This is a genomic window from Burkholderia sp. S-53 (assembly GCF_025560745.1).
Taxonomy (GTDB): Bacteria; Pseudomonadota; Gammaproteobacteria; order Burkholderiales; family Burkholderiaceae; genus Burkholderia; species Burkholderia pyrrocinia.
The window spans coordinates 288358-402216 of sequence record NZ_CP090482.1; the positions used below are offsets into that span (position 1 = coordinate 288358).

At 65.9% G+C, this 113859-nt stretch carries 106 protein-coding genes and 1 pseudogene (2 of these 107 cut by a window edge); 73 read left to right on the plus strand and 34 right to left on the minus strand.

Annotated features, from left to right (window positions below):
• Together LXM88_RS01030 and LXM88_RS01035 are read left to right on the plus strand one after the other, a co-directional pair.
• Positions 1–240, plus strand: partial view of an LrgB family protein gene (locus LXM88_RS01030; RefSeq protein WP_262531246.1) — the 3' end only. The gene continues 495 nt to the left of window position 1, outside the view; only the last 240 of its 735 coding nucleotides appear in the window; the start codon falls outside the window, past its left edge; it ends in the stop codon at positions 238–240.
• A 227-nt stretch (positions 241–467) separates the two neighbouring features.
• Positions 468–773, plus strand: coding sequence for a hypothetical protein (locus LXM88_RS01035; RefSeq protein ID WP_174378003.1), 306 nt, complete (start codon positions 468–470; stop codon positions 771–773).
• Positions 774–897: 124 nt separating this feature from the next.
• Here LXM88_RS01035 and wrbA read toward each other — a convergent pair whose 3' ends face one another.
• Positions 898–1500 (minus strand): NAD(P)H:quinone oxidoreductase, encoded by a 603-nt coding sequence (gene wrbA / locus LXM88_RS01040; RefSeq protein WP_262531248.1) that lies wholly within the window; start codon positions 1498–1500, stop codon positions 898–900.
• A 61-nt stretch (positions 1501–1561) separates the two neighbouring features.
• Positions 1562–2287: a pirin family protein gene (locus tag LXM88_RS01045; protein WP_262531249.1), complete on the minus strand. Its 726-nt coding sequence runs from the start codon at positions 2285–2287 to the stop codon at positions 1562–1564.
• 128 nt (positions 2288–2415) lie between these two features.
• Between LXM88_RS01045 and LXM88_RS01050 the strand changes: the two genes are divergently transcribed.
• The 3 genes from LXM88_RS01050 (at position 2416) to LXM88_RS01060 (ending at position 6045) form a co-directional block, all read left to right on the plus strand.
• Positions 2416–3333, plus strand: coding sequence for a LysR family transcriptional regulator (locus LXM88_RS01050; protein WP_262531252.1), 918 nt, complete (start codon positions 2416–2418; stop codon positions 3331–3333).
• Positions 3334–3427: 94 nt separating this feature from the next.
• Positions 3428–4549, plus strand: coding sequence for a Fic family protein (locus LXM88_RS01055; RefSeq protein WP_262531253.1), 1122 nt, complete (start codon positions 3428–3430; stop codon positions 4547–4549).
• A gap of 425 nt (positions 4550–4974) precedes the next feature.
• Positions 4975–6045 (plus strand): lysozyme inhibitor LprI family protein, encoded by a 1071-nt coding sequence (locus tag LXM88_RS01060; RefSeq protein ID WP_262531254.1) that lies wholly within the window; start codon positions 4975–4977, stop codon positions 6043–6045.
• Positions 6046–6096: 51 nt separating this feature from the next.
• Here the strand turns inward: LXM88_RS01060 and LXM88_RS01065 are convergent, their stop codons facing one another.
• On the minus strand, positions 6097–7182 hold the full coding sequence (locus LXM88_RS01065) for a LacI family DNA-binding transcriptional regulator (RefSeq protein ID WP_262531256.1): 1086 nt from the start codon (positions 7180–7182) through the stop codon (positions 6097–6099).
• Positions 7183–7423: 241 nt separating this feature from the next.
• Here LXM88_RS01065 and rbsK point away from each other — a divergent pair, with 241 nt between their 5' ends.
• Genes rbsK through LXM88_RS01080 form a run of 3 tightly spaced genes read left to right on the plus strand, consistent with a single transcriptional unit; the run spans position 7424 to position 10723 of the window.
• Positions 7424–8350: a ribokinase gene (gene rbsK, locus LXM88_RS01070; RefSeq protein ID WP_262531258.1), complete on the plus strand. Its 927-nt coding sequence runs from the start codon at positions 7424–7426 to the stop codon at positions 8348–8350.
• A 60-nt stretch (positions 8351–8410) separates the two neighbouring features.
• Positions 8411–9730 carry an MFS transporter gene (locus LXM88_RS01075; protein WP_262531261.1) on the plus strand — a complete coding sequence of 440 codons (1320 nt, stop codon included), beginning with the start codon at positions 8411–8413 and terminating at the stop codon, positions 9728–9730.
• A 45-nt stretch (positions 9731–9775) separates the two neighbouring features.
• Positions 9776–10723: a dihydrodipicolinate synthase family protein gene (locus tag LXM88_RS01080; protein WP_262531262.1), complete on the plus strand. Its 948-nt coding sequence runs from the start codon at positions 9776–9778 to the stop codon at positions 10721–10723.
• 151 nt (positions 10724–10874) lie between these two features.
• Here LXM88_RS01080 and LXM88_RS01085 read toward each other — a convergent pair whose 3' ends face one another.
• Both LXM88_RS01085 and LXM88_RS01090 read right to left on the minus strand, forming a co-directional pair.
• The gene (locus LXM88_RS01085) at positions 10875–11135 is read right to left on the minus strand and encodes a hypothetical protein (RefSeq protein ID WP_262531264.1); all 261 of its coding nucleotides are present in this window, start codon (positions 11133–11135) and stop codon (positions 10875–10877) included.
• Complete coding sequence (locus tag LXM88_RS01090) at positions 11125–11874, minus strand: DNA/RNA non-specific endonuclease (protein WP_262531266.1); 750 nt, start codon at positions 11872–11874, stop codon at positions 11125–11127. Before LXM88_RS01090 ends, LXM88_RS01085 begins: the two co-directional genes overlap by 11 nt.
• Positions 11875–12548: 674 nt before the next feature.
• Here LXM88_RS01090 and LXM88_RS01095 point away from each other — a divergent pair.
• The 5 genes from LXM88_RS01095 to LXM88_RS01115 all read left to right on the plus strand — a co-directional run bounded on the left by LXM88_RS01095 (position 12549) and on the right by LXM88_RS01115 (position 18429).
• Entirely contained in the window at positions 12549–13562 is a 1014-nt protein-coding gene (locus LXM88_RS01095) for a porin (protein WP_262531612.1), read from the plus strand.
• Between the two features lie 63 nt (positions 13563–13625).
• Positions 13626–15197 carry an ABC transporter ATP-binding protein gene (locus LXM88_RS01100; RefSeq protein ID WP_262531268.1) on the plus strand — a complete coding sequence of 524 codons (1572 nt, stop codon included), beginning with the start codon at positions 13626–13628 and terminating at the stop codon, positions 15195–15197.
• Between the two features lie 46 nt (positions 15198–15243).
• The gene (locus LXM88_RS01105; RefSeq protein WP_262531270.1) at positions 15244–16338 is read left to right on the plus strand and encodes an ABC transporter permease; all 1095 of its coding nucleotides are present in this window, start codon (positions 15244–15246) and stop codon (positions 16336–16338) included.
• Between the two features lie 19 nt (positions 16339–16357).
• Positions 16358–17287: an ABC transporter permease gene (locus LXM88_RS01110; RefSeq protein ID WP_262531271.1), complete on the plus strand. Its 930-nt coding sequence runs from the start codon at positions 16358–16360 to the stop codon at positions 17285–17287.
• A 71-nt stretch (positions 17288–17358) separates the two neighbouring features.
• The gene (locus LXM88_RS01115) at positions 17359–18429 is read left to right on the plus strand and encodes a BMP family ABC transporter substrate-binding protein (protein WP_412524093.1); all 1071 of its coding nucleotides are present in this window, start codon (positions 17359–17361) and stop codon (positions 18427–18429) included.
• Positions 18430–18541: 112 nt separating this feature from the next.
• Here LXM88_RS01115 and LXM88_RS01120 read toward each other — a convergent pair whose 3' ends face one another.
• On the minus strand, positions 18542–19423 hold the full coding sequence (locus tag LXM88_RS01120; RefSeq protein ID WP_262531274.1) for a LysR family transcriptional regulator: 882 nt from the start codon (positions 19421–19423) through the stop codon (positions 18542–18544).
• Positions 19424–19524: 101 nt separating this feature from the next.
• Here LXM88_RS01120 and LXM88_RS01125 point away from each other — a divergent pair, with 101 nt between their 5' ends.
• The 16 genes and pseudogenes from LXM88_RS01125 to LXM88_RS01200 all read left to right on the plus strand — a co-directional run bounded on the left by LXM88_RS01125 (position 19525) and on the right by LXM88_RS01200 (position 36812).
• Positions 19525–20424 (plus strand): SDR family NAD(P)-dependent oxidoreductase, encoded by a 900-nt coding sequence (locus LXM88_RS01125; protein ID WP_262531276.1) that lies wholly within the window; start codon positions 19525–19527, stop codon positions 20422–20424.
• Positions 20425–20469: 45 nt separating this feature from the next.
• Entirely contained in the window at positions 20470–20598 is a 129-nt protein-coding gene (locus LXM88_RS01130) for a hypothetical protein (RefSeq protein WP_262531277.1), read from the plus strand.
• A gap of 72 nt (positions 20599–20670) precedes the next feature.
• Positions 20671–21273, plus strand: coding sequence for a glutathione transferase GstA (gene gstA / locus LXM88_RS01135; protein ID WP_262531279.1), 603 nt, complete (start codon positions 20671–20673; stop codon positions 21271–21273).
• Positions 21274–21283: 10 nt separating this feature from the next.
• The gene (locus LXM88_RS01140; RefSeq protein WP_262531280.1) at positions 21284–22015 is read left to right on the plus strand and encodes a pirin family protein; all 732 of its coding nucleotides are present in this window, start codon (positions 21284–21286) and stop codon (positions 22013–22015) included.
• A gap of 311 nt (positions 22016–22326) precedes the next feature.
• On the plus strand, positions 22327–22740 hold the full coding sequence (locus tag LXM88_RS01145; RefSeq protein WP_262531282.1) for a DoxX family protein: 414 nt from the start codon (positions 22327–22329) through the stop codon (positions 22738–22740).
• 312 nt (positions 22741–23052) lie between these two features.
• A complete protein-coding gene (locus LXM88_RS01150; protein ID WP_262531284.1) occupies positions 23053–24018 on the plus strand; it encodes a dTDP-4-dehydrorhamnose reductase family protein in 966 nt (321 codons plus the stop codon).
• 271 nt (positions 24019–24289) lie between these two features.
• Positions 24290–25639, plus strand: a complete 1350-nt coding sequence (locus LXM88_RS01155; RefSeq protein ID WP_262531286.1) for a reverse transcriptase family protein — start codon at positions 24290–24292, stop codon at positions 25637–25639.
• Positions 25640–26332: 693 nt separating this feature from the next.
• Positions 26333–27247, plus strand: a complete 915-nt coding sequence (locus tag LXM88_RS01160; protein WP_096476293.1) for a LysR substrate-binding domain-containing protein — start codon at positions 26333–26335, stop codon at positions 27245–27247.
• A gap of 182 nt (positions 27248–27429) precedes the next feature.
• Positions 27430–28719: a dicarboxylate/amino acid:cation symporter gene (locus LXM88_RS01165; RefSeq protein WP_262531287.1), complete on the plus strand. Its 1290-nt coding sequence runs from the start codon at positions 27430–27432 to the stop codon at positions 28717–28719.
• Positions 28716–30215: an aspartate/glutamate racemase family protein gene (locus tag LXM88_RS01170; protein WP_262531288.1), complete on the plus strand. Its 1500-nt coding sequence runs from the start codon at positions 28716–28718 to the stop codon at positions 30213–30215. Before LXM88_RS01165 ends, LXM88_RS01170 begins: the two co-directional genes overlap by 4 nt.
• Positions 30216–30405: 190 nt before the next feature.
• A complete protein-coding gene (locus tag LXM88_RS01175) occupies positions 30406–31563 on the plus strand; it encodes an asparaginase (RefSeq protein ID WP_262531290.1) in 1158 nt (385 codons plus the stop codon).
• A gap of 226 nt (positions 31564–31789) precedes the next feature.
• Positions 31790–33217, plus strand: a complete 1428-nt coding sequence (aspA, locus tag LXM88_RS01180) for an aspartate ammonia-lyase (RefSeq protein ID WP_262531292.1) — start codon at positions 31790–31792, stop codon at positions 33215–33217.
• A gap of 513 nt (positions 33218–33730) precedes the next feature.
• Positions 33731–33888, plus strand: a pseudogene (locus tag LXM88_RS37230) (reverse transcriptase family protein); the annotation flags it as partial.
• Between the two features lie 350 nt (positions 33889–34238).
• Entirely contained in the window at positions 34239–34568 is a 330-nt protein-coding gene (locus tag LXM88_RS01190) for an H-NS histone family protein (RefSeq protein WP_262531294.1), read from the plus strand.
• A 348-nt stretch (positions 34569–34916) separates the two neighbouring features.
• Positions 34917–36164 (plus strand): MFS transporter, encoded by a 1248-nt coding sequence (locus tag LXM88_RS01195; protein WP_262531295.1) that lies wholly within the window; start codon positions 34917–34919, stop codon positions 36162–36164.
• Positions 36165–36242: 78 nt separating this feature from the next.
• Complete coding sequence (locus LXM88_RS01200) at positions 36243–36812, plus strand: DNA-binding protein (protein ID WP_262531296.1); 570 nt, start codon at positions 36243–36245, stop codon at positions 36810–36812.
• A 57-nt stretch (positions 36813–36869) separates the two neighbouring features.
• On the opposite strand, the gene LXM88_RS01205 is transcribed toward LXM88_RS01200, so the two are convergent.
• Entirely contained in the window at positions 36870–37766 is an 897-nt protein-coding gene (locus tag LXM88_RS01205; protein ID WP_262531297.1) for an NAD(P)-dependent oxidoreductase, read from the minus strand.
• Positions 37767–37956: 190 nt separating this feature from the next.
• On the minus strand, positions 37957–39210 hold the full coding sequence (locus tag LXM88_RS01210) for a LysR family transcriptional regulator (protein WP_262531299.1): 1254 nt from the start codon (positions 39208–39210) through the stop codon (positions 37957–37959).
• 455 nt (positions 39211–39665) lie between these two features.
• On the opposite strand from LXM88_RS01210, the gene LXM88_RS01215 reads away from it, so the two are divergent.
• The 8 genes from LXM88_RS01215 to LXM88_RS01250 all read left to right on the plus strand — a co-directional run bounded on the left by LXM88_RS01215 (position 39666) and on the right by LXM88_RS01250 (position 48903).
• Positions 39666–40220 (plus strand): hypothetical protein, encoded by a 555-nt coding sequence (locus LXM88_RS01215; RefSeq protein WP_262531300.1) that lies wholly within the window; start codon positions 39666–39668, stop codon positions 40218–40220.
• Between the two features lie 83 nt (positions 40221–40303).
• Positions 40304–41608 carry a gallate dioxygenase gene (locus LXM88_RS01220; protein ID WP_262531301.1) on the plus strand — a complete coding sequence of 435 codons (1305 nt, stop codon included), beginning with the start codon at positions 40304–40306 and terminating at the stop codon, positions 41606–41608.
• A gap of 123 nt (positions 41609–41731) precedes the next feature.
• Positions 41732–43081, plus strand: coding sequence for an MFS transporter (locus LXM88_RS01225; RefSeq protein WP_262531613.1), 1350 nt, complete (start codon positions 41732–41734; stop codon positions 43079–43081).
• 68 nt (positions 43082–43149) lie between these two features.
• Positions 43150–44175, plus strand: coding sequence for an amidohydrolase family protein (locus tag LXM88_RS01230; protein ID WP_174378031.1), 1026 nt, complete (start codon positions 43150–43152; stop codon positions 44173–44175).
• A 2-nt stretch (positions 44176–44177) separates the two neighbouring features.
• Positions 44178–44861, plus strand: coding sequence for a 4-carboxy-4-hydroxy-2-oxoadipate aldolase/oxaloacetate decarboxylase (gene ligK / locus LXM88_RS01235; RefSeq protein ID WP_262531303.1), 684 nt, complete (start codon positions 44178–44180; stop codon positions 44859–44861).
• A gap of 14 nt (positions 44862–44875) precedes the next feature.
• Positions 44876–45583: a substrate-binding domain-containing protein gene (locus LXM88_RS01240; protein ID WP_262531305.1), complete on the plus strand. Its 708-nt coding sequence runs from the start codon at positions 44876–44878 to the stop codon at positions 45581–45583.
• Positions 45584–45809: 226 nt separating this feature from the next.
• Complete coding sequence (locus tag LXM88_RS01245) at positions 45810–47621, plus strand: tannase/feruloyl esterase family alpha/beta hydrolase (protein ID WP_262531306.1); 1812 nt, start codon at positions 45810–45812, stop codon at positions 47619–47621.
• Positions 47622–47685: 64 nt separating this feature from the next.
• Complete coding sequence (locus LXM88_RS01250; protein ID WP_262531307.1) at positions 47686–48903, plus strand: porin; 1218 nt, start codon at positions 47686–47688, stop codon at positions 48901–48903.
• Positions 48904–48969: 66 nt separating this feature from the next.
• Here the strand turns inward: LXM88_RS01250 and LXM88_RS01255 are convergent, their stop codons facing one another.
• The 5 genes from LXM88_RS01255 to LXM88_RS01275 form a co-directional block, all read right to left on the minus strand.
• Positions 48970–50079 (minus strand): polyamine ABC transporter substrate-binding protein, encoded by a 1110-nt coding sequence (locus LXM88_RS01255; RefSeq protein ID WP_262531308.1) that lies wholly within the window; start codon positions 50077–50079, stop codon positions 48970–48972.
• Positions 50080–50319: 240 nt separating this feature from the next.
• Positions 50320–50541 (minus strand): hypothetical protein, encoded by a 222-nt coding sequence (locus LXM88_RS01260; protein WP_262531309.1) that lies wholly within the window; start codon positions 50539–50541, stop codon positions 50320–50322.
• 381 nt (positions 50542–50922) lie between these two features.
• Positions 50923–51612, minus strand: coding sequence for a pentapeptide repeat-containing protein (locus LXM88_RS01265; protein WP_262531310.1), 690 nt, complete (start codon positions 51610–51612; stop codon positions 50923–50925).
• Positions 51613–51773: 161 nt separating this feature from the next.
• Positions 51774–52301 (minus strand): 2'-5' RNA ligase family protein, encoded by a 528-nt coding sequence (locus tag LXM88_RS01270; RefSeq protein ID WP_262531312.1) that lies wholly within the window; start codon positions 52299–52301, stop codon positions 51774–51776.
• 71 nt (positions 52302–52372) lie between these two features.
• The gene (locus LXM88_RS01275; protein ID WP_262531614.1) at positions 52373–53350 is read right to left on the minus strand and encodes a bifunctional helix-turn-helix transcriptional regulator/GNAT family N-acetyltransferase; all 978 of its coding nucleotides are present in this window, start codon (positions 53348–53350) and stop codon (positions 52373–52375) included.
• 335 nt (positions 53351–53685) lie between these two features.
• Here LXM88_RS01275 and LXM88_RS01280 point away from each other — a divergent pair, with 335 nt between their 5' ends.
• Positions 53686–54060, plus strand: a complete 375-nt coding sequence (locus LXM88_RS01280) for a S26 family signal peptidase (RefSeq protein WP_262531314.1) — start codon at positions 53686–53688, stop codon at positions 54058–54060.
• A 208-nt stretch (positions 54061–54268) separates the two neighbouring features.
• Here the strand turns inward: LXM88_RS01280 and LXM88_RS01285 are convergent, their stop codons facing one another.
• Positions 54269–56710: a PEP-utilizing enzyme gene (locus LXM88_RS01285; RefSeq protein WP_262531315.1), complete on the minus strand. Its 2442-nt coding sequence runs from the start codon at positions 56708–56710 to the stop codon at positions 54269–54271.
• On the opposite strand from LXM88_RS01285, the gene LXM88_RS01290 reads away from it, so the two are divergent.
• Positions 56709–56987 carry a hypothetical protein gene (locus tag LXM88_RS01290; RefSeq protein WP_262531317.1) on the plus strand — a complete coding sequence of 93 codons (279 nt, stop codon included), beginning with the start codon at positions 56709–56711 and terminating at the stop codon, positions 56985–56987. The genes LXM88_RS01285 and LXM88_RS01290 overlap by 2 nt on opposite strands.
• A gap of 49 nt (positions 56988–57036) precedes the next feature.
• Here the strand turns inward: LXM88_RS01290 and LXM88_RS01295 are convergent, their stop codons facing one another.
• Entirely contained in the window at positions 57037–58131 is a 1095-nt protein-coding gene (locus tag LXM88_RS01295; protein WP_262531318.1) for an AraC family transcriptional regulator, read from the minus strand.
• 252 nt (positions 58132–58383) lie between these two features.
• On the opposite strand from LXM88_RS01295, the gene LXM88_RS01300 reads away from it, so the two are divergent.
• The 6 genes from LXM88_RS01300 (at position 58384) to LXM88_RS01325 (ending at position 68644) form a co-directional block, all read left to right on the plus strand.
• On the plus strand, positions 58384–59775 hold the full coding sequence (locus tag LXM88_RS01300; protein WP_262531319.1) for an APC family permease: 1392 nt from the start codon (positions 58384–58386) through the stop codon (positions 59773–59775).
• A 50-nt stretch (positions 59776–59825) separates the two neighbouring features.
• The gene (locus LXM88_RS01305) at positions 59826–61223 is read left to right on the plus strand and encodes an aspartate aminotransferase family protein (protein ID WP_262531321.1); all 1398 of its coding nucleotides are present in this window, start codon (positions 59826–59828) and stop codon (positions 61221–61223) included.
• Positions 61224–61251: 28 nt separating this feature from the next.
• Positions 61252–62676 (plus strand): aldehyde dehydrogenase family protein, encoded by a 1425-nt coding sequence (locus tag LXM88_RS01310; protein WP_262531322.1) that lies wholly within the window; start codon positions 61252–61254, stop codon positions 62674–62676.
• Between the two features lie 144 nt (positions 62677–62820).
• Entirely contained in the window at positions 62821–64311 is a 1491-nt protein-coding gene (locus LXM88_RS01315) for a M81 family metallopeptidase (protein WP_262531323.1), read from the plus strand.
• Between the two features lie 136 nt (positions 64312–64447).
• Positions 64448–65635, plus strand: coding sequence for a beta-propeller fold lactonase family protein (locus LXM88_RS01320; protein WP_262531324.1), 1188 nt, complete (start codon positions 64448–64450; stop codon positions 65633–65635).
• 516 nt (positions 65636–66151) lie between these two features.
• Entirely contained in the window at positions 66152–68644 is a 2493-nt protein-coding gene (locus LXM88_RS01325; protein ID WP_262531325.1) for a glycoside hydrolase domain-containing protein, read from the plus strand.
• 52 nt (positions 68645–68696) lie between these two features.
• On the opposite strand, the gene LXM88_RS01330 is transcribed toward LXM88_RS01325, so the two are convergent.
• Entirely contained in the window at positions 68697–68831 is a 135-nt protein-coding gene (locus LXM88_RS01330; protein ID WP_006405345.1) for a hypothetical protein, read from the minus strand.
• A gap of 414 nt (positions 68832–69245) precedes the next feature.
• Here LXM88_RS01330 and LXM88_RS01335 point away from each other — a divergent pair, with 414 nt between their 5' ends.
• Positions 69246–69698 carry a hypothetical protein gene (locus LXM88_RS01335; RefSeq protein ID WP_262531353.1) on the plus strand — a complete coding sequence of 151 codons (453 nt, stop codon included), beginning with the start codon at positions 69246–69248 and terminating at the stop codon, positions 69696–69698.
• Between the two features lie 89 nt (positions 69699–69787).
• On the plus strand, positions 69788–70600 hold the full coding sequence (locus LXM88_RS01340) for an alpha/beta fold hydrolase (RefSeq protein ID WP_262531354.1): 813 nt from the start codon (positions 69788–69790) through the stop codon (positions 70598–70600).
• A 55-nt stretch (positions 70601–70655) separates the two neighbouring features.
• Here LXM88_RS01340 and LXM88_RS01345 read toward each other — a convergent pair whose 3' ends face one another.
• From LXM88_RS01345 to LXM88_RS01355, 3 genes are read right to left on the minus strand one after another with little or no spacing between them, the layout of a single operon-like run.
• Positions 70656–72644, minus strand: coding sequence for a DUF4034 domain-containing protein (locus LXM88_RS01345; protein WP_262531355.1), 1989 nt, complete (start codon positions 72642–72644; stop codon positions 70656–70658).
• A gap of 14 nt (positions 72645–72658) precedes the next feature.
• The gene (locus LXM88_RS01350; RefSeq protein ID WP_262531356.1) at positions 72659–73441 is read right to left on the minus strand and encodes a DUF1266 domain-containing protein; all 783 of its coding nucleotides are present in this window, start codon (positions 73439–73441) and stop codon (positions 72659–72661) included.
• Positions 73435–74736 (minus strand): hypothetical protein, encoded by a 1302-nt coding sequence (locus tag LXM88_RS01355; RefSeq protein WP_262531357.1) that lies wholly within the window; start codon positions 74734–74736, stop codon positions 73435–73437. The genes LXM88_RS01350 and LXM88_RS01355 overlap by 7 nt, the downstream gene beginning before the upstream one ends.
• Positions 74737–74943: 207 nt before the next feature.
• Between LXM88_RS01355 and LXM88_RS01360 the strand changes: the two genes are divergently transcribed.
• Positions 74944–75249 carry a hypothetical protein gene (locus LXM88_RS01360; RefSeq protein WP_262531358.1) on the plus strand — a complete coding sequence of 102 codons (306 nt, stop codon included), beginning with the start codon at positions 74944–74946 and terminating at the stop codon, positions 75247–75249.
• A gap of 92 nt (positions 75250–75341) precedes the next feature.
• Complete coding sequence (gene ampC / locus LXM88_RS01365; RefSeq protein ID WP_262531359.1) at positions 75342–76511, plus strand: class C beta-lactamase; 1170 nt, start codon at positions 75342–75344, stop codon at positions 76509–76511.
• A 30-nt stretch (positions 76512–76541) separates the two neighbouring features.
• Here ampC and LXM88_RS01370 read toward each other — a convergent pair whose 3' ends face one another.
• From LXM88_RS01370 to shc, 3 genes are all read right to left on the minus strand, one after another.
• Positions 76542–76913 carry a cupin domain-containing protein gene (locus LXM88_RS01370; protein WP_262531360.1) on the minus strand — a complete coding sequence of 124 codons (372 nt, stop codon included), beginning with the start codon at positions 76911–76913 and terminating at the stop codon, positions 76542–76544.
• A complete protein-coding gene (locus tag LXM88_RS01375; protein WP_262531361.1) occupies positions 76910–77149 on the minus strand; it encodes a hypothetical protein in 240 nt (79 codons plus the stop codon). The genes LXM88_RS01370 and LXM88_RS01375 overlap by 4 nt, the downstream gene beginning before the upstream one ends.
• A 64-nt stretch (positions 77150–77213) precedes the next feature.
• The gene (shc, locus tag LXM88_RS01380; protein WP_262531362.1) at positions 77214–79268 is read right to left on the minus strand and encodes a squalene--hopene cyclase; all 2055 of its coding nucleotides are present in this window, start codon (positions 79266–79268) and stop codon (positions 77214–77216) included.
• Positions 79269–79321: 53 nt separating this feature from the next.
• On the opposite strand from shc, the gene LXM88_RS01385 reads away from it, so the two are divergent.
• The 3 genes from LXM88_RS01385 to LXM88_RS01395 all read left to right on the plus strand — a co-directional run bounded on the left by LXM88_RS01385 (position 79322) and on the right by LXM88_RS01395 (position 82153).
• The gene (locus tag LXM88_RS01385; protein WP_262531615.1) at positions 79322–80026 is read left to right on the plus strand and encodes a TetR/AcrR family transcriptional regulator; all 705 of its coding nucleotides are present in this window, start codon (positions 79322–79324) and stop codon (positions 80024–80026) included.
• 228 nt (positions 80027–80254) lie between these two features.
• Positions 80255–80794 carry an AAA family ATPase gene (locus tag LXM88_RS01390; protein ID WP_262531363.1) on the plus strand — a complete coding sequence of 180 codons (540 nt, stop codon included), beginning with the start codon at positions 80255–80257 and terminating at the stop codon, positions 80792–80794.
• Between the two features lie 231 nt (positions 80795–81025).
• Complete coding sequence (locus LXM88_RS01395) at positions 81026–82153, plus strand: aminotransferase class V-fold PLP-dependent enzyme (RefSeq protein WP_262531616.1); 1128 nt, start codon at positions 81026–81028, stop codon at positions 82151–82153.
• 192 nt (positions 82154–82345) lie between these two features.
• Here LXM88_RS01395 and LXM88_RS01400 read toward each other — a convergent pair whose 3' ends face one another.
• The 3 genes from LXM88_RS01400 to LXM88_RS01410 all read right to left on the minus strand — a co-directional run bounded on the left by LXM88_RS01400 (position 82346) and on the right by LXM88_RS01410 (position 84146).
• Complete coding sequence (locus LXM88_RS01400) at positions 82346–82570, minus strand: hypothetical protein (RefSeq protein ID WP_262531364.1); 225 nt, start codon at positions 82568–82570, stop codon at positions 82346–82348.
• A gap of 279 nt (positions 82571–82849) precedes the next feature.
• Entirely contained in the window at positions 82850–83053 is a 204-nt protein-coding gene (locus LXM88_RS01405) for a cold-shock protein (RefSeq protein ID WP_011549079.1), read from the minus strand.
• Positions 83054–83375: 322 nt separating this feature from the next.
• Complete coding sequence (locus tag LXM88_RS01410; RefSeq protein WP_441301335.1) at positions 83376–84146, minus strand: DUF6630 family protein; 771 nt, start codon at positions 84144–84146, stop codon at positions 83376–83378.
• A 166-nt stretch (positions 84147–84312) separates the two neighbouring features.
• Here LXM88_RS01410 and LXM88_RS01415 point away from each other — a divergent pair, with 166 nt between their 5' ends.
• Together LXM88_RS01415 and LXM88_RS01420 are read left to right on the plus strand one after the other, a co-directional pair.
• On the plus strand, positions 84313–84723 hold the full coding sequence (locus LXM88_RS01415) for a VOC family protein (protein ID WP_262531369.1): 411 nt from the start codon (positions 84313–84315) through the stop codon (positions 84721–84723).
• 316 nt (positions 84724–85039) lie between these two features.
• On the plus strand, positions 85040–86605 hold the full coding sequence (locus LXM88_RS01420; RefSeq protein WP_262531371.1) for a methyl-accepting chemotaxis protein: 1566 nt from the start codon (positions 85040–85042) through the stop codon (positions 86603–86605).
• A 140-nt stretch (positions 86606–86745) separates the two neighbouring features.
• Here LXM88_RS01420 and LXM88_RS01425 read toward each other — a convergent pair whose 3' ends face one another.
• Positions 86746–87153 carry a DUF3224 domain-containing protein gene (locus LXM88_RS01425; protein WP_262531372.1) on the minus strand — a complete coding sequence of 136 codons (408 nt, stop codon included), beginning with the start codon at positions 87151–87153 and terminating at the stop codon, positions 86746–86748.
• A 155-nt stretch (positions 87154–87308) separates the two neighbouring features.
• On the opposite strand from LXM88_RS01425, the gene LXM88_RS01430 reads away from it, so the two are divergent.
• The gene (locus LXM88_RS01430) at positions 87309–87953 is read left to right on the plus strand and encodes an HD domain-containing protein (protein WP_262531374.1); all 645 of its coding nucleotides are present in this window, start codon (positions 87309–87311) and stop codon (positions 87951–87953) included.
• Positions 87954–88252: 299 nt separating this feature from the next.
• Here LXM88_RS01430 and LXM88_RS01435 read toward each other — a convergent pair whose 3' ends face one another.
• A complete protein-coding gene (locus LXM88_RS01435; protein WP_262531376.1) occupies positions 88253–89233 on the minus strand; it encodes a helix-turn-helix transcriptional regulator in 981 nt (326 codons plus the stop codon).
• 139 nt (positions 89234–89372) lie between these two features.
• On the opposite strand from LXM88_RS01435, the gene LXM88_RS01440 reads away from it, so the two are divergent.
• The 3 genes from LXM88_RS01440 (at position 89373) to LXM88_RS01450 (ending at position 92567) form a co-directional block, all read left to right on the plus strand.
• Entirely contained in the window at positions 89373–90035 is a 663-nt protein-coding gene (locus LXM88_RS01440; RefSeq protein WP_262531617.1) for a glutathione S-transferase family protein, read from the plus strand.
• 326 nt (positions 90036–90361) lie between these two features.
• Positions 90362–91279 carry an acetoacetate decarboxylase family protein gene (locus tag LXM88_RS01445; RefSeq protein WP_262531377.1) on the plus strand — a complete coding sequence of 306 codons (918 nt, stop codon included), beginning with the start codon at positions 90362–90364 and terminating at the stop codon, positions 91277–91279.
• Between the two features lie 43 nt (positions 91280–91322).
• Complete coding sequence (locus LXM88_RS01450) at positions 91323–92567, plus strand: saccharopine dehydrogenase family protein (RefSeq protein ID WP_262531379.1); 1245 nt, start codon at positions 91323–91325, stop codon at positions 92565–92567.
• 231 nt (positions 92568–92798) lie between these two features.
• On the opposite strand, the gene LXM88_RS01455 is transcribed toward LXM88_RS01450, so the two are convergent.
• Positions 92799–93677, minus strand: coding sequence for a LysR substrate-binding domain-containing protein (locus tag LXM88_RS01455; protein ID WP_262531380.1), 879 nt, complete (start codon positions 93675–93677; stop codon positions 92799–92801).
• A gap of 132 nt (positions 93678–93809) precedes the next feature.
• On the opposite strand from LXM88_RS01455, the gene LXM88_RS01460 reads away from it, so the two are divergent.
• The gene (locus tag LXM88_RS01460; protein ID WP_262531618.1) at positions 93810–94442 is read left to right on the plus strand and encodes an FMN-dependent NADH-azoreductase; all 633 of its coding nucleotides are present in this window, start codon (positions 93810–93812) and stop codon (positions 94440–94442) included.
• Between the two features lie 81 nt (positions 94443–94523).
• Here the strand turns inward: LXM88_RS01460 and LXM88_RS01465 are convergent, their stop codons facing one another.
• Positions 94524–95141 carry a LysE family translocator gene (locus LXM88_RS01465; RefSeq protein ID WP_262531382.1) on the minus strand — a complete coding sequence of 206 codons (618 nt, stop codon included), beginning with the start codon at positions 95139–95141 and terminating at the stop codon, positions 94524–94526.
• 67 nt (positions 95142–95208) lie between these two features.
• Between LXM88_RS01465 and LXM88_RS01470 the strand changes: the two genes are divergently transcribed.
• From LXM88_RS01470 to LXM88_RS01485, 4 genes are all read left to right on the plus strand, one after another.
• Entirely contained in the window at positions 95209–96132 is a 924-nt protein-coding gene (locus LXM88_RS01470) for a LysR family transcriptional regulator (protein ID WP_262531383.1), read from the plus strand.
• Positions 96133–96476: 344 nt separating this feature from the next.
• Positions 96477–97193, plus strand: a complete 717-nt coding sequence (locus LXM88_RS01475) for a pentapeptide repeat-containing protein (RefSeq protein WP_262531385.1) — start codon at positions 96477–96479, stop codon at positions 97191–97193.
• A 288-nt stretch (positions 97194–97481) separates the two neighbouring features.
• Complete coding sequence (locus LXM88_RS01480) at positions 97482–98078, plus strand: nucleotidyltransferase domain-containing protein (protein WP_262531386.1); 597 nt, start codon at positions 97482–97484, stop codon at positions 98076–98078.
• 133 nt (positions 98079–98211) lie between these two features.
• On the plus strand, positions 98212–98544 hold the full coding sequence (locus tag LXM88_RS01485; protein WP_262531388.1) for a cupin domain-containing protein: 333 nt from the start codon (positions 98212–98214) through the stop codon (positions 98542–98544).
• 164 nt (positions 98545–98708) lie between these two features.
• Here LXM88_RS01485 and LXM88_RS01490 read toward each other — a convergent pair whose 3' ends face one another.
• Complete coding sequence (locus tag LXM88_RS01490; protein ID WP_047904474.1) at positions 98709–99008, minus strand: H-NS histone family protein; 300 nt, start codon at positions 99006–99008, stop codon at positions 98709–98711.
• A 272-nt stretch (positions 99009–99280) separates the two neighbouring features.
• On the opposite strand from LXM88_RS01490, the gene LXM88_RS01495 reads away from it, so the two are divergent.
• Positions 99281–99769: a RidA family protein gene (locus LXM88_RS01495; protein WP_262531390.1), complete on the plus strand. Its 489-nt coding sequence runs from the start codon at positions 99281–99283 to the stop codon at positions 99767–99769.
• 54 nt (positions 99770–99823) lie between these two features.
• Here the strand turns inward: LXM88_RS01495 and LXM88_RS01500 are convergent, their stop codons facing one another.
• The gene (locus LXM88_RS01500; protein ID WP_262531391.1) at positions 99824–100813 is read right to left on the minus strand and encodes an AraC family transcriptional regulator; all 990 of its coding nucleotides are present in this window, start codon (positions 100811–100813) and stop codon (positions 99824–99826) included.
• Complete coding sequence (locus tag LXM88_RS01505; RefSeq protein WP_262531393.1) at positions 100810–101868, minus strand: NAD-dependent epimerase/dehydratase family protein; 1059 nt, start codon at positions 101866–101868, stop codon at positions 100810–100812. Before LXM88_RS01505 ends, LXM88_RS01500 begins: the two co-directional genes overlap by 4 nt.
• Before the next feature lie 249 nt (positions 101869–102117).
• Between LXM88_RS01505 and LXM88_RS01510 the strand changes: the two genes are divergently transcribed.
• From LXM88_RS01510 to LXM88_RS01520, 3 genes are all read left to right on the plus strand, one after another.
• Positions 102118–102522: a hypothetical protein gene (locus tag LXM88_RS01510; protein ID WP_262531394.1), complete on the plus strand. Its 405-nt coding sequence runs from the start codon at positions 102118–102120 to the stop codon at positions 102520–102522.
• Positions 102523–102633: 111 nt separating this feature from the next.
• The gene (locus LXM88_RS01515) at positions 102634–103686 is read left to right on the plus strand and encodes an ankyrin repeat domain-containing protein (protein ID WP_262531396.1); all 1053 of its coding nucleotides are present in this window, start codon (positions 102634–102636) and stop codon (positions 103684–103686) included.
• Positions 103687–104143: 457 nt separating this feature from the next.
• Positions 104144–104395: a hypothetical protein gene (locus LXM88_RS01520; protein ID WP_262531397.1), complete on the plus strand. Its 252-nt coding sequence runs from the start codon at positions 104144–104146 to the stop codon at positions 104393–104395.
• 115 nt (positions 104396–104510) lie between these two features.
• Here LXM88_RS01520 and LXM88_RS01525 read toward each other — a convergent pair whose 3' ends face one another.
• Positions 104511–105239, minus strand: a complete 729-nt coding sequence (locus tag LXM88_RS01525; RefSeq protein ID WP_262531399.1) for an aminotransferase class I/II-fold pyridoxal phosphate-dependent enzyme — start codon at positions 105237–105239, stop codon at positions 104511–104513.
• 870 nt (positions 105240–106109) lie between these two features.
• On the opposite strand from LXM88_RS01525, the gene LXM88_RS01530 reads away from it, so the two are divergent.
• The 6 genes from LXM88_RS01530 to LXM88_RS01555 all read left to right on the plus strand — a co-directional run bounded on the left by LXM88_RS01530 (position 106110) and on the right by LXM88_RS01555 (position 113452).
• On the plus strand, positions 106110–107201 hold the full coding sequence (locus LXM88_RS01530) for a helix-turn-helix transcriptional regulator (protein WP_262531401.1): 1092 nt from the start codon (positions 106110–106112) through the stop codon (positions 107199–107201).
• 456 nt (positions 107202–107657) lie between these two features.
• The gene (locus tag LXM88_RS01535) at positions 107658–108644 is read left to right on the plus strand and encodes a TRAP transporter substrate-binding protein (RefSeq protein ID WP_262531402.1); all 987 of its coding nucleotides are present in this window, start codon (positions 107658–107660) and stop codon (positions 108642–108644) included.
• Positions 108641–109213 (plus strand): TRAP transporter small permease, encoded by a 573-nt coding sequence (locus tag LXM88_RS01540; RefSeq protein WP_262531404.1) that lies wholly within the window; start codon positions 108641–108643, stop codon positions 109211–109213. Before LXM88_RS01535 ends, LXM88_RS01540 begins: the two co-directional genes overlap by 4 nt.
• 4 nt (positions 109214–109217) lie before the next feature.
• Entirely contained in the window at positions 109218–110570 is a 1353-nt protein-coding gene (locus tag LXM88_RS01545; RefSeq protein ID WP_262531405.1) for a TRAP transporter large permease, read from the plus strand.
• Between the two features lie 89 nt (positions 110571–110659).
• Positions 110660–111751, plus strand: a complete 1092-nt coding sequence (locus LXM88_RS01550; protein ID WP_262531406.1) for a lactonase family protein — start codon at positions 110660–110662, stop codon at positions 111749–111751.
• A 141-nt stretch (positions 111752–111892) separates the two neighbouring features.
• Positions 111893–113452, plus strand: coding sequence for a methyl-accepting chemotaxis protein (locus LXM88_RS01555; RefSeq protein ID WP_262531407.1), 1560 nt, complete (start codon positions 111893–111895; stop codon positions 113450–113452).
• 198 nt (positions 113453–113650) lie between these two features.
• Here the strand turns inward: LXM88_RS01555 and LXM88_RS01560 are convergent, their stop codons facing one another.
• Positions 113651–113859: the 3' portion of a hypothetical protein gene (locus tag LXM88_RS01560; RefSeq protein ID WP_262531409.1), read on the minus strand. It continues 46 nt past the right edge of the window; only the last 209 of its 255 coding nucleotides appear in the window; its start codon lies off the right edge, out of view — the gene reads right to left on this strand; the stop codon is at positions 113651–113653.

Sequence of the window (113859 nt, forward strand, 5' to 3'; positions counted from 1 at the left end):
ATCTCGACCGGGATTTTCGGCGCGGTGTGCGCGCGCGGGATCCTCAACGCGCTGCGGATCGACGAGCCGGCGGTGCGCGGTTTCGCGCTCGGCGTCGCGTCGCACGGGATCGGCACCGCGCGCGCGTTCCAGGTCAGCGAGGAGGCCGGCGCGTTCGCCGGGCTCGGGATGGGGCTGAACGGCGTGCTGACGGCCTTCGTCGTGCCGATCCTGCTGCCGTTGCTGTCGCGCTGGGTCTGAGCGCCGGCGGCCCCGGGGTTATCGGTTTCCCTGATGGGCGCGGATGACATGCCGGCACGACGGCGTGCCCCGCGCGCACGTATCGCTGCCGTTATCGGGAGAATTCAGGAACGCACACGGACATTTGCGCAGCGATCGGCTAACGTTGCATCGGCGCCGTCGTCGCAAGCGGTCGCGTGCGCGCCGGTGTTCGACCCACAACCAACAATCGACAAGGAGATCCGGCCATGAAGAAGTCTCGCGTGGTTTCGGTGGCAGTAGCAGTAACGGCGTCGTTCGGTCTGCTGTTGACCGCCGCGCCGGCGGCATACGCGCAGGATCAGGCGTCCGCGCCGACGCAGAAGCAGCTCGACAAGGCGCAGAAGAAGGCGGCGCGCAAGGCGGCCCGGGCGCGCCATGCGTCGGACCTGAAGGCGATCGGTACCGGCAGCGGCTACCGGCTGACCAACGACCAGAGCAACTATCCGCAGAACGCCGTGCAGAAGGCGCCCGCGACCAAGGCGGCGCCCGCCGCGCCGGCTTCCGGGCAGTAACGAACGGCCGGTAAACGCGCACGAACGGACGGCGCCGGGTCGCCCCGGCACCGTCCGTTCGTGCGCGGCTTTCCGGGAATGCCGGGCCGGGCGCGGCCGGCGACTTCCCGGATGGTGCGACGCGTTACGACGCGAGCTTGCTCGCGAGTTCCGCGACGTGCTTGCCCTGGTAGCGCGCGATTTCGAGTTCGTTCGCGCTCGGCTGGCGGCTGCCGTCCGCGCCCGCGAGCGTCGTCGCGCCGTACGGCGTGCCGCCGGTGATTTCATTCATGTTGACGAGCCCGCTGCATGCGTACGGCACGCCCACGATCACCATCCCCTGGTGCAGCAGCGTCGTGTGGAACGACGTGATCGTCGTTTCCTGGCCGCCGTGCTGCGTGCCGGTCGACGCGAACACGCTGCCGATCTTGCCGACGAGTGCGCCCTTCATCCACAGGCCGCCGGTCTGGTCGAGGAACGTGCGCATCTGGCCGGCCATGTTGCCGAAGCGGGTCGGCGTGCCGAAGATGATCGCGTCGTAATCGGGGAGTTCGTCCACGGTCGCGACCGGTGCGGCCTGGTCGACCTTCACGCCGATGGCCCTGGCCTGGTCGACAGGGATCGTTTCCGGCACGCGCTTGAGCGCAACCTCGACGCCGGGCACCGATTTCGCGCCTTCGGCAATCTGTTGCGCCATCGTTTCGACGTGCCCGTAGGACGAGTAGTAAAGAACGAGTACCTTGGCCATGTTGCGAATCTCCGATTAAAAGGGCCCCGCTTTCAGCGGAGCCCGGTTTCCCGAACGGGCGTCATGCCCACTCGGCCGTCACTTCGACCGGACGCAGGTCGAACACCAGCACTTCGGCGTCGTTGCCGTCGGCAAACGTCAGCGCCTGTTCGCCGCGGATGCGTGCGCCGTCGCCTTCGCCGAGCGTCACGCCGTTGACCGTCACGCTGCCGCGTGCAACGTGCACGTAAGCAAAGCGGTCCGGTGCCAGTTCCAGCGTAGCGCGTTCATCGCCGTCGAACAGGCCTGCGTAGATCCGCGTGTCCTGGCGGATCTTCAGCGAGCCGGCATCGCCGTTCGGCGACACGACCAGCGTGAGCTTGCCGCGCTTGTCGCCGGCCGCGACATTCGTCTGCTGATAACGCGGCTCGGCACCCTTTTCGGCCGGCCCGACCCAGATCTGCAGGAAGTGGACCGGCCTTTCAGCCGAATGGTTGAACTCGCTGTGGCGCACGCCAGTGCCCGCGCTCATCAACTGCACGTCGCCCGGCACGATCACCGACCCGGTGCCCATCGAGTCCTTGTGTTCCAGCGCGCCGTCGAGCACGTACGACAGGATTTCCATGTCGCGGTGCGGGTGCGTGCCGAAGCCGCCACCCTGCGCGACGCGGTCGTCGTTGATCACGAGCAGGTCGGAGAAGCCGACCTGCTTCGGATCGTAGTAATTCGCGAACGAAAACGTATGACGGGAGCTGAGCCAGCCATGCTCCGCACGGCCACGTTGGTTTGCTGCACGGATTTCGATCATGATTTCTGTCCTTGAAGTCGCCGGACCTCGGAAGTGGGCCCGGCCGTTCGTTGAGATGAATCTTAGGTCAATCGATTTGACAAATAAATGGCTGCGGAGATAATGACTGTCGCTATGGAGTGGACAATATGGAACTCAACGATCTGAGAATCTTCGTTGCGACGGTCGACGCGGGCAGCTTCACGGCGGCGGCCGACCAGCTGATGCTGTCCAAGCAGTTCGTCAGCCGGCGCACGATGGCGCTGGAGGCGTCGCTCGGCGTGCGGCTTCTGCACCGCAACACGCGCAATCTCGCGGTGACCGAATCGGGGCAGGAGTTTTACGCACGCGCGCAGCGGATCCTCGCGGAGATCGCCGATGCCGAGCAGGCGATGTCGGTGCGCAGCACCGAACTGCACGGCTCGCTGAAGATCAGCGCGCCGCTGTCGTTCGGGATCACGCACGTGTCGCCGCTGATCGCCGAATTCCTGTCCGCGCACCCGGCCGTGCGGCTGAACCTCGACCTGACCGACCGGCGCGTCGACCTGATCGGCGAGGGCTTCGATCTGGTGCTGCGGATCGGCTCGCTCGAGGATTCGTCGCTGATCGCGCGCCCGCTCGGCGCGTGGCGGATGATCGCGTGCGCGAGCCCCGCCTATCTGAAGCGGCAGGGCACGCCGGCGACGCCGGCCGAGCTCGCCGGCCACACGTGCCTGCTGTACGGGCGCGAGCGGCGCGTCGGCTGGGAATTCCGCGTCGACGGCGCGGCGCGCACGTTCGACGTGCAGGGGCCGCTCGTCGCGAACAACGGCGAAGTCGTGCGCGACGCGGCGATCGCGGGGCTCGGCATCGCGCTGCTGCCGCACTTCATCGTCGGCGCGGCGCTCGACAGCGGCGCGCTCGTGCCGGTGCTCGACGCGTATGCGCCGTCGCCGATCACGCTCAACGCGGTGTTTCCGCAGCATCGCGAAGGGTTCGTCACGCTGCGCACGTTCATCGGGTTTCTCGCGGAGCGGCTCGGGGAGGCTGCGCCGGCGGCGAAGGGCGGGGCGGGCCGGCGGCGGTAGCGGGCTGGTATGCGGTGAATGGGGTGGCTATTCTCCGCAGAATTTGCGGAGAATATTGAGTCATGCGGTGAATCGATGGGATAATCTCCGCATCATGAGCGGAGATTACACCTTCATCTGGGAGTCGGCCGACTGGCCTGCGTGGCGCTTCGACCTCCCGGCCCTTGCCACGTCACTCGCCGACGTCAGCCGTGCGCAGGGCATGCTGGCCGGGCGACTGGCGGATGTCGGCGTGGCGCTGCGCGACGAGGCGAGCCTGGTCGCGCTGACGGAGGACGTCGTCAAGACCAGCGCGATCGAGGGCGAAAACCTGAACGTCGCATCGGTCCGGTCGTCGATTGCACGCCGGCTCGGGGTCGATATCGGCGCGCTGGCGCCGGTCGATCCCCATGTCGAGGGCGTGGTCGACATGGTGCTGGACGCGACGACTCATGCGGCGGCACCGGTTACCGAGAGTCGCCTGTTCGGGTGGCATGCGGCCCTGTTCCCGACCGGCTATTCGGGGCTGTCGCGGATCACGGTCGGCGCATGGCGTACGGATGCAAGCGGGCCGATGCAGGTGGTGTCCGGGCCGATCGGCCGGCAACGCGTGCATTTCGAAGCACCGCCCGCCGCGCGCCTGACCGGCGAGATCGCGCGCTTGCTCGCCTGGTTCAATGCCACGCCGGTTGAACCCTTGCTGATCCGGGCCGGCCTGGCTCACCTCTGGTTCGTCACGCTCCACCCGTTCGACGACGGCAACGGCCGTATCGCGCGAGCGCTCGGGGATCTCGTCCTCGCGCGCGCCGATCGGAGTCCGCAGCGCTTCTATAGCCTGTCGGCGCAAATCCAGCGCGAGCGCAACGCGTATTACGACGTGCTGGAGCGGACGCAGCGCGGTTCGCTCGACGTCACCGAATGGCTCGCGTGGTTCTTGAATGCACTCGGCCGGGCCATCGACCATGCGCACACGACGCTCGACGCGGTGCTGATCAAGGCGCGCTTCTGGCAGCGATGTGGGGGCTTCGCGATGAACGAACGCCAGGTCAAGGTCATGAATCGCTTGCTCGACGGCTTCGAAGGGAAGCTGACGACCACCAAATGGGCGGCCCTCGCGAAGTGCTCGCAAGACACGGCGCTGCGCGACATCACGGAACTCGTCGAGCAGGGTGTGCTGCGCCGCTCGTCGTCCGGCGGGCGGAGCACGAGTTACGAGCTGGTGCCGTTCGACGGCTGACGCCGGCTCGCACTGTAACCGGCTTCGACGGTGGGTACCGCGCAGGCCGCCTGCCGCACTCGCACTCGCACCCGCACCCGCACCCGCACCCGCACCCGCACCCGCACCCGCACCCGCACCCGCACCCGCACACGCACACGCACACGAAGGCGAAGGCGAAGGCGAAGGCGAAGGCGAAGGCGCAATGGTCTTCATCGGGATCGTCGATGCTGCCGTGAACGCTGCATGGCGCGACGGCATCGTGCAATGCAGCGCGGCCAACGGGACGGTTGCGCCGACATCGAACGTCGATTGATCGGCGGCGTGCATTCGGGTTACGCTGCGGCGGGCGACGGCATGCGTCCATGCCGGGCCGGGCGCTTTTACCTCGAATATCGCGTGCAGGTAGCTTCTACAGGTGCGCGACCCAGCGACGATCCAAGCCGATGACCATCCAGAACCGATCGAACGCGCGCGGGCAAGCCGCGATTCCCGCATGTGATGCGCTGCGCACGCACCTGCGATCCGTCGCGGCGGCCGCGCTGCTGACGCTGTTGCCGATCACCGCGCATGCGGCCGGCTTCGACTGTGCGAAGGCCGCTTCGCCGACCGAGAAGACGATCTGCGCCGACGCCGCGCTGTCGCGGCTCGACGGCGACCTGTCGGCCGCGTGGAAGAAGGCGCTCGCGAAAGGCGGCGATACGGCCGCGCTGAAGTCCGCGCAGTTGAAGTGGCTCAAGCAGCGCGACCAGTGCGGCAACGATGCGCCGTGCCTCGGCGACCGCTATCGCGAACGGCTCGCGAGCCTGAACGGCACGCCGCTTGCCACCGACCGCTGGCAGCAGACGTGGTACCTGACGAGCGACAACCCGTCGTTCGGCGGCGTGCTGACGTTGACCGGCGCCGCGCCTCGCCTGCATTTCGAATTGAGCGCCAACAACGGCGCGAATACCGGCGGCCTCGACGGCGACATCGTGCTGCACGGCGACAGCGGCACCTACCGCAAGGACACATGCCGGCTCGATTTCGACCGGAAGGGCGGACGCATCCGCGTCACGCAACAGGGTGCGGATGTCGATTGCGGCGCCGGCGCGGGTGTCGTCTACGCGGGCGACTACGTGACCGCGTCGCAGTTCCAGGCCAAGCCGCAGGCCGACCTGCTGAGCCTCAAGGTCGTGACCGACGCGACGCAGAACGCGACCGCGCACAAGCTGCTCGGCGCCGACTACTCGACGCTCGTCGACATGGTCAACACCAGCGCCGACGAAAAGGATCTCGACGGGCTCAACGCGCGCGTGAAGTCGTACTGGGTGCGCGGCATCGCGACGACGAACGCGGCGATCGTGATGAGCCGCGGCGCCGATCTGTGGATCGGGCTGCTCGTGTTCGACGCGCAGAACAAGGTCCGGATGCGCTATTACTCGAACGCGCAGGCGTGGAAGAAAAACGTGCCGAAGACGATCCAGGCGTGGCACGACAATCTCGACAAGACGCTGCCGATCGACGTGATGCCGTGAGCGGGCGGGGTGGCCGCTGCTGCTCGCGGCACACATCCGCCCGACGCATCTTCATTTCTTGCGCGATGCGCGCGCCTGCTTCGGCGGCGCGGCCGATTCCCGCGTGCGCAACTCGGGCAGGACGGCACGACCGGGCCCCGTTGCGCCGTTCTCGAGCGCATCGAGCAACGCGTGCGCGGCCTGGCGCCCGATCGCATCGGTGTCGACCCACATCGTCGTCAGCGGCGGCCGGATTTCGCGCGCGAGCGCGATATCGTCGAACCCGGTGATCGACAATTGCGCGGGCACGTCGATGCCGAGCGCCTGCGCCTCGAGCAACGCGCCGAGCGCGAGCGCGTCGTTGCCGCAGATCACGGCCGTCGGCCGCGTCGCCGCGTCGCTGTCGGCGATCGCGCGCAGGCTCGCCCGCCCGAACGCGATCGTGGCCGCGCCTTCGTGCTGATGCACCGGGCGCACCGCGAGCCCGTGCGCGGCAAGCGTGTCGTGAATGCCGCGCAGGCGGGCCTGCACGCGGTCGTTGTCGGCCGACGGCTGCATGATGATCGCGAAATCGCGGTGGCCGAGGTCGAGCAGGTGCGTGGTGAGCCGCGCGAACGCCGCGCGGTTGTCGAAGCCGATGCAGCAGTGCGGGCTGTCGTCGCGATACGCGTACGTGACGACGTACGGCACGCCGTGCATCGCAAGGAGTTCGAACAGTTCCGGCGGATACGCTTCGCCGACCAGCGACACGGCTTCCACACCGCGCGACAGCATCGCGCGCACCTGCGCCAGCGCCTGCGCGGGATCGTAGTTCGAGCAGCCGAGGAACAGCGTGATGCCGTGCTCCGCCATGACCGTCTGCATGCCCGCGACCTGCGACGCGAACACCTGGTCGTCGAGCGTCGGAATGATCGCGCCGGTGATATGGGTGCGCGTGGACGCGAGCGCGCGGCCGGCCGCGTTCGGAATCCAGTTCAGTGCGCGGGCCGCGTCGCGCACGCGCTGCTGCACGTCGGCCGACACCTTGCCGGGATCGTTGTAGACGCGCGAGACGGTCGCGGTCGACACGCCGGCCAGCTTCGCGACATCGCCGAGCACCGAGCGGCCGCTGCCGCGTCGCGCACGCGACGCGCCGCCGCGGGACGGGGGCGTGCTCATCGGCCGTCTCCCGGCGTGGCGGTGTTGCCGGCGCCATGCGCTGTCAAAAGCGTCATTGTTTACCCTCGATTCATGGTGGTCCCGCTTGCATCCCGATTCGATCCTGTGAGAATGTAAGCGCTATCTTGATGCTGTTCCGTATTATGTCAGACCCATACTTCATCCGCATCGCGGAATTTTCATCGACGACGGCCTTCCGGGCCGTTTTGTTGGTCTCAAATGTAAGCGGTTACATTGCGACATGAACAGGGCTCATCCACCGTATATCGCTGTCGTCGGCAGCGTGAACATCGACCTCGTCACGCGTGCGCCGCGCCTGCCGGTGCCGGGCGAGACGCTGCTCGGCACGGCATTCCAGACCGTTCACGGCGGCAAGGGGGCGAACCAGGCGGTCGCCGCCGCGCGACTGGGGGCGTCGGTCGCGATGATCGGCTGCGTCGGCGACGACGCGTTCGGTGCGCGCCTGCACGGCGCGCTGGCGGCGGAACGGATCGACGTGACGCACCTGCATCGCATCGGCGGCGCGACGACCGGCGTTGCCGCGATCACGGTCGACGACGGCGGCGCGAACAGCATCGTCGTCGTGCCCGGCGCGAATGCGTGCCTCGATGCCGACCGGATCGACGCGGCGCACGAAACGATCGCCGGGGCGGCGCTGCTCGTATGCCAGCTCGAAGTGCCGATCGCGACCGTGGCACGCGCGATTGCGTGCGCGAGTGCGCACCGCACGCCGGTGCTGCTCAATCCCGCGCCTGCGCAGCCGCTGTTCGACGCGTTGCTGGCGCGGATCGACTACCTCGTCGTCAACGAAACCGAAGCCGAGTCGCTGACCGGCATCGCCGTCGGCGACGATGCGTCGGCCGTGCGCGCCGCCGATGCGCTGCGCGCGAAGGGCGTCGGCAACGTGCTGGTCACGCTCGGCGCGCGCGGCGTCTGCTGGCGCGGCAGCGCAGGGAACGGTCGCCATCGTGCGATGGCGGTGGTCGCGGTCGATACGACGGCGGCCGGCGACACGTTCGTCGGCGGGTTCGCGGCGGCGCGGGCGAACGGCGCGTCGATGGACGACGCGATCGGCTTCGGTCAGCGTGCGGCCGCGATCAGCGTCACGCGCTACGGCGCGCAGACCTCGATCCCGACGCGCGAAGAAGTGACACGTATGGATACCTGAATTCCGCATGAGACGGACAGGCCGGACCCGGCCGATACCGGTGACATGGAGACAAACGTTATGAGCGAAAACCAATCTGTTCCGCACGCGCCGCCGCGTATCCGGCGCGGGCAACGCATCGCGCTCGCGCTGTTGATGGCGAGCGGGATCGTCAATTATCTCGATCGCGGCACGCTGGCCGTCGCGAGCTCGGCGATCCGGGGCGATCTCGGCTTGTCGCTCGCGCAGATGGGGTTGCTGCTGTCGGCGTTCTCGTGGAGTTATGCGCTGTGCCAGTTCCCGGTCGGCGGGCTCGTCGACCGCATCGGTCCGCGCCGGCTGCTCGGCATCGGGCTGATCGTCTGGTCGTTCGCGCAGGCGTCCGGCGGCATCGTGTCCACCTTCGGCTGGTTCATCGTCGCGCGCATCGTGCTCGGCATCGGCGAGGCGCCGCAGTTCCCGTCGGCCGCGCGGGTGGTGAGCAACTGGTTTCCGCTGCGTGCGCGCGGCACGCCGACCGGTATTTTCAACGCCGCGTCGCCGCTCGGCACCGCGCTTGCGCCGTTGCTGCTGTCGATCGTCGTCGCGTCGTTCGACTGGCGCTGGGCGTTCATCGCGACGGGCGCACTCGGTCTCGTCGTGGCCGTGATCTGGTTTGCGCTGTACCGCGATCCGGTGCGCGCGCAACTGACCGCTGACGAGCGCAGCTATCTCGATGCCGATGCGCAAAGCGTCGTCGCAGCGCCGAAACTGACCTTCGGCGAATGGCGCAGCCTGTTCTCGCACGGCACGACCTGGGGGATGCTGATCGGCTTTTTCGGTTCCGTGTACCTGAACTGGGTCTACCTGACCTGGCTGCCCGGCTACCTGACGATGGAGCGGCACATGAGCCTGATCCGCACCGGATTCGCCGCGTCGGTGCCGTTCCTGTGCGGGTTCGTCGGCTCGCTGGTCGCCGGCTGGCTGTCGGACGTGGTCACGCGTCGCAGCCGCTCGCCGGTCGTGAGCCGGCGCAATGCGGTGGTGGTCGCGATGCTCGGGATGGTCGCATTCACGATCCCGGCCGCGCTCGTGCAGAGCAATGCGGTTGCGCTCGCATGCATTTCGGTCGTGATCTTTCTCGCCAACGCGGCGTCGGCCAGTTCGTGGGCGCTCGCGACGGCGGCCGCGCCGCCGAACCGCGTCGCATCGCTTGGCGCGATCCAGAATTTCGGCGGTTTCATCGGCGGTGCGCTCGCGCCGATCCTGACGGGCATCATTGCGCAGAAGTGGTCGTTCGTGCCCGCGCTGCTGACCGCCGCGGCGATCGCGTTCGCCGGCGCGATGGCCTACCTGCTGCTGGTGCGCAAGCCGATTCCCGAGCAGGCCGCGAATGCCGCGTCCGGGCCGTTGCCGGCCTGAGCACACAGCCTCGCACCACGCATTTACTGAAGGAAGGAGAAACAGATGCAACACCAGCAGCAATCGAGCGTGACCATCGAGGGGATCGTACCGGTGATGCTGACGCCGTTCGACGATGCCGGCGCGATCGACTACGCCGGGCTCGAGCGGCTCATCGAATGGTATCTGGCGCACGGCTCGGATGCGTTGTTCGCGGTCGCGCAATCGAGCGAGATGCAGTTCCTGAGTCTTGCCGAACGCGCGGAACTGGCGCGCTTCGTGGTCGAGCGGGTGGCCGGGCGCGTGCCCGTCGTCGCATCGGGGCACATCAGCGACGATCTCGACGCGCAGGTTGCCGAGCTGCGCGCGGCGGCCGAATCGGGTGCGCAGGGCGTCGTGCTCGTGACCAACCGCCTCGATCCGCAGCGCAAGGGCAGCGCCGCGTTGCTCGACCATCTCCACAAGCTGCTCGCGCGTCTGCCGTCGGATCTGCCGCTCGGCCTGTATGAGTGCCCGGCACCGTACCGGCGGCTCCTGTCGGATGACGAACTGCGCGCGTGCATCGACACGGGCCGGTTCGTGATGCTCAAGGACGTGAGCTGCGACCTCGAGACCGTGAAGCGGCGGGTCGCGCTCGCCGCGGGATCGCCGCTGAAGATCCTGAACGCAAACGCCGCGATCGCGTGGGACGCGATGAAGGCGGGGTCCGCGGGCTTCAACGGCGTGTTCACCAACTTCCATCCGGATCTCTACCGGTGGTTGCGCACGCAAGGAGACACGAACCCGGCGCTGGCCGACGAGCTCTCGACGTTCCTGGTCGTGTCGGCGGTGTCGGAGGCGCTGGGCTACCCGGCGCTCGCGAAGCTCTATCACCAGCGGATCGGCACCTTCGGGTCGATCAAATGCCGCGCGATCGATTACGACGTGCGCGAACGATTCTGGGCGCTCGACGCGGTGCTCGACAAGATCGTGGCCGGTACCGAGCATTTCCGCCGGCGAATCGCCGCGCAATAGCGGATGTGGCGCGCCGTGTGGAGCACGCGGCGCGCGATGCTCGATGCGCTGGAGCAAGTGCAGCACACCAACCTACGCGAGGTTGGTGTGCCAATTCGAGGCCCGCCCAATTTCCGTCCCGGTCTTGGTTGGAAAACGCCGGATCGGGTAATCAAAAAGGGTTCTTGACCGTCGTAGCGGGCGCCGGCGGATCGTCGGCGATTCGCTCGGGCAGCGCGGGATCGTGCTGAAGCGCCTCGACGATACTGTCGACAACTTGCTGAAGCGCCAGCGCAGCGCGGAGCCCTGCCTTGTCGCGCGTGAGCTCCAGCTCTCCCGATACGACGATGCGCTCGGGATCGTTCGTGACCGTCAGTGCGTCACCGTTGATGTTGACGACTGTCGTGTCGTCTGCAAACGCCTTAAATGCCATTCAAGCCTCCGATACGTTGATCCTTGAGGGATTCAGGGATGCCGGGAAACCGCAGGCCGCTTGTGGCCTCGAGTTCGTGCACCGTTCGCATATCGTAGCGGTTCGTCGCGACATTGTCGGCCACGATCGCGAACGCAAGCCGGCGCTGCGGCACGTAGACGACCTTGAAGATCTGCGTCGGCACGATGACGCCGGTGCTGCCGATGGCTTTCAGTTCCGTTCCATGAAACATCGGGCCGGTGACCACATAGGTGTCCGCGTATCGTTCGCCCAGGTGGCGGACAGCTTCTTCGACGTGGGCCCAGAGGCGGCGATTGTTGGTCGAATTCTGCGGAATCATGTTGGCAAGCGAAAACGATTCCGCCATCGCCTCGTCATTCCAGCGATCGCCTGCGGGCGACATGTGTCCGCGGTCGAATCCGCTCTTGCGGAAATCCGCGAGCTTTGCGCCCTCGCCAGCCGGTAGTCGCGGTTCCGCGTAGAAGCGATTGGTACGCACTTCCATCTTTGCCGCGGCGAGATGTGCGCTGGTGAGATGCTCTGCCGACCAGAGCGGGCCATGCGTGATGCCGGAGTGGAGAACCACGAAATCGGAAAAACACAGCTCGCGTGTTTTCACGGCGAGCTTCGGATTGGCAAGGACGGGTGCCTGGCTGTTCGGGCTGAACTGCGGACAGCCTGTCGACGCGTAGGTGTTGGCTGCAACTGCAAGTAGTGCACAAGAAAGAAGTTTCCGCATCGATGCTTGAGGGAGTCAATAAGCGCGTCGAGTATACGGGGAATTCGATGCGCGAATACAGGAAATGCATTTGCGTTACCACGCGGAAATTGCGCTTTCTGCACATGCGTCGCGCGCTTGACGAGTTCTGACGATTCGCGTGATTTCCGAAAGAAGAAGGACCTGACATGTCCCGACGCTTGTGCGCCAAGTCTTCCGCTGCCTTCCGCTCATGTGCGCGATGGCCCCGCGAACTCATAGTGGACACGCTGCGGTGTAGTCGGGTGGCGTCGGACCGCTATACGGCGCTGGCGAGCCAGGTGACCCTCGGGAAAATCGACGGCCTGCCGGTGGGCGCGCCCGGTGAAAAAGCCGAATGTCGTGAACTGACCTCCGCGATGAGTCCGCGACTGCCGAATCGATCGATGAATCCCCCGCGATGCGCGCCTATCAGAACTTACGCAGCGGAAGTTATTCGGCGCCTTATGTTTCGGATAACAACCCATATTTCTTTCCGAGAAATTGGCTGGAAATCATCGTCTTGACTCACTGGTCGCCTGTTGACAGGAAAAACAAGCGGTGCTCGCGATTTCAGTTCGATCAACAACATTTCCTGGTTTGGAGAAACGATGCACAAGGTTGTCCGTCCTTCACTGAAAAGAATCGTCGAGATCGGCGTCGCGGCCGGCACGCTGATGGCCGCCGCCATTCCCGTCCATGCGCAGTCGAGCGTGTCGCTCTACGGTCAGGTCGACGAATGGGTCGGCGCAACCAAGTTCCCCGGCGGCAATCGCGCATGGAACGTGTCGGGCGGCGGGATGTCGACGTCCTACTGGGGCCTGCACGGCGCAGAGGATCTGGGCAACGGCTACAAGGCGATCTTCACGCTGGAAAGCTTCTTCCGCGCGCAGAACGGCCAGTTCGGCCGCTTCCAGGGCGACACGTTCTTCGCCCGCAACGCGTACGTCGGCATCAGCTCGCCGTACGGCACGGTGACGGCAGGCCGCCTGACGACGCACCTGTTCCTGTCGACGATCCTGTTCAACCCGTTCTACGATTCGTACACCTTCTCGCCGATGGTGTACCACGTGTTCCTCGGCCTCGGCACGTTCCCGACCTATCCGAGCGACCAGGGTGCGGTCGGCGATTCGGGCTGGAACAACGCGGTGTCGTATACGTCGCCGTCGTTCGGTGGCCTGAATTTCGGCGCGATGTACGCGCTCGGCAACCAGGCCGGCGACAACCGCTCGAAGAAGTGGAGCGCGCAGTTCAACTATGCGAACGGCCCGTTCGCGGCGACGGCCATGTATCAGTACGTGAACTTCAACAACGGCCCGCAGGACCTGAGCGCACTCGTCACCGGGATGAAGAGCCAGGGCATCGCGCTGGTCGGCGCGACCTACGACTTGAAGCTCGTGAAGCTGTTCGGCCAGTACATGTATACGAAGAATGACCAGGTCGCGGGCAGCTGGCACGTGAACACCGCGCAAGGCGGCGTGTCGGTGCCGCTCGGCGTGGGCAACGCAATGGCGTCGTACGCGTATTCGCGCGATGCCGGCGGCCTCGACCAGACGCGCCAGACCTGGGCCGTCGGCTACGACTATCCGCTGTCCAAGCGCACGGACGTCTACGCCGCGTACATGAACGACCACATCAGCGGCCTGTCGACCGGCAACACGTTCGGCGCAGGCATCCGCGCGAAGTTCTGACGCGCATCCCGCCGCGACGTCCCACACGCGGCGGGGATCTTTCGCAGTCTCCGATCGACACGCATGAAGCACACTAACGCGCAGATGCCGCGCCACCCGGCGCCCCGCCTCGAACTGTCGGGCATCATCAAGCAATATCCCGCCGTGCGCGCGAACGACGACGTGTCGCTTGCCGTCGCCCCTGGGGAAATCCACGCGATCCTCGGCGAGAACGGCGCGGGCAAGAGCACGCTGATGAAGATCGTCTACGGCGCCGTGCGCCCGGACGCGGGCGAGATCCGCTGGGATGGCGCGCCCGTCGCGATCGACAGCCCGTCGGTGGCGCGACGCCTCGGGATCGGCATGGTGTTCCAGCATTTCTCGCTGTTCGAGACGCTGACGGTCGCCGAGAACATCGCGCTCGCACTCGAGGGGCCGTTCGATCTGAAGGCGCTTGCCGAGCGCATTCGCGACACGTCGGCCCGCTACGGCCTCGACGTCGATCCGAAGCGGCACGTGCACGGCCTGACAGTCGGCGAGCGGCAGCGTGTCGAGATCGTTCGCTGCCTGTTGCAGGATCCGCGTCTGCTCATCATGGACGAACCGACGTCCGTGTTGACGCCGCAGGCCGTGCAGGTGCTGTTCGCGACGCTCAGGCGCCTCGCATCCGAGGGCTGCAGCATCCTCTACATCAGTCACAAGCTCGACGAGATCAAGGCGCTTTGCGACAACGTGACGATCATGCGTGCCGGGCGCGTCGTCGCGCGCGTGACGACCCGCGACGAAACCGAGACGTCGCTCGCGCGCCTGATGATCGGCCACGAGTTGCCGGCGTTCGTCCGGCGTGCGCACACGCCCGGGCCGGTGCAGCTCGACGTGCGCTCGCTGACGGTCGCGAGCGAGGATCCGTTCGGCACATCGCTCGCAGACGTCTCGTTCGGCGTGCACGCGGGCGAGATCCTCGGCATCGCCGGCGTATCGGGCAACGGCCAGGCCGAGCTGCTCGCCGCGCTGTCGGGCGAGCAGCCGGCCGGTTCCGCCGACGCGGTCGTGATCGGCGGCACGCCGGCCGGCCGGCTCGACCCCGCCGCGCGCCGCGCGCTCGGTTTCGCATTCGTTCCCGAGGAGCGCCTCGGGCGCGGCGCGGTGCCGTCGATGTCGCTGGCGGACAACGCACTCCTCACCGCGCATCGCACGGGCATGGTGCGCTTCGGCTGGATCGACGCGCGCGCGGCACGCGCGTTCGCGCGCCGCTGCATCGACGCGTTCGACGTGCGCTGCGGCGGCGTCGATGCGCCCGCGCAAAGCCTGTCGGGCGGCAACCTGCAGAAGTACATCGTCGGGCGGGAGATCCTGCAGCGTCCGAAGGTGCTCGTCGTCGCGCAGCCGACCTGGGGCGTCGACGCGGGCGCGGCAGCGTTCATTCGCCAGCAACTGCTCGATTTGTCGGCGGGCGGTGCCGCGGTGCTCGTGATTTCCGAGGAGCTCGACGAGCTGTTCGACATTTGCGACCGCATTGCGGTACTCGCGCGCGGCCGGCTCTCGCCGGCGCGGCGCACCGGCGACACGAGTCCCGAGGAGATCGGCCGCTGGATGGCGGGCCTCTTCGATCCGGACGGCGCGATGCCGGATCTTTCTCCCGCGCTCGGCGGCTGAGCGCAGTACCGGACACGTTGCCGAGCCCATTTCTGCGAGCTTTTTCATGAAGTTTCCCTACCGACTCGAATTGCGGGCCACGCCGTCGTATCCGATGCGGCTCGCGGTGCCGCTGCTTGCGGCCGCGCTGACGCTCGCCTGCGGCGTCCTGATGTTCCGGCTGACGGGCAGCGATCCGTTGCGCGCGATGCGCGTGTTCTTCGTCGAGCCGCTGTCTTCCGTCAACGGCTGGGCGGAGCTGTTCCTCAAGGCGTCACCGCTGTGCCTGATCGGGCTCGGGCTGGCGCTCGCCTATCGCGCGAACGTCTGGAACATCGGCGCCGAAGGCCAGATGATCGTCGGCGGCATTTGCGCGAGCGGCATCGCGATCCATTTCGACCAGTCCGGCGGCTGGTGGGTGCTGCCGATCATGATGGCGGCCGGCACGCTCGGCGGGATGGCGTGGGCCGCGATTCCCGCATGGCTGCGCACCCGCTTCAATACCAACGAGATCCTGACGAGCCTGATGCTCACATACATCGCGACGCAGTTGCTGATCTATCTCGTGAGCGGCCCATGGCGCGACCCGCAGGGCATGAATTTTCCGCTGTCCGAGATGTTCGGCGACGCCGCGCTCTATCCGACGCTCGGCGGCGACTGGCACTGGGCATTCCTGCGCGGCACGCGCCTGAACGCGTCGATCTTCCTGACGATCGCGATGGTGCCGCTCGTCTGGATGCTGATGCGCAAGAGCTTCGCCGGATTCCGGATGAGCGTCGGCGGCCTCGCGCCGCAGGCCGCGCGCTACGCGGGCTTTTCGGGCAACCGGACGATCTGGAGCGCGCTGCTCGTGAGCGGCGGCTTCGCGGGGCTCGCCGGCATGAGCGAGATCGCCGGCCCGATCGGCCAGCTGCAGGCGACCTGGTCGCCCGGCTACGGGTTCACCGCGATCATCGTCGTGTTCGTCGGCCGGTTGCATCCGCTTGGCGTCGTGCTCGCGAGCCTGCTGATGGCGCTTCTCTATCTCGGCGGCGAATCGGTGCAGACGTCGCTGCAACTGCCGCAGGCGCTGTCGGGCGTGTTTCAGGGCCTGCTGCTGTTCTGCCTGCTCGGCGCCGACCTCTTCGTCGCGTACCGGCTGCGCCGGCGCACGAGCCACTGAACGCCACGGATCTTCGACCATGCAAGCACAAGAAGCCACCAGCCTGATCTCGAGTGCCGTCGTCGCGTCGGTGCCGCTGATGTATGCGGGCCTCGGCGAGCTCGTCACCGAAAAGTCAGGCGTCCTCAATCTGGGCGTCGAAGGCATGATGCTGGTCGGCGCAGTCGCCGGCTACGCAACCGTCGCGACGACCGGCAGCCCGTGGCTCGGCATCGCGGTGTCGGCCGCGGCCGGCGTCGCGATGGCGCTCGTCTTCGCGTTCCTGACGCTGACGATGCTCGCGAACCAGGTGGCGACCGGGCTGTCGCTGACGATTTTCGGCGTCGGGTTGTCCGCCTACCTCGGCAAGCCGTACACGTCGGCGGCGGTCGGCACGACCGTCGCGCCGTGGCCGGTGCCCGGCCTGTCGTCGATCCCCGTGCTCGGGCCGGCGCTCTTCAGGCTCACGCTGCTCGACTACCTCGCGTTCGCGATGTTCGCGTTCGCCGGCTGGTTCCTGTACCGCACACGCAGCGGCCTCACGCTGCGCTCGATCGGCGAGGCGCCGGCGGTCGCGCACGCGATCGGCTATCCGGTCGTCGGCATCCGCTACGCGGCCACGTTGTTCGGCGGCGCGATGGCGGGGCTCGCGGGCGGCTACTACTCGATCGTCAACCTGCATCTTTGGCAGGAGCAGCTCACGTCCGGACGCGGCTGGATCGCGCTCGCGCTCGTGGTGTTCGCGACCTGGCGGCCCGGGCGGCTGCTCGTCGGAGCGCTGCTGTTCGGCGCGGTGACGGGGCTGCAGTTCTACGGCCAGGTGATCGGCCTGCCGGTGCCGACGCAGTTCCTCGCGATGCTGCCGTATGCGGCGACGATCGTCGTGCTGGTCGCGATCTCGCGCGACCCGGTGCGCATCCGCCTCAACGCGCCGGCGTCGCTCGGCAAGCCGTTCTCCGCGTCCGCATGAGCGCCGCGCACCTGTTCATTTCACCCTCGACTACTGGAGTCTCGACAATGAAGAAGCATTCGACCACACGCATGTTCGCCCGCGGGGCGCTGTCGGCGTGCCTGATCGCCGCGTCGGCCGGCGCCGCGCATGCCGCCGACGCACCGGGCGTCGCGTTCGTCTATCTCGGCAACCCGGGCGACGCGGGCTGGACCTACGCGCACGATCAGGGCGCGAAGGAGGTCGAGTCGAAGTTCGCCGGCAAGGTGAAGGTCACGCGCGTCGAGAACGTGCCCGAATCGGCGGATTCCGAACGCGTGTTCCGCGACCTCGCGAACAAGGGCAACAAGATCATCCTCGGCACCAGCTTCGGCTATCAGGATTTCGAGCTGAAGGTCGCGAAGGATTTCCCGGACACGGTATTCCTGCATGCGACGGGCTACAAGAAAGCGCCGAACTTTGGCACCTACGACGTGCGCATGTACCAGGGCGCGTACCTCGCGGGCGTCGCGGCCGGCCACGTGACGAAGACGAATACGCTCGGCTTCGTCGCATCCGTGCCGATCCCGGAGGTAATCCGCAACATCAACGCATACACGCTGGGCGCGCGCTCGGTGAACCCGAAGGTGCACACCAAGGTCGTGTGGATCAACAGCTGGTTCGACCCGGGCAAGGAGAAGCAGGCGGCCGAGACGCTGATCGGGCAGGGCGCCGACGTGCTGCTGCAGAACACCGATTCGAGCGCGACGCTCGCGGCGGCGGAGGCGAAGCACGTGCACGCGTTCGGCTGGGATTCCGACATGAAGAAGTTCGGGCCGGACGCGCATCTCGGCTCGGTCGTCGGCCACTGGGGCGTCGTCTACACCGCGGCCGTTCAGCAGGTGCTCGACGGCAAGTGGAAGAACGATCCCGTGTGGTGGGGCATTCCGCAGAAGGCGGTCGCGCTCGAGGACCTGAACGCGGGCGCGATCACGGCCGCGGGTCTCAAGGACGTCGACGCGCAACGCGAGCTGATCGCGAGCGGCAAGCGGGATGTGTTCACGGGCCCGATCAAGGACCAGTCGGGCGCCGTCAAGGTGCCGGCCGGCAAGGTGCTCGGCGACGGCGAACTGCAGCGGATCAACTGGTACGTCGACGGGGTCGACGGCGCACTGCCCAAGTGAGCGCGCGCAGCCACTCGGCGTGCGTGGCGTTCTGGGCGATGGACACCGATGCTCGTCGCTCAGAGCGCCGTTGGGGAGACGCCGATAATGGATCGCTTAAGTTTGAACGACCTTATCGTCCAAGGCGTTCGCGCAGAAACTCGATGAACCGCTGCGTTTTCGCGGGCAGCAGGCGGGTTTCGGTGATGGCATAGACGGACTTCGGCGTGCCCTGCCATTCGGGCAGGATGCGGCGCAATGTGCCGCTGGCCAGTTCATCAGCGACGATTTCCGCCGGCGTCAGGATGATGCCCATGTCGAGCGTCGCCATCCGGCGCATCATGTTGACGCTATTGAGCGTGAAGCGACCGCTGACCTCTACGGTGGCGGTCTGCTGGCCATCGCTCAGCGTCCATGTGCCGGTGCCGCCCCGCAGCAAGCTCAGGCATTCGTGCTGCGCAAGGTCGGCGGGTCGGGAAGGTTCACCCGAGCGCGCCAGGTAGCCGGGCGACGCGTAGATACGAGGCGTAAGCGCAGCCAACGGACGCGCGATCAGTTGCGAGTCGCCGGACTCCCCCATGCGGATCGCCACGTCGAAGGGCTCGCTGACCAGATCGACCCGCCGCGGGGCCAGGTCGAAGTCGAAGGTGATGCCCGGATAGAGGTTGGCAAACTCGGCAATGATGGGCGCCAGATAAGTCACGGCGAAATCCACCGGCAAGGATACCCGCAGCACGCCGCTGGGCTGGGCCAGCATTTCGCCGAGCTGTTCGTGCGCGAGGCGGGCTTCGTCGACGATGCGCTTGCAGCGTTCGAAATAGATCTGGCCCGCCTCCGTCGGTTCGATCCTGCGCGTCGTGCGGTGCAGGAGGCGCAGACCGATCGACTTCTCCAATTCACCGATGCGCCGTGACAGCGTCGAGTGCGGCATGCCCATCGCATCCGCCGCGCTTCGAAAGCCCTTGGCTTTAACGACCTCCACGAACAAGGCCATGTCCTTCAGGTAATCGTTCATCTCCATTGTTCCAGTTTTGGACCAGTGAAGTCCAAAATATCATATTTATCTCAATTTAGAGACCGACGATGATTCCTCGTCTGGAACCAGGGGAAGTCATCATGAAACGGGACAAGGGCGTGGTTTGGCATCGCAGTGCCGCATCCACGCAGGGTGTTGAAAGCAAGCAGGTCGCCGTTATCGGCGGCACGGGCGGTATCGGCCGCGCACTGAGCCGGCATCTGGCTTCGCTCGGCGCACACGTCATCGTCGTAGGACAAACCTTCCGCGATCCGGGTACACCCGGAATCACGTTCATCCAGGCCGACCTGAGCCTGATGCGCGAAGCGCAGCGCGTGGCGGAGGAACTGCCTGCCGAGAAGCTGGACATGGTGATCTTCACCACCGGCATCTTCGCGGCGCCCCAGCGGCAGGAAACCTCGGAAGGCATCGAGCGCGACCTGGCGGTGAGCTACCTGAACCGATGGGTGATGCTGCACGGCATCGCCCCCAAGCTGGGTACGCAACGCGTCTCCCCGTCGCTGAAGCCGCGTGTCGTCGTGGTGGGCTACCCCGGCAGCGGCCAGATCGGTTCGGCAGACGACCTCAACGCCGAGAAATCCTACAAGGCGTTGCCGGCCCACATGAACACCGTCGCCGGCAATGAAATGCTGGTGCTGGACGCGGCCAGGCGCTATCCGGGCGCCACGTTTTTCGGCCTCAACCCCGGTCTCATCAAAACCAGCATCCGGGACAACTTCCTCGGCAGGGATTCGCTGAAGTCGCGCGTGGCGGAAGCGCTGATCGGGCTGCTGACGCCCACCGCCGACGCTTACGCCGAGCGCATCGTGCCGCTGCTGCTCGCGCCTGGCATCGAAGGCCACAGCGGCGCGATGTTCAACAACAAGGGCCAGGCCATCCTGCCGTCGGCGGGATTGAACGAAGCTCACATCCGCAAGTTCATGGCCGCGTCGGAAGCGCTGGTGGCGCGCACGGGCGTGCGCGTGACGCAAAACCCGTGAGGCTGCCGCCATGCGACAAACCCCTCCACACGCGCCGGCTCCCGCGTGCTGAAGAAGGCATGGCTTGTGCTGGCCGCCGTGCCGATCGGTTGCGTCGCGGGCGCGGGCAAGCTGCCGGACGACGCGGGCGGCGGCGCGCTCATCTTGTTCGACTTCGCCGCTGTTGCCCGGTAGCGGGCGCCGTTTCTTGACCGCCGCACGCGAGACACGACATGTGTGCCGTGCTCGCCTTCGCAAGGATATGCAATGAAGCTTTACTACGCCCCGTACACCTGCTCGTTGGCCCCGCACATCGCGTTGCGCGAATTCGGACAGGCATTTTCACTGGTCAAGTTCGATATGCGCAGCCGGTTGCTCGACAACGGCGCCGACCTGTTCAGCGTCAACGGCAAGGGCATGGTGCCGGTGCTCGAACTGGACGACGGGCAGCGACTGACCGAGGTCGCCGCCATCCTTCAGTACATCGCCGACCTCAACCCGTACGCGCATCCGCGCTCGGACGATCCGCTGTGGAAATACCGGGTCATGGAGTGGCTGAACTTCATCGCCACCGAGATCCACAAGATCTTCTGGCCCATTTTCCACGGCGGTTCCGACGACGAGAACACCACGGCCAGAAAGAAGCTCGCGCAGAGCTTCGAATGGGCAGCGAGTCGACTCGACGATCAGCCCTGGTTGATGGGCGAGCACTTCTCGGTGGTTGACATCTATTTCTTCGTCGTCCTGAACTGGGCGAAACCGGGCGGCGTTGATCTGAGTGCCTGGCCGGTGCTGGGCGCGCACATGCAGCGCATGCGCGAGCGGCCCGCCGTGGGCGACGCCATGCGCGCCGAAGGGCTGCTTCGCTGAGGCGCGCGTCATGACCTTCACCATCGCCCCCATTCAACGCGCCAACCACGGCGGCCACTTCCGGGCCTATGGCCTGCGCGGCGTGGCCGGGCTGATCGACCCCTTCATCAACGTCGATCACGCCTGGATGAGCGCGCCGACCTTCCCGCCGCATCCGCATGCGGGGTTCTCCGCGGTCTCCTACGTTTTCCCGGATTCGGACGCGGGTATCGAGAACCGCGACAACATCGGCACCCACAACCTGATCCGCCCCGGCGGGGTGCACTGGACGACCGCCGGTCGCGGCATTGTCCATGAGGAAATTCCGGCCGAAGCCGGCAAGACCGTGCATTCGCTGCAAATCTTCGTCGGCCTGGAGCCGGGAAAGCAAAGCATTGCGCCTTTCGCGCTGAGCCTGGAACCGCAGGACGTGCCGGTGGTGCAACTGCCTGGCGTCAACGTGCGCGTGCCTGTCGGCAGCTTCCATGGCGTGCGTTCCCCGCTGGTGCCGCCGACCGACGTGACGATGCTGGACGTATCGCTGGACGAAAGCGCGGAATTGACGGTTCCGGTGGCGGCAGGCGAATGCGCCTTCGTCATGCCGATCTTCGGAACGATGGCGATCGATGGTCGGCACTTCGATCCCAACGACCTGCGGCTTCCGGTGTTCACGGCGCAACGCGCATCCCACTTCATCACGATCCAGGCCCCCAGCGGCATGGCCAGCGTGATGGTCTTCGCGGGGCGGCCGCTGCATTCCTGATCCATCTCTCACCGTCCCGAAATGTCCGGCCGTCCGCACGCCCGTCGTCGCGACAATTGTCCACTATATAGTGACAACGAATCGCGTTTATAGGTATTGATGATTCTTGGAGGGACAGTAGACTTCATCCCGTGCTTCGCCAGAACCGTCCGGAGCGCGCCAGGAACGGCGCAACCGGACGGATTCTTCGGCGGCGGGCCGGCCGGCCCGCTGTCCGATTGCGCGAGGAGTGGTCCGGTGCCGGCCTGGCTCGCCGATACGGCGTGCATCGGCAGCGGATGCATCAAACCGTCAATTCAAGGGTGATTGCTATGCGTTACGTTTCGCTGGAGTCGAGGAAGGACGAGCTGCTGCTGGCGGCTCGCGTGCTGATGATGGTCCTGTTCGTGCTGTTCGGCTGGCAGAAGCTGAGCGGCTTCTCGGGCACGGTCGCGTACATGGCGTCGACGGGGAACCCGGCGCCCGAGCTGGCGGCCACGATCGCGGTGGCGGTCGAGCTGGCCGGCGGCGCGCTGATCGCGATCGGCTTCTATACGCGTCCGCTCGCGCTGGTGTTCGCCGCCTATACGCTCGCGACCGCGCTGATCGGCCATCGCTACTGGGCGCTGCAGGGAATGGACCAGTACATGGCGATGATCAACTTCTACAAGAACGTGAGCATCATCGGCGGGTTGCTGTTGCTCGCGCTGACCGGGCCGGGGCGTTATTCGTTCGACCGGAAGTAAAGCAGCACGAAGTTTCCGTTCGGTATGACGGGCCCGGTGCGCGGATGCGCACCGGGTCTTGTTTTTTCGGCGATGGATGGGGTGACGCGGTTTCGGAGATTGCGTGCGCGGGGCGTCGGCCACGCGGTGCGCCGACGTCGCGGGCGGAGCCGGTGTCGTGCCGAAGCGCGGTGGGCCGCGCGCCCGTGTCGCACGGCTCGATCGTCGTTTGCGGGTGATCAGTCGCGCACCTTTTCCGCTATCCTCCGAACGACCCGGTCTCGAACGCCGAACGCGACCTCACGCTTCCCCACGTCACCCGAATCACCGCCCATGCCAAGCCCAAGTTCGTCGCCCGAACTCCCGACCATTCTCGTCATCGGCGCCTCCGGCCTGCTCGGCCGAGCGGTTGCCGCGTCCCTGGCCCGCGAATCGTCGCTGACGCTGCTGGCGACCATCCGGAACCCGCACAGCGCAGGCGCAACACTTCTCGCGCTGCCACCGGAAAACATCGCCCGACTCGACGCGCTCGACCAGCCGTCCCTCGAACACCTTTTCGCAACCCGCAAGCCGGCCGCCGTCATCCTCTGCGCAGCCGAACGCCGCCCCGACGTCTGCGAACGCGACCCGGCCGCGGCGCGCGCAATCAACGTCACCGCCCCGGCCCGCATCGGCGCGCTCGCTGCGCAATATGGCGCATGGACGCTGGGCATCTCGACCGACTACGTGTTCGACGGCAAGGCCGCCCCGTACGGTGAAGACGCAACCCCGAATCCGCTGAACATCTACGGCCGCACGAAGCTGGAAGGCGAAGCAGCACTCCTTGCCGCATCGCCGTTGTCGTGCGTGCTGCGCCTGCCGTTGCTGTACGGCCCGATCGCCGACTGGAGCGAATCGGCCGTCACGAGCCTTGTCCCCGCGATCGTCGCTTCCGCGCGCCCGGGCGCCGATGCGGTCGGCATGGACGCATGGGCGATTCGTTATCCGACCTACACGCCGGACGTCGCGCACGTCGTCCGCGACCTGACGCTGCGTCATCTTGCCGGCGCGTCCGTCACGGGCATCCGTCATTGGTCGGGCGAGGAGCCGATGACGAAGTACGACATCGCGCGGCGGATCGCGGCCGCGCTCGGCATCGACGCATCGCTCGCGCCGATCGACAAGCCGACCGACGCGACGCCGCGCCCGTACGATTGTCATCTGGACGCGTCGCGCGTGCGCCAGCTCGGGATCGACTACGCGACGCCGTTCGATGCCGCGTTGCGCGCCGTGCTGCGCGATGCGCCGCAGGCGCTGTAGGATCGGGCGCTACGCGTGGCCGCGCGTCGCACGCGCGGCGCCGGCCCGCCGCCGGGTTTGACATCCTGCATTCCCGGCCATTAAAGTCCCGACGCGGGCCGGTGGGTCAAGCACACGCCCGGAACACGCAGCCGATGTTCCAGGACTACGGGGCTACCCCGTGGATGAGCTCGATACCCCGATGCGTCGCAAGAGCGTACGTTGCGCGTTGCGCAACGGCGGCTCTCGCAGCACCAGTCACGTTGGCTCATCGTCCCGCCCATCGATTTCCATGTACGCGTCCCTGTTCGATACCGTCCGCACGATTGCCGAAGCGATGCTGGCCGGATCGCCCGAACGCGATGGCGTCATCGCCCGGATGACGGCCGTGCTCGGCGCTGCGCCGCCGTGGGCGCACGAAGTCGCGGACGCCGCACTCGCACGCTTCGGCGCGAACTGGGCCGACGCCGACATCGACGCGCTGGCGGCGAACCTCGCCGATGCGCCCGGATTCGTGCGCGCGTGGTACGGCGACGATCGGCCGGCCGTGATTCGCGTCGTGCGGAGGCCGCCGGTCCAGCGGCCGTTGCCGGCGCCGCTCGCCGGCTGCGACGTGCCGCAATGGGCGACACCCGGCGATCTCGCCGGCTGGCTCGGCGTGAGCGCGGCGGAGCTCGACTGGCTGTCCGATCGCTGGCGCGTCGACGCTCGCGGCAGCGCAACGCCGCTGCATCACTACACGTACGTTGCGGTCGACAAGCGCAGCGGCGGGTGCCGCGTGGTCGAGATCCCGAAGGGACGGCTGCGCGAAGCGCAGCGCCGCATCCTGCACGGGCTGCTCGATCGCATTGCGCCGCACGGCGCGGTACACGGTTTTCGCAAGGGGCGCGGGATCGTGTCGTTTGCGGCGCCGCACGCGGATCGCGACGTGGTCGTCCGCTTCGATCTCGCGGATTTCTTCGTGTCGGTGCGGGCCGCACGGGTTCATGCGCTGTTCGTCACGCTCGGGTATCCGGCCGAAGTCGCGCGTACGCTCACCGGGCTGTGCACCAACCGCGTGCCGTCGGCGCGGCTGCTCGCGCCGGACCTGCATGACCGGCTCGACTGGATCGCCCGGCAGCGCTACCGCAACCGGCACCTGCCGCAGGGCGCGCCGACGTCGCCGGCGCTGGCGAACCTGAGCGCCTTCCGGTTCGACATGCGGCTCGCCGCGCTCGCGCGTTCGCTCGATGCGACCTATACGCGCTATGCCGACGATCTCGCGTTTTCGGGCGGCGGCGCGCTCGCGCGCGACGTCGAGCGGCTGCAGGTCAGGGTCGCCGCGATCGCGCTCGAGGAAGGTTTCGCGCTGCAGCTGCGCAAGACCCGCGTGATGCGGCGCGGCACGCGGCAGCAACTGGCCGGCGTGGTCGTCAACCGTCATCCGAATCTGGCGCGCGATGAGTTCGATCTCCTGAAGGCCATCCTGACCAACTGCATCCGGAGCGGCACGACGTCGCAGAATCGCGACGCGCATCCGGATTTCCGCGCGCACCTGGCCGGACGGGTCGCGCATGCGGCCGCGCTGAACGCGGCGCGCGGCGCGAAGCTGCGCGCGCTGTTCGACCGGATCGCGTGGGACGTCGACGGCGCAGACCGGTAAGGCCCCGGGCATCGGGTTCGGCCGGCAAACGGCACGTCGTTCCGTCAAGCATAAAGCGGTCACCTGGACAGCTTCTGTCGTATTGCTCGATGGGCCACGTCATGTCTTGTCGAACGCATCAGGGCTCGTCGATTGTCGACAATTCGACCGCAATCGTTTAGTGGTCCAAAGTCTCACATTTGCTGATTCAGCATGACGTCATGCGAAAGTGGCATGGAGCCAGGCGCTTCGTGCGTCTAAGATGAGCGGCCCGGTCCATGCACCGCGACTTGCCGCATCGTTGCCGCGGAAAACGTCGTCTGCAAGACCCACAATGTCTTCATGCAGGTTTCAAACTTGACGCCCCGGTTTTCCAATCTTCTTTTTCGACGCCTTCTCGTCACGGCGGGAATCGCTTCATGCCTGACGGCCGGAGGTGCGGCCGCGCAGCCACCGTCTGACGTCCAGGCCGTGTCATGGATGGTCGTTGACGGCGAATCCGATCAGCCCACGACGGCAGCGGACCGCACGTCGTTACCCGCACCTCTCGGCCGAGCGACGCAAAGCTGAACGGAACCTGAACGCATTGATCGCTGGTGCGCACCGGTCTTGCCCGGCCTGATGACATCCGCGCCGTGCGACGTCATCGGCAAAGGGGCCGGGCGTAGAATCCATCGATCTCGCAGACGCTACCGCCTTGTCACAGGACCCGATATGGAAATCAAGTGGATCGAGGACTTCATCGCCCTCTCGCAATATCAGAGCTTCTCGCGGGCGGCGCAATTCCGGAACGTCACCCAGTCGGGGTTCAGCAGGCGCATTCAGTCGCTCGAGCAGTGGGTTGGCGCGGATCTCATCGACCGCAGCAGCTTCCCCCCGACGCTGACGCCTGCCGGACAGCTGTTTCGGGAGGCAGCGGTGGACATACTGGGAAAGTTGTTCGATACGCGAGCCATCATTCGCAATGACCAGCGCATGGCGGGCAAGGGCCTGCGGATCGCGGCGGGTCATACGATCGCGCTAGGTTTCTTGCCCGGCTGGTTGAAAGCACTCACTGGCCGTTTCGGGGATGTCCGTGCGCGGGTGATACCCACCAATGTCCACGACTCGATCCTGATGCTCGTGAACGGCAATTGCGAACTGATGTTTGCCTATCATCACCCGGAGCTTCCCCTCCATCTCGACCCGACCAGGTACGAGCATCTCGCCGTGGGCGTCGATTTACTGATGCCAGTCTGCCGGCCAAACCCGCGTGGCGGGCCCGCGTTCCGGTTGCCTGGAACGGCGACCCATGCATTGCCGTTGATTTCGTATACGGAAACCAGCTATTTCGGCCGCTGCCTCGCACTCCTGTTGAGTCGAGTCGATACGAGCCCGGCCTTGCGGCTGCATTACGAGTCCGACATGGCGGAGGTCGTCAAGAAACTGGTCCTGGAAGGAGAAGGGGTCGCGTGGCTTCCGAAAAGCTCGATCGTCGCCGAGCTCGACGCGAGCGAACTGGTTCCGGCGGGCCGGGACGCATGGAACCTCGAGATCGAACTTCGCGTCTACCGCGATGCATCGAATCGTAACGAGTTCCTGGACGCGCTCTGGCGCCATCTTCGCGCCGCGTCGCCGGCTGCCGATTAGGGGTTATCCCGCGTTATGTGAGGTTCGCATATCCCCATGCAGGACCCGCATCGAGCCTTTTTCGATCATCTCTATCATCCGTCCCATACACAGAAACGTCGCCCCGCTGACGACGTTTTTGCCTCCTGCCAGCGTACCGTGGTCACGTCGGACCCTTGTGCGCTTTCCTCGGACTGATGGAAATGAAAAATCGCCTGACTTTCTATATTCTGGCCGGCATGGTGCTCGGCGTCGTCGTCGGTTACGTGTGCCATCGGAGTGTCGCCGGTGCTGCGGAAGCCAAGGCAATCGCAGGGTACTTCTCGATCATCACGGACATCTTTCTGCGCCTCGTGAAGATGATCATCGCGCCGCTCGTCTTCGCCACGCTGGTGTCCGGGCTCGCCGGCATGGAAGGGACGAGCGACGTGCGCAGAATCGGATTCAGGTCGGTGGGATGGTTCGTGTGCGCGTCGCTGTTCTCGCTCGCGCTTGGCCTCGTCCTCGCGAATGCGCTGCAGCCCGGTGCGGGGCTGCATATGACGCAGACCAGTGCCGATGTGGCAACCGGTCTCAACACCGCGGGCCTGAATTTCAAGGACTTCGTCACGCATGCGTTTCCTTCCAGCATCATCGATGCGATGGCTCGAAATGACATCCTGCAGATCCTCGTCTTTTCCGTGCTGTTTGGCGTCGTTCTGAGTGCGATCAAAAAGGACCCGCGTGTCACGCCGCTGATCGCCGGCATCGATGCGCTGGTCCCTGCAATGCTGAAGCTGACCGACTACGTGATGCGGCTTGCACCCGTCGGTGTATTCGGCGCCCTGGCATCCGCGATCACGGTGAACGGCCTGGATGTGCTGACCACGTACGGCAAGCTCGTCGGCAGCTTCTACCTCGGTCTGGTCTTGCTGTGGATCGCCCTCATCGTCGTCGGTTACGTGTTCCTGGGAAAATCGATCTGGAAGTTGCTGAGAGCTGTCCGTGAACCGGCGATGCTCGCCTTTTCGACCGCGAGCAGCGAGGCCGCTTATCCGCGCCTGACCGAGAAGCTCGAAGCGTTCGGTATCGACAAGAAGGTCGTTGGCTTTACGTTGCCGCTCGGCTACGCGTTCAATCTCGACGGATCGATGATGTACCAGGCATTTGCCGCGATCTTTATTGCGCAGGCATTCGGCATCGACATGCCGGTCGGCACGCAAATCATGATGTTGCTCGTCCTGATGTTGAGCAGCAAGGGCATGGCCGGTGTCGCACGAGGTTCCGTGGTGGTGGTCGCGGCAGTTGCACCGATGTTTCATCTGCCGCCGTCCGGTGTGGTGCTGATTCTCGCGATCGATCAGATTCTCGATATGGGGCGAACCGCCACGAACGTGATCGGCAACAGTATCTCGACGGCCGTCATTGCCAAGTGGGAATTGAAGCGGCTCGCCAAGCAGAACGATGGAGAGAACAGTGTTGCGTTGGGCCAACTGCAGGGCGAAACGAAATGATCGGCGCAAACGTGCTGAGCGGGAAGAAGTTCGGCGTGGTGGGCGGCCTGGGTCCGCTGGCCAGCGCGGATGTCTTTTTCAAGCTCGTCAAATCGACGCCCGCATCGAGCGATGCGGAACACGTCGACGTCATTTTCGAGCAGCATCCCTTTCGACGCGCGGCCGGCGGCGGCGAGGCGATGACTCAACGGAAGCTCTACATTTTCGACATGATCCGCGGCTTCGAGAAGCGCGGCGTGACGACCGTGGTACTCCCGTGCTTCATCAGTCATACGTTCATCGACGAGCTGAAGGCCAACTCGTCCTTGCAGATCGTCGATATGGTGGAAGCCGTCCGCAGCCATGTTCGCAGGAAGTTTCCGGCTGCGCGGCGAATCGGCGTGTTGACCTCGGACTACTCCCGTCGAAAAGGGCTCTTTGAAAAGTACTTCGCGGCGCCGGAATTCGAGGTGATTTACCCCCGCCCACGTGACGGTATCGATCTCGTCACCGACGCTGTCTACGGCGCCGACGGCGTCAAGAGCGGAAACCTGCGTGGCCGGCCTGTCGCGCTGCTGCGCGACGCGTGCGAGGACCTCATCGAGCAGGGCGCAGATATCGTTGTGCCAGGTCTGACGGAAATCGCGCTGGTGGCAGAGGAAATGGGCCCGTTTCGCGTGCCGCTGATCGATTCGAATCTTGCATATGCGCAGTACGTGATAGCGGGCAATTACGGTTTGCCCGAATCCGTTTTCAAAGTGGGTGTAGTCGGTGGCGTCGGGCCCGCGGCGACGGTGGACTTCATGCAGAAGATCGTGCGCAACACGCCGGCCAATCGCGACCAGGACCATATCAGGCTATTGATCGAACAGAATCCGCAGATTCCGGACCGCACGGAAAACCTGATCGGTAACGGTCCCGATCCGACCATTTCGCTTTATGCGACCTGCAAGAAGCTCGAGTCGGGCGACGCGGACATCATCGCCATTCCGTGTAATACCGCCCATGCATTTGTCGAACGCATTCAACCGTATCTGGGCATCCCGATCGTCAATATGCTGACCGTTACGGTTCGCCATCTCCGGGAGAGGTTTCCGCTGGTTTCCTGCGTTGGTGTGCTGGCAACCTCGGGGACGATCGCAAGCGGCGTCTACGAGAAAGCTCTGGAATCGGAAGGGTTGCGGCAAATCGTGCCGCGAGCGGAATTGCAGGCACGGGTGATGGAAGCGATCTACGGCCCGGAAGGGGTGAAAGCGGGGTTTACCACCGGACGTTGCCTCGACGATATCTCCGCTGCCATTGACGGGCTCGTTGCCGAAGGCGTCGAAGTCATCGTATTGGGATGTACCGAGCTGCCGCTTTTACTGCCGCAGAGCAGCTTCGCAGGAAGGGCAGGCACACGCGTCAGTCTTGTCGATCCGACCGATGTTCTTGCACGGCAATGCGTCGCCCTGGCGACCGCGGCGGCGGAGCGGCCGGTTACGCGGTCGGCAGGCCAACCCGGTCAGGCTCGCTGACTAACGCGACATACGCAATAAACGTAGGGTAGGGATGTTCGGCGGTCGTATCGGGCAGCCACGCGGGTCAGTCGACCTTCGCCGAACACATCGAATGGAACGTGGATCCGGTATGAAAAATAGTAGTCCGTAACGATATCAATAGGCAACGTCATTCTTCGCGCTGTTGAACCCCATCAGGAGACTGAATATGAACATCAGGACTACCCTTCGGCAAGCTGCCTGTCTGCGCAGGTCGCGCAAAACGGTTGCCGCTGCGCTGCTCGCAGGCGCCTGTTCGTTGAATGGCGCCAGCGTGTGGGCTGCGGATACGACACCGGATAACGCGACAGCAGCTGCGGCGGCAAGTCCGGCAGCCGGATCGGCGCGGATCCTTGTCCTCGCAACCGGCGGCACGATTGCCGGCACAGCCGACCCGCGTTCGGCCATTGGCTACAACTCGGGAAACGTCAAGGGCCAGGAACTGGTTCGGGCGGTTCCGGGCATTGAAAAACTCGCCAGCATCAAGTCCGAGCAGATATCCAATGTCGGGTCGCAGGATATGAGCGACGAGATCTGGTTCCGGCTTGCGCACCGGATCCAGGAGGCCTTCGATCGAAACGAAGCAGACGGGATCGTGATCACCCACGGCACGGACACGATGGAAGAAACGGCATTCTTTCTGCAGAACGTCGTGCGCTCCGACAAGCCGGTGGTACTCGCAGGATCGATGCGGCCGGGCGGATCGACGAGCGCGGATGGCCCCAACAATCTTTACGAAGCGGTGGAAGTGGCGGCAAGCCCGAAATCCCGCGATAGAGGCGTGATGGTGGTGATGAACGACCAGATTCACGCGCCGCGCTGGATTACGAAGACGAACACGACTGCCGTGCAGACGTTTGCTTCGCCGAACGCGGGTGTGATTGGCTATGTCGATCCGGCGAGCATTCGTTTTGTTGCGCCGGCGCTTGCATCGGCACGCAATGCTTTTGGCTTGCCGGCGAATGGTCGCCTGCCGCGCGTGGAAATCGTCTACGCGCACAGCAACATGGACGGCGTCCAGATCGACCATGCCATTGCCGATGGCGCGAAGGGCATCGTACTGGCGGGCGAGGGCGACGGAGATGCGTCCAGGGAAGCGCTGGACGCCCTCGACCGGGCAGCGAGAAAGGGGATCGTGGTGGTCCGCTCGACGCGTGTGATGTCCGGATTCGTCAACAGAAACGTGGAGGTCGAAGACGACAAGCGCGGCTTCGTCGTTTCGCTTGATTTGAATCCGCAGAAGGCCCGGTTGCTCACTCAGCTGCTCATCGCAAACGGCGTAACGAACCCCGGCAAGGTCCAGCAGGCTTTCTCCGGCACCTTTTGATCGCGGCTTGAGCGTGCTGTTCGACGGCGTCCGACGCTGAACGGGCAGCGCAAACCATGAAAGAGGGGGGCGGCGTGGCGATTTCACGGAAACCGCCATGCCCGGTGCCTGAATTGACGCGAATCACGGAAAACCGGCATGACGGTCGCGTCATATTTTGTCATCCTCAAGGTTCAAGAGTGTCTTCAATCCCGATCAACTTCGTTTCTGCTCGAGGAGCATGTCCATGGCTGCCGAAAATTCGTTTAGAACCGAACATGATCTGCTGGGAGATCGAGACGTTCCCGCCGACGCCTACTATGGCGTTCACACGCTACGCGCGCTGGAAAATTTTCCAATTACCGGTTCGCCGATCTCTGTTTACCCGGAGTTGATCAAGGCACTCGCCTGCATCAAGCAGGCCGCCGCACTGGCGAATCATGAGCTGGGTCTGCTCGACACGGCGCGGTGTGACGCGATCGTCGGTGCCTGTGCCGAATTGCTGGGAGGCAAGCTGCACGATCAGTTCGTGGTCGACGTGATCCAGGGTGGCGCCGGAACCTCGACCAACATGAACGCCAATGAGGTCGTCGCCAATCGCGCACTCGAACTGTTGGGGAGGAAGAAGGGCGAATACCAGTATTTGCATCCGAACGAGCAGGTCAATATTGGCCAGAGCACCAACGACGTGTACCCGTCGGCGCTGAAAATCGCGACTTGGTTCGGCATCCTGAGTCTCATCGACGCGATGGAGATTTTGCGGCACGCTTTCGAAGCCAAGGCGCTGGAGTTCAAGGACGTTCTGAAAATGGGGCGTACGCAATTGCAGGACGCGGTGCCGATGACGCTCGGTCAGGAGTTCAGCACGTACGCGGTGATGCTCGGAGAGGATGAAGAACGGCTTCGAGAGGCGGCGCTGCTGATCTGCGAAATCAACATGGGCGCGACCGCGATCGGAACGGGTATTACCGCGCACCCCGATTACGCACCGCTGGTGCTGAGGCATCTCCGGGAAATCACGGGCATTCCGCTTGTCACGGCACCCAATCTCGTCGAAGCGACGCAGGACTGTGGCGCTTTCGTCCAGTTGTCCGGCGTGCTCAAGCGCGTGGCCGTGAAGCTCTCGAAAACCTGCAACGACTTGCGTCTGCTCTCCAGCGGCCCACGCGCGGGTCTTGGAGAGATCAACCTCCCGCCCATGCAGGCCGGTTCGAGCATCATGCCCGGAAAGGTCAACCCGGTTATCCCCGAGGTAATGAACCAGATTGCGTTCGAGGTCATCGGCAACGATGTCACCGTGAGTTTCGCGGCCGAGGCCGGTCAGCTCCAGTTGAATGCGTTCGAGCCGATCATTGCGCACAGCCTGTTCAAGAGTGTGACCCACTTGCGCAATGGCTGCCTGACGCTAGCCGAGCGGTGTGTCAAGGGAATCACGGCCAACGCGGAGCGCTTGCGCGCGTCGGTCGAGAACTCGATCGGCATCGTGACGGCGCTCAATCCGTACATCGGCTATGCCAACGCGACATCCGTCGCGATGGAGGCGCATGCATCGGGCGGCCGGGTCTATGACATCGTGCTCGAGCGGGGGTTGTTGTCCAGGCAGCAACTCGACGAGATCCTCAAGCCGGAGATACTCACGCAGCCCACGCTGCTTCCTATCCCGCCGACACGGTAAGCAACCCGGTCTGCAATGGGTGGGTGGTCGTCCCTCTTACCGGGCCACGAAAGCCGACATTCGCAAGCGTCCAGTGGAACAGCCTCTTGAATCTCGAGACACGCGGCACCGCTTGAAGGACGAGGTAGTCTTGTGACGGGATTCAAGCCCGGGCAAATCGTGGAAAGCTTCGAAGTGCTGTCCAGGCCGCCGGCGCGCGTATCCGCGCGTCGTGGGAGCGCGGAAATCGTACGGGGGAGTCCGTAGGCGAAGCCGGCCGCCCGGGATGATCCTTGCCCCGATTTACGGGCTTCGACGTACCGAAATCTCGCAAATTTTGTTCGACTCGTATGGGAGCCAGCAGATTTGCTGGAGGGCGAGCATATAGGCGATTGATTATAAAGAAAATATTCTTTCGGTCATGTTGTGCTTTATTTCGTGACGTCTGGCCAAATCATGCTTGTTCGCGTCAAGGACAAACCGCCGGCAGACCTGGCGTGACGGACACGTCATGCCTTATTCTCAGGACACTTTGTGCTTAACGGCCCGACGTCGCAGAATCGCGACGCGCACCCGGATTTCCGCGCGCATCTCGCCGGACGCGTTGCGCATGCGGCCGCGCTGAACGCGGCGCGAAGCTGCGCGCGCTGTTCGACCGGATCGCGTGGGACGTCGACGGCGTCGGCCGTTGAGGCGCCCGGGCAGGCATCGGCTTCGGCCGGCAAACGTCGCGTCGTTCAGGCTCCGGGCTGCAACTCCTGCAACGCGATGCCGCGCACTGCTATCATTCGCGCCATGCCGCGCCAGTGCCATGGTGCGGCGCATGACTTGCCGCAGCCGTTCGCCGTGCGTTCGCATGCGGCGTGCCGCGCGCTGCCGGCCCGGTCTGTTTTTGACGCGCGACGTCGTTTCATGCGCGTCGCGCAAACCATGCCGGCTCAGGCAAATGATTCGCCTATGTGACAGCACCGATCGGCGGAACTTCGTGGTAGGTTCGCGCATCGGAGCTTTTTGCAAAAACATGCCCAAAGAGGATGAATACATGACCCAGGCCCTGCAGGAACTCGAAGCACAACTTCGGGACCTGAACATCAAGCTGTCGGACGCGAAACAGAAGGAGAAGCAGGCCGCGCTCGCGGCCTTCAAGGAGCAGGTCGAGCTCTTGGGAATTACGCAGCAGGAAGTGCTGAGCGCGCTCGGCTATATCGTCCAGCGAAAACGCAAGGCGCCTGCCAAGTACTACGATCCGACGACCGGCCGCTCGTGGTCGGGCCGCGGCCCGCGGCCGAAATGGCTCGAAGGCAAGGATCTCGACGCGCTCGTCGTCGACCGCGAGGCCAAGACCTGGTGGCCCGGCGACGATCAGGGCTGAAGCCCGCCGCGCCGCACGGTCGCTCGGCGCCGTCCGGTTCGCGCGCGCGGCCGGCCGGCACCACCCCGCCAGCACAGTGTCTTTCGTTCGGTGTCCGGCCTGATCGCGACATCGCCGGCCTTGCCGTCGACACCGCAGCGCCGCTTTCCCGTTCATTGCCCGCCGATTCCCGCTCTCCGTCCCGGAGGCGGGCGCGCGGCGCATCCTGAGCCATCGTCGGCAATGCGCGCCTGACGGACCGGAGCGGGCGCCGCCGCACGCCGGTACCGCGCCCGCCGGCAGGTCCGCCAGCCCGTCACGCGCGGGCACAGGCCTTAGAATGTCGCCGGACTTTCGTGGCAGGACACCATGGCAGCAAACATCAAATCCTCGGCGCTCGGCGGCCCGTCGGCGCCGCGCGTGGATCAGGTCGGCCCGTACGCGTGGAAAGCGCTGGCCGGGTCGGCGCTCGGCTATGCGATGGACGGCTTCGACCTGCTGATCCTCGGCTTCATGCTGCCCGCGATCACGGCGGCGTTGCAACTGACGCCCGGGCAGGGCGGCGCGCTGGTCACGTGGACGCTGATCGGCGCCGTCGCGGGCGGCATCGGGTTCGGCGCGTTGAGCGACCGCTACGGGCGCGTGCGCGTGCTGACCTGGACGATCCTGCTGTTCGCGATCTTTACCGGCCTGTGCGCGTTCGCGCGCGGCTTCCAGGATCTGCTCGTCTACCGCACCATCGCGGGCATCGGGCTGGGCGGCGAGTTCGGGATCGGCATGGCGCTCGCGGCCGAAGCATGGCCGGCGAGCAAGCGCGCACGCGTGTCGTGCTACGTCGCGCTCGGCTGGCAGGCCGGCGTGCTGCTGGCCGCGCTGCTGACGCCGTTCCTGCTGCTCCACATCGGCTGGCGCGGCATGTTTCTGGTCGGCGTGCTGCCCGCGCTGCTCGCGTGGATCATGCGCAACAAGCTGCACGAGCCGGAAGCGTTCGTGCAGCGCGCGGCGCAGCCGAAGTCCAACGCGTTCCGGATGCTTGTCGCGGATGGCCGCACCGCGCGCATGAGCGTCGGCATCGTGATCCTGTGTTCGGTCCAGAACTTCGGCTACTACGGAATCATGATCTGGCTGCCGACCTTCCTGTCGAAGCAGATGGGCTTCTCGCTGACGAAGTCCGGGCTGTGGACGGCGGCAACCGTCGTCGGGATGATGATCGGCGTATGGGTGTTCGGGCAACTGGCCGACCGCATCGGGCGCAAGCCGACGTTCCTGCTGTACCAGCTCGGCTCGGTCGCGACGGTCATCGCGTATGCGCGGCTGTCGGATCCGACGGCGATGCTGTGGGCCGGCGCGTTGATGGGGATGTTCGTCAACGGGATGGTCGGCGGCTACGGGACGCTGATGTCCGAAGGCTATCCGACGGCTGCACGCGCGACCGCGCAGAACGTGCTGTGGAATATCGGCCGCGCGGTCGGCGGCTTCGGTCCGCTCGCGGTCGGCGCACTGGCCGCGCGCTATTCGTTCCAGACGGCCATCGCGCTGCTCGCCGGCCTCTATGTGCTCGACATGGTCGCGACGCTGTTCCTGATTCCCGAACTCAAGGGCGTCGAACTCGAATGAGCATGGCGGGCGCGGGCCCGCCCGCAGCCGCACTCCGACGCGCTCGCGCGCACTGCAACGACTTCACCGCAAACCACGATGCTGCAACAGAAAAACAGAACGATTGGCGTGATGGGCTCGGGCAAGGAACCGTGGCTCGCGTTTTCGGAACCGCTCGGCGCGTGGATCGCGCAGGCCGGCTTCAACCTGCTGACGGGCGGCGGGCAGGGCGTGATGCTGGCGGTCGCGCGCGCGTTCGCCGGCGTGCCGGGGCGCGCCGGGCGATCGATCGGCATCCTGCCGACGCAGGCCGATCCGCTCGCGGGCTTCGTGCCGCTCGACGGTTATCCGCATCCGTTCGTCGACATCCCGATCCTCACGCCGCTGCCGCGCCGCGAGCCGGGCGCCGATCCGCAGACGATCAACCGCAACTACGTGAACGTGCTGAGCAGCGACCTGATCGTCGCACTGCCGGGCGGGCACGGCACGGCCGAGGAGATTTCGCTCGCGCGGCGCTGGGGCAAGCCGCTGGTCTGCTTCGGGCCGGACGGCGCGTTTCGGGAGCTCGCTGCCGGCGCCGCATGCACGTCGTCGCTCGATGACGTGATCCGGTTCGTGGCAGACGCGTTTGCGCCGGAGCAGGCGCAGGTGGCGCAGGCGCTGCGATAGGTCGCGCGATCGGCTTCGACGGCGCGCGTCGCGACGTCCGCGCGGCGTGGCGGGTTCTTATCGCTGCCGGTCGTCCAGCCGGTCGAGCGCCTGCGCCCAGTCGAACGGCAGCAGCGCGTCGTAATCGAGCCCGCGCGCGGCCATCGTGTCGACGAATCGATCCTGCACGCGCGCGCACGCTTCGCTCATCTCCGGCGCAATGCCGGCTTCGCGCAGCGTTTCGCAGACTTCGCGCATCTCCGCCGCGCGGCGGCGACCATGTTCGGCGACGCGGCTGATCAGGTAGCCGGGCAGGTCGGGCGACGTCGCGAACCGGTCGAACGTCTGCCGCAATGACGCGAGCACGAGTGCGTCGGCCCCGTACGCGCGGGCGGCGCCCAGGCATTCGACAGTCAGTGCCTCGATGCCCTTGATCATCACGCTGCGGCACATCTTCGCCGCCGACGCGACGCCGACCCGATCCGACACGGCCCGCGCGTTGAAGCCGAGCGCATGCAGCTCCAGCGCGACCGCGTCGGCTTGCGGGCCGCCCAGCAGCATCGGCACCGCGAGCCCGTAAGGCGGCACGGGCGCCATCACGGCCGATTCGACATAGTGGCCGCCGGCGGCTTCGATCCGCTGCTGGCCATGCTGCTTCATCGCGGGCGACACCGAGTTGATGTCGATGAAGGTCTGCCCCGGCCGGATGCACGCGGCCACGGCTGCGACGACGTCGGCATCGGACGACGCCGTGACGGCGGAGACGATCCACCGCGCAGCGCGGATCGCATCGGCGAGCGTCGGCGCGGCCTGCACGTTCAGGCGCGCGGCCTTGTCGCGCATTGCGGGCGCGGTGCGCGAATCGTCGAGCTGCCGGTCGTACATCGTCACGCGGACATTCCGCGCGGCCAGTGCGCCGCCGAGCAGGCCGCCGGCCTCGCCGAATCCGATGAACGCGATCGTCGATTCGTGCATGCGTGTCGCTCCTTCAGATGTGGGTTGGCGCGTACCGCGCGGGGCGCAGACGTGGCCGGTGCAACGGTATCCCGGTCGTTTATGACGATTTGGCGAATCAATGCCGATCCGACCGGACAACGTTGGAAATTGTCGATTGACCTCCGCTGCCCATGCAATGCGAACATGGCGTGACAGCCATGCGCTTTCTTTATCGCGCGACGGGCGCGTGCGGCGAGCGCGCGACTTCGGTCGCCACGATGCGGATCGCGTCGATCAGCGCGCGCGCGGCCGGCGACGGCGGGCTGCCGGTGCGCGTCATCAGGCCGATATCGCGCGTCGTCTCGCGCATCGGCGCGACGTCGAGGACGGCCAGCAGCCCCGCATCGCACTCGTAACGGAGCTGCTGCGCGGACAGCACCGCGAGCATGTCGGTATGCAGCAGCAGGCCGCGGATCACCGCGAGGTCGGCCGTCTCGACCGTCGGCATCGGCGGCCTGAGCTTCATGCGGCGGAACAGCGCGTCGAACAGGCCGCGCGCGGGCGAATGGCTGCGCGGCAGGATCCATTGCGCGCCGGCGAGGCTCTTGATGCCGAGGTTGCGCACGCCGGCGAGCGGATGATCGCGCCGCGCGAGCACGACGAGGCTCTCCGACATCAATCGTTCGTTCTCGAGGTCGCTCGTCGGGTCGCCGGCGCGCAGCGCGCCGAGGATGAAGTCGATGTCGCCCGCGCGCACGCCGGCGACCAGCGCTTCATACGCGCTTTCGTCGGTGATCACGCGCACCTTCGGGAAGCGCGTGACGACGCGCGCGACGGCTTCGGGCAGCATCAGCGTGCGGCCGAGCGGCAGCGCGCCGACGGTCACGACGCCCTGGATGCTGCCGTGCAGCGCCGCGACGTCGTCGGCGACGTGCCGCAACTCGTTCAGCGCGCGCCGCACATGCAGCAGGAACGTCTCGCCGTCGGTCGTCAGCAGCAGGCCGCGCGGATGGCGATGGAACAGCGCGAACCCTGCGCCGCTCTCGAGGATCCGGATCGCGCTGCTGACGGCCGGCTGCGTGACGCCGAGCGTGCGTGCCGCGCTCGGCATGTGCCGGTGCCGCGCGAGCGTCGAGAATAACTGAAGCCGTCGCGTGTTGAGCAGGTAGGCGGGCAGCCCGCCTTCGGCCGATGCGCGCCGACGCGACTGGCGTAGCGCGCACCAGTTCGCCAGCTCGCCGAGTTCGGCGAACACGCGCTCACCGCGCTTGAGCACCGCGCGCCCGACCGGCGTCGCGAGCATGCCCGACGGTTTGCGGTCGAACAGCGGCTCGCCGAGCGCCGTTTCGATTTCCTGCACGGCGCGCGTGACGGCCGACTGCGCGCGAAACAGCGTCGCGGCCGCGCGGCTCACGCTGCCGGCGTCGGCCACGCGTTGCACCGCGTACAGGCAGGCGAGGTTCGGGAGTTCGGTGTGGTCCATGAGTCGGTCAGGCGCGGACGGGCCGCATTGCATGCCGGCCGGCGTGCAGCGCGCCGGCGGCAGGTGTCGACCGACTTTACCGGAACGGCGGCGCAGCAGCTTGCGTCGTGCTTATCGGCCTATCTGTTTTGTTTATCGGGCTCGAATCGTCCGGATCGCGGGCGTCGCTGGCAGAGCGATGCGTGGCCGGGCGTGAGCGCCATATCCGGCGGGCTTTGCGGCTATCCGTCAGGTGAATGGCGTCGCCCGGGAACGTTTGACGGTCATGCCGTTTTGACGAAATTTCAGGGTTTACCCCGACTATTTTGCACCGCTACCGAATGCGTAATTTCGATCCCGGCAGCCGCTACGGCGCAGTTGCCGGCGTATCGGGCCGCCATCTGATTCATTGTTTGTCCGATTCACCCCGGGCGTCCCGTCGAACGAGGCGCCCATTCGACGAGCGAGGCAGCGCAATGGGACGACAGCACACGTTGGGAGCGGGCAAGCCGGTGGGCGGCATGCAGGCTGACGCAGCGCCGGGACGGGCCGCCGTTGCGGACACGGTGCGCGCGGGCATTCGCGGCGGCCTGACGGGCGCGGTGCTGATCTGGGTCTACGAGGCGCTGGTCTGGGTCGGCGCACAGCACCTGATGCCGCTCGCCGGCATCCCGCGCAACGCGACGGGGCTCGTGTTCGGCAAGGCCGTGCAGGACGCGCTCGGCATCGGGTCGTACTTCATCGGCACCGCGATTCATTTTGCGTTCGCGCTGTCGTGGGGCATCGTGTTCGCGGCGATCTGGCCGTGGTTCCGCCGGCGGGGCTTCGAAGCGACCTTCGTCGCGCTGTTCTTCGCGATCGTCGCGTGGATCGTGATGCACGTGCTGATCATGATCGCGTCGAACAACCACCCGAACTACTTCGATCCGAACGTGATCATCGGCGGGTTCATGTCGCACTTCGTTTTTGCCGTCCCGCTCGCGCTGGTCGTCAAGCGCAGCCTCGCGCCGCAGCCGCAGGGCCGCGCATAGGCAGCGGACGCGGCACGCATTCAATCTTTCGCGGCCGGCCACGCGGGCCGGACCGCATTCGAGCATCACGAAGGAGCACTGGCATGGCACGGATTATCGGAGGCATCGCGGCCTCCCACACGCCCACGATCGGGTTCGCGTTCGACAAGAACAAGCGCGACGACCCCGTATGGGCACCGATCTTCGAGAACTTCGCGCCGCTGGCCGCGTGGCTCGCCGACCGGCGCCCGGACGTGCTGCTGTTCATCTACAACGACCATGTCACGTCGTTCTTCTTCGATCACTATTCGGCGTTCGCACTGGGCGTCGGGCCGCAGTGGAATCCGGCCGACGAAGGCGGCGGCGCGCGCGACCTGCCGCCGATTGCCGGCGATCCGGCGTTTGCCGCGCATATCGGCCAGTCGCTGATGGCCGACGAGTTCGACATGTCGTTCTTCCAGAACAAGCCGCTCGATCACGGCTGTTTCTCGCCGCTGTCGGTGCTGTGCCCGCACCGGCCCGACTGGCCGGTGCGGCTCGTGCCGCTGCAGATGGGCGTGCTGCAGCTGCCGGTGCCGTCCGCACGCCGCTTCTACCGGCTCGGGCAGGCGCTGCGCCGGGCGATCGAAAGCTATCCTGAGGATCTGCGCGTCGCGATCGTCGCGACGGGCGGGCTGTCGCACCAGGTACACGGCGAGCGCTCCGGCTTCAATCATCCCGAATGGGACGAACGCTTTCTCGACCTGCTCGAACGCGATCCCGAACGCCTCGCCGGCATGCCGCTCGCCGAATATGCGACGCTCGGCGGTTACGAAGGAGCCGAGGTCGTGATGTGGCTGACGATGCGCGGCGCGTTGCCGGCCGGCGTCGTGTGCCGGCATCGCAGCTACTACCTGCCGTCGATGACGGGCATCGCGACGGCCGTCTACGAGCCGGCGGACACCGACCTCGACACGGCGGCGGCCGAGCGGCACCGGCAGCGGATCGCGGCCGAACTGGCCGGCGTCGAGCAACTGCCGGGCACCTATCCGTTCACGATCGCGAAGGCCGTCGACGCGTACCGGATCAACGACTATCTGCACCGGATGATCGAGCCCGCGCATCGCGCCCGGTTCCTGGGCGACCCCGAAGCGAGCTTCGACGCGGCCGGCCTCAGCGCGCAGGAGCGCGACCTGATCCGCCGGCGCGACTGGCCGGGCCTGCTGCGCTACGGCGTGATCTTCTTCCTGCTGGAAAAGCTCGGCGCGGTGACGGGCGTATCGAACCTGCACATCTATGCGGCGATGCGCGGCGAATCGCTGGAGGATTTCCAGCGCACGAGAAACGCGCCCGGCGCGTTGTATTCGGTCGCGGGCAAGAGCGCGGGGCCGCTCGGCTGGGATGGCGCACAGCAGCAGGACAACACCTGACGGCTGACGAAGGCGCGCGACATCGTGCGTCTTCGTCCTGCCGGTTCGGTTCCGTATCAAGCCATATAAACAGGATGACGAATCAATATGAAGGATCGTCGCCAAGGAGACAGGAGAAACATGATGGGAAGCGGAACGAGAGTCGACATCAAGTCGTTCATCGACGACCGGCCGGTGACGCGCTACCAGTGGCTGCTGGTCGTGCTGTGCTGCCTTGTCGTGATTGCCGACGGGATGGACGTCGCGATCATGGGTTTCGTCGCGCCGTCGATCATCCACGACTGGGCGATCTCGCGGCCCGAGTTCGGGCTCGTGATGAGCGCGGCGCCGATCGGCCTCGTGATCGGCGCGCTGGTGGCCGGCCCGAGCGCGGACCGGTTCGGGCGCAAACGCGTGCTGATCGCGTCGGTGTTCCTGTTCGGCGTGTTCACGATCGTGACCGCGCACGCGCACTCGCCGTTCGAGATGGCGATGCTGCGGCTGCTGACGGGCATCGGTCTGGGCGCGGCGATGCCGAACACGACGACGCTGCTGTCGGAGTACGCGCCGATGCGGATGCGCGCGCTGATGATCACCGTGATGTTCACGGGCTTCAACCTCGGCTCGGCGCTGATCGGCTTCGTCGCCGGCTGGCTGATTCCGCTGCACGGCTGGCGCGCGGTGCTGCTGTTCGGCGGCGCGCTGCCGCTGCTGCTGATTCCGCTGCAACTGTGGCTGCTGCCCGAATCGGCGCGGTTGCTGGCCGTCCGCGGCGCACCGTCGCAGCGTATCGCGGCATTGCTGAACCGCGTGTGCGGCGGGCAGTTCGCCGGCGACGAGACGTTCGTGTCGAACGAGCCGCCGCTGCCGACGCGCAAGCCGATCGGCGTGCTGTTCTCGCAAGGCTACGGGTTCGTCACGCTGTCGCTGTGGATCACGTATTTCATGGGCCTGCTCGTGATCTACCTGCTGACGGGCTGGCTGCCGACGCTGATCAAGGACGCAGGCCTGTCCGTCAGCACGGCCGCGAACGTGACCGCGATGTTCCAGATCGGCGGCACGATCGGCGCGATCGGTGTCGGCTGGCTGATGGACAAGGTGCGGCCTGCGCCCGTGATCGGCGCCGCGTACCTGGGCGGCGGGCTGTGCGTGGCCGTGCTCGCATGGGCCGGTGCGCTGTCGTCGTCGCTCGCGCTGCTGGTGTTCGCGGCCGGCTTCTGCATGAGCGGCGCGCAGACAGGGCTGAACGCGTATGCGCCGGGTCGCTACCCGACCGTCGCGCGGGCGACCGGCGTGAGCTGGATGCTCGGGATGGGGCGCTTCGGCAGCATCTTCGGCTCGGCGATCGGCGGCGCGCTGCTCGGGCTCGGCTGGAAGTTCGACGCGATCCTGTCGATGCTCGCGGTGCCGGCCACGCTGGCCGCGATCGCGATCATGACGTCGCAGCGCGCGAGCGCGCCCGAACCGCAGGAACTGGAAAACCCGGCGCACTGAGCGGGCCGCGCCGGGCCGGCGCGGCTGTCGTCAGGCGGCCGGACACGTTTTTACACGCAGGAGCATGCATGATCATCGATATTCACGGCCACTACACCACCGCGCCGAAGGCGCTGGAGGCGTGGCGCAATCGCCAGGTCGCGGCGATCAACAGCCCGTCGGAGCGGCCGAAAGTCTCCGAGCTGAACATCGGCGACGACGAACTGCGCGAATCGATCGAACTCAACCAGCTCCGGCTGATGCGCGAACGCGGCCTCGACCTGACGATCTTCAGCCCGCGCGCGAGCTTCATGGCGCATCACATCGGCGATTTCGCGGTGTCGAGCACGTGGGCGGCCGTGTGCAACGAGCTGTGCCATCGCGTGCACCAGCTTTTCCCCGATCGCTTCGTGCCGGCCGCGATGCTGCCGCAGAGCCCGGGCGTCGATGTCGCGACCTGCATTCCGGAACTCGTCCGGTGCGTCGACGAATACGGCAATGTCGCGCTCAACCTGAACCCCGACCCTTCCGGCGGCCACTGGACCAGCCCGCCGCTGTCGGACCGCTACTGGTATCCGGTCTACGAGAAGATGGTCGAATACGACATTCCCGCGATGATCCACGTGAGCACGAGCTGCAACGCGTGCTTCCACACGACGGGCGCGCATTACCTGAACGCCGATACGACGGCCTTCATGCAGTGCCTGACCTCCGACCTGTTCCGCGATTTCCCGACGCTGCGCTTCGTGATTCCGCACGGCGGCGGCGCGGTGCCGTATCACTGGGGGCGGTTTCGCGGGCTCGCGCAGGAGCTGAAGAAGCCGCTGCTGAAAGACCATCTGCTGAACAACGTGTTCTTCGATACGTGCGTGTATCACCAGCCCGGCATCGACCTGCTGACCGGCGTGATTCCGGTGGACAACATCCTGTTCGCGAGCGAGATGATCGGCGCGGTGCGCGGGATCGATCCCGAGACCGGCCACTACTACGACGACACGAAGCGCTACATCGAAGCGTCGTCGCTCGATGCGCACGCGCGGCACAAGATCTACGAAGGCAATGCGCGACGCGTCTATCCGCGTCTGGATGCGCAACTGAAAGCGAAGGGGCTGTGAGCATGAATGAACTTGGCGTGGTTTACCGCAAGATCCGCCGCGCGGACCCGGACGTCGCGGTGCGGCTCGGTGCGCTCGGCTCGGCGACGGTGCACGAGGCGATGGGTCGCACCGGCCTGCTGAAACCGTACATGCGGCCGATCTATCCGCGTGCGCTCGCGTCCGGCACGGCCGTCACCGTGCTGCTGCATCCGGGCGACAACTGGATGATGCATGTCGCGGCCGAGCAGATCCGGCCGGGCGACGTGGTCGTCGCGGCGATCACCGCGGACTGCACCGACGGCTATTTCGGCGACCTGCTCGCGACGAGCTTCAAGGCGCGCGGTGCGCGGGCGCTGATCATCGATGCGGGCGTGCGCGACGTCGCGGTGCTCGAAGCGATGCAGTTTCCGGTCTGGAGCAAGGCGATCTCCGCGAAAGGCACGATCAAGGCGACGCTCGGCTCGGTGAACGTGCCGGTCGTGTGCGCGGGTGCGCTCGTCAATCCCGGCGACGTGATCGTCGCGGACGACGACGGCGTGGTCGTGGTGCCGGCCGCGCGTGCTGCCGACGTGCTCGACAACGCGATCGCGCGCGAGACGAACGAAGCCGCGAAGCGCGCGAAGCTCGCGTCGGGCGTGCTGGGCCTCGACATGTACGACATGCGCGAGCCGCTGCGGCAGGCCGGCCTGCGCTACATCGACTGATGCGGGCGGCGACGATGGCGCAGACCGGCCGCGCGGCGGCTGCAGTCACCGGCATTTCGTCGATGGCGACGCGGCCGGTGCTGGCGCGGCTGGCCACCGCTTATGCGGACGAAACGGGCTGCCGCGTGTCGGTCACGTCCGTCGGTGGTGTCGAAGCGGCACGGCGAGTGCAGGCCGGCGAGCCGTTCGATTTCGTCGTGCTTGCGTCGGATGCGATCGCGCGGCTCGCGGTCGGCGGCCAGGTCGACGCGGACAGCCGCGTGGCGATCGCGCGCTCGGGCATCGCGGTTGCGGTGGCGGCAGGTGCGGCGCGGCCGGATATCGGCACCGAGTCCGGTGTCCGCGACGCGATCCTGCAGGCCGGCCGGATCGGCTATTCGACGGGGCCGAGCGGGTCGCACCTCAACGACCTGTTCGCGCGCTGGGGTATCGCGGACGCGATCGCATCGCGTGTCGTCCAGGCGCCGCCGGGCGTGCCGGTCGGCGCGTTGATCGCATCCGGCGACGTCGATCTCGGTTTCCAGCAGTGGAGCGAACTGATGCATGTGCCGGGCATCGAAGTCGTCGGCATGCTGCCGGACGCGGTTCAGGCGGTCACGGTGTTTGCCGCCGCGGTGTGCCGGACGGCGCACGATCGCGCGGCTACCGCGGCGTTTCTCGCATATCTGGCGTCGCCGCAGGCCGATCGCGTCAAGCATGAATGCGGGATGGAGCCGGCGTAACGCCGGACAGCAGCGTAGCCGCAGCGCCATGCCGGAATCGATAAACGGATCAGATGGGATTCCGCTTTCTTCGCAACGCGGGTGAGCATCGAGCTTAGTTATGCTGACCAAGAGGCGCATGACGTACCGCCTCGGTTCGACCGATCCATCGCAGGATCTTCGTGAAGTCGCCGCATCGCCTCTCGACGGCGATGCGGCATGCCAACCAGAACGACAGGAGACAGGAATGCAGACGAACTGCAGGGCAGGGTGGAGCGTGCGCGCATGGACTCGCGCGGCAGGTGTCCGGCGCGATGCGTTGATCCGGATGCTGGCGATCGGCATCGTGTGGCTGTGCGCGGCGTTGGCCGGCTGGCCGAACGCGGCAAGCGCCGCGAGCGCGGCCGGCGGCCTCGCGAATCTTCCGGCGGTGATGCCGGCGATGTCGTGTCCGGCCGTCGCGGCGCTCGACCTGAGCGGCGTGACCGACGGCACCGTCACGATTACGTCGGCGGTGCTGCTGCCTGCGGGCACGGTCGTCGGCAACAACACGCTGCCGGCACCCGTGTGCGACGTGAAAGGCACGATCGGCCCGGGTGCGTCGCTGTTCGAACTGCAACTGCCGACGCAGGGCTGGACGCAACGTTATCTGCAGACGGGATGCGGCGGACTGTGCGGCAACCTGTCGGTCAATGCGCCGATGGCGTCGACCTGCGTGCCGGTCACCAACGGGACGATCGCGATGGCCGCGACCGACATGGGCCACGAAGGCGGCAACGACGGCGCGTGGGCGCTCGACCCGAAGGCGAAGCTCGACTTCGCGTATCGCGCCGAGCATGCAACCGCGCAGGTGGCCAAGGCGATCATCGGCAAGTTCTATGCACGGCCCGCGCGCTATGCGTACTTCGACGGTTGCTCGGACGGCGGCCGCGAAGCGCTGATGGAAGCGCAGCGCTTCCCCGACGATTTCGACGGCATCGCGGCCGGCGCGCCCGCGAACGACCTGATCGTGCAGAACACGTTCCATCACGCATGGCCGGCCGCGGTCAACACCGACCCGAAGACGGGCAACGCGATCCTGCTCGCCGGCAAGCTGCCAATGCTGCATGCCACGGTGCTGAACGCGTGCGACGGGCTCGATGGCGTGGTCGACGGCGTGATCGACAACCCGCGCGCCTGCCGGTTCGATCCCGCGACGCTGGTGTGCGCGAACGGGCAATCGACCGCGACGTGCCTGACCCCGCAGGAAGCCGACGTCGTGCGCCGGATTCACGACGGCGCGACGACCGCGAACGGCACGCGTCTCGAACCGCTCGTGTCGCGCGAATGGGGCTCGGAGCTGAACTGGAACCTGTTCGTGCCGGCGACCGCCACGACGCCGAGCGGCACGATCGGCTTCGTGCTGCCGTTCCTGCGCTATCTCGACTACTACAACGCGTCGTATCCGTCTGCGACGATCGGCGACCTGAAGTTCACGCTCGACGCGTTCGCGAAGGCGGTGCCGGTGTCGAACTACCTGGCCGCGACCGATCCGGACCTCGGCCGCTTCGCCGGCCGCGGCGGCAAGCTGCTGCTGTGGCACGGCCTCGAGGACCAGCACATCTCGCCGCGTTCGAGCATCGCGTATTACGAAGCGATGAAGAAGACCATGGGCGACGCGCAGGTCGACCGCTTCGCACGCTTCTACCTGTTCCCGGGTGTCGCGCACTGCGGCGGCGGGCAGGGGCCGGACGTGTTCGACGTCCTCACGCCGCTGATGGCATGGACCGAGACGGGTGCGACGCCGGGCAGGATCGTTGCGTCGATCGTCGATGCGAACGGCAACACGACGCGCACGCGCCCGGTGTTTCCGTATCCGGCCACCGCGCGCTACACGGGCAGCGGCAGCACCGACGACGCGGCGAACTTCGTTGCCGATACACCGAAGGCCGACCCGTACGTCGACCTGCACTGGGCCGGCGAATGGCTGTACTCGCCGGGCTACGAGGCGCAGTGCCAGGTCAAGGGTTCGCAGCTCGTCTGCACGGGCGGCAACGGCTGGCGCGCATATCGCCCTTGAGCGGGCGGCCGGCCGCGATCACGACAATTCACTCACACAAGCAGGCAAGGAAGGAGACAGTTCGATGAAGAAGCAGGCATTGCGGGCGGCGCTGACGTCCGGCGTCGCGATGGCCGTCGTCGCGCCGGCGTTCGCGCAGAGCAGCGTCACGCTGTACGGGATCGTCGACAACGGCATCGGCTACCAGAGCAACGCGACGACGGTCGGCTCGACGAGCGGCGGGAAGTCGGTCGTCAGGATGAACCAGGGCGTCTGGGCCGGCAGCCGTTTCGGGCTGAAGGGCAGCGAGGATCTCGGCGGCGGCACGAAGGCGGTGTTCACGCTCGAATCGGGCTTCAATTCGGCGACGGGCGCCGCGCAGTACACCGATGCGATCTTCGGGCGCCAGGCCTGGGTCGGGCTGACGAACGCCACGTACGGCACGCTGACAGCAGGCCGGCAATATGCGTCGTACTACCAGACGATGTCGCCGTTCAGCCCGACCACGTGGATCACCGGCTACTACGGCGCACACCCGGGCGACGTCGACGGGCTCGACACCATCTACCGCGCGAACAACACGATCGAGTACACGTCGCCGAAATGGTACGGCGTGACGTTGAGCGGTTCCTATTCGCTCGGCGGCGTGGCCGGCAGCACGAACGCGGGTTCGACGTGGGCGACCGGCATTCAGTATGCGGCCGGCCCGCTCGGCGCCGGCGTCGCGTTCGAACGTGTGAACAACTCGAACACGGCCGGCGGCACGTGGGGCGCGAATTCGACGACGTCGAACGGTGGTTCGCAGATCGGCGTTTCGGCGGTCACGAACGGTTACCAGACCGCGAAGGCGCAGCAGCGGTTCGCGGTCGGCCTGAGCTACCGGTTCAGCGATGCATGGGATGCGACGGCGACGTATACCAACACCGAATACATTCCGGGCGCGGCATCGAAGTTCTTCAATACCGCGATCTTCAACACGGCCGGCGCGGTGCTGCACTGGAAGCCGTCGGCGGTGTGGGATGTCGGCGCGGGTTATGCGTACACGCGTGCGACGGAATCGAACGGCATCACCGACAGCGCGCAGTATCACCAGTTCAACCTGTCGCAGTACTACTCGCTGTCGAAACGCACGGGGCTGTACCTGCTCGAAGCGTACCAGCATGCGAAGGGCAAGACGCTCGGCACGAGCGGTGCGGGCAGTATCGTCGACGCGACCGCGACGCTGGGCGACGGCTTCAACACGGCGCCGTCGTCGACCGGCAACCAGTTCGCATTCGGCGCGGGGATCATTCACCGCTTCTGATGCGAACGCGACCGGGCGCGCGCCTCCGGCCTGGCATGCCGGAGGTGCGGCGTCGCGGGACGCCGCTCAGCGCCCGGTCTTCAACTGCGCCCACAGCCGGTTCTGCAGCCGGCGAATCTCGGGCGGCATCGGCTTGAGCAGCGTCATCCTGCTCAGCACGTCGTCGGCCGGATACACCGACGGGTCGCGCGCGATCGCGGGCTTCACGTACTGGCGCGCGGCCTTGTTTGCGGTCGGATAGAACACCGCGTTGGTGATGCCCGCGTTGACCTTCGGATCCTGCAGGTAGTTGATCCACTTCAGTGCGGCGTCGCGGTTTGGCGCATCCTTCGGGATCACCATCATGTCGAACCACAGCAGGCCGCCTTCCTTCGGATTCGCGAAGCGGATCTCGTACGGGCGTTTCGCTTCGGCGGCGCGGCGGTGCGCGATGCCGACGTCGCCCGAGTAGCCGAACGATACGCACAAGTCGTTGTTCGCGAGATCGTTGATATAGCCCGACGAGTTGAACTGCGTGATGTACGGGCGCACCTTCTTGAGCACCTCGTACGCGGCGCGATAGTCGGCCGGGTTCGTGCTGTTCGGATCCTTGCCCATGTACTGCAGCGTCGCGGCGAACACGTCGACGGCCTGGTCGAGGAACGACACGCCGCAGCTCTTCAGCTTCGCCATGTTGGCCGGGTCGAACACCAGTGCCCAGCTGTCGACCGGTGCCTTGTCGCCGAGCGCCTTCTTCACGGCCTGCACGTTGTAGCCGATGCCGTCGGTGCCGTATGCCCACGGCACGCCGTACCGGTTGCCCGGATCGGCGTCGGCGACCATCTTCATCAGCAGCGGATCGAGGTTCGACAGGTTCGGCAGCTTCGACTTGTCGAGCGGCTGGTAGACGCTCGCCTGGATCTGCTTGGCCATGTAGTTCGACGTCGGCACGACGATGTCGTAGCCGGAATTCCCCGACAGCAGTTTCGCCTGCAGCGTGTCGTCGCTGTCGTAGTTGTCGTAGCGGACGTGCAGGCCCGTCTGCTTCTGGAAGGTCGGGATCGTGTCCGGCGCGATGTAGTCGGACCAGTTGTAGATGTTCAGTTCGCCGGCCGCGTGGGCGTTCGCGCCGGCGAACGCGGCGGCCGACAGGACGGCGGCGGTTGCAATGGCGCGGCGAGGCATCGGGATTCGCATGATGATGTTTTCCATATCGGTGCGCGCGTCGATCCGCGCTTCGCGGGTCGTGGCGTGACGGTTCATCGGATGGAGCAGGCGTGCGTAACCGGCGCTCGGAGCGAGCGATGGCGGCGCACGACGATCAGGAGTCCGTCGTAACTTGAACCGGGTCGCGCAAAAAAAGCGCGAGCCGATCCCCGCACCGGTCAGGCGACACGGTGCGCGGGTCGAACGGACAAGGGGAAAGGCGGCGAAGCGCTACGGCAGCAGCGATGCGACGTCGTCGGTATGGATCGCGACGTACGCGCGTGCGGCGACGGCGTTGTGACGGCGAACGGAACGGCGGGACAGGATGGTGTAGATCGACAGCGGCAGGCGAGGACTTTGCCAGCCGTCACTGTCGTCCGGAGACGAGATCGCGGCGCGCAGGTTTCGCGCATCGCCTCGTCTCCACCGCACCAGCGGGCCACGGATTCTCACGATTACTCTCGACCGGGTTGTTGAAAGTATTGAACACCTGACGATTCGCCGACGGCTGCTGCTCCAGGCTTCGGTCACCGCGTTTGCCGCGCGGCGGCAGCGGCTTCATGACGCGAACTGAAAGCTCGGCATCGAACGGAATCGCCGAAATATGGCGCTCCTGTGAATCATCAGGTAAATCGCTGTAAGGATGTCTCCGGATTTTCCCTAGTGATTCGAATGCCGACGAGAAGGGGCAATGGCGTGCGTATCGCGCTCGTGAGACTGCCTTGGGTGGGCGGCGTACTTTCGAAGTGATGAGAATATTCGACGGCCAGCGACCTGCGCCGCTGCGCAGCGATGAACCGGGCGCGAACGTATCTGCGCGACCCGGCGTGACCTTTACGCGACCCGAATCCCGAGATTCTCGATCAGCATGGCTGCCTGGTCGTAGGAGACGGTCGCCCCGCGGAGGACTCCGGACGCGAGCAGTTTGGGCGTGCCGCTCAGATCCACGTCGCGCAGGTCGGCGCCCTCGAACTTCACATCGCTCAGATGCGCGTTGCGCAGGCTGCCGCCTTCGAACACGGCGTCGCGAAAGTCCGCACCGGCGAGATCGGCGTCCGAGAAATCGAGTGCCACGAGGCGGGTCTTCCGGAACGAAAAGCGCCGCAGGCTCGCGCCGACCAGCAACGTGTTCTCGAATTCGAGGCCGAGCGACTTGCATTCCTCGAAATCGGCCCCGGTCAGACGGCATTCCTTGAAGCGGGCCGAGCTGAGCTTGCCGCGTCGCCAGCTCGTATTGTTGAGATCGCATGACTGGAACACGGCGTCCTCGAGATCCGACGATGCAAAGCTGGCCTGGCGGCCCCGGCACCGGATCCACGATGTCTGCGCGAGCGTCGCGCCGACGAACGATGCTTCCGCGAGCGCGCATCGTTCGAAGCGCGCGCCGCGCAAATCGAGGCGCGACAGGTCCGCACCTTCGAGGTCGCAGTCCTCCAGATGAAGGGGCGTCGGCGAGTCTTCGACGAGCAGCAGCAATTCGGCGCGATCCAGCGTGCGGCCGGCGATGGAGACTCCGTGGGTCATGAGGCGATCCGTGGTCATGTGAAATGTTCGGGGCAAACATTATCCGGATTTTGCGGCAACGGCGGCAGGTGCGGTGACGGCCGCGCAGAGCGCGATGGCCGCGAGACGTTCGAGCATGCCGGGCGCCCTGGTTTGCGGGGCGGGAATTTTGCGTCGACAGCCTATAACGGCGTGGATCGGAGTGGAAACGTGTGCAACGCTTTCCAACGGCCGCTTGCGTTCTCAAGCAGGGTGACCGAACGACACGTTGCGCGCAGCGGTGGCGATGAGCGCATCCGTTTTTCGAGTTCATCCGCGGCCGTTTGCGCATGCCGTGCATCGCCATGCGCGACCGTGAGATGGGGTATCACGCTTCGATGCTCGCCTCCGTACGGCGGGAACGACGGAAAGCATTCGACAAGGGCGGCGGTCAACGCGATGAACGGCTCGGCTGGTGTCGGCGACAGATAGGTACTTTGCGGAAAGCGTCCGATGTCTGCCAGCGTGAACGTGAACGCAGCGACCGTGCTTAACGACGCTTGCGCATCGGCGAGCACGGACGGTGTGATGTCGTCGGTGGACATGAACGGGAACAGTACGGTGATGTGGGCGGGCACGCCAAGCGCGGCGCTCGCGTCGAAACGTTCGCGCAGCGGCGCGACAAGCGATTCCGCTTCGGGAACCGTGATCACGAACGCAGACTGTGCCATGCCGGGTTTCCTGTGGCTGGGGTGTCGATCCGGCGCTCAAGCACAGCCTGAGCGCAAACCGCCGTTGAAAATCAGCGTCCTGACCCAGGCCGACTGAAACGCTGCTCGACCACCTCGGTTCCCCAATGCGTGCCCGCGGACTCGCTGGTCAGCGTAAAGCCGAACGACTCGTACAGATGGCGAGCCGAATCCAGCCCCTTGAAGGTCCACAGGTAGGTTTCGCGAAACCCCCGCTCATCGACGAAGCGCATGGCTTGCGTCATGAGCTGGCGCCCGATGCCCGACCCGCGCAACGCGTCGTTCACGATGAACCAGCGCAGATGCGCGACGCCGGTCGCCGGGTCGCCGTCGATCGCGAGCGACGCGAGCGTCCGTCCGTGTTCCTGGCAGAGCCAGAGCGCCTTGCCGTCGGCCGGCAGCGCGCCCGCGAACTCGGCAAGCTCGGTCGCCACGCGCTTTTCGAAAAAGGCGCCGAACCCCCAGTGCTCCGCATGGAAGCGCGCGTGCAGGCCCGCGATGTCGCCGATGCAGCCCGGCTGGTAGCCTTCGCGGATCTGCGGCGCATCGGGTGCCGCGGCGGGCGCCTTGGCGGCGTTGTCTTGCGCGAGCGCATCGGCGTACAGCGCGAGCGAACGCAGCAGCGCCTGCTGGTCGGCCGGAATCATGCGACGCAGCGCATTCGACACCTGATCCGTCGCGAACTGGTCGATTCGTTTCCGGAGCTTTTTGCCTTCGGCGGTGAGGGTCAGCTCGGTCGCGCGCGCATCCTCGCTCGACACGCGGCGCTCGACGATACCGGCGGCCTCGAGCCGCGCGAGTTGCCGGCTCGTGTTCGATTTGTCCAGCCGCAGGATATTGCCGAGATCCCTGGCGTTGATGCCGGGCGCCATCCCGATCTCGAGGATCGCGTGAACGGCCGATGGCGCCCAATCGCTGTCGGCCAGCGTCGCGCGCATGAAGCCGAGCTCGCGAACCAGTTTGCGGGAAAAGTCTCGAAGCTCGAGGATGGTCGCTTCGCGAGGCTTGGCGGGAGCGTCGATGAGATCCATGGGGTTTGCCCGAAAAGGTTGCGTGTCGCAAGCAATAATAGTTGCGGGTCGCAACTTCATCAAGGCGGATTTTCGGTGAAGCGGTGGCCCAACTGTCGCTTTCGGAGGGGCGGCGTCGAAGCCGCTCAAGGGGCCCGAACGAGCCCGCAGTTTTGGGCGGTGAACGGTAGCGACGCGGGTGGCGAAGTGCGGTGACGTGGACGCATACTGGGCGCATCGAGTCGACCCGCAGGCAGGGGTGTCGACCGATCATCGATCCGGATGCGCGACCGCGGGCCATCGACCGGACCGGATGCGTCGTCGTCGATCGAGGTCCATGGACCACGGAGATCACCATGAACAGGCTGTTGCCGATGACGATTGCGTTGCTTGCCGGATGCGGCATCGGCGCGGAAACGCTCCACGCTGCCGGCAGCATGGATGCGCTGCCCTGCAGCGCGGCGCATGCGGCGGACCAGGGCGGTAACGCCCCGATGTCGGGCACGTCGGTCCGCAGCTTTTCGACCGCCGGTTGCTCGGGCGCGGTGCTGCAGGGCGAACGGGCCACCGCGACGGTCGACGGCGATCGGGTCGAACTGCGGGACGGCACCGTCTATGTGAACGGCCGGTCGTACGGCGCCGTCACGCCCGCGCAGACGGTCGAATACGAGGCCGCGCACGACCGGCGCATATTGAAGGTCGACGGGAAAGTCCGTACGCCGCAGCGCTGAGCGCCGATTCCGGCTTCCGTCAGCCGCGACGCGTCACGCGTCACGTCGTCTTCGGATAGCTGACTTCCATTCCCGCGCGCACGTCCTGCTGGATGCCGTACTGCGCGAACGGGTAGCGCAGCCCGTTCCGCGACAGCGCTTCCATCCCCGCAATCGCCTGTTCCAGTGCGTCCGGCGCCACCCCCTCAACACGCCGGCAGGCGGCGCGCTACGCTTGGTCGACCAGCGTCAGCCGGCCGTCGCTGAGCCGCACTTCGCGCCCGACCCACGCCGCGTCGACGCGCGGCAGCACGGCCGACGGCTTGCGCAGTTCGCGCAGCAGCGTCGCGCCGTGCGACAGCCGGCCGCCCATCCGCGCGATTACGGCGCGCGCGGCCTGGTACTGCGCGTGCCGGCCCGGGTCGAGCGTGTCTTCCAGCAGGATGTCGTGGCCGAGCACGCCCTGCGTGTCGCCCGGATAGATCATGAAGCCGGTCGCCTCGTCGGTGCCTTCGCTGCCGTCCTGCCAGAAGCTGCCGTTGCGTTCGCGGCGCTCGGGATGGGGCGCGAACCACGTGTCGCGATCGGCGGCCGGCATCGCATGATGCAGGCGGAAGAACACGCGCATCAGGTTGTCGCGATACCACTCGCGCACCTGCAGATACCAGCCGCGCATGCCCGGCGCGCCGAGCGTGTGGAGCACGCGAACCGGCAGCGGCCAGTCGGGAAACGCCTGCAGCGGCAGGTCCGTGGCTGCCGGGCGTGCGGTGCCCGGATCGGTTTCCCACGGCAAGCGGTGCGGGCTGTCGTCGAGCCGGCCATACACGGTCGGCGGGCGCCCCCACAGCGCGCCACCGCTGCTGGCGAGCGATGCGGCGATGCACAGGTTGCCCTGCACGACGAACACGTAGAAGCGCGTGAACCAGTCGGCCAGTTGCCGGCCGTCGGCGCGCTGCTCGACGAGCGTCGCGAGTTCCCGGTCGAAGCGCCGCAAGCCGTGCTCGAGCGTCGGCAGGTGCCCGCGTGCGACGCGAAGCATGCGCCAGAACACCGGCAGCGAACGCAGCAGGCGCAGCGGTCGCCAGCGCAGCGGCGGCGTCGCGCCGCCGATTTCGCCGCTGTAGTTGCCGGCCGATACGCCCCAGTCGGCCAGGCGCGCCAGGAACAGGTCGTTGTTGATGTACGACGCGCCGCCATAGAGCGCGGTGAACGGTTCGTTGTCCCGCAGCACGCGTGCATCCCAGCGCGCCATGATGGCCGGGATGCTGCCGGCCGCGCGGCGTTGCGCATACTCGACCAGCCGGCTCGGCTGCGGCGGCAGGATCTCGGCGATGTTGGCCGAGGTCAGGTGCCGGCGCCAGCCGTAGTCGCTGATCGGGCGGTACTGCAGCAGCCACAGTTGCGTGCCGTCCCACGCCCATTCGACATCGCCCGGCACGTAATGAAACGCGCGCAGTACGCGTTGCAGGAAGGTCCACAGTTGCGTCGCGGTCAGGCCGTGCGCGGTCGGGAACGTGCCGCTCCGCCAGGGCTCGCCGAGCCGCGACAGGATCGCGCGCTGCGGGCTCGCCTGCCCGTCGGCGAGCGTTTCGAGGTGACCCTGCACCCATTCGACTTCGACCGCGAGATGACGCACGAACGCGATGCCGGACAGCACGGGCGCGACGAAGCGCTGCACGACCGCTTCCTCGAGCCCGCCGTCGAGCAACTCGGCCACGCGCGCGGCCGCCTGCGGCGCCGGTACGCGCAGGAACGTCGTGTGCAGGCCGGCATTGGCCGCATCGGCCTGGTCTTCGCCATGACTCGACGAGCGGATCGCCCACTCGGCATCGGGCTGGCTCGCGAGAAAACCGGGCAGGCGCGGGTCGTCGGCGCGGGTGAGCGACAGCGCCGGCGGCACCGGCAGCCCGGCCATCGTGGCCAGCGCCAGGCGTCCGCCTTTCGTGTGCGCGACGAAGCCCGTGTCGCCCGCTTCGAGCCACTGCGCGAAGGTTGCCGGCGCATCGATCCACGGATAGTGTCCCCAGCCGGCCTGCAGCGTGACGGTGAGATCGGCGCGCGCGAGGATCGCCGACCACGCGGCGGCCTGGCGCACGCCGAGCACGTTGTCCTGGTTGCCCCACACGAGTTCGATGCGATCGGTGACCCACTCGAGCAGCGGCAGCGCGGTATCGGCGCGCACGAGATCCCAGTGCGGCAGGAACGCGCGGCAGCGCGCATAACCGGCGCCCATGCGGCGGTACTGCGCGCCCGTCCAGGCCTGGTTCGAGAACTTGCGTGCGAACAGCGTCGGGTAGTGCGCGAGCAGCCAGTGAATCGTCTTGCGCAGCGGTTTCGGCGCCATCAGTTTCGGCAGGCGCCGTTCCCACAGGAACGCGCCGACGGGCGCGAGCAGCACGCTGCGGCCGAAGTGGCCGGGGCGCCGCTGCAACGCGTGCAGCACCAGCAGCGCATTCACGCCGACCGCGATGATCGCGTGGCCCGGCTCGGTTGCGTCCAGCAGCGCTTGCGCGAAGGCGGCGAGGTCTTCGCACGGCGGCGCGGGATTGTCGCCGAAACCCGGCAGTTCCAGCGGCACGGGTCGGTAGTGCCGGAAGTGGGGCAACGCATCGTCCCACCAGTCGGCCGCGCTGCCGTTGCCGGCGAGGAGGTACAGGATCGGTTTGCTCATGGAGGCTTCGTCGGTCGACGATCGTCGCGGTTGCGCCTGGCCCGATTACGCGGCGACGTCGGCGGATGCCGCGGGGCGCTTTTGCATTGCGCCGGTGCGACTGGAATGGCAGCGTGGCCCGCTCGGGTTGATTGTTGCGGGCATTCTACGCGAGTCGATTCAATGCAATATTCAATTGGGGTTTTGGATTTTTCGATGCGCGATCAATACGCGTTACCGCGTTGTCGATTGCCCGAAATGTCCGGACCGATTCCATCCAGTCGATGGTCATGAATGACGTGTGCAAAAAGTCCTGATGCCGGCAATGCAGCCGTAACCGGTCCGGCTCACGCGTCGGCGTCCGACTCGGCGCGCGGCGTCGTGCCCGTCCAGCGTCGATATGCGTGACGAAAGCTGCGCGGCTCGCTGTAGCCGAGACGTTCGGCGATCGCCGCGACCGTCAGCGTGTGGTCGTCGAGCATCCGCACCGCCTCGTCGTGACGCACCTCGTCGAGCAGCGACTGAAACGTGATGCCGTCCTTGTCGAGCCGCCTGCGCAGCGTGCGCTCCGTCAGGTGCAGCGCATCCGCGAGCGACGTCATCGACTTGAAGCGCGACAGGTCGCGCGCCATCAGCTCCTTCGCGCGGTCGGCGAAGCGCGTGCCGACCGATGCGGCCCACTGCCGTTCGAGCGCTTCGCATTGGCCGTGCAGCGCGTTGAAGCTGACTTCGTTCGCAAGGCGCGGCATTTCCGTGCCGTCCACGGACGTGAACACGAGGCGGTTGTCGCCCGCATTGAACGCGACCTTGCAGCCGAAGTGACGCGTGTAGTCGGCCGCGTTGCGCGGCGTGCGGCGGGCGAGTTGAAGCTGCTCGGGCCAGACCGGCTTGCCGACGAGATCGGACACGATCAGGCGCAGGCTGGCCAGGCACATGTCGACCTGAAACACCTCGAGATCGGGTTCGCCGTTGTAGCGGCCGATCGTCACGCTCATGCCGTCCGCATGCGCATCGATACGCACATCGAAATACAGCCCCATGAACAGCGGAAACTGGCTCATGCACCGGAACGCCTGCATCACGGAGCCGCTGATCAGCATCGCGTAACCGGCGAGACCGAGCGTCGACACATGCAGCCGCGCGCCGATCGACAGCCCGATCGACGGCACGCCGCTGCAGCGCAGCAGGTTGCGGAAACAGCGCTGCTCCTGAGCGCGATTCACGTGCAGGTTCGGCGACGCGACTTCGTCCGCGCCGAGCCCCGTGCCTTCGAGCAGCGCGGCGCCGTCGATGTGCCGCACGCGGCACTCGTCGAGCGCGACCGCGATCGCGTGGACGGTGGCGGGAATGTCTTCCTGGCGTCCGGCCGGACGCGCGAGGCCGAGCGACGAACGCAGGCTGTGCTCGGCCCTGCTCTGGTTTCGATGGGAGCGGCTGTCCATGGTGCGGATGCGGCGACGGGATCGCGTAGAACATAGCCGGAATGTCCGCAAAACGCCAGTGCGGCACAGCACCATGCAAGACTGGCCGGCGCGACGCGCGGCGACCTGTCCGCAAATATCCCCCGATTACGTCCGCTTTTCTCATTCGTCCTCGAATTTTTGGCGCACCACACTCGTTTCCGAATCGTGCAATGCACGCGTTGCCGACGAAACGAGTGTTGACGTGATGAATGCAATCCACGCGAGGACAGCATGAACAACGACAGGCCAGGTCGATCCGCATCGGCCGCTTCGACGCATGACTCGGGGCCGCACGCGCATCGATGCGACGCAAACGGACGACGCGACGCGCATCCGCTCGGACTGTTCACGCTGGTGATCTTCGGCCTCGCATACATGCTGCCGATGACGGTGTTCACGACCTACGGGATCGTCACGAGCGAGACGAACGGGCATCTGACGGCCGCGTATGCGGTCACGCTGGTCGCGATGCTGTTCACCGCGCGCAGCTACGGCCACATGGCGCGGCTGATGCCGAGCGCCGGGTCGGCCTATACGTTCGCGAGCCGCAACTTCGGCACGTCGGCCGGCTTCATGGTCGGCTGGGCATTGCTGATGGACTACCTGTTCATCCCGATGATCAGCTACCTCGCGATCGGCATCTACATGAAGCAGATTTTTCCGGCCGTGCCGGCCAGCGTGTGGATCGTCGCGAGCATCGCGCTGATCACCGGGCTGAACATCGTCGGCATCCGGCTCGTCAACCGCGTGAACCTGATCCTGATCGCGAGCCAGCTCGTGTTCATCGCGATCTTCATCATCGCATCGGCGCGGGTCGCGAGCGGCGAAGGATTGTCGATGGCGGTCGCGTTGCCGTCGTCGGGCGATGCGCGCGCGATCTTCGCCGGGTCCGCGATCCTGTGCCTGTCGTTCCTCGGCTTCGATGCGGTCACCACGCTGTCGGAGGAAACGCGTGAGCCGCGGCGCACGGTCCCGCGCGCGATCCTGCTCTGCACGCTGGCGAGCGGCCTGCTGTTCATGCTGATCGCGTATATCGGGCAACTGGTGTTCCCCGACTGGCACGCGTTCAAGGATCTCGATTCGGCCAGCCTCGACCTGATGCGGCGCGTCGGCGGCGGCACGCTGTCGGCGCTGTTCGTCGCGGTGTACGTGGCCGGCTGCTTCGCGAGCGCGATGGCCGGGCAGGCGAGCGTGACGCGCGTGCTGTTCGCGATGGGCCGCGACCAGGTGCTGCCCGAACGCGTGTTCGGTCACCTGCATGCGCGGCTGCGCACGCCGGTGCGCGCGACGCTCGCGGTCGGCGTGGTGTCGCTGTCCGCGTTGTTCATCACGCTCGATCTCGCGTCGACGATGATCAGCTTCGGCGCGCTCGTCGCGTTCGCGATCGTGAACCTGTGCGTGATGCGCAGCTATCTGTGCCGGCCCGAGCACCGCCACGTCGCGGGCTGGATCACGATCGGCGTGATGCCTGCAATTGGTTTCGCGATGAACGTGTGGCTCTGGTCGGGGCTGTCGCGCCAGACGTTCTACGTTGGCATCGGCTGGCTCGTGCTCGGGCTCTGCCAGCTCGTGTGGCTGACGCGCGGCTTCACGCGTCCGGCGCCGGCGCTGTCGATGAATTGAATCACCGGCCGCGCACTGCCGGTTTTGAAACCCTGAAGGAGGAACGACCCATGAACGCTGTTGACGTCAATCTCGATGCGGACCTGCAGGCGCTCGGCAAGCGCCACCTGCTGATGCACTTCACGCACGCCGATGCGTATCGCGACCACGCGCTGACCGTGTTCGACCGCGGCGAAGGCTGCTGGCTCGTCGACCGCAACGGCAAGCGCTACTTCGATGCGCTGGCCGGGCTGTACTGCGTGCAGGTCGGCTACAGCCACGGCGCGGAGATCGGCGACGCGATTCGCGAGCAGATGGTCCGGCTGCCGTTCGCAACCAACTGGGGTTATGGCCACGAACCGGCGATCCGTCTCGCGCACAAGCTCGCGGCGCTCGCGCCGGACGGCCTGAACCGCGTGTTCTTCACGTCGAGCGGCTCGGAGTCGAACGAATCGGCGATCAAGCTGGTGCGCCAGTATCACCAGTCGCGCGGCGAGCCGCAGCGGCGCAAGTTCATCGCGCGGCGCGTCGCGTATCACGGCACGTCGTTCGGCGCGCTTGCGCTGAACGGGATGACGAACTTCCGCAAGCATTTCGAGCCGCTGATGTCGGGCGTGCGGCATGTGGGCAACACGAAGCGCTACGGCCGCCCGGTAGGCGAGACCGAAGCGCAGTTCACGCGCCACCTGCTCGACGAGATCGAATCGCTGATCGTGCAGGAAGGGCCGGACACGGTCGCCGCGATCGTCGTCGAGCCGCTGCAGAACGCGGGCGGCAGCCTGACGCCGCCGGCCGGCTACGCGGCCGGGCTGCGCGACATCTGCGACCGGCACGGCGTGTTGCTCGTCGCCGACGAAGTGATCTGCGGATTCGGCCGGCTCGGCGAATATTTCGGGTCGGCGCGCTACGGGCTGAAACCGGACCTCATCACGTTCGCGAAAGGCATCGCGTCGGGCTATGTGCCGCTCGGCGGCGTGATCGCGAGCGACGCGGTCGTCGATACGGTGCTCGACGGCCCGCAGCAGATGTTCCTGCACGGCGCGACGTACGGCGGCCATCCGGTCGCGTGCACGGCCGCGCTCGCGAACCTCGCGATCATGGAACGCGAAGGCGTGCTCGAGAACGTCCGCGCCAACGAAGCGGTATTCCGCCAGACGCTCGACGGCCTGCTCGAACTGCCGTGCGTCGGCGACGTGCGTGGCGACGGCTATCACTACTCGCTCGAACTCGTGACCGACAAGGCCGCGCGCCGCTGGGCGGCGGGCATCAGCGCGCAGGCGTTCGTGTCGACGCTGCTCGCACCCGCGATCTTCGACGCAGGGCTGCTGTGCCGCGCGGGCGTCGATCACGAAGGCACGCCGATCGTGCAGTTCTCGCCGCCGCTCGTGATGTCGCGCGACGAGATCGTGTGGTTCGTCGCGCAGATCCGCGACATCCTCGTCGACACCTATGCGCGTGCGATGCGCTGAGCCGGCATCTTCATAACAGGAGCATTCGATGCGAACGTCACGACAGTCCTATATCGATGGCCAGTGGCTCGATCCGGCCGACGCGCCGGCGATCGACGTGATCGACCCGGCCACCGCGCGGCCGTATGCGCAGCTCAGGATCGGCGGCGCGGCCAACGTCGACCGCGCGGTCGGTGCGGCGAAGCAGGCCTTCGACACGTACTCGCGCTGGCCGGTGGCCGAGCGCGTCGCGCTGCTGCAGCGCGTGCTCGACATCTATCGACGCCGCTACGAAGAAGTCGCGCAAACGATCAGCCAGGAGATGGGCGCGCCGATTGCGTTCGCGCGCGCGATGCAGGCCGCGGTCGGCACCGCGCACCTCGAACAGACGATCCGCGCGCTGCAGTCGTTCCGCTTCAGCACGCAGACCGATTCGCTGCTGGTATCGCACGAGCCGATCGGCGTATGCGCGCTGATCACGCCGTGGAACTGGCCGATCAACCAGATCGTGTGCAAGGTCGCGCCGGCGCTCGCGGCCGGCTGCACGATGGTGCTCAAGCCGAGCGAGATCGCGCCGTTCAGCGCGATCCTGTTCGCGGAGATCCTGCACGAAGCCGGCGTGCCGCCCGGCGTGTTCAACCTCGTGCATGGCTACGGGCATGAAGTGGGCGACGCGCTGTCGCGCCACCCCGATGTCGACATGGTGTCGTTCACGGGGTCGACGCGTGCGGGCGTCGAGGTCGCGAAGTCGGCCGCCGATACCGTGAAGCGCGTGCACCAGGAGCTCGGCAGCAAGAGCCCGAACCTGATCCTGCCCGACGCCGATATCGACGATGCGGTCACGTGCGGCGTACGCAGTTGCTTCAGCAACAGCGGCCAGTCGTGCAATGCGCCGACGCGCATGCTCGTGCACGCCGATCATCTGGCGCTGGCCGAGCAGGCCGCACGGCGCGAGGCGGAACGCACTGTCGTCGGCGATCCGCGCTCGCCGGAAACGGGCCTCGGGCCGGTGGTCAGCCGCACGCAGTTCGACCGCATCCAGCATTTCATCCGGCTCGGGATCGAAGAGGGCGCGACGCTCGTCGCCGGCGGCCCCGGGCGGCCGGACGGGCTCGGCGACGGCTTCTACGTGCGGCCGACGGTGTTCTCGAACGTCACGCCGGGCATGACGATCGCGACCGAGGAAATCTTCGGGCCGGTGCTGTCGATCATGACCTACCGGACCGAGGACGAGGCCGTCGCGCTCGCGAACGATTCGGTGTACGGGCTCGCGGCCTACGTGCAGTCGAAGGATCTCGAACGCGCGCGCCGGATCGCGGCGCGGCTGCGCGTCGGCAACGTCCACATCAACTACCCGGCGTGGAACCCGGCCGCGCCGTTCGGCGGCTACAAGCGCTCGGGCAACGGGCGCGAGTATGCGGAGTTCGGCCTCGTCGAGTATCTGGAGACGAAGGGCACGACGGGGTACGCTTGAGCGACGCGCGGATATGCTGACCGGGCGCCGGTGTCCTGCGGGACGCCGCGCCTTTTCATCGATTGCGAGGAATTCGACGATGCAGGTGATGGAGACGACCGAAGGCATGCGCGGCGCGGCCGCGAGCGCGGAGGGCCGCGCGCGATGAAGATCCTGATCGCCCGGATGAACCACGAGACCAACACGTTCTCGCCGGTGCCGACGCCGCTCGCCGCGTTCGGCCGCAACGGCCCCGACTGGGGCGACGACGCGTATCGCGCGAACCACGGGATGCGCACCGCGATGGCCGCGTTCCTCGATGCGGCCGCGCGCGAAGGCGCTGAAATCGTGACGCCGGTGTCGGCGGCCGCGAACCCGAGCGGGCCCGTCGCGGCCGATGCGTATGCGGCGATCTGCGATGCGATCGTCGCGGCCGCGCCCGGCTGCGACGCGGTGATGCTCGACCTGCACGGCGCGATGGTCGCCGAGCAGAGCGCGGACGGCGAGGGCGACCTGCTCGCGCGCGTGCGCGCGGCGCTGCCCGACGCGCCGATCGCGGTCGCGCTCGACCTGCACGCGAACGTCACGCAGAAGATGATCGACCAGGCGGATGTGATCGTCAGCTTCAAGACCTATCCGCACGTCGACATGTATGAGACCGGCGAGCACGCGGCGCGCGTGCTGCTCGACCGGCTGCATGGTCGTGCACGGCCGGTGCTCGCATGGCGGCAGCCGCCGCTGATGACGTCGACGCTGCTCAGCGCGAGCGCCGAAGGCGCGATGCGGCGCGCGGTGGACGCCGCGCGCGCGGCCGAGGCCGACGGGATGCTTGCGGTATCGGTGTTGCCCGGCTTTTCGCTCGCGGATATTCCCGCGCCATGCGTCAGCGTCGTCGTGGTCGCCGACGGCGATCGGGCCGCGGCCGATGCGGTGGCCGAGCGTATCGCGCGGCAGATCTGGGATGCGCGCGACGAGTTCGTGTACCGCAGCGCGCCGCTCGCGGTATCGGTCGCGCAGGCCGCGGCGCTCGCGCGCGGTGCGGATCGCCCGGTGCTGATGCTCGATCACGGCGACAACTGCATGTCGGGCGGCCCGTGCGACACGATGGACCTGCTCGAGGCCGCGCTCGCGCACGGGCTCGACGGGATCGTCAGCGGGCCGCTATGCGATCCGGAGGCCGTTGCGGCGTTGATCGATGCAGGCGTCGGTGCGACCGTCACGGTGCCGGTCGGCAACCGGCTGCCGTCGCACGGCGGCGTGCGGCGCGAGCCGTTTCGCGCGACGGGTGTCGTGCGCGCGCTCACCGACGGCGAATACGTGATCACCGGGCCGACGTACACGGGCCAGCGCGCATACATGGGCCGCACGGCCGTGCTCGACATCGGCGCGGCCACGCTCGTCGTCACCGAGCGCACGCAGGAGCCGTGGGATCTGGACGTGTTCGAGAGCGTCGGCGTCGATCCGCGTCGCGCGCGCTTCCTGCTGCTGAAATCGCGGATGTATTGCCGGCCGGTGTTCGTGCCGATCGCGGCCGCGCTGGTCGAATGCGACAGCCGCGGCGTGACGGGCTCGGACTACGGGCTGTTTCGCTACGAGCGGCTTGCGCGGCCCGTGTATCCGCTCGACGACATCGATCGGTGGGAGCGGGGCGTGTAACCCGGTGGCCTGACGCAACGGGGCGCGAGACGCCGGATTTGCGCGCTTTCGGGCATCATGCGATGGCATCGACCCGTCGAGCAGCAGGGTCGTGCAATCCATTGCGTCCGCAACCGATCCGGAGAACCGACCGCTCATGCATTCGAATCCTTTCCGCCTGCGCAGCGCGCGCCTGCTCGCCGCGCTGACCCTCGCCACGACGGCCGGTGCCGTGCACGCCGCCGACTGGATCGTGTCCGGCAACGACGGCAAGTACCAGCGCGTCGAGGGCCGCGACACTTTCCTCGCTTCGCCGCCCGCCGACACGCTGACGCTGCTCGACGCCAGCACGTTCCCGCCGAAGGTCGCGCTGCAGGTCGATGTCGAGAACGGCATCCAGGGGCCGCCGCAGGCCGTCGCGATCACGCCCGACGCGAAGCTCGCGCTCGTCGGCGCGCCGACGCGCTACGACACGGCCGCGAAGCAGCTCGTGTACGACACGTTCCTGCAGGTCGTGAATCTCGACGCCGCACCGCCCGCGATCACGCGCATCGAGCTCGGCACGCATCCGCAAGGGATTGCGATCGACCGCTCGGGCCGGATCGCACTTGTCGCGAACGTCGACGGCAGCGTATCGATCCTGCGCATCGACGGCACGCAAGTCACGCTCGACGGCAACCTGAAGATCGGCAAGAAGCGGCTCGCGGGGATCAGCTTCACGCACGACGGCAAGCATGCGCTCGTGTCGCTGCGCGACGAGCAAGGGGTCGCGGTGCTGAACGTCGACGACGGCAAGGTGACCGACAGCGGCACGCGCCTGAGCACGGGCGTCGCGCCTTACACGATCGACGTATCGAGCGACAACCGCTGGGCCGTCGTCAGCAACGTCGGGCTCGCGGGGTTGCCGGGCTATGCGGGCAAGCTCGCGGGCGACGCCGATTCGGTCGCGCTGATCGACGTGTCGCGCGTGCCGTTCCGCACGGTCCAGTACCTGACGGTGCCGTCGCTGCCGGAAGGCGTCGCGATTTCGCCGAACGGGAAGTGGATCGCCGTGCAGGCGATGGACGGCTCGAACCTGACGCCCGACAATCCGGGCCGCCACAAGCTCGGCAAGGTGCTGCTGTTCGAGATTCGCGACGGGCAGGCCGTGAAGACCAGCGAGTTGCCCGGCGGCGAAGCCGCGCAGGGCATCGTGTTTACCGCCGACAGCCGGCACGTGATCGTGCAGTTCAACGTCGAACGGCAGCTTGCGCTGTATACGGTGGAAGGTGGCAAGCTGCGCGATACGGGCAAGCGAATTGCGCTGACCGGCGGGCCGTCGTCGTTGAGGACGTTGCCGCGCTGACGCGCGGGGCGCCTGGTCGTTCACCTTCCTGAGTGCGTGTGGCGCCCGGATTTGCCGGGCGCCTGTCGAAGCGCATCCCTCTCCGCCGCCGCTGCAACACGACAAATGGCGGCAATTTGTTCCCGAAGCCGCTTAACCCCGATTTGTTTAGTTAAACAAACTGAAAATTCGGGAAACTTCTTGTGGTGAATAAACAGTCGTTGCGGCACTGTAAGCCCATGGGGCAGGTGGCAGTCCCGGATACAGGAGGGTGGGTGACGGTTGTGGCAGCAACGATCGTCGCCGGATCAATCGTTGTAGTTAACGGTGCCAAACGAAAAAATGAAAAATCCACGACTCTTGCTCGTCGCCGCACTGACTTGCGCAGCGCTTGCCGCGTGTGGCGGCGACGACGCGAACAGTGTCACGACTGCCAGCAACGATGCCGGAGAGACACCGGCGACCGTGCCGCCGCCGACTTCAGGGCCGTCGCAACCGTCCCGGCCCGATCAACCGGCGCCGCCCAAACGCACCAACATGCAGTTGACGCAGTTCGTCGATCCGCTCATCGGCACGCAGGTCAACGCGGACTCCGGCTACGCGGGCAACGTGAGCCCCGGTGCGATGGTGCCGTTCGGCATGGTGAACTTCGGGCCGAACACGCCGCGCTACAACTTCAACGGCTCGGGCGGCTACCTGTCGTCGGGCGGATCGGGCGGCACGATCGACTTCTTCAGCGTGACGCACCTGAGCGGCGTCGGCTGTCCGGGGCAGGGCGCGGTCGCGATGCTGCCGACCGATGCGGCGACGGCGGTTGCGTCGGGCGGCCGGCCGATCGGCATCGGTTACAACTATGCGGATGAAACGGCCGAACCCGGCTACTACAAGGTCCGCCTCGCGAACGGCATCGTGACGGAACTGAGCGCAACGCCACGTTCCGGCATCGCGCGCGTCACGTACACGAACAAGGACAAGGGCTTCTTCTCGATCGATGCGAAGCTGAACGGCAACAGCGATTCGGGCAGCACGAAGGTCACCGCCAACAACGTCGCGCTGACGATAGCCAGCGACGGCAAGTCGATGAGCGGGCAGGCCGTGGCGCCGGCGTTCTGCACGCCGTACGGCACGGTGTGGAATGCGCCCGTGTATTTCTATGCGACCTTCGACAAGCCGCTGCGCAGGCAGACGGGCACGTCGTCGGTGAATACCGCCAGCAACGGCGCGGCGACGCTGCAGTTCGACCTGACCGACGCGGACAGGACGGTGACCGTGAAGGTCGCGGTTTCGTCGGTCAGCGTCGGGAACGCGCGGCGCAACCTGCACGACGACGGCGAAAAACTCGCGTTCGACGATGCGCGCACGAATGCTGCCGGCTTGTGGAACGACCGCCTCAACACGATCCAGATCGACCAGGCCGCGCATCCCGCATCGCTGGACTCGACGCAGAAGGCGAACCTCACGAAGTTCTACACCGCGCTCTATCGCGTGTTCGGCACGCCGACGCTGTACAGCGACTCGAACGGCGAATTCCGCAGCATGCGCCAGCCGCGGAACGCGGACGGCAGCTATCCGACGTCGGTCGACCAGACCGGAACCACCCCGCCGCGCGCGACGGCCAGGGTCGGCGACTATGCGTTCCGGCGCGCCGACGGATCCGTCGGCGGCACCGGCAATCACTACACGGGCTTCTCGCTGTGGGACACGTACCGGTCGCAGGCGCAACTGCTCGCGATGCTTGCGCCGAAGGAGTCGAGCGACATGATGCAATCGCTCGTCGTCGACGCGTTGCAGTGCGGCGCCTTCCCGCACTGGGTCGACGGCAGCGACGACTCCACGCCGATGGCGGGCGACAACGCGCTGAACGTGATTGCCGGCGCGTACAAGTTCGGCGCGACCGATTTCGATCTGGTGTCGGCCGCACGGCTGACGAAGCAGTCCGCGTTCGATCCGTCGAGCGCATGCAACGACCGCACGAGCGCGGCGGGGCTTGCCCATTTCCTGACGGCCCACTACCTGTCGCAAGGCGACGACGGTCACTCGTCGTCCGCGACCATCGAGCGCGTGCTGAGCGACCGCTCGGCGGCCGCGTTCCTGCAGGCGCTGCCGGCCAGCGTGCTGAACGCGCCGTCGGTCGGCGTGACGCCGGACAACATCGGCACGCTGTACACGCGGGCGGGGTGGTGGCGCAACATCTTCGACTACACGAACAAGGTGATCGCCGCGCGCAACGCGCCGCCGGCCGGTTCGGCGCCCGGCACGCTGGGCACCCTGGTGCCGGGTTCGTTCCATGAATCGACGGAGCCGAACTACTTCTGGACCTTCGCGCAGGACTGGACCGCGTTGATCGACGCGATCGGCGGCAAGCAGGCGGCCGTCACGCGGCTGAACAACCTGTTTGCGATCGCGACGCCGTTCTCGACCGTGCCGACCACCGGCGATCTGAACGGCGGCCAATCGTCCGCCAACCTGTACATCGGCAACGAGCCGTCGTTCCAGTCGCCGTGGGGGTACAACTGGGCCGGGCAACCGAGCGGCGCACAGTACGTTCTCCCGATCATCATGTCGAAGGCGTTCACGACCGGCCGCGACGGGCTGCCGGGCAACGACGACATGGGCGCGACGTCGAGCTGGTACGTGTGGGCGGCGCTCGGCATGTTCCCGGTCATTCCGTCGGAAGCCGGGCTCGCGTTGTCCACGCCGCAGTTCAGCGGGATCACCGTCTGGCTCGGCAACGGCAAGACGCTGCGGCTCGACAGCGACAAGCAGGTGGCGATCGACGGCTCGGGGCGCCCGACGTTCGCGTATATCCGGTCGCTGCAGGTCAACGGCGCGGACTATGCGGGTTCGTGGCTGCCGCTGGGCACGATCGCCAATGGCGGAACGATGCGCTACGCGCTGTCCGCGACGCCGACGCAATGGGCGGCTGCCGACAACCTGACGCCGCCGTCCGGGCCGAACGCGGACTACACGCGTATGACGGCCGGCGTCTCGCCTGCCGAGATGCGGATGCGCGTGGCCGGCGCGCGATGAGCGCGGCCGTCGCGATCGTCACGGTCATGCGTGCCGTCGTCGCGATGCGCGCTTACGGACGCAGCAGATCGAACCCGCCGAAGACGACGACACCGCTGAGCGCGATCATCGCGACGGAATGCTGGCCGAAGTAGAGAATCGCGGCGGCAAGCCACGTCGTGATGCAGAAGGCGCCGATGCGGGCCATCGTGTGTTCCTCGAATGCGTATGAAGTAGGCGCACCGCACGGCGTTCGCCGCTCGACCCGGCGAACGGTGCACGAAGGCGGACGGAGAGGGTGACCCGCGAAGCCGCGACCGCGGCCCGGCACGCGTCACGTGCCGTACCCGGAAGGGCAGGAGTCGAAACCGACGGCCGGTGCGGTCGTGCCGTGAGGCGCTGACGACGCGCGAATCCAGCCGGCGAAGCGGCAATTTTACCAGTGCTGCTTCGCTGACAATCTGGCCCTTTCGCAACTTGAATGCTGCGATCTGTCGCAGAATCGGTCCGCCCCCGATACTCAAGTTTCGTGTGACGAATGCCGTAAACGAGTTGGAAGGGAGTTGGAAGGCTATTCACGCCACCCCGTCACGATTCGTTTACCGACACACGGACCGACACGATGCAGATCGATTTCTCTACGACCGCGCGATCCCCGCTGGCGGACGGCAGCGCCACCGCAAACACGCCGGGCGCCGCACCGGCCACGCCCGCTTCGACGTCGCCCGCTGGCGGCGCCACGGCTACCTCGGGCACCAGCGGCACAACGAATGCGGCCGGCGGCACCGGCGAAACGCTCGGCGCATCGGGCGCATCGTCCGAGAACCCGGCGGTCAGCCAGCTGAAGGCGCTGATCGAGCGGCTGCAGAAGCAGCTCGCGACGATCGAGCGACAAATAGCGAGCGCCGCGCAGCGCGCGAAGGACGACCCGGCCGCGGCGATCGAGCAGCAAGCGCTGAGCGCGGAAGCCGGCGCGATTTCGGGGGCACTGGCGACGGCGATCTCGCAGCTCGCCGCGGCGATCGAGAAGGAGGGCGGCTCGTCGGCGGGCGGGCTGGTGTCGACGCAGGCCTGATGGTTTCCGGCCGCGCTCGGCGGTCACGGCCGCGTCGGCCGCACGCATTACAATTGCCAGCTTGTCTCCCTCGAAAGGACGGCAGAACGATGCATGCGGAACTCGATGACGACGAACTCGTCCGCTTCGATGCGCACGGCGGCACGCCGCTGCCGGCGGCCGATACCGAAGGATGGCTGGAACACGACGGCGCGCGTATCTGGCACGCGTCGTTCGGCCACGGCCCGCCGGTCGTGCTGCTGCACGGCGGCCTCGGCCACGGCGGCAACTGGGGCAACCAGGTGCCGGCGCTGCTCGCGGCCGGCTACCGCGCGATCCTGATCGACAGCCGCGGCCACGGCCGCAGCACGCGCGACGATCAACCGTATTCCTACGAACGCATGGCGTCGGACGTGCTCGCGGTCCTGGACGCGCTGCACGTCGACCGCGCACGCTTGGTCGGCTGGAGCGACGGCGCGTGCATCGCGCTCGTGCTGGCGGCCCGCGCGCCGGAGCGCGTGGCCGGCGTATTCTTCTTCGCGTGCAACATGGACCCGGGCGGCACGAAGGAGATGGTGCCGAGCCCGCTGATCGACCGCTGCTTCGCGCGGCACCGGAAGGACTACGCGCAACTGTCCGCGACGCCGGACCGGTTCGACGCATTCGTCGCGGCCGTCAGCGAAATGATGCGCACGCAACCGGATTACAGCGCACAGGATCTCGCGGCGATCGGCGTGCCGGTGACGATCGTGCTGGGCGAGCACGACGAATTCATCCGGCCCGAGCATGCGGCCTATCTGGCGCGCACGATTCCCGGTGCGACGCTGACGATCCTGCCCGGCGTGAGCCATTTCGCGCCGCTGCAGCGGCCGGCGCGATTCAACGCGGCGATGCTGGCCTTCCTCGACCGGCTGCAGGGCTGATCGTTCGCACGGCACGCGCGGCCCGTCGACGGGTGCGCGCGTCGGTCGCCCGCGCTCAGACCATCGCGTTGTCGCTGCCGGGAATCTCGTGCGCCTTGATCTGCTTGCGGTGCAGCTTGTACAGCAGCTTGCCGAGCATGCCGTCCTCGTGGCACGAGCGCGTCATGTTGAGCACGTATTCGTCGTCGGGCGCGACGGCCTGTGCGCCCATGATCCAGCGCACGCTTTCGCGGTAGTTGTAGAGCGACTTGTCGCGGCTGTCGCAGAGGAAGCCCGACAGCGCGGCCATCGCCGCAGGATGCCCGCCTTCCGCATGCCGACGCAGTTCGCCGATGTAGCGATGGCGGGTCGGAATGTCGTCGAGATCGCCGATGAACATCAGAAAGCATTCAAGGCCGTCGGTGTGCCCCATCGCGTGCGCGTTGCGCGCCGCCTCGATCGCCTCGATCTTCATGCGCTGGCGTTCGGCTTCGTCCTTGCTGGCCTGCGCGATGTAGTGATACATGTAGCCGAGCTTGTATGCGCCCATGTTGCCGCCGTCGTCCATCGCCTGGCGGTAGTAGTGCGCGGCCTTGTACAGATCGGTCTCGACGTGCATGCCTTCCTCGTAGAAGCGTCCGAGCAGGTACTCGCACGAGTCGCCGCCGGCCTCGTGGCCCAGCTGGCAGATCGCGAAGGATTCCTCACGGCGCCGGCCTCCGCTGCACAGCGCGTACGCGAGCTGGTTCCACGCGAGCGAGGCCGGTTCGTTGGCACGCGCGGCCTCCAGCCAGGCTGCGCCACGCGCGTCGTCGCGGGCGAAGCCGAATGCGCCCGCGCGATGTCCGTAGCCGCGCAGGATCATGGCCGCCGTGCACGCGCGGGCGTCGGACGCCCGTTCGATCGCGCCGGTCAGCCAGCTTCCTTGCGGATCGGCATCGAGCATCAGTCGTATCGCGATCGCCATCGCGGCGTTGTCGTTGATCGGCTGATGGCGCTCGGCCTCCTGCAGGCGCGCATAACCTTGCGCGGATTCATCGCGCATGTAGTGCGCGTGGGCCAGCCAGTACAGCGTTTCCCAGCGATGAAGCGGATGCAGCGCCGCTTCGGCCCGTGCCAGCGTGTCGGCCATCGCGCGCCGTGCGTTGTCGGAGTCGTCGTCCTGCTCCAGCGTTTCGCCGTAGTAGTCGTCGCGCCAGATCTCGTGGCGCAGCCGGTCCTTCTCGACCGCGTCGAGGTGCGCGCACGCGTCGGAATCGATGAACGCGCGGACGTGGTCGTGCGAGCCGCCCCAGCGCGGCTGCATGTACCAGATGAACGTGCGCATCGAGAAGAACTGGCGCGGGTGGAGGTGCAGCGTCGCTTCCATCCAGTACCACTTGCCCTTGCGCAGCTTCTTGCCCTGGACGGGGCCGGGCAGCGCTTCCGGAAATTCCGCCGGGCACGCGACCGGTACCTCGGGCTTCAGCCCCGAACGCGCGAGCATGCCCTGCAGTTCGGCGCGCGTGGCCTCGTCGTGGGCGCCGACGTTCAGATGCAGCTCGGTCACGGGCCAGCGGCGCTGCCGCACGAGTTGCGTGAGCCACTCGGGTTCGTCGAACGACGACACGCTGGTGAAGATCACCTTCGGTGCGCTCCACATCGTCGGCGCGAGCACCAGCGCACGCAGCGCGGCGACGATCGTCATCGTGGCGCACGCATGCGCGCAGATCCAGCCGGATTCGGTCACCGTCTCGGCCCAGCCGGAGCCGCGATACTCGTACGCCCAGTGGTGCCAGTAATGCGCTTCGCACAGCCATGCATGCGCGGAGTGCGGGTTCGCGGCCTGCCAGGCGCGCAGGCGCGCGAGGCCTTCGGCGCCGGCTTCGATGCACGGCTGCACGTCGGCCGGCAGCGCGTCGACGTAGCGCGCTTCGGCCGTGCGATCGGCGAAGCTGGCGGCGAGCGCGGCGTCGAGTTGCGTGTCGAGCGCGGCAAAATCGCCCGCGCGCAGCATGGCGTCGACGTCGCAGATGAACCATCGGGACTTCGCGGGCGGAATCAGGTCGGCGGGAGCGGAGGACATGTCGGTGTCGGCGGTCATGACGTAACGGGTTGGGGATCGAAGATGCGGTAGCGCTTCCACGGCAGCGAAAGCCAGTTTCCGGACGGATTGCGCAGGTGCTCGCGCACTTCCTGCGTGGCGCGCGACGACGCGGGGCCGTCCTGGCCGCTGCCGCGCAACCAGTGCTGGCGCGCCCGCGCGTACGCGAGCCCGAAGTCTTCCCAGCTGTCGAAACTGTCCTGCGCGCGCTGCGCATTGAGCAGCAGCACGATCCACGCCTGTTGTTCGGACGCCCAGCCGAGCAGCGCGATGCAGCGCACGAGAAACGCGGTGCGAGCGCAATCGAACGCCAGCGCGTCGCGTACGCGGCCAACGGCAGCAAGCTGTTCGTAGAAGCCTTCGTGCGAGCGGCCGACGCCGCGAATCCAGCCCGCGAGGATCGGCGGCACACGTTGCACGATCTGCCACTCGGGCAGGTCGGCCGGCAGGTCGAGTTCGCGCCGCAACTGGCGGGCGAGCTGTTCGCGCTGCGTGTCGGGCAGCGTGTACACGAGGTCGTCGCAATCGCAGCGCAGCCCGTTGCGGATCAGCAGGATGTCGGCAAGCGCGAGCGCCCAGCGGCGGCGATTCGGCGGCGCCTGGTCGGCGAGCGTGCGTGCGAGCGAAACCGCGGTGGTGTGCCGGACCGGCACCGCGCGGTCGGCGCCCGCGGCCTGGTCGGCGTCGACTTCGCGCACCATCCGCGCGGCGATCCGCACCGAACGCCACACGTACCACCCGAGCCACAGCACGGCCGCGCCGATCAGCAGCTTCAGCATGACGGGCTCCCGTGCGCGGTCGCGGGCAGCGCGAACGCCGCGCACAGTGCGGAATCGATCGGGATGCCTTCGATCGCGAAGGCGGCCGTTGCCGGTAGCGCGTCCGGTTCGCGCGCGGCCGGCAGCGCATCGACCGGCAACGCGTGGCGCGCGGCTGCCGCGACGGCCGGATCGATCTGCCGGAGCTGGCCGAGCGCGTAGGGCGCGTTGCGCAGCAGCAGCCACTGCAGCACGGCCGGCGGTTGCGCGAAATGCTCGATCAGGTGGAAGTTTTCGCTCATCACGCTCAGCAGATGGTCGGGCGAGCGCACGTCGGTGACGAACGTCCATTCGCCGACGGCCGCGCCCGGCGTCTCCGGCTCGAACACGAGACCCATGCCCTCGCAATCGGGATGACGCTCGCCGCGCGGCGCGAGCGTGCGCAGGAACTGGCGCACGTCGTCGGCGTAGCGGCGCACCGGATGGCGGTTCTGCTTGCCCTTGATCTGGTCGATGCGCAGGCCGTCGCCGGTCACCGACAGGCTGATCGTCACGTGCGGCTGGTTACCCGCGCCGCGCAGCGTGAACAGGCGCAGCCGGCCGTCCTGCGCGGCTTGTGCGTACTGCTCGCCGTATCCGCCGCGCAGCCGGCGGCGATCCGCGAACTGGCCGAGACAGTGCTGCATGTAGTACGACTCGTAAGCCAGCTCTTCGCGCAGTGCCGCGTGATCGCCGGCGAATTCGAAGACGATCCCGTTCGGCGTACGCAATACCTCGCGCAGCGCGAGGCCGCTGCTCGGCACCCAGCCCTTGTCGCGGCGCGCCTGCATCCGCTGGTGCTCGCGTTCCCACATGTCGAGCGCCATCGCGCACGTGATGCGCTGCAGCTTCTGCGCGAGCCGCGTGCCGGTGCGCGAGCGCAGGAATTCGACCAGCACGCGTTCGCGGTCGATCAGCAGCATGTGCTCGGGATCGATGAAGTAGAGCGGTTTCGGTTCGGCCACGGGTTGCGGCGACGGCTCGGCCGTCGCGCCGATGGCGCCGCCGGATGCCGGTTGCGCGCGGAACCGGCGCACGAGCCAGTCGGGCGCCGGCCGGTCGGCGCCGGCGAGCGCGCGGTAGTCGGCGAGCGAATCGAGCGGCTGCGCCTGCTCGAACGCGCCGACGACCCAGCGGAAGAAATGGTTGCCGAGCCACGCGAGGACGTCGGCCGGATCGCCGCGCTCGGCGCTGCGTCGCGCGATGGCCGCCTTGATGTCGGGTGCATTGACGACATCGCGCGGCCGATAGGCGGACGCGGCCACGATTTCGGTCACGGGATTACTCTCCGGTCAGGCAGGGTATCCGCGGGCGGGACCCTGGAAGGTTTCGGCTTGCGGGCTGGAGGGCATGCGGGCGAACTTGCGCGCGAGCGATACGCGGCGGTGTCGCGGGTGCCCGCTGCAGGTCGGTCGGCGCGTGAAATTCACGCGACCATGCGGCGACCAATGACGCGGGAGCGGGCGATCGAGGAATGGCGATTCATGATTTCTCTCAGGACTTTTATTTTTTGCTTTCGCGAGTCTACTGCGATCTGTGCGGGCGAATCAATCGCGCAGTTTGCCGGTGCTTGCCAATCTGACAAGACTTATCTGTTTTTCATCGATTTCCGATGCGGCGATATTCGGCTGCCGGACTGGATGCTGTTAAAACCGCCAGGTTTTTCCGGTAAACCGTCAAGCGACTCGGGATTGCCGCGGTGCAATCCGGCGCTTCGCGTATCTCATAAGTTTTTCTTTCGGCTCGCGCAACATATCGTCGATTGTTGGCGGCGGGCCGGTAGTGGATAGTCCTGCTTCGACCGGCCGGCTGCCACGATCTTCGCGCGGCGCGGCCGGATCTGTTGTCCATGCAACCATCCGCTATCAAAGGAACCGCAACCATGCGATTCAACGCGACACGCTTCGCCGCGACCCTGTTCGTCGCCGCGTGCGCCACCGCCACGGCCGGCCGCGCGGCCACCGTCACGCAGGACGATATCCACGACACCGTGACCCGCCACGTCGCGCCGCTGATGAAGCAGTTCGCCATTCCCGGCATGGCGATCGGCATCGTCGCCGACGGCAAGCCCTACGTGTTCGACTACGGCGTGATGTCGACGCAAACCGGCAAGCCCGTCACCGGCGACACGCTGTTCGAAATCGGCTCTGTCAGCAAGACGCTGACCGCGACGCTCGCGTCCGACGCGCAGGAGGGCGGCGAGCTGTCGCTGGCGGATCCTGCGGCCAAGTACCTGCCCGCGCTGCAGGGCAAGCCGTTCGGCGGCGTGACGCTGCTCGAACTCGGCACGCACACGCCCGGCGGCATGCCGCTGCAGGTGCCGGACAGCATCCGCGACGACGCGGGCCTGATCCGCTATCTCGATGCGTGGCAGCCCGCATATGCGCCGGGCACGCGCCGCACGTATTCGAACGTCGCGATCGGGATGCTCGGGTGGCTCACCGCGAAGGCGATGAACCGCGATTTCTCGGTGCTGATGGAGCAGCGGCTCTTTCCCGCGCTCGGGATGACGCACACGTATATCAACGTGCCCGACGCGCGCACGGCCGATTATGCGCAGGGCTATACGCAGGACGGCAAGCCGATCCGGATGACGGGCGGCATGCTGTGGCAGCCGGCGTACGGCGTCCGGACCACGGCGGCCGACCTGCTGCGTTTCGTGCAGGCGAACATGGGGCTGGTCGACACGGCGCCGCGGCTGCAGCGCGCGATCGAGCGCACGCACACCGGCTATTTCCGTGCAGGGCCGATGACGCAGGACCTGATCTGGGAGCAGTATCCGTATCCGGTCTCACTGCCGACGCTGCTCGAAGGCAACGCGCCGAAGATGCTGTTCGATGCGACGCCGGCCAGCGCGATCAAGCCGCCGCTCGCGCCGAGCGCGGACACGTGGATCAACAAGACGGGCTCGACCAACGGCTTCAGCACGTATGTCGCGTTCGTTCCCGCGAAGCGGATCGCGATCGTGATGCTCGCGAACCGCAGTGTCCCGATCGAGGACCGCGTGAAGACCGCATACCGGATACTCGAGTCGCTCGGCGGCGGCCGGTAACGCTTCCGGCGGCGGACGAAGCGCCGCCGCTTATGCGGGCGGTTGCTCGTCGTACGCGACGAAGATCTTGCGCGTGCGTTCGACGACTTCCCACGTGCCGCGAAAACCCGGCGGAATCACGAAACGATGGCCGGCACGAAGGGTCTTCCTGTTCCCTTCCAGGTCGGTGATCACGGACGTGCCTTCCAGGATCTCGCAGTATTCCGCTTCGGTGTACGCGACATGCCAGCAACCGGGCGTGCTTTCCCAGATGCCGGTCGAGAAACGGCCGCACGGGCTTGCGAAGCCGGGCGTGAGCGTTTGCAGCGGGTCGCCGGAAATCAGCTTCTCGGTCGACACGCGGTATTGCGTCGGCTCGCCGCTCGGGGCGAGCGCGTCGGTGATGGATGAAACGTCGATCATGATGGGCATGCTTCGTCGAGTTGGGTGGAGTGGGGCGCGCCGGCGGCGCGCCCATGCGATTCCATGGCGGCAATCGGTTCCGATTCCGATATCTTCGCAGATCGCGGAACCGGCCCGGTCAGTTGCCGGTTCTCGAGTCGCGCGATCTCGTACGAGCGCGGCTTCGCGAGCGTCATCCTGTCGAGCGCGTCGGCGGGCAGGTCGCGCTCATCGTGTTGCCGCTTTCGGTTGCGCATCGACGGATCGTCGGTGATCGTGCGGCTGCTGCGAGCATGCGCATCGCGGCTAGCGCGTCGTCGCTCAGGCGACTGCCGTGTCGGTGGCTTCCACTGCTGCCGTACCGCGCGCGGTCGTGCCCGCCGACGACGCAGCGCCCGCCAGCCGCCGATACCGCGCAAGCGCCCACAGCGGGAAGTACGCGGTATAGCCGTGATACTTCAGGTAGAAAATGCGCGGAAAGCCCGGCGCATTGTGCGAGCGGTGCCACCAGAAGCCGTCGTCCTGCTGCACCGACTGCAGATACGCGATGCCGCGCTTCACCGAATCGGATTCGCCATCGCCGAACGCCATCTGCGCGAGCAGCGCCCACGCGGTGCAGTTCGACGTGCTCTCGCCGGAATTCGTGCCGGCGAGCGTCGGGTCGATATAGCTGTCGTTCGTTTCGCCCCAGCCGCCGTCCGCATGCTGCCGTGCGCGCAGCCAGTCGAGCGCGCGGGCGATGTACGGCTGCGACTTGTCCTCGCCGGCGAGCGCGAGGCCGGCCAGCACGCTCCATGTGCCGTACAGGTAGTTCGTGCCCCAGCGGCCCCACCAGCTGCCGTCGGGTTGCTGCGTGCGCTTCACGTAGTCGATGCAGCGCGCGAGCGACGCGCGGTCGTCGATGCGCTTCGTCACGCCGAAGCACAGCAGCACGCGGCCCGACACGTCTTCGGTCGGCGGATCGAGCAGCGCGCCGTGATCGGCGAACGGGATCGCGTTCAGGTACATGCGGTCGCAGTCGGCGTCGAACGCCGCGAAGCCGCCGTTGCGCGACTGCAGCCCGCGCATCCAGTCGAGTGCGCGCGCGACGCGCGGCGCATACGGGTTCGTGCCGTCCGCGTTGCGATGCGTGCGGCCGCGGCGGTCGAGCATCGCGGTGACGAGCGCGCTGTCGTCGATGTCGGGGTAGTACGGGTTCGCGTACTGGAATGCCCATCCGCCGGGTTCGGTATCGGCCGGTGCGTTCTCGATCCAGTCGCCGCGCAGGTCGTTCACCTGGCGCTCGGCCAGCCAGTCGTACGCGCGCGCGATGCGTGCGTCGAGTTCGCGCAGCGCGCCGGCCGGCTCGCCGGCTTCCGGCACCGCCACGCCGCGCGCCTGCTCGAGCGCCATCGCGCTCCATGCGGTGTCCCACACCGGCGACAGGCACGGCTGGCAATACACGCTGCCGTCGGGCCGCGTGACCAGCAGCTTTTCAAGCGCGTTTTCGCAATCGCGCCGCAGCGGATGATCGTCCGGGTAGCCGAGTACTTCCATCATCTGGTAGCTGTACACGATCGGCGGGAAGATGCCGCCGAGCCCGTCCTCGCCGTTCATGCGTTCCGCGCACCATGCCTCTGCATGACGGATCGCGCGCTGGCGCAGGCGCTTCGGCATCAGCGGCTCGATATGGCGGACCGTGCGGTCGACCGCGAGGAACAGCTTGCGCATGCCGCGCGCAGGCGGGAAGTAGTGGCGTTCCTGGTCCGGCGGCGTGACGAACAGCTCGCGGATCGACACGTCGCGCGGATTGCGGGCGCGCGCCTTCAGCGAGCACAGCACGAGCAGCGGCACCATCGTCGTGCGCGCCCAGTACGCGACCTTGTACATCGAGATCGGCACCCACTTCGGGAACAGCACGAATTCGATCGGCATGAACGGTGCCGCACGCCACGGCACCTGGCCGAACGTCGCGAGCAGGATGCGCGTGAACACGTTCGAGCACGCCGCGCCGCCGAGCTTCAGGATCGCGTCGCGCGCGCGGACCATGTGCGGCGCGTGTTCGCTGTCGCCGGCCGCCTTCAGCGCGAAATACGCCTTCACGCTGCACGACACGTCCGGCGCGCCGTCGACGTACAGCGCCCATCCGCCATGCGTGTCGAGCCGCTGGTTCGCGCGCAGGTAGCGCGCCATCTTCTCCTGGCGGACGTCGTCGATCTTGTCCATGAAATGCATCATCAGGATGTATTCCGCGGTGATCGTCGCATCGGATTCGAGTTCGAAACACCAGCTGCCGTCGGGCTGCTGAAGACGCACGAGCGCGTCGCGTCCACGGGCGATGGCGGTGTCGAGCGCGGACCAGGGGGATGGGGTGGGTGTGTTCATGCGGCGGATCATACCATCCAGCCGGAATGTTTATATCGAGACCCTCGGGTGCTAACATCCGCACCATGAAAAAACGCATTGAACCCGCGCCGCACGACGTGTCCGTGCCTGTCGAAACGGCCGGAACGGCCGCTGCACGGGCGTCCGAAGGAACATCGGCGCCGCTGGCTGCCGCCGCTGCCGGCGTGCGGCGGAAAAAGGCGCCGGATCAGGTGCGCGCGCAGTTGCTGGCGGCCGCATCCGAGATTGCGACGCATCACGGCGTGGCCGCGTTGACGCTCGACGCGGTGGCCGAGCGTGCCGGCGTGACGAAAGGCGCGCTGCAGTATCACTTCGCGAACAAGCAGGGGTTGCTGGATGCGCTGTTCGGGCAGGCGACCGAGCGGTTCGCCGCGCAGATGGCCGCGCGGGTGGCTGCCGATGGCAGCGGCGACGGCGCGGCGGCGCGGGCGTATCTGCATGCGGTGCTCGATGCGGCCAATCCGGCGGCGAGTACCGATGTGCTGCGCGTGCTGGTCGCGTCGATGATTACCGAGCAGGAAACGCGCGCGCGCTGGTCGGTGCCGATGCGGGAATGGACGCGGCCCGATCCCGTGCCGCTGGAGCGGGCGGCGACGCTGATGATCTGCCGGCTCGCGGCCGACGGACTGTGGATTTCGGAATTGCTCGACAGTGTCGACGTGTCGGCCGAGTTGCGTTCGGAGATCGTCCGGCAACTGGATGCGATGAGCAAAGGGGTGTTTCCGAAGGACGGTGGCGGGGCTGCGTGACGTGTGGACGCGTTGGAAGAATGACGTTGTCGCGTGGCCTTGTCTTCAAACCTGCTTGCTCGCGATCGGGCGGTTGGCTATGCTGGTGCGCATGAACCGATCGCATACCCGTTCGATTATTGGCGCCGCACTTTTGCCGGCGGGGTAGCCATCGACTGAATGCATGTGATCACAACCCGCCCGGAAGGCGGGTTTTTGCTTTCTGGGCAATCGATGGAGCGCCTGGAAATGCAGACTGAAACGACGCGTCACGCGACAGCATCGAACGACGCGGTATTGCTCCACATGGTATGCGGCAAGATCGCATCCGGAAAATCGACGCTGACCGCGACGCTCGCGAGCGCCGAGCGGACCCTGTCGATCAGCGAAGACGACTGGCTGGCTCGCCTCTATCCGGGCGAGATTCTGTCGATCGACGACTATGTCCGCTGCGCGCAGCGTATCAAGGATGTGATTGCCGATCACGTCCGCGCTGTGCTGCAGGCCGGCGTCTCGGTGGTTCTCGATCTTCCGTTCAATACCGTCGCTGCGCGCGCATGGGGGCACGCCGTTTCGCAGGCCGCCGGCTGCGACCATCGACTGCATTACCTCGATGTCGGCGATGCGGTTTGCAAGGCGCGTCTGCGCGTGCGCAATGCGCGAGGGGAGCATCCGTTCCAGGTGTCGGAGGCCGAGTTCGAGCAGATCACACGGTACTTCGTCGCACCGGATGCGACGGAAGGGTTGAGTATCGTGTCTTATGACGAGACGGGGGCCGTCGGCGCGTAGTCTCGCGTCGTGACCGCACGACCGGTTTGCCGCCGGCGCTTCGCTCTGGCCGGCGGCCGCGCAACTTCAAGCGTGTGCCGGAGAGCGGGCAAAATATGCGCCAAGTTGCGGGCGGCCTTCGTTAGAATCGGCTTTCATCAAGAAAAAAGCGAATTTGCATCGGTGCAGCGGTACCCCGTCACGGATACGGCTCGCGCTGATGCCATTGTTCATCTTTTACCGGAGACGACCATGCCAGGCTTACTTCCCGATGTCGACCGCGACGGGCTCCTCGAATACTCCGTGGTCTACACCGATCGATCGATCAATCATATGTCGCAGCTCTTTCAGGGCGTCATGCGCGACATTTCCGCTTCGCTGAAAAAGGTCTACAACGCGAAGTCGGTCGTCGTCGTCCCGGGCAGCGGGACGTTCGGCATGGAAGCCGTCGCCCGGCAGTTCGCGACGAACAAGAAGTGCCTGGTCATCCGCAATGGCTGGTTCAGTTTCCGCTGGTCGCAGATTTTCGACATGGGCAGCATTCCGTCGGAAACGACGGTGTTGAAGGCGCGCCCGGTCGAACCGGGAAGGCAGGCCGCCTATGCGCCGGCGCCGATCGACGAAGTGGTCGCCGCGATCCGGGAACACAAGCCGGACCTGGTCTTTGCACCGCATGTCGAAACCGCATCCGGGATGATGCTGCCCGATGCGTATTTGCGCGCGGTGGCCGACGCCGTGCATGCGGTCGGCGGCATGTTCGTACTGGATTGCATCGCTTCCGGTACGGTCTGGGTCGACATGCAGGCCAGCGGCGTCGATGTGCTGATCAGCGCGCCGCAAAAGGGCTGGAGCGCGTCACCCTGCTGCGCACTGGTCATGCTCAGCCCGCTCGCGCGCGAAAGAATCGATGCGACCACCAGCACCAGCTTCGCGTGCGATCTTCGCAAATGGCTGCAGATCATGGAAGCGTACGAGAACGGCGGGTTCGCGTATCACGCGACGATGCCGACGGACAGTCTCGCGACGCTGCGCGACGTGATAAAGGAAACCGACGCATACGGTTTCGACAAGGTGAGAGCGGAGCAGCTCGAGCTCGGCGAGCGCGTTCGCGCGCTGCTGGCCGACCAAGGTTTCAGGAGCGTGGCGGCTGAAGGTTTTCAGGCACCGGGCGTCGTGGTCTGCTACACGGACGACGACGGCATTCGATCCGGCAAGAAATTCGCCGATGTCGGTTTGCAGATCGCGGCCGGCGTTCCGCTGCAATGCGACGAGCCTGAAGATTTCAAGACCTTCCGCATCGGCTTGTTCGGCCTGGAAAAACTGCATGACGTCGACGGTGCCGTTGCCAGGTTCGCCGACGCGCTGGAGCGTGTTCTTTAGGTCGATTTTCCGGGGCACGTGCGCAGCAGAATCGTTGCCGGCGACGTCGAAAGAGAAGGTCGGGAGTTCGAACCGAGTGCGCAGATCGAATCGCAAGGTAGCGAATCGATCGCGCGCGATGTTCGGGCGCGCCTGGTTGTGCGCGCCTTGGTGCCTCAAACGCGTTGGGCGTCCGGTACCGGGGCGTTGCCTTTAACCGCGCGTGTCGACCCAGTTGCGTGCCCAGCGTGACGAATGCTGCAGCGCCTGCGCTTCACTCGCGAAGTAGTCGAGCGAATAGAACTGGTAGCGGCCTTCGGCGCGCGAGCTGTCGGTGCGTTCGAGCAGCAGGTTGGATGAAAAACTACCGTCGGGCAAACGATGCGCCGAGGGCTGGACGGCATAGCCGTTGTATTGCTGAATTCGTTTGGTGTGCATTTTAATTTTAATGATGTGCGAATGCGCGCGTGCCGTGCCAAATGTGCACGGATGCGCCGATTCAAAGCCATTGCGAGCTGAATCTGAAGCAGTCGGAATGCGAAAAAAGGGCCTTGCAGCCAGAGGGGAGAATGAAGTGCAACGAGGCGTGTGGCGCTTGGCAAGCTGCTGAATGAACAGATGCAGCTATAAGCGATCGCGCCAACTTTGGGAGACAACGCTCCGCGAGGATGTCGCTGCAACCCGGCGTCCGTTTCGGGAGGCCGGGTCCTTCAAACTTTACAGCGGCTTGATGTTGGCCGCTTGCAGACCCTTCGGGCCTTGCTTCGTTTCGAAGCTCACTTTCTGATTCTCAGCCAGCGTCTTGAAGCCGTCGGCCCGAATTTCGGAGAAGTGTGCGAACAGGTCGTCGCCGCCCTTGTCCGGAGTGATGAAGCCAAAGCCTTTGCTGTCGTTGAACCACTTGACGATACCGGTATCCATGAAGAATCCTTGAGAAAAAATAAGAGAATTTGCTCTGTTCAAGAGCGGGAGAAGCATCAAGGAGGGAGAGGACAACGAATACCGCTGAGGGGCGATCAATTGATGAACAGCAATCGAACTTCTTGAACTTCAGGGCCGTACACTAACCGCCGGGTGGTGTCAGCGTCAATGGTTAACTTGTAACTGTTTCACCGGGCGGGCGGTTTTGTGGGTGAGGTGATGTGGCCCTGAGTGGCTGTGCGCCATAGCTGGCATGGGGTGCAGGTGGGCAGTGCCTGTAAACCGGTCGCGGGCTTGAACGACCTATAACGGCCAACCGCCGCTATCGTCCCTGGCCAAGGACGCCGTTTACCTTCTGCGACCTGAGAATGGGCTCCCCAGACTCCGAAAAATTGGTGGCAAACGCCTCACTGCTTTCGACATCGACCCCTGACGCTTGCGCCAAGCTCAGCACCTTAGCGGCTTCCGATTGCAGGACAACAAATGCAAAATATGCGTCATTCCCGGTGTCCACATGCATTAACGTATAACCGCGCGGCACGAGCCAAGCGTTGAACGCCAGGAGCCCAACCGGACATAGCCCAACGTTTCCCCATTCCCAACGTTGCTCCATCTTCAAAGTGGAGAGGATCTCGTTTGCCTGCCATTCGATCTCATCGGACGCACGCCAATCGACTTCGATGCAGAGCGTCCAGCGTCCTTCGTCGTTGACCTCTGGCTCAACTGTATCTCTCGTAAGCGCCCAGACAAGGATGTCCGTCGCGTTTTCTCCAGGCTCTGCATCCCGAACCTTCGATACCAGTCTGTCGCGTAACGCTTCATTCAGCGGGGTCGTGATTAACTGGATCAACTCGGCCAGATGGTCGACAGTTCCGCGTGACGGGGAAAAGTATTCGCGCAGGATATCGGCATCGGTTAGTTCCGGATCACCGACTTCTACGGTACTTGGTGTCGCCGTGATTGGCTTGCTTTGAAGCAGGCGTCGAAGAAAATCACGAATTTTTGCCATGTTGACTGGTTTGTAGACGAACTTGAGATCACTCTGAGAATGATACTCTTTCAAAACCTTGGGGCTACCAAGGCCCACGTGCACAACGTTCAAACGTGATGATCGGTGATGATACTCGTGATCTACTTCAATGCTCGATCGGCAGTTCATGGCCGGCTGCCGACAAACACAATCGCCTGCTACCTCCCTTTTGCCAACCTCCGGCGCCAGGAGGACAATACCCCCGAAATCTCCTCGGAGGCCGCGCGACATGACCAACTTTCAGCCCGATGGATGGCATACCGTCACGCCCCGAATCGTGGTCCGGGATCCGGAAAACCTGATCGCATTCATCAGGACGGTGTTTCACGCGAATGGCGAATTCCGCGCCGGGCTGCCTGCCGAGATCCGGATCGGCGATTCCGTCGTGATGATCAGCGGCGGAGACGGCCTGCGCGATCCGATGCCGGCATTTTTGTACGTCTATGTCGAGGATGCCGATTTGACTTATCGGCGAGCGATTGCAGCGAATGCGCTCTCGCTCGAAGTTCCAGCCGACATGCCCTACGGCGACAGGCGCGCGATGGTGAGGGATCCATGGGGAAACACATGGCAGATTGCCACGCACCGGCGCGCCTTCCCGGTTGACGAGATCCGTTCAACGCCGGCCAACGACGGATAGCCGATCGTTGCGGCGCAAGCGCAACCCGAGGCTTTCGCTTTCCGTCCGCAGCGGCCCGAATTCCACCCACCGGGCTCCGCCAGCACGGCCTCGCCCGACAGCGAATGCACCGGCTGCACGCATCTTCCGGCCCCCCATCTGTCGCAATCGTCAAGATTCGCGTCGCGTGCAGATAAAACCTTCCCGCCGACCGCGTCGTTAACCCGTTCGTAGCCCACGTGCCGCATGTTGCGCATGTTGCGACGCAGCGCTCGTCTTTCGTGATCCGGAATCCACATCCGCCGTTGGCCGCGCGTGGTCAGCGCAAGGGAACGTCATGCGAACACAATTCACCATCCGTGGCGGACTCGTCGCGACCATTGCCGGCTATACCGTGCTGCTCGTGCTGGTGGTCGGCGCGTGCATCGCCGGCCTCTACGTGAGCAATGGTTCGCTCGAGGCGATGTACCGCGACGACACCGCGTCGCTGCTGCACCTGAAGACCAGCTCGGAGCGGATGCTCGTACTGCGCGAACGGATGAGCGACGTCGCGCAGATCATCAGCGCCGGCCAGTCGGGCAAGACGGAAATCGCGCAACTGCACACGCTCCTCAAGCAAAGCAACGACGAACTGGACGCGTACACGCGCCTGCACGCGCGCGACGCCGACGAGCAGGCGCTGTTCGACGCGCTGCAGACCCGCCGTCGCGCATTGCTCGACCGGGTGTTCCTGAAGGCACTGTCGCAGCTCGACGGCGACGACGCGTTCAACTTCCTCGATACGCAGCGCACCGCGCCACCGGCACTGTTCGCCGCGTACCAGGACGCGATCGACGCGCTCGAGTCGTTCCAGGTCGCACGCGAAAAGGCCCGCTACGATGCGGCCGGCGTTCATTTCCACCGGATCGTGTGGGGGATGGCGGCGGTCGCCGTGCTTGCGCTCGTCGTCGGCTTCTTTGCGCAGCGCGTGCTCGCGAAGGCGATCACCGAACCGATCAATCTCGCGGTCGATCAATTCGAAAAAATCTCGAAAGGCGACCTGACCGGAACGGTCGTCGTTCCCGGCGCGAACGAGATGGCCTATCTGCTGAATGCGCTGAAACGGATGCAGGACGGCCTCGTCGACACCGTGAGCCAGGTACGCGCGAGCACCGAGACGATCGTCGGCGACGTGCGCACGATCGCGAGCGGCAACGTCGACCTGTCCGCGCGCACCGAGCAGCAGGCCGTGTCGCTGCAGCAGGCGGCGGCGAGCGTCGAGCAGCTGACGGCAGCCGTGCGCCAGAATGCGGACAACGCGCGCGATGCACGCAAGTACGTCGAGGGTGCGGCCGGCATTGCGTCGCGCGGCGGCGACGCAATGCAGCGCGTCGTCGAGACGATGTCCGAGATTTCCAGTAGCTCCGCGCGGATTTCCGGCATCGTCGGCGTGATCGAGAGCATCGCATTCCAGACGAACATCCTCGCGCTGAACGCTGCCGTCGAAGCCGCGCGTGCCGGCGAGCAGGGGCGCGGTTTCGCGGTGGTCGCGACCGAAGTTCGCGGGCTCGCGCAGCGCAGTGCATCGGCGGCGAAGGAGATCAAGGACCTGATCGGCCATTCCGCGCGGCGCGTCGAGGACGGCAGCGGCCTCGTCACGCTGGCCGGCTCGGCGATGGGCGAACTCGTTGCCGCGGTCGAGCGCGTCAACGCGATCATGAGTGAAACCAGCAACGCGTTCGAGGAACAGTCGTCGGGCATCGAGCAGGTGAATGCCGCGGTCATCCAGATGGAACAGACGATGCAACGCAATGCTGCGCTGGTCGAGGAGGCGGCAGCCGCCGCGCTGTCGCTCGATGAGCAGGGCTCACGGCTGAGCGCAGCGGTCGCGCAGTTCCGGCTGCGTGACGAGGTTGTCGCGTGACGGACTGATGTCCGCGACCGCAGCCGGTTTGTCGATGTCGAATGCTTTCGTGACGCGCTGACGAACGAAGCTGTCGCTTTCGGTATTGCGCGCGAGAGGCTGGGACGCGTTACCGTCTGGCGGCGCCATTGCGAGTTGATTTACTGCGGCGATTCAGGCAACTCGTAGTCGAAGGTATAAGAGTGCTGGCCGTTGTCGATGGTGATGATCATCGAGCCGGAGAGCCCCTGCAATTCCCCCGTTCCGGAATCGGGTACGACGGTGATCGATTGCTTCGGCTGCCCGCGGGTCATGGTGGAGCTGTGCTGCAGGACAAAGCTGCCTTGGCGGCCACCCAGCGTGCCTTGCACGGTTTCCATCGCGACATAACCCGCGGAGCCCTGAACGGCGGTTCGAAACGCGAGCATCTCGCCTTGGCTGACGGCTTCCAGGTCGCCGTGAAATTGCTTGTCGAGCGACATGCGGCCGAGCCCGGTGTTTTCTGCAACGCTACTCAGGGATTCCGGATTCAGCTTCACTTCAAACGGACCGTTGGCCTGCAGTTTCATTGCGGATCTCCTCGTCGAATGGGCACTCCGCACTATAAGCCAATCGGGTTCTGCCGGCGGTAGCGGTAAGTTTTGCGCGTCGGATAGACCGCAGATCATGTGCGTCGTCGCGCTTGAGGCGATAATCGGCATCCCGTCTTTAACCACCCGCGCCCGTGACGACACCTGCGTTTGCTCCCTTTCAGGACTTGGCCGAAACCCTTCTGACTAGCTGGAACGCCGCCAATGGCGACGGCTCCCATGACACTTCACATCTGCAACGCGTGTGGAAGAACGCGGCGGCGATCCATGCCGAGGAGGGCGGAGACGCGGAAGTGCTGTTTGCGGCGACGCTGCTGCACGACTGCGTGGCGGTAGAGAAAAATTCTCCGCTTCGGGCGCAGGCATCGCGTCTGTCGGCGGAAAAGGCCCGGTTGGTGCTGAAGTCGCTGGATTGGCCGGACGCGAAGATCGACGCTGTCGCGCATGCGGTCGAAGCGCATAGTTTTTCGGCCAGTGTCGCGCCGATGACGCTGGAAGCAAAAACGCTGCAGGATGCCGACCGGCTCGATGCGATCGGCATGCTGGGTGTCGCACGTTGCTTCTATGTCGCCGGCCGGATGGGCAGCGCGTTGTATGACCCGGTCGATCCGCACGCGTCGGAACGCGAACTCGACGACACGCGATTCGCGATCGATCACTTCCACACGAAACTGCTGAAGCTGGCGTCCGGTTTCCAGACCGCTACCGGCGCTCGTTTGGCGAAGGTCCGGCACGATCGGTTGCGCCGTTTTCTCGACGAGTTTGTTGACGAGATCTGACTGTGCGATCGGTTGCGTCCGACCTGTTGCCGCCCCCGATCGATATCGTCCAATGCGAAGCGATACGATCATCCGGTTCTGCCCCGTGAATGCCATTTTGAAAGGCGTAACTTCAAAATTCGGCAACGCACGTGTTTCGACATTTCGAATCGGCCCAGCGGTCGCCAAGGTCTTGTCGCTTGCCATCGCCGCTGCGTCGCCGGCATTTGCAGCCGCATCGTCGCGCACATTCCGGTTCGCGTTGCCGGGCGGCGCGGCGATTTTCTATGGAAACGCGTCGAATCGCCAAAGGCACCGCTTCATTCATCACCTGCTCGATAAAGCGCCTTCAACTGCGACAACTCGTCGATGAATCGATCCTTGAGCGCCTGCGGCCCGAGGATTTTCAGATGCGCGCCGTACCCCAGCAGCTTCCGCGCGCCGTGCTCGATGGATTCGATGGGTATCAGGAACTCCTTCCATCCTGACGGCACCTCCGCGCTGCCGGCCTTCTGCAAGACCGGCGCGGTCTTGATCCGCGCATTGGCCAGCCAGTTCTCGGCGCGCGGCGACACGGCGATATGGGCGGTCAGCCGATAAAGATCGGTCTCGTAGCGGCTCATCGCGTCACGCCAGTGCTCGGCCAGATCGAATCGCGCAGGGCGTTTGAAACGGCGGCGCGTCGCGTTGAATTCGCAGATATTCGCCAGCCGGAACGTCAGTGCGCCGGGCTTGGCGACCACCTTGGCAATCAGGTACCAGGCGCCTCCCTTGAGCACCAGGCCGAGCGGTTCGAGTTCGCGACGGGACACACCGCGCCAGCTCCGATACTTCACGTCGATACGATACGAACCCCACACCGCATCGGCGACTTCTCGCAGGAATTCAGGCGTTTCCTGCGCCCGGTACCAATCGACGGTATCGATGTGCAGCCGGCTCGCGACGCGATCGGCCTGCTCGCGCGAGCCCGGCGGCAGGCTGGCCATCATCTTCAGCCGTGCGGACGTGGCCATGCCGTCGAGGCCCAGTTCTCTCGCGGGCCCGGGCAACCCGGCAAGAATCAGCGCATGCGCTTCGTGCTCGGTGAGCCCGGTGAGATCGGTACTCCAGCCGTCGCGCAACTGAAAGCCGCCGTTGCGGCCGCGATCGCCCCAGATGGGCACGCCGGCCGTGGAGAGCTGGTCGATATCGCGCAGGATCGTGCGCTCCGATACTTCCAGTGCTTCGGCCAGCGCCGGTGCGGTCATCCGGCCGCGCGCCTGCAGCATCATCATGATCGACAACAGGCGGCTGGCTTTCATGAGCGACACGTCACCTCAAATACCTGACATGAGGTGTCATGTTATCGGATTTATGCTTTGCGGCATGCCTGATCCGTTCAATCGAGCACAAGCTCGAACATGCGCGAGCGCATTCGAGAAAGCAAAGGAAGATCGAACCATGAAGATTATTTCCGGACCACTGAGCATGTTCGGCGCCAAGGTCGAGATTGCGGCGCACGAGAAGGGTATCGATTTCGAGCTGGTGATGGCGCCGTTCAGCCAGCTTCGCGGTTATGACCCCAAGCATCCGGATGTATTGCGCATCAATCCGAAGCGGCAGGTTCCGGTGCTGATGGACGGCACGCTGGAGATCTTCGATTCCACGCAGATATTCGAGTATCTCGAGGACCTGAAGCCCGATCCCGCGTTATGGCCGGCGCAACCGGCGGCGCGCGCCATCGCGCGTCAGCTCGAGCATTGCAGCGACGAAATCTATTTCCCGCACATCATCCGGCTGATGGGGCTTGAAGCGACGCCGGACGATCCGGCGGCGCAGGCCGCGCGCGCCGAAGCGTCGCAATACTATCGGCGCATGGAACGCGTGCTGGCGGATCGGGAATTTCTGGCCGGGACGTATTCCTATGCCGACATCGCGTTCTACATGGCGCAGTTGTTCGGCGCACGCAAGGGCGCGCCGATGACGGCAGAGACGCCGAACCTGCTCGCGTGGCGCGCGCGGATGTCCGCGCGTCCCGCCGTACGGAAAGTCGCCGGCGCGATGGGCGGCTATCTCGCGTCGATCGGAGAAGCGGTACCCGATTTTCTTCGCGAGCTTGACTAGCTGCCTTCGGTTGCGGGTAGAGGGTGGCCTTCAGCCTGAGATTTCGGCTTTCGTTGCGACGGTTCCCGTGTCTGCTCCGGGTTGATGGGCCGGCTGCGCGATCACGGCGTGGTTTCGAAACGCGGCAAGGGCCGTCGCGCGACCGCCAGATGATTCGACCGCAACGCGATTGCCGGCAAGCCGCGTAACCGAAGACCGACTCGCTCCTCTATTCGGATCCTTGACCTTAAAGTTGACTTCAATCTTAGAGTGCTTGCTGACGGCAGTGAGTCGGCAGGCTTCGGGTGTTGCCTGCGACGGTCGATCATTGACGAGAGGCGACGCACATGGACAGGCGGTTGACACAGGTTGAATTCGGGCCGCATACGGTCGACGTACCCGAAGGCGGGTACTACGACCGGTTCCGGATGAATCCGGACCTGGACGAGGTGGCGCGCGATCCCGCCGCGGGGAACATCGATTTTTTCCGCCGGATTCCGAAGCGTCAGGTCGCGTCGCGGGTTGGCCCGACCTGGGCGCCGAACTTCTACTACCGTTCCAGCAGCATCCAGCTGTTGTTCCTCGCGCCGCTCGAACGTCTGCGGACCATGCTGCCGGCGCCGCTCGAACCGCTGCGTGCGTTTCCCGGGCAAGGGCTGGTTGCGCTGACCTTCTTTTCGTATTCGGTCTGCGATAACGATCCGTATGACGAAGTTTCCGTCGCGGCGGTGATCCGCCGGCCCGGCGCGCGCGGGTCGCATGCGCGGGAGCTGATCGACTCGATGCGGCGCCGGAGCTTCTTCGCGCATGTGCTGGCGCTGCCGGTCACGACGGAAATCGCGCGGGTTCGCGGCGTACACGGCTATCAGTTGCCCAAGTGGCTCGCCGATATCGACGTGAACCTCGGCGCCACCGCCAGCGCACGCATTGCCGGCCCGGGAGGCGGGCCGGATCTGAGCCTGAGCGTGCCGCTGCCTGCGCTGACCCACGTCGCATCCCAATCGCGAATGAGCACGACGACGATGATCAATCGCATCGACGGCGAATGGCACCAGACGTCGGTGCAATCCAATACGCTATCGTTCGCCCAGCGCCTGTTGCCGCGCGATGTCGAGCTGGTGCGGCACGGCGGCCCGCTGAGCCAGTTGCTCGACGGGCTCGGCGCCTCCACCATCATGCGTCTCGACGTGGTAAAAGACGCACAACTGGTCCTGAACCTGCCGACGCCTTTGAGGGCCTTCGATGAACCCGGAAAGCAACGCTAACGGCACGGATGCTCGCGACACACCCGCGCCGAAGGAACCGTCCATGACCCAGCCGACCCATGATCTCGTCGTATTTGGCGCCACCAGTTTTGTCGGGCAGATCCTGACCCGCTACCTGTCCGATTACCTGTCGGGCGCCGGCGAGACGCTGAGCTGGGCGATCGCCGGCCGGTCCGAAGCGAAGCTCAGGCAAGTGAGGGATGCGCTCGGTGCGGCGGGGCAATCCGTGCCGATCATCGTCGCCGACGCAGCCGACGAAGCGCAATTGCGGGCGCTTTGTGCGCAAACGCGAGTGGTCGTGTCGACGGTCGGGCCCTACGCGCTTTACGGGGAGCCGCTGGTCAGGGTCTGCGCGGAAACCGGCACCGACTACTGCGACCTCACCGGCGAGACGCAGTGGATCAAGCGGATGATCGAGAGATACGAGCCCGCGGCCCGGCAATCGGGTGCGCGCATCGTTCATTGCTGCGGGTTCGATTCGGTTCCGTCGGACATGGGCGTGTTCTTCCTGCAGCAACAGGCAACGCAGCAATGGGGCGCGCCGGCCGGGCAGGTGAAGATGCGCGTCCGAACGCTGAAGGGCGGCGCGTCGGGCGGTACGGTGGCGAGCGTGATCAACGTCGTCCGGGAAGCCGCGGCCGATCCCGCGTTGCGCAGGGAACTGCTCGATCCGTATTCGCTGTGCCCGAAAGGTCATGGCTTCACGGTGCGGCAGCACGCGGTCCGATCGGCTGAATTCGATCGCGACTGCGACGCGTGGATCGCGCCCTTCGTGATGGCGGCAATCAACGAGCGTGTCGTGCATCGCTCCAATGCGCTTGCGGGCAATGCATACGGCACCCGGTTCACCTACGACGAAGCCGTCATGACCGGCACGGGCCTCAAGGGCCGCCTGGCCGCGCTGACGATGGTGGCCGGCCTCGGCGCGTTCATGGTGGGCATCGTCATCAAGCCGGTGCGCAGCCTGATGGAGCGCTTCCTGCTGCCGAAACCCGGCGAGGGGCCGAGCGCCGCGGCCCAACTGGCCGGCCACTACGACTTGCGTTTCTTCGGCCGCGCCGACGACGGCCGAACCTTGCGCGTGAAAGTCACCGGCGACCGCGATCCGGGTTATGGCTCCACCGGCAAGATGCTGGGCCAGGCCGCGATCGGTCTTGCACTGGATTGCGGCGGGGACGGCGTCAAGACCGGACGCGGCGGCGGTTTCTGGACGCCCGCGACGATGTTCGACGAGCGCTTCGCCGAACGTCTGGTTCGACACGCGGGGTTGCGTTTCGAGGTGATTTGAGCGCGATTCCTGTCCGCGATTCGAAAGGAACAGATAAGGATCGGATTGCGAATCAACGTGAGGAGACAACTCACTTTCACGGCAGGTCAAATGGTCGGATGCGGTCCGGCCGGGGCGTCTCGGAATCAGCGCCTTCTCATAGCGCGCGCCACGCTGCTTCATCCGCTGCTCGACGTTACAGGGCACTTTCTTCGCGACGCCGGCCGGGACATCAAGCGCGAAGGTGGCTCGCTACGGCCTGTTGCGCTGGCCGGCTCCCGCGCGAACCGCGGTTTCATCGAAAATCGTCGCGGCGAATTCGACGGCAGCCGGCATCCGGGCGTCATGCATCATCACGAATTCCGTGTCCGGCAGTTCCGGCAACCCTTCGGATCCAGCCAGTTCGCGAAGCGTGTCGTCGATCGCACTGCGTGGCACCGGCGCGATCGCGATGCCGGCGCGCGCGAACGTCAGGATGCCGGTGACGCTCGGGCTTTCGCATGCGATCCGGTAGCGCATTCCGGCGAGCGCGAGCGCCTTGATGGCGGCCTCTCGGTACGGACACGGATCGGGGAAGCACGCGAGCGGGACATCGCCTTCCGGAAGCGGTTCGTGGCGCGCAAACGCCCAGACGAGCGGTTCCTGCCACAACGTCGCGCCCTGGCTCGTGTGCGAACACCGGCTGCCGATCACGAGATCGAAATCGCCGTTTGCGTGCCGTCGAAACAAACTGTCGCCGATGTCGACCGTCAGGGCGAGCCGCAAGCCGCGTCGCGCGGCGCTGTAGCGGCGCATCACGTCGGGTAGCCAGCCTCCCGCGAAATCCTCCGATGCGCCGATACGCAGCTTGATGTCGACTGCGTCGCCGGGCCCCAGCCTGGACCGCGCTTCCTCGCTCAGGTTGAGCATCGCGCGAGCATATCCGAGCAGCGTCTCGCCATGCTCGGTGAGCGAGACGCTGCGCGTATTGCGCACGAGCAGCGCACGGCCGACCTGTTCTTCAAGACGAACGACCTGGGCGCTGACCGCGGATTGGCTGAGATTCAGCCTGCGACCGGCGCCGGTAAAACTCCGCATGTCGGCGACCGCCACAAACGTATGAAGAAGGGCCGTGTCGAGAGGGTTGCTCATTGATCGTCAATCCGGGTTAATTCAATCAATTAATAGCGTTTCCAAATTATAGGCCGACTCGATAGGCTGCGAATTGCAGTGGGCGACCGCGCATCCCGCGCGTCGCCGTCACTCCTGGCGAGGACAGGCTCCATGACACGCGTGCTCTATATCGAAGGCTCACCCAACAAGGCATACTCGGCGTCCATCGAGGTGTGCAGTGCATTTCTCGATGCGTACCGGCACGCCCATCCCGATCACGAGATACGGAAGCTCGACATCTGGGATCTGGCGATGCCTGAATTCGACGAAGCCGCGCTGGCCGCGAAATACGCCGGACTGAGCGGGGCGCCATTGACGCCGGCGCAGGCCGCGGCGTGGCAGCAGCTCGAGCAGCTCGCGGCGCCGTTCCACGAAGCGGACAAGTTCCTGTTCGGCGTGCCGCTGTGGAATTTCAGTATTCCGTACAAACTCAAGCACCTGATCGATGCGATCTCGCAGAAGGACGTGCTGTTCACGTTCGACGGTTCGGGTTTCGCCGGCAAGCTGGCCGGGAAAAAAGCGGCGGTCGTCTACGCGCGCGGGCTTAGCTACGAATCACCGGGTTCGTTCACGCCGGCCGCCGAGTTCGACCTTCAGCGTCCGTACATGGAAACCTGGCTGAAGTTCGTGGGCGTGAAAGACGTCACCGGCATTGTCGTCGAGCGCACGTTGTTCGGTCCGGACGGAAAGGTCGATCGCAGTCGTGCGATCGACGAAGCCCGTGCGATTGCGCGCGCGTTCTGAATCGGCATGCCGCGCTTCGCATCCGGCGCGTCGGCGGAACATGCCCGGCGGTCGCCGGGAAGCGCGGACCGGGCACACGAATCAGCGACCGCCGCGTGCGATGGCGAGCGCGACGCCGAAGCCCACGAGCAGGCCTCCGAAGGAGCGGTCGATCCAGTGACGCAGCGACAGCAAGCGGTCGCGGACGGCAGTGGCGGAGAAACAGACCGCTACCAGGCTGAACCAGCCGGCATGCGCGAGCGCGATGAAGGCGCCGTAACCGATCTGCACGATCAGCGGCGTGTCGGGCCGGACTGCCTGCATGAACAGGCTGACGATGAACACCGTGGTTTTGGGATTCAGCACATTGGTCAGGAAACCGGTGCGCAGTGCCGCCAGATCGGACAGCGGTGCCGCCTGCACGTCGGGTTGCCCGCCACCCGCCTTCGTCATGAGCATCTTCGCGCCCAGATAGATCAGATAGATCGCGCCGACGAGCTTGACGACATTGAAGAGCCACAGAGACTGGCGGATCAGCAGGCCCACGCCCAGCAGCGTGTAGCTCACGTGGACCGTCACGCCGAGCCCGATGCCCAGCGCGGTGAGCAGGCCCGATCGGCGTGACAGCATCAGGCTGTTGCGCGTGACCATCGCGAAGTCTGGCCCCGGGCTGATGACGGCCAGCAGCGTAATGGTGACTACAAGTATCAATTCCGTCATCGCATTGTCCTTTCGATTGATGTCGACATGGCACAATCCTAAGAGCCCTAGCCCATCGGGAAAAGCGATGATTTCTGACCAGAATGGTGAGATCGACTCACAACAAATGCGCGCGAAGCTGCCGTCGCTGATGGCGTTGCGCTGTTTCGAGGCGGCCGCGCGTCACGAGAATTTCAGCCGCGCGGCCGACGAACTGTGCTTGACCCACGGCGCGGTCAGCCGTGCGGTGCGCCTGCTCGAAGAGGACCTGGGCGTCGCGCTGTTTCAACGGCGCAGTCGTCGTGTCTTCCTGACCGACGCGGGCCGCAAGCTGGCCCAGGCGGTACACGACGGTCTGGGTCTGATGCGTCACGCCGCGCACGAATTGCGTACCGAGGCTGCCCGCGCGCGGCGTTGGGTTCTGTCGTGCGAGCCCACGCTGTTGATGCGTTGGCTGATCCCGCGCTGGCCGGACTTCCAGGCGCGGTATGCGGGCGTCGACATTCACCTTGTCGCTGCGGGCGGTCCGTTCTCGTTCGACAGCGGCATCGACATGGCCATTCGCCGCAATGACTTCGCGTGGCCAGCGGGATATCACGCCGAGCTTCTGTTCGCCGAGCGGGTGGGGCCGGTTTGTCGGCCGGATAAAGTCGATGCGTGGTTTTCCGGTGGTCGTGGGGGTTGCTTGCTGAAGCCGGATGCTCCGCGATTGCATACGCGGACCAGGCCGGACGCGTGGAAGGAATGGGCGGTGGCGGCGAATCAGCCGACGGCGAGCGGGCGGGCGCAGATGTTCGACCATTTCTATTTCAGTCTGCAGGCGGCTGTCGCGGGGCTGGGGGTTGCCATCGGCCCCTGGCATCTCGTGCGCGACGATCTGGAAAGCGGTGTGCTGGTCGCGCCGATGGGGTTTGTGGAAGACGGCTCGCACTACTGTTTGTTGACGCCGGAAGCCGTGGCGGCTGCAAGCGCGCAGGCGGATCTGCTTGCGTGGTTGAAGACGATGGCTTGATGGGGCGAAAGGGCGGTTGAGTGATCGTTCGAATGCGCTGCAAAGGGCAGGCCAAGTTCATCGGAGCAGGCTGGTTACGATGAGCGGGATCGGTTGCTGCCGATTTCGACTGCCTCTACCGGGCCATCGGCCCCGGATCGGATGACAAAATTCGTCGACATTGCGAAGCCGAGCGCGAGAACGGTAGAATTCGTGTCGCCGAAAATAGAGTGGCAGGTTGGTATCTCCTGCGCCCCACCAGGGGTTCTATACATGCCGCGGCGTCAACCTTGCTTTCGCAAGTCAAGGGGGGCGCACTGTGGACATGGCCCTGCGCGCCCCCCCATATATGGGGATTTGCACCGATGCGCACAAACGTAAAAGATCCGTCGACCGGCAACGGGGCGGTGTTCAGCGAGACGAGCTTCAGCCGGGACGAATTAGCCCGTGTACTTCGGCAATCCGGTGACGGGCCGACCTTCGAGCGCTGCAACTTCGACGGCCAGGACCTTTCCCACCTTGATTTTCGTGCGGCACGATTCGCACAGTGCAACTTCGAGCGGACTCGCCTCGAGCACAGCGATCTTGCGAACAGCCGCTGGCTGGCTTGCAAGGGTGCCACCGCAAATTTCCGGTATTCAAATGCGACTGATGCGCGCTTCTGCCGGAGCGATTTAAACAATACCGATTGGACTGGCGCCAAGCTTGCATCGACCGTCTTTACGGAGGTCAGGCTGACTGGAGCCCGTTTCACGGACATCCGGGCGTTGGGGCTCAGCTTCCACGATTCCCTGTTGGTTGGTGCCAGTCTTGGAGGGTTGTCATTCCGGAAGCAGACCCTCGAAGCATTAAATTTCTCCGAGGCAGACCTGTCCGATTGCGATTTTCGCGATGCTGTCTTCGATGGCGGCAGCCTCGGTAATGCTCGCCTGCTAAACACCCGGTTCGACGGCGCGGACCTGCGCTCTGTAGACCTGAGTGGTCTGCGGCTATCCGATGTCTTGCTCCATCTCAAAGGAGCGATACTCTCCGTCGATCAAGCGGTTGCGTTGATCGGCGATTGCGGCGTTCGCGTGATGTGAACCTCGTCAGGCGCGCGGTCAAGCTCGCTTGCGCGCCTGACTTCAGTTACGCGTCGGCAAACGCAGCGCTTGATCGCGGCGGGGGAAGGGCCGTCTCCGCCCGAATCGTCGAACAACGCGCTATTTGGTTCAAAGTGATGGAGGCATGTTCACGTCGATGAAATCGGCGAGCACGGACAGTGCGATCAAGAACGACAAGTCGTTCCCGCGCAATGCGTTCGGCAGTGTGCAGATTCAATTCGACACGCATTATTCAATGCAGCGCGTTCCAGCAGGATGAATACCCGAATGGGAATCCCCGACCAGGAGGCATTGAATGCATGGCAACCGGACGCACTCGCTCGACGATTGAGCGAGATCCATTTGCCCTGGTGCATCGTCGGCGGGTGGGCCATCGATCTTTGGCACGGCACCCGGACGCGCGAACATGACGATCTTGAATTCACGAATTTGCGGGAAGATTTCGGCAGATTCCGTCAGGCGTTCAGCGATCTGGCGTTCTACACGGCGCACGCCGGCGTTGTCGAAAAACTGCCCGAAAATCAGCCGCCGCCGCCCGAGGTCATGCAATTCCGGGGATTCGACCGCGCTGCCGAAAGTTGGCGGATCGATATGATGATCGAGCCTGGAGCGCCTGAATGGTGGGCCTACAAGCGAGATCCGTCGTTCACGCGACCGCGTGCCGGAATGGTGATGAGAACCGCCGGCGGCATCCCGTATCTGAATCCGGCCGCCGTCCTTCTGTTCAAGGCCCGGGATCGACGCCCCAAAGACCAGCAGGATTTCGACCGGGCATTGCCGAAACTGCCGGTCGGCGAACGCGTGTGGCTAAAAGACTGTCTCGACGCGCTTCATCCCGGTAATGAATGGGCACAGGCGCTGTAACGGCCATTCATCATCTTATTGCGTGCATTCATCAACGCGCTTGTCAACAATGGCGTCCGTTGGACTACAGTGAACATTTCCCGGCACTTTTGAACCCGCTCCTTCATGCGAAGGTCAACGACGAGGTCGAGCCATGCAACTTCAAACCGGTAACCTGTTCAGCGTCGAAGGCCAGCGCGGCGGCGGCGAGCGGATCGACATCCTTGTCACGGGGCAGCGCCTGAACGTCGAGCGGATCGTGTCGATGGGGCACGCGAGCCCCGACGGGTTCTGGTATGACGACTCGCGCGCCGAATGGGTCGTGTTGCTGTCGGGGGCGGCCGTGCTCGAATTCGAAGAGGGTTCGACGCGGCACGACATGCGCCCGGGCGACTACGTGCTGATCGAGCCGCATTGCCGCCATCGCGTCGCATGGACGCACGAAAACGAGCCATCCGTGTGGCTTGCGATTTATTACGAACGCTGAAGAAAGTATCGGCGCGCGACGCGATTCGCCGATTAATCGGCAGCGCCACGCACCGAACAGGACAAAACGCCGTCAACCCGGAGCGGTGTTTGGATACCGCCGGTATCGATGCCCCATATCGCCGGACAGCGCGCTGAATCGCGCGCCGGTGCGCGTCGAGAACCTTATTCCTGGATCAGGAATCGATTGCGATTCTTCGCATCCTTGATCCATGCGGGCGCGCGACCGCGGCCGGACCAGGTCGCACCGGTCTTCGGATCGCGATACTTTGCCTGCACGGGTGCCGACGCCTGTTTGGCCGGGCGACCGCGGCGCGCACCGAAAATGTCCTTCTCGGTAATGCCGAATTCCGCGACCTTGGCGCGAATGTCGTCGACGATCGACTGGAATTCCGCAGCGCGCGCTGCTTCGGCTTTCTCGGCCAAAGCTTCCATTTGGGCTTTCAATTCCTTGTAAGTCGCCATATATCACTCTTCAGGTTGTATCCATACATGATAGCGCTTTCAGCCGGGATTCATGCAGAAATTCTCTTCAATTGTCGTCTCGCGCACAAAGCGGCGACGCACGACTGATTCGAACACCTGAAAGATGCACCGCTTTGGCGGTTTAAGGCACGCGGATTCAACGCATCGAACGGCCTGACGACGATTCTTCGCAGCCGATCTTCTCTTTTGGGACAAGTACCGAAGACTCAATTATTCTTTATCTTTTTTCAGAAGGATCGGGGATTTCACCGATGAACAGAGACGAAAAGCTGAGACAGGTCGCGGCCGAATTCGGATTCGATCCGGACGAGGAAATCAGGATCGGCGGAAAGTACACGCCCGTTCTGGTCGACGGGAGTACGGCCTATATTGCCGGCCAGATTCCGCGCGTGGGGGACGTGGTGCACTTCGTCGGCGTGGCGGGTGAATCCGTTTCGCTGGACGACGCTCGCCGCGCGGCCGGAATATCGGCGCTGCGAGCGCTGTCGCTGATTCGCAAGCACTGCGGCACGCTCGATGCAATCGCGACGGTGCCCCGCATCACCGTGTACGTGCGGAGCGCACCCGGCTTCACGATGCAAAGCGAAGTGGCCGACGGCGCCTCCGACGTCTTGTATGCCGTGCTCGGCGATGCGGGCATCCATACGCGTTCGTCGGTCGGCGTGCTGCAATTGCCCAAAGGCGCTTCGGTGGAAGCGGATTTCATTTTCGGGTTGAACGGCGGCAATGCCGGTCGCTGACGCCTGCGCGCATGGGTACGGCGGAAGGTCGGACGGGCAGCGCTGCGTCGAGCGTCAGCGTGTCGTGCGCGAGCGTGCGGCTTCGGGTGTCATGCCGGTCCATTCGTTGAACGCACGGAAGAACGAGTTCGGGTCCTGGTAGCCGAGCAGGAAAGCGATCTGGGCGCAGGGCAGATCCGAGCGATCGAGGTAGTGCCATGCGAGCTTTTCACGGACCTCCGCGAGGATGGCCTTGAAGCTCGCGCCTTCGTCGCCGAGTCGCCGCTGCAGCGTGCGCTTGCTGATCGCAAGCATGCGTGCGACATCGTCCACGGTGGCGACGCCGCCGGGAATCAGTTCGAGCAGCGCAGCACGCACGCGCTCGGCGATGCCGGCGTCGGCCGACAATGCTTCGAGGCGGCGGCGCAGGTCGGGCTCGAAGATCTGCCACATCGCGTTGTTTGCCGTCACGAACGGACGTCGCACACCTTGCAGCGCGAGACTCACGGAGGGCGTGTCGCCGTATTGCGGCGTCACGCCGAAAAACTGCGCGTAGCCGTGATCGGGCCTGAGGTCGCGCGGCAGCGTGACGGCTCGCGCGGACATGCGGGTGCGGGTGGCGAGACGCGCCACTTTCACGAAGAAACCGAGCTCGGTGGCGAGCAGCGTGCCGGGTGGCGGCGGGTCGCGTTCCAGGAAATCGACGGTGAGCGTCAGTACGTCGGACTCGCGCGCGATGTGCAAACGGATCGGGCCGATCAGCGGCTTGAACTGGGCGATGCGCCGTATTGCGACCTCGAGGTTCGGGCTGCACAGCGCCGCGAAGATCGGCGGATCGAACGTCTCGGCCGTGAGGAGATCGAGTACGCGCAGCGCGATGGCGGGCGTATCGACCATCTCCTCCATCGCGCGCCACATGCGGAAATACTCGCGGGTCGTCAGCCCGCCCTCCGGGCGCGCGAACAGATCGGCGGGCAACTGCGCGCACCGCAGCAGCTCGTCGACTCGCAGGCCGAGGTCGATGATCATGACCTGCCAGCCGGGTGAAATCGCGAAGCGATTCATCGCCGCAATTGCCCGGTCTCGACAAGCTGTTGAAAGAATTCATTCATCGATTCGGCGAGCGGACGGTAGCGAATGCCGAGTTCGTTGCGGCTGCGGCTGTTGTCGGCGCGCCAGGGAAATCCGACGTTGCGTGCGATCACGCGGCGCGTCACATCCTTGTTCGCCAGCGGGCCGAACAGCCACACGAGCCACTTCGGCAGGATGCGCCGCGGAATCGGGTAGTCGGCGCCGTACCGGTCGAGCAGTGTGGCCGCCATCGCCGGCAAGCTCGTGTCGTGGCCCGAGACGATGTAGCGGCCGTTTGCGTCCGGCAGGAATGCCGCCCGCAGATGGGCATCGGCCACGTCGCGCACGTCGACCGCACCGATGCCGAGATCCGGCGCGCCCATTTTCATCGTGCCGTTGCCCATTTGCCGCACGATCTCGAAGCTTTCCGACGTGGCGTACGGGTTGATGCCCGGCCCGATGACGAGCGACGGATTGACGGTCACGAGATTCCAGCGGTCTTGCCCGCCGGCGATTTTCCACGCTTCGCGCTCGGCCACGGTCTTCGAATACGAATAGGGCTGGTGAGTCAGCGACGAGCTGGTGTTCCAGATGGCCTCGGTGAACACGCCGTTCGGTGTCGCGGCGAGATCGGCATTGTCGCCGTAGATGGCGGCGCAACTGCTGGTCAGCACGACGCGCCGGACCGACGGCGTGCGGTTGGCCGTTTCGAGCACGTTGCGCGTGCCGAGCAGCGCCGGATCGACCAGTTCCTTCTGCGGATCGCGTACATGGACATTGAACGGCGACGCGGTATGGAACACGATCGCGCAACCGGCCATTGCGTCCGCGTACGATCCGGGTTCGAGCAGATCGGCGCGGAAATAGCGGATCGTGCCGGGCGCGCCGGCCGCGATGCGCTGCAGATGCTTCAGCTTGTCCGGGCTGTCGGGGTCGCGGACGGCCGCATGGACCGTCAGGCCCGCGGCGAGCAGCTGCTGCACGAGCTGGCCCGCGACATACCCGGTTGCGCCGGTCACCATGACGGGGAGGTCGGTATCGATTTGCATCTTCGTGGATTCCGTGACGGATGGTGTTCGACATGATGCCGATTTTTCGCGGGGAGATGACTCGCAAAGTGCGCCAATCGACCGGCGAAGCGCGACAGGTGCAGCCTTGTCGGCATCGCGTGCCGGTGCGGTGGATCATGGGCCGGCCGGACGGCCTGGCCGTTCGCCGATTCATGCGCGACGCGCAAGTCATTGACGCGTCGCCCCGCGCCCGATTACGCTCCGCGGATCGCACACGGAGGAAGATCGATGAACGACGACGCGACGGAACGGGTGATCGAATTCGCCAAACAGGTCATTGGCTACATGCAAGACACCTTTCCCGGCTGGAACGAAGTTTACGTCCGTTTCGATGCGCCGAGCGATGTTCAGTACGGCGTACGTGCTTCATACGCGACGGCGGCCGGCATCGAGTTGATCTCCACGATGCAGCATCGCGGTCTGGTCGACGGCGTCATGCACATCGGCGCGCAATTGCGCGACGCGCTGGCGAATGACGGAAGGAAATTCCGCGTCGCGCTCTTTCGTGCCAATTCCCGGTTTTCCTATCGAATGGATTACGAATGGAGCGACCACGCGCGCTGGAACATCACGAAGCTCGGTGGTGCATCCGGCCTTCCGGACGGACTGGAAGCGCTTGAACCGCTGGACTGACGGTCGCTCCGGGCGTGGCCGCTTCGGCCATCGCTGCAACGGCTGCGTCACCGATTCGTCACATTGACGGAATACCAACGATACGTATCGCCGCGAGGGCGGAGGCCTGCAATGCCGAAAGCAAAAAAGAAGCTGCTGCCGAAGGACTTCGAATCGTTGCTCGACGAAGGCGACCTCGCGAAGCTGCAGGCCGTGTTCGACGCCCGCGACGTGGATGCGCGTGGCGGGGTCAGCAAACGGACGGCGCTGTCGTTCGACCGTTGCCCCGACGATCTCGCGCGCTGGCTCGTCGCGCAGGGCGCGGACGTCGGTGCGGCCGACGCATACGGCAACACCGCGCTGCATGTGCGCGCCCGCGGCCGCCGCAGCCGTTTCGACGTGCTGTTCGAACTCGGCGCGGACGTTCACGATGACCGCGCATCGATCGGCACCGCGCTGCACGCGGCGGCCGACTCGCGCAACGCGCAGTCCGCCCGCGTGCTGCTCGACCACGGCGCCCGCGTCGATGCGTTGAATCGCGACGGGCAGACGCCGCTCGAGCGCGCGCTGCGCACCTGCGGCAATGCGGACCTGGAGCACATGGTCGCGCTCGCCGACGTACTGCTCGACGCCGGTGCGGCGAGGACGCCGTCCATGCAAACCAGCGTGACGGAGATCGGCGAACGTTTCGAGTTCATGCGCGAGCGCTTCAACCCGGAATCCGTCGATGCAGCCAGCGCCGCGCTGGAGCGGCTGTACACGCTGTTCGACGTGCCGCCGGTGCCGCGCCGTCAACTGCACGACGCGCGGTCGCCGATCGTCGTCGCGGCCGGCACGTGGCAGGAGCAGCATCAGGCGTTGTGGACGCAACTGGTGCCGGGGACCGGGCATGCGGCGACGGTGCAGGGCGAAATCGTCCGCATCTCGGGCCGCATTGCGTACGAGCTCGACAACAACGGAGGCTGCAACTGGGATGCGGACTTCCGGAAGATGGCCGATGCGTTCGCGGCATTCGTGCGCACCGGGACGTCGCTGCCGTCGGCCGATTTGTCTGACGTGGAAGCGCTCGTGCACGACGTCAAGCGCCAGTCCGGCGATCCGGCGCAACTGTGCCGGTTCGCTGTCGCATGGGTGCGCCTGAACCCCGAGCCGGTCAAACTCGAGCCGCCGCCTTATCGGCGGTAACCGTGCTCCGGCGCGCACGGAGCGACGCCTGTTCGTGCGCGCTGCAGATCCCTGTTTCCGGTTTCCTCGGCTGCCGTGTGCCGGCGGCGGGCCGTTCAAGTCGAGCGCGATCCCGCCGTAGCGCCGGCGGGCAAGCACGTGCTCGCCGGCCATTCCACTCCCCGTAATTTCCGGAAACCGTCACTTCCCCGAATTCTGCCGGCATCCCCACTTTTGGGGATGCCGGCGCCGGACAGTCCGCCTACGATTGGCAACAGCGCATCGGGGATGGATGTAACCGGAACGCGCGGACACGCTTGCCGCTCCGTGTCGAACGCCGGGACTGCCCGTGCAGTCGACTGACACAGTCCTTGCGTATGCTGACAGGCAACGTGTGCGGTGCGTCGTTTGCGTCGCAGCACGATGGCGCGTTGATGACGGAAGGCCTGATGTCGCACTTCGGGGAATTTCAATCGATATGCTGGCACGAGACTATGTAGAACGAGAGCTCGCTCACATACAGAGAATGGTGGCTCTCCTGGACAGCGAGACGATCGCTGACGGCGTATCGATGTCGGGCGCGGGGCGCGTGAGGCATCCGAGCTACTGGCGCGGGCGGATCGAGGCACTGCTGTCGACGCCGGATGTGCCGCGTCACCTCGGGAAGCTCTGCGAAGCGATGCTCGTGAAGATCGACGAGATGGAATCGCGATACGTGGCGATGAAGTAACTGCGCCGTCGGACCTGCCGCCGAAACGTGCGTGACGCGGCGGGCGGCTCGATCGGCACGGCGCGCCTGCACGGCCGCGGTCCCGAAGCGTCGCATTCCAGCGCGTCGTCGTTGCTCATTCATGCGCGATCACCGCAAGCAACGCCGCGCGAAACGCGGCCATCTCCGCAGCGGTGCCGATGGACACGCGCAGGTATTCCGGCGGGCCGGACTCGCGAATCAGAACCCCGTGGCGCAGGAGTCCGCTCCAGATCCGGTGGCGATCGGCAAACTTGCCGAACATCACGAAGTTGGCATCCGAATCGGCTACCGCGAGGCCCTGGCTGCGCAGCCAGCAAACGGTTGCGTCACGCTCGGCCTTGATCGCGTCGACCTGCGACAGCATCTCGTCACGCGCGACCAGCGCCGCGCAGGCGGCTGCCTGCGTAAAGGCGGACAGGTGATAGGGCAGCCGAACCAGCTTCAGGGCTTCGACGATCGCAGGCGCGCAGGCGCAATACCCGACGCGGCCGCCCGCGAACTTGAACGCCTTGCTTAGCGTGCGGGTCACGACAAGCCGCGGATGGTCGGGCAGCAGCGTCACCGCGCTGCGGACGCCGTGGCGCCGGAACTCCGCATAGGCTTCGTCCACGACGACCACGCCCGGCGCGATGTCGAGAATCGCGCGGATAGCGTCGACGGGAAGTGCGGTTCCGGTCGGGTTGTTCGGCGACGTCAGCAGAACCACGCTCGGCCGATGCTCGCGGATGCTGTCGATCGCCTGATTCGGATCGAGCGCGAAATCCTCGGTACGCGGCAACGTATGCAGCCGAGTGAAGGTCGTGCGGCAGTATTCGTCATACATCGGATACGCGGGCGTAAAGGCCAGCGCCGCTCGCCCCGGCCGCCGAACGCCTGCAGAACCTGCTGGATCACTTCATTCGAGCCGTTGGCGGCCCAGACGCTCGATGCGTCGACCGTCACGCCGGTGTCGTGCGTCAGATAGGCGGCCAGATGCGCGCGCAGCTCGGCAAAGTCGCGGTCGGGATAGCGGTTCGCCTGCCGCGCGGCGTCGGCCACGGCAGCCGCGATGCGCTCGACGAGCGATGGCGACGGCGGATACGGGTTCTCGTTGACGTTCAGGCAGACCGGCACATCGAGCTGCGGCGCCCCGTACGCGTGCTGCAACCTGAGGTCCTCCCTGAGCGGCAAATCCGACAAGGACATTTCCTTCCACGGTCGTTGCATTGAAAACACTCCGTACGTTATCGATCGATCAGCGGGGCATGGTCTTTCAAGGCGGCCAAAAACAAAAAAGGCGCCGGAGGCGCCTTGGTCGTTGTCTTGATCGGGAATGCTCCCGATTCGATGACTAGATGCGAAACGAACCACGGCGCAACAGCGGGCGTCCGTGGTGATGGTGCAGGTGGGTCGTGGCGTTTCGGATCATCATGCGCTGCATCATGACATACGCCGACCCTGATGAAAAGCCGGCGTCGCGATGCATTCCGCGGATGTGCGCTGCCATCACGATCGGCGCCGTCGAACGCAAAGGCCCCGGTCTTTTGTACCGAAAGGAACCGAAAGCTTGTCGAGAATGGCCGTTACGTCTGACGAAAAACGGTATTAAACGTGGTATTTCAAATCAAATGAACAGAGGCAATTGAACAATGCCGCCGATTGAGTAAGATTCGCGCAAGACGTTCAACAAAAACGCACGGCGCGGGGTAGCCAGATGCAACGGAACGGATTGATTCCATCGGCATGGATCGATGACATCTACGCTGCGGCGCTGGGCGATCAACGATGGGAAGCGGTGCTGGACGGGCTGCGATCGACGGTCGGCGTGCGCATGGCCACGCTGCTGTCGTTCGACGACGCGGCGAGGGTGCCGGCGATCGAGCAGGCAGCCGGCGACGACCCGTCATGGCTCGCCGCGTGTTACCACACGTACAACACCGAGTTCTACCGGTACGACCCGGTCGTGCCGATCGCCGGCAACTGGCCGGCGGGCCGCTGGTTCGAGGACGTCAAGCACTTGTCCCCGCAACAGCGCACGCACAGCGTGTTCTATCAGGAGTTCCTGCGTCCTTACGGGCTCGGCAGCATCTCGGGCCTGTATATCCATCGCGAAGCCGGGGCCGGCGCATTCCTCAGCGTCCAGAGCGGCCCCGAATCGCAAGGGCTTTCCGACGATCAGCGCCGCACGATCGAAATCATGGGCACGCATATCGCCCGTGCGCTGCAGATCCAGACACGCATCGGCGAGCTCGAGGCGCGCGTGGCCGCCGCGGAATCGGCGCTCGACGCGATTCCGGTGCCGGTGTTCCTGCTCGGCGCGCAACGCGAACTGCGTTACACGAATCGCGCAGCCGATCAACTGATCGCGGCGGAACCGGCGATGCGGATCGTGAACGGGCGCTTCGCGCCGGAAGGCTGCGTCGACGATGCGCAATGGCGGCACGCGTTCGCACGTGGCGGGTTGTTGCTGCGGCGCGCGACGGGCGAACCGTTGTCGCTCGCGCTGATGCCGATCCCCGAACAGTCTCGCCTGCTGCATGAACGGCCCGGCGTCGCGGCACTGATGACCGCCGCCGACCTGCGTTCGCCGTCGGCGCGCGCGCAGCGGCTGCGCGTGTTCTACGGGCTGTCGTCGGCCGAAGCCGATCTCGCGGTGCTGCTGTGCTGCGACGGGCTGTCGCCGCAGGAATGCGCGGCGCTGCGCGGCGTGTCGATCGGCACGGTCCGCGCGCAGATCAAATCGATCTACGCGAAGACGGATGTGGCGCGCGCGGCGCAACTGACGTCGCTGGTCATGCAGACGTGACGGTGCGGCGAGCGCCCGCGCTCGCACGGCGTGCTTCTCGAATCTTCGCGGTTCCGCCGCGCGCGATGCGTGGCCGGCGCGTGCTCGTGGCTGCGCGCGGGCGTGTCTGCTTCGTGGTCAGTCATCCTATAACGATGGCAAACGAAGCGGAAGACTGCTTTTCGGCGTCGGAAAACGGCTACACATGCGCCCGGTTCAAATGCCGCCCGGTTTCCGGAAAACGTTTCGCGAAGAATCGCCGGAACGGAGAATGCAATTCCACGAATCGCACTCGGAACCCCTGATGACAGCGATCATAGGCGTATGCACCAAGTGAGTTAAACGATTAACCGACGTACATTCGCGTCAACACGTCATACGACGTATGACTCTGCGGTTCCGGGGAGTGCATCGCCGACGAGTGCGCATGCCGACGGATCGCCGCACAACAACGATCGACCATCAAGGAGACTCACCATGAAGCACCGATTCCCCGGTTCCCGTACCGCGCTCGCCGTCGCGCTGCTGGCTGGCTTCGCGATGTCCGCGCAGGCGCGCGTGTTCCGCTCGGCGGACGTGCACGGCGACAACTTCCCGACCAACATGGCGGTGAAGTTCATGGGCGACGAGCTGTCGAAGCAGACGGGCGGCAAGGATTCGATCAAGGTGTTCGGCAACAGCGCGCTCGGCTCCGAGAAGGACACGGTCGACCAGGTCCGGATCGGCGCGATCGACATGGCGCGCGTGAACGGCGCGTCGTTCAACGAGATCGTGCCGGAATCGCTGATCCCGTCGTTCCCGTTCCTGTTCCGCGACGTCGACCATTTCCGCAAGGCGATGTACGGCCCGGCCGGCCAGAAGATCCTCGATGCGTTCACGGCGAAGGGGATGATCGCGCTGACGTTCTACGAGAGCGGCGCGCGCTCGATCTACGCGAAGCGCCCGGTGCGCTCGCCGGCCGACATGAAGGGGCTGAAGGTGCGCGTGCAACCGTCCGACCTGATGGTCGACGAGATCAAGGCGATGGGCGGCACGCCGACGCCGATGCCGTTCGCCGAGGTGTACACGGGCCTGAAGACGGGCCTCGTCGATGCGGCGGAAAACAACATGCCGTCGTACGAGGAAACGAAGCACTACGAAGTGGCGCCCGATTACTCGGAGACGCAGCACGCGATGACGCCGGAAGTGCTGGTGTTCTCGAAGAAGATCTGGGACACGCTGTCGCCGCAGGAGCAGGCGGCGATCAGGAAGGCGGCGGCCGATTCGGTGCCGTACTACCAGAAGCTGTGGACCGCGCGCGAGGCGTCCGCGCAGCAGGCGGTGACGAAGGGCGGCGCGAAGGTCCTGCCGGCCGCGCAGATCGACCGCGCGGCGTTCGTGAAGGCGATGCAGCCGCTGTGGACGAAGTATGAAAAGACGCCGCAGATGAAGCAGATCGTCGACGAGATCGAGGCGACCAAGTGACGCGTCGCACTTCCCTGAACAGCGCGGCGGCCGCGGGTGCGGCGGCCGCCGCCCCGGACGGCGCGGCGCCGGCGCGGCCGCACGCGGCGCCGTTCCTGCGCTGCGTGAACGACGTGCTGTTCCGCGTGCTGGCCGTGATCGCGTCGGCCTGTCTCGCGGTGCTCACGGTGCTGGTGTTCTACGCGGTCGTGATGCGCTACGTGTTCGAGAATGCACCGGATTTCGTGGAGCCGATCGCGCTGCTGCTGGTGATCGTGATCGCGATGTTCGGCGCGGCGATGAAGGTGCGCGACGGCGGCCATATCGGCCTCGATTCGCTCGTGCGCCGGCTGCCGCCGAAGGCGAGCACCGTGGTCGTCGCGATCCAGCACCTGAGCCTGATCGCGTTCGCGATCATGATCATGGTCGGCTGCGGCAGCATGGCCGCCGAGACGATGGGCGACCACATTCCGATCATCGGGCTGCCCGAAGGCGTGCGCTACCTGATCGCGATGCCCGCGGCGATCGCCATCATCCTCTTCTCGCTCGAGCATCTGCTCGCGCTTCGTCGTTCTTCGTCGGGACAATAACGCCATGGAACTCGCGATCCTGTCCGTCAGTTTTCTGATTTTCCTCGTGCTCGGCGTGCCCGTGTCGTTCGCGCTCGGGATAGCCTGCGTGCTGACCTATATGGTCGAAGGCCTGCCGATCGCGACCGCGATGCAGGCGATGATCTCGGGGATGAACGCATTCTCGTTCCTCGCGGTGCCGTTCTTCATCTTCTCCGGCGAACTGATGCTGCACGGCGGCATCGCGGACCGGATCCTGCGCTTCGCGCAGGCGACCGTCGGCCATTTCCGCGGCGGCCTCGGGATGGCGAACGTCGTCGCGTGCACGCTGTTCGGCGGCGTGTCGGGCTCGCCGACCGCCGATACGTCGGCAATGGGCGGCGTGGTGATCCCGCTGATGAAGCGCGAAGGCTACAGCGCCGCGTACGCGGTCAATGTGACGACGCATGCATCGCTCGCCGGCGCGCTGATGCCGACGTCGACCAACATGATCATCTACGCGTTCGCCGCGCAGGGGATCACCGGGATGCTGCACGGCCAGCCGGTGAGCGGCGTGTCGATCGGCGACCTGCTGTTCTCGGGGCTGCTGCCCGTGCTGTGGGTGATGGGCTTCGTGCTCGCTGCCGCGTACTGGCAGGCCGTGCGTCACGGTTATCCGCGCCGTCCGGACGGCTCGTCCGCGCTGCCCGCGTTTCCCGGCTGGTATGCGGTGCTGCGCAGCTTCGTCGGCGCGGTGCCCGGGCTGATGGTGATCGCGATCATCCTCGTGTGCGTCGCGAAGGGGATTGCGACCGCGACCGAAGCGGCCGCGATCGCCGTCGTGTACTCGCTCGTGCTGACCGCGATCGTCTACCGGACGCTGACGGTCGCGAAGCTGCGCCGCGCGCTGTCGCATGCGGCCCGCACGACGGGTGTCGTGCTGCTGCTGATCGCGGTGTCCAACATGCTGCGCTTCCAGATGTCGTACCTGGAGATTCCGGATGCGATCGAAGGGCTGCTGAAGCAGTCGACCGCGGCGCCGTGGCTGATGCTGCTGTATATCAACATCATCCAGGTGTTCCTCGGCACGTTCGTCGACATGGCCGCGCACATCCTGATCACGACGCCGCTGTTCCTGCCGATCGCGATGGCGTGCGGCGTCGGGCCGGTGCAGTTCGGGATCATGCTGCTGCTGAACTGCTCGCTCGGCCTCGTGCACCCGCCGATCGGGTCGGTGCAGTTCGTCGGGTGCGCGATCGGCAACGTGTCGATCGGCGAGACCACGAAGATGGCGTGGCCGTACTACCTCGCGATCTTCAGTGCGATCAACATCGTCACGTACCTGCCGTTCTTCTCGACCTGGCTGCCGAGCGTGATCAGCGGGCACGCGGTGTTCTGATCGCGCGCTTCGCCTGTCGCGGCGCCGGACGACCGAGGTTGTCCGGCGCCGCAGTCGCATGTGCTGCCCTTTCACCGACATCAAGACACATGAACACGAAAACACTCTGGCGAACCGTTGCGGCGGCCGCTTTCGGGATGGTCGCGTCGCTCGCGCACGCGGCGACGTATGCGTATGTATCGAACAGCGACAGCCGCGACATCTCGGTGTTCGGCGTCGATCCGTCGAACGGTTCGCTGACCGCGATCGAGACCGTGCCGGTCGGCGGCACCGTGATGCCGATGACGCTGTCGCCCGATCATCATCGCCTCTATGCGGCGCTGCGCTCGACGCCGTATCGCGTCGTCAGCTTCGCGATCAACCCGCTCGACGGTCGCCTGATCGAGCTGGGCCGCGCGCCGCTCGCGGACAGCATGGCCTACGTGTCGACCGATGCGTCCGGCCGCTATCTGTTTTCGGCGTCGTATGGCGGCAACCTGCTTGCGGTGAACCGGATCGGCGAGAACGGCGTCGCGGGCGACGTGCAGCAGACGGTGAAGACCGGCCCGATGGCGCACGCGATCCGCCAGTCGCCGGACGGCCGCTACGCGTTCGCGTCGGTGCTCGGCGCGGATGCGTGGCTGCGGCTGCCGTTCGATGCGTCGACGGGGACACTGACCGACATTGCGACGCCCGCATATCGGCTGCCGGACAAGTCGGGCCCGCGCCATTTCGTGTTTTCGCCGAATGGTCGCTTCGCGTACCTGATCGACGAGCTCGACGGCAAGCTGCACGTGCTCGTGCTGTTGCACGGCGGGGCCGATGCGCGGCCGATCCAGACCGTGTCGATCGTGCCGCCGGATTTCCATGGCGACAAGCCGTGGGGCGCGGACCTGCACCTGACGCCGGACGGACGATTCCTGTACGCGTCGGAGCGCACGTCCAGCACGCTCGCCGCGTATCGCGTCGATGCCGCGTCGGGCAAGCTCGAGCGGATCGGCACGTTCGCCACCGAGAAACAGCCGCGCGGCTTCGGCATCGATCCGTCGGGCAACTATCTGCTCGCGGCCGGGCAGTTGTCGCCGACGCTTGCCGTGTACCGGATCGACCGCAACACGGGCCGCCTCGACGCGATCGGGAAGTATCCGGTCGGCAACGGTGCGAACTGGGTGGAGATCGTGTCGTACGACGGGACGAACTGACTGGCGACGCAGCGGGCGGCATCGTGCGCATGCCGCTCGTTTCGCGCTGTTGCGTATCGCAACGCGCGACGCATCATCGCATCAAGTTGACGCAACGCATGCCGTTAACCGATAAGGTAAAACTTAAAAAAGCGATCCATCATGCGTGATCTGAAGGTAAAAAACAGTTTGCTCGCCGTGCTCGCTGCTTTTGCAACGATGATCATCATCGGCGGCATCGTCGGAATCGCTGCGCTCGGAAACGCGAACGCGAACGCGAAGCGCCTGCATGAAATCGCCGCCCAGACGTTGCTGGTCAACGACGCATACAAGGACAGCACCCGGACGCGCTCGGCACTCGTGCGCGTGTACGCGGCGCTGAAGGAGCACAACGACCCGGCGCAGCGCGACTCGGCGCTGCAAAGCGCGCAGCGGACGTTCGATTTGTCCGCGAAGGAAACGCAGGCGTTTCAGGGCGCTCCGTCGGCTGTCGGTATCGATACCGACCTGAAACGGGCACTGGTCGAATCGTCGACGCAACTGGCCGCCGTCCTCGCACGCGCGACCGACGCGCTTCGCAACGGCGATACCGCTGCGTATGCAACGATCAACGACAAGGAGATCACGATCGCCGGCCAGGTCTATTCGGCGAACGTCGAGAAATTCCAGCGCCTCGCGAACCGCCTGTCGGAAGAAACGATCGGCGACGACAACGCCGCTTACACGCGCATCGTCGCGATGGTGGGCATCGGCGTCGCGCTTGCGCTCGCGCTGATCGTCGCGACGCACTTCGCGCTGCGCCGGATCGTGTCGCGGCCGCTCGCGAACGTGGCCGCGTTGCTCGACCGGATCGCATCGAACGACCTCACCGTGAACGTGCCGGACGCCGGCAGCAATGAAATCGGCCAGTTATTCGTGGCGATGAAGCGGATGCAGCGCGGTCTCGCGGCGACCGTTGCCGGCGTGCGCGATAGCAGCGATGCGATCCACACGGCCGCGCGCGAGATCGCCGCGGGCAACCTCGATCTGTCGAGCCGCACCGAACAGCAATCCGCGTCGCTCGAAGAAACGGCCGCGAGCATGGAGCAACTGACGTCGACGGTCCGCCAGAACGCGGACAACGCACAGCAGGCGAGCACGCTTGCCGCCGGCGCGGCGAACCTCGCGCAGCACGGTGGCGAACTGGTGGGCCGCGCGGTCGACATGATGGGCGTGATCAATGCAAGCTCGCAGAAGATCGCGGAGATCACCGGGATGATCGACGGGATCGCATTCCAGACCAATATCCTCGCGCTCAACGCGGCGGTCGAATCGGCGCACGCAGGCGAGCACGGGCGAGGTTTCGCGGTCGTGGCGGGCGAGGTGCGTACGCTCGCACAGCGCAGCGCGACCGCCGCGCGCGAGATCCGCGAACTGATCGGCGCGTCGATCGACGATGTGCGTGACGGCAACGCGCTCGTCGCGCAGGCGGGGCATGCAATGGGCGAGATCGTGTCGTCGGTGCGACGCGTTGCGACGATCATGACCGAAATCACGACGGCGACGGTCGAGCAGAGCGCCGGCATCGACCAGGTCGGCCAGGCCGTCACCCAGATGGACCAGATGACGCAGCAGAACGCGGCGCTGGTCGAACAGGCCAGTGCCGCCGCGACAGCGCTCGAGCATCAGGCCAGCGCGATGCAGGTTGCGATGTCGGTCTTTCGTGTGGCGCACGCCGGCTGATGCCGCGCCCGAACGCGATTGCGCGGATCGCCATGCGAAAGGGCAGGCGCGTCAGCTGGATGGAGATCGTTTCGTGCGACGTAACGAACCGAAAGCCGGTCGGGCGGCAGGATGCGATCCTGCGCTGAACCACGCACGGGCCGGGCACGTTCGACACCTGCTTGCCGGTCGCCCGCGCATCGGTCGGGCCGCGAGCGATCAATCGTGTTGCGTGTCAGGCGCGCTGCCGTCGCCCGATGCGTCATCGCCCGACCGATCGTCGCGCCATTGCGCAAGATCGCGCCACAACGCCGGACGCGCGTGGTCGCGCGGCGGCAGCCTGATCACGTACGCGACGCCGCGCACGTTGACCACGACACCCGAGTCGGGCAGCGTGGCCGGGATACCGGAGAACGGTTGATCGGCGT

Bases quoted from the DNA above. Each gene is read 5' to 3' on its own strand.
- LXM88_RS01035 (WP_174378003.1), top strand. From the start codon at position 468: ATGAAGAAGTCTCGCGTGGTTTCGGTGGCAGTAGCAGTAACGGCGTCG.
- wrbA (WP_262531248.1), bottom strand. From the start codon at position 1,500: ATGGCCAAGGTACTCGTTCTTTACTACTCGTCCTACGGGCACGTCGAA.
- LXM88_RS01045 (WP_262531249.1), bottom strand. From the start codon at position 2,287: ATGATCGAAATCCGTGCAGCAAACCAACGTGGCCGTGCGGAGCATGGC.
- LXM88_RS01050 (WP_262531252.1), top strand. From the start codon at position 2,416: ATGGAACTCAACGATCTGAGAATCTTCGTTGCGACGGTCGACGCGGGC.
- LXM88_RS01055 (WP_262531253.1), top strand. From the start codon at position 3,428: ATGAGCGGAGATTACACCTTCATCTGGGAGTCGGCCGACTGGCCTGCG.
- LXM88_RS01060 (WP_262531254.1), top strand. From the start codon at position 4,975: ATGACCATCCAGAACCGATCGAACGCGCGCGGGCAAGCCGCGATTCCC.
- LXM88_RS01065 (WP_262531256.1), bottom strand. From the start codon at position 7,182: ATGAGCACGCCCCCGTCCCGCGGCGGCGCGTCGCGTGCGCGACGCGGC.
- rbsK (WP_262531258.1), top strand. From the start codon at position 7,424: ATGAACAGGGCTCATCCACCGTATATCGCTGTCGTCGGCAGCGTGAAC.
- LXM88_RS01075 (WP_262531261.1), top strand. From the start codon at position 8,411: ATGAGCGAAAACCAATCTGTTCCGCACGCGCCGCCGCGTATCCGGCGC.
- LXM88_RS01080 (WP_262531262.1), top strand. From the start codon at position 9,776: ATGCAACACCAGCAGCAATCGAGCGTGACCATCGAGGGGATCGTACCG.
- LXM88_RS01085 (WP_262531264.1), bottom strand. From the start codon at position 11,135: ATGGCATTTAAGGCGTTTGCAGACGACACGACAGTCGTCAACATCAAC.
- LXM88_RS01090 (WP_262531266.1), bottom strand. From the start codon at position 11,874: ATGCGGAAACTTCTTTCTTGTGCACTACTTGCAGTTGCAGCCAACACC.
- LXM88_RS01095 (WP_262531612.1), top strand. From the start codon at position 12,549: ATGGCCGCCGCCATTCCCGTCCATGCGCAGTCGAGCGTGTCGCTCTAC.
- LXM88_RS01100 (WP_262531268.1), top strand. From the start codon at position 13,626: ATGAAGCACACTAACGCGCAGATGCCGCGCCACCCGGCGCCCCGCCTC.
- LXM88_RS01105 (WP_262531270.1), top strand. From the start codon at position 15,244: ATGAAGTTTCCCTACCGACTCGAATTGCGGGCCACGCCGTCGTATCCG.
- LXM88_RS01110 (WP_262531271.1), top strand. From the start codon at position 16,358: ATGCAAGCACAAGAAGCCACCAGCCTGATCTCGAGTGCCGTCGTCGCG.
- LXM88_RS01115 (WP_412524093.1), top strand. From the start codon at position 17,359: ATGTTCGCCCGCGGGGCGCTGTCGGCGTGCCTGATCGCCGCGTCGGCC.
- LXM88_RS01120 (WP_262531274.1), bottom strand. From the start codon at position 19,423: ATGAACGATTACCTGAAGGACATGGCCTTGTTCGTGGAGGTCGTTAAA.
- LXM88_RS01125 (WP_262531276.1), top strand. From the start codon at position 19,525: ATGAAACGGGACAAGGGCGTGGTTTGGCATCGCAGTGCCGCATCCACG.
- gstA (WP_262531279.1), top strand. From the start codon at position 20,671: ATGAAGCTTTACTACGCCCCGTACACCTGCTCGTTGGCCCCGCACATC.
- LXM88_RS01140 (WP_262531280.1), top strand. From the start codon at position 21,284: ATGACCTTCACCATCGCCCCCATTCAACGCGCCAACCACGGCGGCCAC.
- LXM88_RS01145 (WP_262531282.1), top strand. From the start codon at position 22,327: ATGCGTTACGTTTCGCTGGAGTCGAGGAAGGACGAGCTGCTGCTGGCG.
- LXM88_RS01150 (WP_262531284.1), top strand. From the start codon at position 23,053: ATGCCAAGCCCAAGTTCGTCGCCCGAACTCCCGACCATTCTCGTCATC.
- LXM88_RS01155 (WP_262531286.1), top strand. From the start codon at position 24,290: ATGTACGCGTCCCTGTTCGATACCGTCCGCACGATTGCCGAAGCGATG.
- LXM88_RS01160 (WP_096476293.1), top strand. From the start codon at position 26,333: ATGGAAATCAAGTGGATCGAGGACTTCATCGCCCTCTCGCAATATCAG.
- LXM88_RS01165 (WP_262531287.1), top strand. From the start codon at position 27,430: ATGAAAAATCGCCTGACTTTCTATATTCTGGCCGGCATGGTGCTCGGC.
- LXM88_RS01170 (WP_262531288.1), top strand. From the start codon at position 28,716: ATGATCGGCGCAAACGTGCTGAGCGGGAAGAAGTTCGGCGTGGTGGGC.
- LXM88_RS01175 (WP_262531290.1), top strand. From the start codon at position 30,406: ATGAACATCAGGACTACCCTTCGGCAAGCTGCCTGTCTGCGCAGGTCG.
- aspA (WP_262531292.1), top strand. From the start codon at position 31,790: ATGGCTGCCGAAAATTCGTTTAGAACCGAACATGATCTGCTGGGAGAT.
- LXM88_RS01190 (WP_262531294.1), top strand. From the start codon at position 34,239: ATGACCCAGGCCCTGCAGGAACTCGAAGCACAACTTCGGGACCTGAAC.
- LXM88_RS01195 (WP_262531295.1), top strand. From the start codon at position 34,917: ATGGCAGCAAACATCAAATCCTCGGCGCTCGGCGGCCCGTCGGCGCCG.
- LXM88_RS01200 (WP_262531296.1), top strand. From the start codon at position 36,243: ATGCTGCAACAGAAAAACAGAACGATTGGCGTGATGGGCTCGGGCAAG.
- LXM88_RS01205 (WP_262531297.1), bottom strand. From the start codon at position 37,766: ATGCACGAATCGACGATCGCGTTCATCGGATTCGGCGAGGCCGGCGGC.
- LXM88_RS01210 (WP_262531299.1), bottom strand. From the start codon at position 39,210: ATGGACCACACCGAACTCCCGAACCTCGCCTGCCTGTACGCGGTGCAA.
- LXM88_RS01215 (WP_262531300.1), top strand. From the start codon at position 39,666: ATGGGACGACAGCACACGTTGGGAGCGGGCAAGCCGGTGGGCGGCATG.
- LXM88_RS01220 (WP_262531301.1), top strand. From the start codon at position 40,304: ATGGCACGGATTATCGGAGGCATCGCGGCCTCCCACACGCCCACGATC.
- LXM88_RS01225 (WP_262531613.1), top strand. From the start codon at position 41,732: ATGGGAAGCGGAACGAGAGTCGACATCAAGTCGTTCATCGACGACCGG.
- LXM88_RS01230 (WP_174378031.1), top strand. From the start codon at position 43,150: ATGATCATCGATATTCACGGCCACTACACCACCGCGCCGAAGGCGCTG.
- ligK (WP_262531303.1), top strand. From the start codon at position 44,178: ATGAATGAACTTGGCGTGGTTTACCGCAAGATCCGCCGCGCGGACCCG.
- LXM88_RS01240 (WP_262531305.1), top strand. From the start codon at position 44,876: ATGGCGCAGACCGGCCGCGCGGCGGCTGCAGTCACCGGCATTTCGTCG.
- LXM88_RS01245 (WP_262531306.1), top strand. From the start codon at position 45,810: ATGCAGACGAACTGCAGGGCAGGGTGGAGCGTGCGCGCATGGACTCGC.
- LXM88_RS01250 (WP_262531307.1), top strand. From the start codon at position 47,686: ATGAAGAAGCAGGCATTGCGGGCGGCGCTGACGTCCGGCGTCGCGATG.
- LXM88_RS01255 (WP_262531308.1), bottom strand. From the start codon at position 50,079: ATGCGAATCCCGATGCCTCGCCGCGCCATTGCAACCGCCGCCGTCCTG.
- LXM88_RS01265 (WP_262531310.1), bottom strand. From the start codon at position 51,612: ATGACCCACGGAGTCTCCATCGCCGGCCGCACGCTGGATCGCGCCGAA.
- LXM88_RS01270 (WP_262531312.1), bottom strand. From the start codon at position 52,301: ATGGCACAGTCTGCGTTCGTGATCACGGTTCCCGAAGCGGAATCGCTT.
- LXM88_RS01275 (WP_262531614.1), bottom strand. From the start codon at position 53,350: ATGGATCTCATCGACGCTCCCGCCAAGCCTCGCGAAGCGACCATCCTC.
- LXM88_RS01280 (WP_262531314.1), top strand. From the start codon at position 53,686: ATGAACAGGCTGTTGCCGATGACGATTGCGTTGCTTGCCGGATGCGGC.
- LXM88_RS01290 (WP_262531317.1), top strand. From the start codon at position 56,709: ATGGAGGCTTCGTCGGTCGACGATCGTCGCGGTTGCGCCTGGCCCGAT.
- LXM88_RS01285 (WP_262531315.1), bottom strand. From the start codon at position 56,710: ATGAGCAAACCGATCCTGTACCTCCTCGCCGGCAACGGCAGCGCGGCC.
- LXM88_RS01295 (WP_262531318.1), bottom strand. From the start codon at position 58,131: ATGGACAGCCGCTCCCATCGAAACCAGAGCAGGGCCGAGCACAGCCTG.
- LXM88_RS01300 (WP_262531319.1), top strand. From the start codon at position 58,384: ATGAACAACGACAGGCCAGGTCGATCCGCATCGGCCGCTTCGACGCAT.
- LXM88_RS01305 (WP_262531321.1), top strand. From the start codon at position 59,826: ATGAACGCTGTTGACGTCAATCTCGATGCGGACCTGCAGGCGCTCGGC.
- LXM88_RS01310 (WP_262531322.1), top strand. From the start codon at position 61,252: ATGCGAACGTCACGACAGTCCTATATCGATGGCCAGTGGCTCGATCCG.
- LXM88_RS01315 (WP_262531323.1), top strand. From the start codon at position 62,821: ATGAAGATCCTGATCGCCCGGATGAACCACGAGACCAACACGTTCTCG.
- LXM88_RS01320 (WP_262531324.1), top strand. From the start codon at position 64,448: ATGCATTCGAATCCTTTCCGCCTGCGCAGCGCGCGCCTGCTCGCCGCG.
- LXM88_RS01325 (WP_262531325.1), top strand. From the start codon at position 66,152: ATGCAGTTGACGCAGTTCGTCGATCCGCTCATCGGCACGCAGGTCAAC.
- LXM88_RS01330 (WP_006405345.1), bottom strand. From the start codon at position 68,831: ATGGCCCGCATCGGCGCCTTCTGCATCACGACGTGGCTTGCCGCCGCG.
- LXM88_RS01335 (WP_262531353.1), top strand. From the start codon at position 69,246: ATGCAGATCGATTTCTCTACGACCGCGCGATCCCCGCTGGCGGACGGC.
- LXM88_RS01340 (WP_262531354.1), top strand. From the start codon at position 69,788: ATGCATGCGGAACTCGATGACGACGAACTCGTCCGCTTCGATGCGCAC.
- LXM88_RS01345 (WP_262531355.1), bottom strand. From the start codon at position 72,644: ATGTCCTCCGCTCCCGCCGACCTGATTCCGCCCGCGAAGTCCCGATGG.
- LXM88_RS01350 (WP_262531356.1), bottom strand. From the start codon at position 73,441: ATGCTGAAGCTGCTGATCGGCGCGGCCGTGCTGTGGCTCGGGTGGTAC.
- LXM88_RS01360 (WP_262531358.1), top strand. From the start codon at position 74,944: ATGATTTCTCTCAGGACTTTTATTTTTTGCTTTCGCGAGTCTACTGCG.
- ampC (WP_262531359.1), top strand. From the start codon at position 75,342: ATGCGATTCAACGCGACACGCTTCGCCGCGACCCTGTTCGTCGCCGCG.
- LXM88_RS01370 (WP_262531360.1), bottom strand. From the start codon at position 76,913: ATGATCGACGTTTCATCCATCACCGACGCGCTCGCCCCGAGCGGCGAG.
- LXM88_RS01375 (WP_262531361.1), bottom strand. From the start codon at position 77,149: ATGCGCAACCGAAAGCGGCAACACGATGAGCGCGACCTGCCCGCCGAC.
- shc (WP_262531362.1), bottom strand. From the start codon at position 79,268: ATGATCCGCCGCATGAACACACCCACCCCATCCCCCTGGTCCGCGCTC.
- LXM88_RS01385 (WP_262531615.1), top strand. From the start codon at position 79,322: ATGAAAAAACGCATTGAACCCGCGCCGCACGACGTGTCCGTGCCTGTC.
- LXM88_RS01390 (WP_262531363.1), top strand. From the start codon at position 80,255: ATGCAGACTGAAACGACGCGTCACGCGACAGCATCGAACGACGCGGTA.
- LXM88_RS01395 (WP_262531616.1), top strand. From the start codon at position 81,026: ATGCCAGGCTTACTTCCCGATGTCGACCGCGACGGGCTCCTCGAATAC.
- LXM88_RS01400 (WP_262531364.1), bottom strand. From the start codon at position 82,570: ATGCACACCAAACGAATTCAGCAATACAACGGCTATGCCGTCCAGCCC.
- LXM88_RS01405 (WP_011549079.1), bottom strand. From the start codon at position 83,053: ATGGATACCGGTATCGTCAAGTGGTTCAACGACAGCAAAGGCTTTGGC.
- LXM88_RS01415 (WP_262531369.1), top strand. From the start codon at position 84,313: ATGACCAACTTTCAGCCCGATGGATGGCATACCGTCACGCCCCGAATC.
- LXM88_RS01420 (WP_262531371.1), top strand. From the start codon at position 85,040: ATGCGAACACAATTCACCATCCGTGGCGGACTCGTCGCGACCATTGCC.
- LXM88_RS01425 (WP_262531372.1), bottom strand. From the start codon at position 87,153: ATGAAACTGCAGGCCAACGGTCCGTTTGAAGTGAAGCTGAATCCGGAA.
- LXM88_RS01435 (WP_262531376.1), bottom strand. From the start codon at position 89,233: ATGAAAGCCAGCCGCCTGTTGTCGATCATGATGATGCTGCAGGCGCGC.
- LXM88_RS01440 (WP_262531617.1), top strand. From the start codon at position 89,373: ATGAAGATTATTTCCGGACCACTGAGCATGTTCGGCGCCAAGGTCGAG.
- LXM88_RS01445 (WP_262531377.1), top strand. From the start codon at position 90,362: ATGGACAGGCGGTTGACACAGGTTGAATTCGGGCCGCATACGGTCGAC.
- LXM88_RS01450 (WP_262531379.1), top strand. From the start codon at position 91,323: ATGACCCAGCCGACCCATGATCTCGTCGTATTTGGCGCCACCAGTTTT.
- LXM88_RS01455 (WP_262531380.1), bottom strand. From the start codon at position 93,677: ATGAGCAACCCTCTCGACACGGCCCTTCTTCATACGTTTGTGGCGGTC.
- LXM88_RS01460 (WP_262531618.1), top strand. From the start codon at position 93,810: ATGACACGCGTGCTCTATATCGAAGGCTCACCCAACAAGGCATACTCG.
- LXM88_RS01465 (WP_262531382.1), bottom strand. From the start codon at position 95,141: ATGACGGAATTGATACTTGTAGTCACCATTACGCTGCTGGCCGTCATC.
- LXM88_RS01470 (WP_262531383.1), top strand. From the start codon at position 95,209: ATGATTTCTGACCAGAATGGTGAGATCGACTCACAACAAATGCGCGCG.
- LXM88_RS01475 (WP_262531385.1), top strand. From the start codon at position 96,477: ATGCGCACAAACGTAAAAGATCCGTCGACCGGCAACGGGGCGGTGTTC.
- LXM88_RS01480 (WP_262531386.1), top strand. From the start codon at position 97,482: ATGGGAATCCCCGACCAGGAGGCATTGAATGCATGGCAACCGGACGCA.
- LXM88_RS01485 (WP_262531388.1), top strand. From the start codon at position 98,212: ATGCAACTTCAAACCGGTAACCTGTTCAGCGTCGAAGGCCAGCGCGGC.
- LXM88_RS01490 (WP_047904474.1), bottom strand. From the start codon at position 99,008: ATGGCGACTTACAAGGAATTGAAAGCCCAAATGGAAGCTTTGGCCGAG.
- LXM88_RS01495 (WP_262531390.1), top strand. From the start codon at position 99,281: ATGAACAGAGACGAAAAGCTGAGACAGGTCGCGGCCGAATTCGGATTC.
- LXM88_RS01500 (WP_262531391.1), bottom strand. From the start codon at position 100,813: ATGAATCGCTTCGCGATTTCACCCGGCTGGCAGGTCATGATCATCGAC.
- LXM88_RS01505 (WP_262531393.1), bottom strand. From the start codon at position 101,868: ATGCAAATCGATACCGACCTCCCCGTCATGGTGACCGGCGCAACCGGG.
- LXM88_RS01510 (WP_262531394.1), top strand. From the start codon at position 102,118: ATGAACGACGACGCGACGGAACGGGTGATCGAATTCGCCAAACAGGTC.
- LXM88_RS01515 (WP_262531396.1), top strand. From the start codon at position 102,634: ATGCCGAAAGCAAAAAAGAAGCTGCTGCCGAAGGACTTCGAATCGTTG.
- LXM88_RS01520 (WP_262531397.1), top strand. From the start codon at position 104,144: ATGCTGGCACGAGACTATGTAGAACGAGAGCTCGCTCACATACAGAGA.
- LXM88_RS01525 (WP_262531399.1), bottom strand. From the start codon at position 105,239: ATGTATGACGAATACTGCCGCACGACCTTCACTCGGCTGCATACGTTG.
- LXM88_RS01530 (WP_262531401.1), top strand. From the start codon at position 106,110: ATGCAACGGAACGGATTGATTCCATCGGCATGGATCGATGACATCTAC.
- LXM88_RS01535 (WP_262531402.1), top strand. From the start codon at position 107,658: ATGAAGCACCGATTCCCCGGTTCCCGTACCGCGCTCGCCGTCGCGCTG.
- LXM88_RS01545 (WP_262531405.1), top strand. From the start codon at position 109,218: ATGGAACTCGCGATCCTGTCCGTCAGTTTTCTGATTTTCCTCGTGCTC.
- LXM88_RS01550 (WP_262531406.1), top strand. From the start codon at position 110,660: ATGAACACGAAAACACTCTGGCGAACCGTTGCGGCGGCCGCTTTCGGG.
- LXM88_RS01555 (WP_262531407.1), top strand. From the start codon at position 111,893: ATGCGTGATCTGAAGGTAAAAAACAGTTTGCTCGCCGTGCTCGCTGCT.